Genomic DNA, 115,343 nt, shown 5'->3' on the forward strand with positions numbered 1-115,343 from the left:
CTAGAAGGTTTTGCTACTCTACGTCGTTGGTTAGGTTCTTTAGACAACAGCTACTACGACAACCGTATTCGTAAATTCCAAGCCTACAGCGAGATCAGCAATGAGCCTGCACCGCACTACGCGATGGGTTTAGATATTTACGCAACTTGGACTTCTCCAATTCGTAAATATGGCGACATGATTAACCACCGTATGCTGAAAGCACACATCTTAGGTAAAGCGCCAATTCAAACACCAGATGAAACCATTGGTGATGAACTTGCCCTGCACCGCCGTCACCACGGCATGGCTGAGCGTAATGTTGGCGATTGGTTGTATGCTCGCACTCTAGCCAATGCCCCAGTAGAAGAAACTCGTTTCCAAGCAGAGATCTTCGATATTAACCGAGCAGGTATGCGTGTACGTTTACTTGAAAATGGTGCTGCTGCATTTATCCCTGGATCTCTCATTCTTGATAATAAAGAAAGAATAGAGTGCAACGGTGATATGGGTACTGTATCTATCGATAAAGAAATGGTATACAAACTGGGAGACGTTTTAGAAGTAGTTCTCTCAGAAGTTAATCAGGAAAACCGTAACTTAGTAGCAAAACCTACTCAAGTATTTGCGGACTTGCCTAGCGAGCCTGAAACGACAAACGAAACCGAAGCTTAAAGGCTTTAACAGCTACAGCTTTCAAAGTTACGACTTTCAAGGTCAAAGCTTTCAAGGTCAAAAGCTTCAAAGGTTCACTTCTAAAGGCGCTAATTATTAGCGCCTTTTTTGTAAATGTCTCATGCTTAAACAATACTTAAAAAAAACAATCAATAAGCAATCAATTTACAACGTCAAAGAAGCTCACTATGTCATCAATCACAGTTACTCAGTTCAGAAACTTCATTCCCAGGAGACGAGAACGTTATCCTGCCTCTAAAAACGGTATCTTCATGGTATCGAAAGGCAGCATTTCTTTTGTGTTACCCAATGGTACTCAAGCCTCGTTGCAAGCGGGCGATTTCACCCTTTACAATTCTGGTCAGATTAAAGACATCACGGTTAACACTGAAAATGGCGAATTCAGCGCAACCTGCTTAGATTTTGATTTGGCTATCTTTCAGAAGTTCATTAATCAGTTCAGCGATTTAGAATCCACTCGAATCCCAGACAAGTACATTAAGTTCAATCAAACGGATACTGAGCTCTGTCAGTTGAAAGATCTCATCATGTCACTCGCCAACTCTTCTTCTCAGAATGACTACGCACTCACTCAATTAGGCTTAAGTTTGCTGTCTTTGATGGTGGAACAGTACCCTGCTCTATTGGCTATTATTGCTCGAGCTTCAAGGTTAACCGTGACCCAAAGAGTCATTCATTACATCGAGCAAAACATTGAAAACAATATCTCTTTGGATACGCTCGCCAGTTACATGGGAATGTCACCGGCTACGCTTAAACGTCGCTTATCCGCTGAAGATCTGTCGTTCTCAAACCTATTAAAGATAAAACGTATTGCTCATGCAGCCACCCAGCTAAGAACATCGGATAAGTCGATCACTCAAATCGCGTATGAGTCCGGTTTTAAAAGTGCCGCTCACTTCAGCACGGCCTTTAAAACGTATCACGGCAAAACACCAAAAGACTTCCGATCGCTAGTGGCACAAGCACAACTGCAAAGCGTACAGCCGCAAGTTTAAACAAACAAAGCAATAGATTGACGTGAACATCTTAGTTGGGAACTGGTGTAAACCAAGTGGCTTCAATATTAAGCCACTTGGATGTGAGATGAGATCATTTGGTTTTGGGATTCAGTGGTTGAGTTTTTAGACTCATTGATTCAGCTTTGCGTGCAGGCCACCAGCAAACGTGAAGCCAGAGTGACTATGACCAGAAGTACGATTTAGGGTCTTTTTCTATTTCCGCCAAAATAGCATCAAGATCCTTCGATTTAGGCAGGTACGGATAAGGCCCCCAATTCACAGAGTCGGTTTCAACATCCCCTTCAAGCGGCACCATCACTAACCAACAAGATAACGACTCATCAAAAGTCACGCAGGCGATCTCGTTTGTATAATCACTGTGAGATGAGTCTAGTAGATAATGCGCCTGAGAAAACAGCACACCACCCTCACACTCTTCATATAGGGATTTACCTAGCTCGACAGGTAAACTGCGATTTCGAGATGTACAGAGCCTCTCAGCCCCAATTAAAAGACGATTCAGTTCGATATGAATGACGGACATAACACCCCTTGTAACATCATAGAAACTTCTAAGTAGTGAATTCCTCTACTTAGCTTAGGACTCAACAAACATTTTAGCGAACAAGCGCAATCAAAATACCCGTCCTGCTCCCAGAAACGAATCTTACTTTCGTAAACCCAAAAAGCTATCACTCATCAAGCGAACAGCTATACATCGAGCGTATGGAATTTCACAAAAGTGTCATATAACCGACCTATCATATGCGACAAATGTTATTAACTAGGAGTTGTTTATGTTACGAGTCGCGCTTGCCTCTCTTTTATCCTTAGCCCTGTCTTCTCATGCTGCTTTAGCACAAGAAACCACTATTTCGGGCTCCACTTCAGTATCACGAGTGATGGATGTATTAGCTGAGGAGTACAACAAGACTCACCCTGATAACTATATTGCGGTTCAGGGCATTGGTTCTACAGCAGGTATTACCATGGTTAATAAAGGTGTCTCTGACATCGGTATGAGCTCGCGTTATTTAACCGACCGCGAACAGGACGATAAGTTGAAGGTATTTCCAATTGCCTTTGACGGCCTAGCTGTTGTAACTAACCGCTCAAACGCTGTAAGCAACGTTACACGTGAGCAGCTGTTCGATATATACAAAGGCAAAATCACGAACTGGAAAGCCGTAGGTGGCGCAGATCAGCCTATCGCAGTTGTCACTCGCGAAGCGTCTTCTGGTTCACGCTACAGTTTCGAAAGCTTGCTTGGTTTAACAAAAATCATTAATGACCGTCTAGTGTCTGACATCAACCCAAATAACTTGGTTGTAAACAGCAACAGCATGGTTAAAACGATTGTTAACCATAACCCGCACGCGATTGGTTTTATCTCTGTTGGTTCAATCGACCGTTCGATTAAGGCAATTACATTTGAAGGCGTAGAGCCAACATCTAAGAACATTGCTAACCACAGCTATGAATTGGCTCGCCCATTCTTGTTGCTGCATAAGACAGACTCAGTTTCTGACGAGAGCAAAGACTTCATCAAGTTCGTGAAGTCAAAGCAAGGGCAAGACCTTATCGAAGAGTACGGCTACACTCGCATTAAATAAGTGAGTGAGTTTTATCTTATGAAAAAAAAGAGAGAGCATTAAGCTCTCTCTTTTTTTGGAATCTAAATAGTTCGTTTAGAAGTGAAGTTGAATCACGGAAACGATCACAGCGCCAGGACGACGAATACCTTCGATTTCTACGCGAATTTCGCGTTCAATCTCTAGGCCTTTCTTAATTGGCGTTACTTTTGTTAGCGTACTTTTAGCGCGAACGTTACTGCCCGATTTAACAGGGTATGGGAAACGTACTTGGTTAAGACCAATGTTTACGACCATCTTCGCTGTTGGGAATTGAGATTTGTCAGGGTCAACACTGTCAGTCAATCGAGGAAGCAGAGATAAAGTTAAAAAACCATGTGCGATGGTTGTTTTGAACGGAGAGTCTGTTTCCGCTTTTTCAGGCTCAGTGTGAATCCACTGCATATCTTCAGTAACAAGGCCGAACTGGTTAATACGGTCTTGACTTACATTGATCCAGTCGCCAGTATGGATGACTTCACCGATCTGTTGATTAAGCTCATCAAACACAAGTTGTGCTTCTGGCTTAAGTACGATCGGCTGTTCCACCGGCATCTCTGGTGCATCTTCATTGACAGCAGGTTTGTGGTGATCACGAACCCACGCAAAGAAATGGCTATTTTGCGTACGATTAAGAAAGTCGCCCCAGTAATCTCTAAGAGCTGGAGACATCCATTGCATAAACTCTGAGTGTTGCGAAGACATGCTATCGCCTCGGTGTTTAAATAAATCAATGACCTTCATAAGAACCTCAATGCACAAAAAATTTCAATATAACTTCGTAATTTTGAAACACTTCACACTATTGTGCAAATGTTTTCGAGCATACACCCGTTAGCTGAACCTTGTTAAAATCATATTAAACATACACTTACCAATAAAACATCATTTTATTACAAAACCCAAATTAGAGTGTTAGCTCTATCACATAACAAACATTTGTTTATATAAAAGGCGTTTTTATTCATAAGTGGAATAAAAAAGGCTTAGCGCAATGCTAAGCCATAGTTTTTACAAGGAATTAATTCCCCAAGGGTTGGTCTTGCAAGAGACGAATCTTACAAGACACTCAATCCCCTATTCGTCATCAAGCGGAACCAGCTTGGTATTACCACCGTGTGCTTTCTCACGCTTACGTTGCACGAATGCGTAGAAGCCAGGGATTAGGAACGTACCCGCCAGTAATACACATAGCAGACCGCCGATCAGTGAAATACCCAGAGAGTTCTGACTCACGTGACCTGCGCCCGCAGCGAAGATAAGCGGGAAGATACCTAAGATGAACGACCAAGACGTCATGTTCACAGCACGGAAACGCAGCGTACCGCCCTTCACCGCCGCATCTTCAATCGGTGCGTCTTTCTCTTCACGTTCGACCTTTGCGAATTCCACAATCAAGATTGCGTTCTTCGCGGCCAAGGCTATCAAGAGAACCAAACCTATTTGTGCATAAAGGTTCAGCGGAGTGCCCGTTAGATTCAATGCTAAGAAGGAGCCTAAGGTTGCGACAGGTACCACGAGGATAATCGCAATCGGTATTGTCCAACTCTCGTATTGAGCCACCATAAACAGATAGATGAAGATCAGAGCCAGTGCGAAAGCAAAGATCGCTTGGTTACCTGCTAGTACTTCTTGGTAAGCCATGCCTGTCCATTCGTACTGATAACCCTGAGGCAATACTTCTGCTGCTACGCGTTCCATTGCCGCAATCGCATCACCACTTGAGTAACCTTCTGCAGGTTGACCTTGAATCACGGCACTGCGGTACATGTTGTAACGCCATGCTACATCTGGTTCAAAGATCTGGTCGTAAGTCACCAATGTGCTTAACGGGATCATCTCGCCATTAGACGAACGAACGTGGAATCGTTGTAGGTCGTCCATGCTGCTACGGTGTTCACTGTCAGCTTGCATGGTTACGCGGAAGTTCTTACCAAACATGGTGAAATCATTCACATACAGAGAACCTAGGTTACCTTGTAGTGTTTGGAAGATTTCCGACAACGGAATACCAAGTTGTTGCGCTTTCTCACGGTCAATGTCGACATAGTAATGCGGTACATTGGCACGGAAGGTACTGAATGTATGTGAAATCTCAGGCTGTTTAGCGGCCTCAGCAATCACGTCATTCATAACCATCGCGAGATCAGTACGGCTACGACCTAATGTATCTTCAAGAACGAACTCAAAACCAGACGCTGCACCCATACCCGGTACTGCTGGAGGTCCCATTGCAAATACAATCGCTTGAGGCAGTTCTGTTGCTGCTCGACCGTTAATACGTTGTGAGATAGCTTGCGCTGAATGTTGACCGTCCAGTGCGTTACGCATATCCCAATCATGCAGCTTGATAAATAGTGACGCACCATTCGAAGCAGAAGCGCCCGTCATGAATGCATAACCGTTTACCAGTGTCACACCATCAACACCCGGCTCTTGCTCAACCATCTCTAGCAATTGCTCAGTCACATCTTCTGTACGAGACAGTGATGCCGCGTCAGGAAGCTGCACGTTAACCAGCAAGATGCCTTTATCTTCTTGAGGTACAAATGCCGTAGACGTAGTTTTCGCGAAGTAAGTTACCGCCGCTAGTGCCACAACAAAGAAGGTAAACAGTAGAACACCCTTTTTCACAAGGAAGCCTGCAATTTGACCGTACTTGTTGGTTACGGATTCAAGACCACGGTTAAACGCTTGGTACCAACGTGCTGTGTTACCACCGCCCTGTTTAAGAACCAATGAACACAATGCTGGTGACAGCGTTAGAGCGTTAATAGAAGAGATAACAACCGCAATACAGATAGTCAGAGCGAACTGACGATACATGATGCCGGTGATACCTGGCAGCATCGCTACTGGAATGAATACTGCTAACAGAACCAAAGTAGAAGTAATGATCGGACCCGTTACTTCTTTCATCGCGATGAGCGTTGCTTTACGCGGTGAAATGGTTGGGTCTTTAGCCATCGTGGTATCAACGTTCTCGATAACCAAGATCGCATCATCTACTACGATACCAATCGCTAGTATCAAACCAAACAGGGTTACCGTGTTGATGGTGAAACCCGTCATCTGCATGATGGCAAACGTACCAATCAAAGATACCGGAATCGCAACTACAGGAATCAAGGTTGCACGCGCACTACCCAAGAACAAGTACGTTACCGCAATAACCAGCAAGATAGCTTCGATTAGGGTCTTGACTACCCCTTTGATCGACTCAGCAACGAATACTGTGGTGTCATAGCTCGCCTCATAAGCAACGCCCTCAGGGAAGTTTTTGCTTAGATTGTCCAGCATCGCCATTACCGCTTTACCACTTTCTAGCGCGTTAGCGTCTGATTGAAGTGACAGCGTTACGATTGAAGCGTCTTGACCACGGTATTTACCATTGCCGTCGTAGAACTTTTTACCAAGCTCAACACGTGCGATGTCTTTTAAGTAAACCGTTGAACCATCTTGGCTAGCGCGAAGCACAACATTTTCAAACTCATCAGCCGTTTCTAGTCGGCCTTTGGTTACCAAGTTGAACTGCACTTCTTGTGCGTTGTCGTAAGGAGCTGCACCAATACGGCCAGCCGCTACCTGAACGTTCTGTTCAGCCAAGGCGCGATTCACGTCAGAGGTGGTTATATTGAGGTTAGCCATTTTCTCAGGATCTAACCAAACACGCATCGCGTATTCACCACCACCCAATACGTTAACTTCACTGATGCCCTTTACACGAGCCAGCTGATCTTTAATGTTCAAGTTCACGTAGTTGATCAGGAATTGGTCGTTGTATTCACCGTTTGGCGAGTAGAAGTTCAATACCATCAACAGGTCCGGAGAACGCTTCTTAACCGTTACACCCACCATTCTTACTTCTTGTGGAAGCTTCGATTCGATCTGAGCAACTCGGTTCTGAACGTTGACCTGAGCCATATCTGGATCAGTACCAACATCAAAGGTCACGTTAAGGTTGTATGAACCATCGTTAGCACTTTTAGAAGACATGTAGATCATATCTTCTACGCCGTTAACCGACGTTTCTATGGGGTCGGCTATCGCCTGTTCCACCACTTCAGCACTTGCGCCCGTGTAGAATGCCGACACACTGACCGACGGTGGACTAATTTTTGGATATTCAGCCACTGGCAAGATAGCGAGAGAAATCGCACCCGCCAACGTTAAGATTATGGATATAACAAGGGCGAACTTAGGCCTTTGAATAAAGAAACGACTTAACATAAATAGTCCCCTTATTCAGCTTGTTCAGCAGAAGCTTGAATACGAACAGACATACCATTACGTACACGCTGTAGGCCTTGAGTGATGACCGCGTCGTTTTTCTCTAATCCAGAATGAACAATCACGCCACCTTCAATCTGGCGACCCATCTCGATGTTTCTGCGCTCAGCAACGGGTTCGGCTTCGCCTTTAACTAATACCATCACGAAGTCACCTTCGAGGTCGGTCTGCACTGCGCGACGAGGAATAGTCACAACATCAATCGGTTGTTTTTCACGTAGATCAACGCGAACGTGTTGGCCTGGAAGTAGTTGCTGATTCGGGTTATCGGCAATCGCACGCATCGCGATCGTACCAGTATTGAGGTTGATACGGTTACCTAAGAAGTCAAGCTGACCTAGGTGTTCGAACGCTTCACCATTCTCAAGCATAATCTGAACTTCAACACCTGCAGAGTCGCTGCTGCCATCGCCTTCGATACGGTCCATACCCAGCTCAATACGCTCACGCTCACTGATGCTGAACGATGCGTGGATTGGGTCTAGGCTAACCAAAGTCGTCAGCACACCTGAAGACGGTGAAACCAGATCACCCGTGCTCACTTTGGTATCGCTAATACGGCCAGAGAAAGGCGCGATGATTTTGGTATGAGAAAGCTGAACATTCGCAGCATTTAGCTGTGCTTGGCTTGCTTCAAGCTGTGCTTGAGAACCTAACAAGTTTGCCGTTAATGCGTCGAATTCAGATTGAGAGATGCTGCCTTTCGGGAGTAGGTTTTTACCACGATTAAAATCAAGCTCAGCTTTTTTAAGGTTCGCGTTCGCTTGAGCAACAGACGCTTTTGCGCTTGCTACTTCGGCTTCAAACGAAGAAGGTTCAATCGAGTAAAGCAATTGACCCTTTTCAACCATTTGGCCTTCATTAAAATGACGGCTTTGTAGGTAGCCAGAAACCTGCGCTGTAATAGCCGTGTCTTCAACGGCTTCTATACGACCGATATACGACTTACTTTGCTGGTGAGAAACAACGCTAACATCCTGTACAGCTACGAGAGGTAAAGGTGCTTGCTTGGCATTTTGAGCATCTTGCCCACACCCAGCAAGAATAAGAGAGCTTGCAAGAGCAGTAAGGATCAACTTTTTACGCATGGTTATACCGTCACTTATTAGTATTTGAACAGCATAAAATTTACGTAACACATCTGCTACCATTGTCCGAGGAATATCAATTATAACTGGCCAAAGTGTATCAATATGTTAATTGAAACCAAGCGCTTATAAAGTGATTACAAACACGCTACAATTCCTAAGTAAATCAATCTCTCAGCTTTTGTTCTCTATGGATATTGTCTAACATAATGTATTGTCAGACAGATAAGCATTCACATTTAATTGTTAAGGAATTCTCATGATTTCAAAATGGGCTAAACGTTTCTATCAAATGGCGGAATTGGTCGGTTCTTGGAGTAAAGATCCTTCAACTCAAGTCGGCGCCGTAATCACTAAGCACAACCGCATCGTTTCTGTTGGTTTTAATGGCTACCCACATGGCGTGTCTGATAGTGCGGATACTGATGACAGAGAGATGAAGTACCTCAAGACGCTTCACGCTGAAGAAAATGCAATTTTATTTGCTAAACGTGATTTGGACAGCTGCGAAATCTGGGTGACGCATTTCCCTTGTCCAAACTGTGCTGCAAAAATCATCCAAACAGGTATTTCAGCGGTACATTGCCCAGAGCAAAGTGAAGATTTTCTTTCTCGCTGGGGCGACAAGATTAAAGTTAGCCAAGATATGTTTGAGCAAGCAGGTGTACAAGTGGATTGGTTACCACTAGCTGACCTAGACTAAGCGAACAGATAGCAAGAACAAAAAAGCCGAGAGTCGATATTATCGCTCTCGGCTTTCTGTTGTTTGGACTTATAGTTTGGTCGCTATATTTTGGAAGCTATACTTTAGAGGCTATAGCTTGGTCACTATAAACTGATGAGCAAACTAAGCGTTCGTTGGGAATGTTTCCGCATACACTTCCATAAAGTCTTTACGAATATCTTGCTCTAAATGAATCGCTTTTTCGGTCGGACAGAAGATCATAAAGTGCACTTCTTGCTCACCTGTCGAACTGCTTGTGATATGGATGTGAGGCTCAGAACCCGGAAGGTCAACGCCAGCGTGCTTTTCGATCACACCGTTGTAACGGCGGGCAACATCGATAAACTCTTCGCAATGCTCTTCAATTTTCACAATAAGACCCGGCAGCATAGGGTATAGGTTTACAAAGTCTTTCACCGTCACAAAAAAGTTATGATAAACATAGCGCTTCATGAAGTTGAGGTTCTTTACCGGATAAGTGAAGAACATACTATTAGGCAGCGTGGCTGTCTTGCCAGTGAAGTGATATTGCCCATGATACAAATCGATTTCTTGAATCACAGTCGCCATCAAATTGTGCTCAATCACCTCACCGCTGATTTTACCCACTTCGATCCAGTCGCCAATTCTAAATGAACGAGAACTCGCACGCTGAATAGAACCAGTGAAACACAAAATGATCTCTTTTGAAGCTACAACGATCGCAACAGCAATGGCTGTTACTGACAGCGCAAACTCGCTGATTTCGGATTTCCACAGCACAAATAACGTCACTACAATAATCGCGAATGTGCCGTTTTTGGTTCGTGACATCCAGTTACGTTGGTCTTCACTAAGGAAAGCAACATCACCTCTTATTTGAGATAAGGTGATTCGGCGAATGATTAAAATAATAGTGATAATCAACGCACTAAAAATAAACTTATGAGCGAGTAGAAAATCAATTACTTGCCACAACTTTTCCATTACTTATTCCTTTAGCTTTACAACGACGAGCTTTACAACAATTAGTATTTTTTACGATTAGCGGAGACTTCGCTATGAAAAAGCGCTCAATTGTTGAGCGCTTTCTTACGTACCTAAATCAGCTATTAGTAAGGCTATCATTTTATCTTGGCAGAAGTAATAAATTGACCAAAAGTTTCACACCAAATCACAACGGTATTAAATCGATTAAGATCAGTACCTTCGGGAAGCTCAACCATAAAGCGGTCGAATGTTTTCACATCTCCGACTCTCAGTAAGTCATTCTTGCTGTCATTGAAAGCTTGCTCGGTTTCAATAAACTTAGGCGAGAGGTAGACCTTGTAATCAGGCCCCGGCGCCAATTCACCTTCAAAAGCTATCGCACTTTCAGACACAGAAACTATGCCTTCTCCCCAGTGTAAAAAGTCACTGTCTTGTCGATCTTTAGTAAACTCGCCCGTGTAGATAGCCTGCTCACTGATCGCTTCAACGGAACTCGAAGAAGGAGAATCAGGCTCAATCAAGATAGGTAATGCGTAAACACCCAGCCCAAAACCAAAAGCACCCACGGCTAAGTGGGTGCAAAGTAAAACTAACTTTTTCATCGCGTACTCCCTTATGCTTAAAGAGAGTATTATTGAATACTCTCAAAAATACAAAGAGATATACCGCTCTGATGTTCTATTTTTGGTAATGCGTTGCTGTACGTTGAGACAACTCGACAATCACTTTTACCGCTTGCTCCATACCTTGAATGGTAATGAACTCATGAATACCGTGGAAGTTGTAGCCACCAGTAAAGATATTCGGACATGGTAGCCCCATGAAAGATAAACGAGCACCGTCTGTACCACCTCGGATAGGCTTGATCATTGGCTCAACATCGCACTCAATCATCGCTTGCTTCGCTAATTCAATAATATGTTGATGCGGTTCAACCATCTCTTTCATGTTGAAGTAGCTATCGGTTAGCACCAACTCAACACGGCCTTTCTCAAGACGCTCATTCAGCTCATCGACTTTCTGTTGCATGAATGCCTTACGCGCTTCTACACCCTCACGTTCAAAATCACGGATGATGTATCCCAGCTCAGAGCGAGCCACACCCATTTCCGCCGATTTCAGGTGGTAGAAGCCTTCATAACCTTCTGTGCACTCAGGTGTTTCTTGTGTTGGCATCATCAATTGGAATTGCGCTGCTATGTTCATCGAGTTGACCATTTTACCTTTTGCGGTACCCGGGTGAACGTTCACGCCATGACAGATAACATCGGCGCTCGTGGCATTGAAGTTCTCAAATTCCAACTCCCCTACAGGGCCACCATCGATGGTGTACGCCCACTCAGCGCCAAATTTTTCAACGTCAAACAGGTTTGCACCGCGGCCAATCTCTTCATCCGGCGTGAAACCAATGCAGATGTCGCCGTGTTTGATGTCTGGATTCGCTTTCAGGTAAGCAATTGCACTGATGATTTCAGCGATGCCCGCTTTGTTGTCGGCACCAAGCAGAGTTGTGCCGTCAGTCGTAATAAGGTCGTGACCATGTAAAGAATCAAGATCTGGGTATTGGCTTGGGTTCAAACTCTCGCCACTTTCACCTAATTCAATCGTTCCACCTCGGTAATCTTTAATCACTTGCGGTTTCACGTTGACACCTGATGCGTCAGGAGCGGTATCCATGTGCGCCACAAAGCCAATCGCAGGCACTGGATAATCGACATTCGACGGCAGTTTCGCCATCAAGTATCCATTGTCATCTAAAGACACATCAACTAAGTCTAATGCCACCAATTCTAACTTTAAGGCTTCAGCAAAGGTAATTTGACCCGGTGAACTTGGGCATTGCTGATTAGAAGGATCGGATTTGGTATCAAAAGTAACGTAATTCAGAAAACGTTCTACAAGCTTTTCCATAATTCATCTCACCATGGATTAAGTAATTGATTTACTGACTATTATGCCGATAAGCGATGCATCGTTAAATAAATACAAACGCAGAGTCAGTAGCGAGGGTTTTCATCTTACGCCCCTGACCATGTATGTAATTGCTCTAAATCATTATTGTGCGAAATTAGATGCGCTTCCTATACTTGAAAACAGAGGGTTTCGTCAGTTCAACATTGCATACGGATGATAAGAGATCGCTTTGTACGCATTCTACGCCCTCCGCTCTCAGCCTAACAAAAGTACAAAGTGGATGATGATCACAATTTATCCTTGATGCAGAATCTGTCATACGTTACACGGAGACACAGTTATGACGATTAATAAATATTTCATTTTCTCTCCTCAAGCCTCTGAGGAAACGCTTCGACCAGTATTAACTGAGAAAGAAGTTCAAAGGCAGGAAGCTCTAAGACAGGCGCAAACCCAGGGTGGGTTAGACACAAACGCGACCTCGTAACTTAATGAATACCTAGCACTATCAAGACCCCTATAAAAAAGCTCTACGCTCTATCCTGTAGAGCTTTTTTTCTTTTTGATCTGTTCTCCTATCCCCCACTCCCAAAAAAACTGAACATTAAACCTTCACTCATTGCTTGTTGTTCTTCACTTCTCGCTCACCGTTTGGCTCATAGTTTCTCGCGAGTGTATTTTCTCGTATTGCACACGCTAACTTACGGCGCTGAGAAATGACTCACTAAACTCCCCGATGCCATACCTTGTCGTGTCATTTTGTGCTAATAATTCATATTCGTTTTCATTCCTCACTCGCCCTCTTTTCAAAACTATAATGCGAGTACCAGAGAACCTAACCACAGGAACCCCGAATTCAATGGAATATTCAAAGCTAGGAAGTAGTCAAATTCCCGTTTCCCGTATCTGTCTTGGCAGCATGACTTGGGGGCTACAAAATACGCAACAGCAAGCCGACCAACAGATCGAATACGCATTAAGCCAAGGTATTAACTTTATCGATACTGCAGAGATGTACGCGGTTCCACCTTCTCCAGATACCTACGGCAAAACAGAAGCAATCATTGGTAACTGGTTATCGCGTAACCCACAGCGTCGCCAAGAGTTAATTATCGCGAGCAAAATTGCCGGACCTGGACTTCCTTGGGTTAGAGATGGTGGTCCGATAACGGGTGAAGCCGTGATCGCCGCGGTTGATGCGTCATTACAACGCCTACAAACAGACTATATCGACCTTTACCAACTTCACTGGCCAAATCGCACAACGCCTCACTTTGGTAAGCATTTCCCGAATCACATTCGATTCAGTGATATTGACCGAAAACAACATGAAGCTGAGATGTTGGAAATCCTACAAGCACTGGCAAGCTGTATTAAGGCGGGGAAAATTCGCCATGTCGGGCTTTCAGATGATTCTACTTGGGGCATTAACACATACCTCAAGCTGAGTGAAAAACACGATTTGCCACGTATGGTTTCGATTCAAAATGAATTTAGCCTACTGCACGCAAAAGACTGGCCATATCTGATTGAGAACTGTGTGCATGAAGATGTCGCTTACCTGCCATGGTCACCTTTAGCTGCAGGCATGTTGAGTGGAAAGTACATTGATGGCGCAAGACCGGAAGGCAGCCGTTGGACTTACATGCAACGTAAAGGCATTTTCCGTGACACTGAATCTGCCAACGAAGCGGTTAAAGGCTATGTTGAAGTCGCGAATGCTCACGGTTTCACTCCAAGCCAACTGGCATTAGCTTGGTGTAATCAAGTTGATGGGGTGACGTCCACCATCATTGGTGCAACCACCATGGAGCAGCTAAAAGAGAACGTAGCCGCTTTCAGTAAACCGTTATCAGAAGAGATCCTGACTGATATCAACACAGTATTTAAACGCTACCCGGCTCCGTATTAGGCTGTCAGTTCAGCTTAACTTAGGTAAGTAATCCCATAAGAGCGCGCTATTTAGTGCGCTTTTCTTTTTTAAGTGAGTTGCTTTTGCTTTTTATGTAGATCGCATCGAGTCATCACGCTTTTGGTTCGCCAACCTTTGCTCTATAATGCGCGGGCTTATATCTAGGATAAAAACATGATTTCAAAAAACCAATTAAAACTCCTTCGTGCTTTAGGTCAAAAGAAACAACGTAAAGCCCATGGCCTGTTTCTAGTTCAAGGTGAAAAGAACGTTCTTGAGCTGTTCAATAGTGACTTAGTGGTGAAGAACGTCTTTGCTACCGCTGATTTCTTATCTGAAAATCATGCTTCACTGATTGAGTTTGATTGTGTTGAAGCCTCACTGGATGACCTCACCAAAGCGAGCACTTTGGTAAGCAACAATGCCGCGATTGCGGTTGTTGAGATCCCAACGTTTGAGCTACCAGAAGCAACTGGGTTGATGATTGCACTTGATGGCGTTTCAGACCCTGGCAACCTAGGTACGATTATTCGCGTAGCAGACTGGTATGGCATCAAGCATATCGTTGCGAGCAGCGATTGCGCAGACCCATACAACCCTAAAACGATCAGCGCGACTATGGGCAGCTTTGGCCGAGTACACGTAAGCCAAACTGACTTACCAGCATACTTAGAGCAAGCGAACCTACCGGTTTACGGCGCATTTTTAGAAGGTGAAAGTGTTCATAAGACTGAGTTTACTGCCAACGGTATTTTGTTGATGGGCAGCGAATCTCACGGTATTCGTGAACATGCGGCTAAATACGTGACTGATAAGATTACGATTCCAGCATTCGGTGGCGCGGAGTCTTTGAACGTAGCAATGGCGACTGGCATCATTCTCGACAACATGCGTCGTCAGCATAGCTAATCGATTCGAGAGAACCAGCTAGCCAGAATTAGCGGATATTAAGAGCAAGATTCCCTATCTTGCTCGTCCCTCACAGTAGGGAATGACGAAATTCAACTAAGCTTCATCGTCAGCATAGTTAATCGACTCAAGAATAAACAACTAGCCAGACTTAGCGGATACAAAGAGCAAGATTCCCTATCTTGCTCGTCCCTCACAGTAGGGAATGACGTAAAAAAGAGAATCGAGGTAAAGTTTACTTCAGCCGTCATCCTCAAGAAGGAGGGACGACTGAGTTGGGGATCTTTTTTGGGGAAGGTTTATTTCAAGTAACAGAATTACTTTTCTAGCATTGCCAATTTATCAGACACACCATTCCACTTTTCAGCGTCATCCATTGGTGCTTTGACTTCTGTTTGTACAGGCCAAATCTCAGCGAGCTCTGCGTTCACTTCGATGAAGATCTTTTGATCTTCTGGCAACTCATCTTCTTGGAAGATCGCTTGAGCATCACATTCAGGTACACACAAGCCACAATCAATACATTCGATTGGGTTGATTACCATGAAATTTGGGCCTTCATGGAACGCATCTGCGGGGCACACTGCCACACAGTCTGTGTATTTACATTGAATACAATTATCGCCTACGACAAATGCCATGATGCTCTGCTCTATAAGTTAGTCAAAATTGAAGAATGGGGATAATACTCATCCCAAAGCAAAATTCAACATCATACGGCTCTAATATCGTGTCTATTTGCTCCATGTTTCCAAATTAGTATGACAGATAAATCAATTTCTCGTAAAATGCGCGCCATTGTGAGCTTATCGCTTCTTTGAGCATCAGCGTTTTCATCAAACTCTGTATTAAGAAACGATCTAGCTAAGACACCTATAAAAACGAGACATCGAAATGATACGTTTAACCGAAATTAAACTCCCACTAGACCATGAAGAGTCTGCAATTCAAGACGCTATTGAAGCGAAACTTGGTATTAACTCTGATCAGGTACTCTCTTTTAATATCTTTAAACGTGGCTACGATGCTCGTAAGAAATCAAAGATCTTACTTATCTACACGCTTGACGTTCTCGTTGAAAACGAAGCTGAGTTGTTAGAACAATTCATTAGCGACCCACACGTAAAAGTGACTCCTGATATGGAGTACAAGTTTGTTGCTAAAGCGGTTGAGAACCAAACTGAGCGCCCTGTGGTTATCGGTTTTGGTCCTTGTGGTTTGTTCGCTGGCCTAGTGCTTGCTCAAATGGGTTTCAACCCAATCATCGTTGAGCGTGGTAAAGAAGTTCGTGAACGTACAAAAGATACCTTTGGTTTCTGGCGTAAGCGCACACTGAACACTGAATCAAACGTGCAGTTTGGTGAAGGCGGCGCAGGTACCTTCTCTGACGGTAAGCTATACAGCCAAGTAAAAGATCCAAAGCACTACGGCCGTAAAGTAATCGAAGAATTCGTTGCTGCGGGTGCACCAGAAGAAATTCTATACGTAAGTAAGCCACACATCGGCACCTTTAAACTGGTTACCATGATCGAAAAGATGCGCGCTTCTATCATTGAACTCGGCGGTGAAATCCGTTTCAGCACTCGTGTTGACGACGTTCATATGGAAGATGGCCAAATCACTGGCTTAATGCTTTCTAACGGTGAAGATATTAAATCTCGTCACGTGGTATTGGCTGTTGGCCACAGTGCTCGTGACACGTTTGAAATGCTGTACGATCGTGGCGTTTACATGGAAGCGAAGCCTTTCTCTGTTGGTTTCCGTATCGAACACAAGCAATCAATGATCGATGAAGCTCGTTTCGGTAAGAACGCAGGCAACCCAATCCTAGGTGCTGCGGACTACAAACTGGTTCACCACTGTAAGAATGGCCGCACTGTATACAGCTTTTGTATGTGCCCAGGCGGTACTGTAGTAGCGGCGACGTCTGAAGAAGGCCGTGTAGTAACTAACGGCATGAGCCAATACTCTCGTGCAGAACGTAACGCAAACAGCGCAATCGTTGTAGGTATCGACCCAGAACGTGATTACCCTGGTGATGCACTGGCTGGTATCCGTTTACAACGTGAGCTAGAAAGCGGCGCTTATGTTCTTGGTGGTGAAAACTACGATGCACCAGCTCAGAAAATCGGTGACTTCTTGAAAGGTCGCGATCCAAGTGCAATCGGTGAAGTACAACCGTCGTTCACGCCGGGTATCCACCTGACTGATATTTCAAAAGCGCTGCCGGATTTTGCTATCGAAGCGATTCGTGAAGCAATCCCAGCGTTCGAGAAGAAGATCAAAGGTTTCTCTACGCCAGACGGCCTACTAACCGGTGTTGAGACTCGTACGTCTTCTCCTGTATGCATCAAACGTGGCAAAGACTTCCAAAGCATCAACCTGAAGGGCTTCTTCCCTGCAGGTGAAGGTGCAGGCTACGCAGGCGGCATCCTGTCTGCTGGTATCGACGGCATTAAGGCTGCAGAAGCGCTAGCACTATCAATGGTAGAGCAGAACCAAGCTGAGAAGATTGAGATCGCTTAAGCGCTTTCAATAAAGCAAAGCTAGATTTCGATTAACCAAAACTAAAAATCCAGTGTCTTGTCGACACTGGATTTTTTTATTGCATAAAGGTATCTAAAATTATTTAGTCACGACTTCGTCAGTGTTACTTACAAGTCTCTTTTGACCAAGTCACACCATCATCTGAACACTCAAATAGACTTGTCCCATTCTGGTAATAATAACCTTTAGTCCAGTTACCATGAGAATATCTAGACGTTATCGTTTGAGTATAATCAAACGGCGTATTTTCAATGTACGCATACTTATGTCGGTTCCAGCTGTCAGAACCATATGAACTGTTGTCATTAAAATCTACCGATAGATAGTTAAGTGCATCAAAGTCGCTGCGCGACACACTATCCAATGAATCACCGAGATTAACCCACGCTGGATGTGGTGCTTTATTCTCAAAATTAAATTTCGCTTGTACTTGGGTAAACTGATCTTTGTAGTCACCAACAAGATCTGCCGTCAAGGTTTGCATAAAGCCCGCACCAACGTCTTGACGAGAACAGCTGTCCCAATCAGGTTGTTGAGACCCGCTACGGTTAATCACACCAAACGTAGTCAATGAGTTAGGCAGAACCTGCTGCTTGATGGTCTCTTGCACTGAACATGAATATTCCGTTCCATCACTATTCAATGAGAACAAAGCTGCTTTGTCATACTCTAAGCCATCTTTCTTCTGACCATTACGCTCAAAATGTTCACTTAACGCCAGTTCTGTCTGCAGGTCGGCTGAAACTTCATGTTCAATGACAATCAGCTTGTCCGCAGTCATCACTGTTTTAACTTTATACCACTTATTAATTTCGTTCTTCTTGGAGTAATCCCAATGCTGCCAGTAATAGTCAACATAAGCTTGCTGGGCTGTTGGGTTCTCTTTTTGAATCTCTTTGGTCTCTTGATAGGACTTTTTAATGGCAGGCATCATCTTCTGCGCTAAATCGTAGAGCTCAGTGTTTTGATCTTTAACGAAATCACCATACAAGTCCTCGACTGCGATGTTGTATCGGTTCGCAATTCGGAAGTCATGCTCTTTCACATTTTGGATAATGCTATTTTGGGTGTTCACGGCTTGCTTCAAAGCAGAGCAACTGTTTAAACCACCTTTATACAAGTCGGCTTGGATCTGATTCCATAACACGGTCGTAAGTGGCGTAGTCGACTTAATTTCTTGCTCAGAACTCACCGTCATGACTGGCGGAAAGATTAACTGATAAGGTTCAGTAATCGGTGAGTTTGGGCTGTCCGCATCAATAGCGCCTACTGGCACGTTCACTACGATGGGTGCATAGTCCATACAGTCTGAGTTAGAGCCCGTCAAAGATAGCTCATAGCTGCCCTCATGGTCCGTGATACTGCTAGGCTCACCTTCATCTAATACGCCATTATAATTGATATCTAGAAACGCGGTCGCCCCGGAAATATACCCGTCAATGGCGACACCTTGTAAGGTTCTCGTTTGAGGAGCAGGAGCACTTGTGTTGCTACCACCGCCTCCTCCGCCACAAGCCGTAAGGCCACCAGCTATAAGTGCGATAGAAATAAGCTTAAGTTTCATTCGATTAGATCCTAATGAAATACATTATAAATGGAATTGTCATTGGGGGGATGACCGGAAATGACTGTGGTAGTCATAGCCAGCCATAATAGCGATTAGCATTAGAAAGAAACACGAAAGGGTGATAGCCGATTCGTGCATGTTTTCATTTTGAACAGAAACTAAAAGATGGAGAAATGGGGTTAAAATTGGACTAATTACTTCTCGCTCGAGGCTATCCAAAGCTTATAAAAATCACTATAACCGGTTTGGTTAATCTCTACGCCATGAACCTCAACACTATTAAAAACCTTCTCTTTGCCGTGAAATAACGGACAAAGTAACTTCTGTTGATAAAGCGAATCTTCAATCTCTTTCAAGTCGCTCATTGGGTCCTCGCCACTCACAGCAGCTCTAACTCTCTCGCAATGCGCCTTCATCTCAGAATTGTTGAAAATGAACCTGAGCCCAGAGGAAGCAAGTAGCCAATCGTAAAGGCCATAATCGGCTGGCTGTTCGATAACTTCTTCAATGAATAACAAGTCTGCCGATTCACTCATGGAGCTAGGGGCACTGATATTGGGAAGCTCAACAACTTCAATAATGACACCTGTCTTTGCAATCGTTTGTTGCAGCCAGTCAGACATCTCTTGAAGTAAAGGAATCGTCATTCTAGGTCGTGTTAACACAACAGTTCCCGTCAAAATAGGAATGGGATTACTGCATGTTAATTTACTCGGCGAGAAAGAGAGATCATCCGTCACCATATCAGCATCAAACTCTTTACTGCTGGACTTGATAAACGATACCAGCCTGTCGAGTTCTTCAGGGGTTATGCCCGAGTTCTCTCTACGATTAACCGCAAGATACGAAAGTGCATTGATAGTGGTTTCTTCAGCAACACCCGATTGATTAAAACTCAGAGTGTGGTCATTCAAACCTTCTATGTCGGTGAGCGTTATCTGTTCTAACAAGGCATTTTGAGCAAAGTAACCTCGGTGACGTTTAAGAACCAAGCGCTCTTCGCTCCAATCATCTAATGAGAAAGGACCAGTTCCAATATAGGCACTGCGACCGCTCGAAAAATAAGTACGCTTGCAACGATAAATAGACGCGTGTGGACTACTCAATGCATAGAGAAACATTGGGTTTGCGTGTGTTAGCTCAATAGTCAGTTGTTTATCACCCACAACTTGAACATCACTGACCTGATCAAATAAAGACTGTACTGGCCCTTCGATATTTTTTAGCTGCAACAAACATTGAGCAACGTCTTTAGCCGTTAAAGTTTCACCGTCGTGGAATAACACATTCGGTCTCAACCAAAAATGCAGAAAGCGCCCTTCCATCTTCCAATGGTGCGCAAGGCTCGCTTGGGGGTTTCCCTCATGATCTTGGACGAGTAACGTATTGTAGAGACTTCTTAAGATGTGATGTTCGGCGGTTCGGTATGTTTTTGCTGGCTCAAGGTTATCGACCCACGGATATTGAGTGATCAGCAAATGGTCATGTTGTTGATTGAACAGACTATGCTTTTCAGTCGCTAGCGTCAGTGCCTTTATTGCAGCATCACCATAGCTTTCTAGAAGACGAGGAATAACGTTAAAGCACCCTTGTTCTAACTGAAGCGCTAACACTTGTTCTAATGCTTCGGGAAAGCTGACCAAAATTCTAAATTGGCTAAGCTTCCCTCTTCCTTTAGACGGAATCCAACAAATCCAGCGATATTCCGATAAGCATTTAAGAATGATCGAAGTGTTTCTGCGAGACGTCGATAACGAGTGTTCTAGATCATCGATCGTTAGGTGATACTCTTCACCTAATTCATACTTTGCAATAAGCTGCTGAAGTCTACGTAAGTTAGCGTCGTTCAATGGGTATCCGAATTAAGCGTCTAGAGGAACGAGAATAGCTGTAACCCAAATGGGAGGTCTATTTACTCATTCAAGTTGGAATATGCTTTATGAAACTGTTGATATAAATAATATCAAGATCCAACTTAATTTATAAACACCTCTTTTAGCAAACAAAATAATCACTGATCGTGCATATTCAGCGACAAAAATAAGTGGGAGATTAATCATCCACCGGATTCGCTATTTGCTCTGCATTCCACTTACCTTCATGAATCGCTGAATTGACGTCTCTTCTTGGTAGCCAACCCATGGTTTCAAGTTCTGGTTTATCTTTGAAGTGATCAACGTAGCCAATACACAGGTACGCCACAATATCGATGTTTTCCGGGATATCTAGTGCGTCTCGCAGTACTGAATCGTGGAGAATGCTCACCCAACCTAAGCCTAGGTTTTCAGCTCTTGCTGCGAGCCACAAGTTTTGAACCGCACACACGGTGCTGTACAGATCCATCTCTTGTTTGATGGTTCTGCCTAAAACTACTTTTCCGGTTCGGTTTCGGTCGCAAGTCACACAGATTCCGATAGGCGATTCAACAATACCTTCAAGCTTTAATCGCTTATACATCTCCTGCTTTTCATCGGTGAACATTTCCGCTGATTCGGCATGCGCTTGATTAAAACCCGCTTTGATTTGTTGCTTAGTTTCGATATCACGGACAACGACAAAATCCCAAGGCTGCATAAAGCCAACACTAGGAGCATGGTGCGCAGCGGTTAACACACGCATCAACACATCGTCAGGGATCTCTTCTGGAAGAAACTGACCACGAACATCTCGGCGAGAAAAAATCGTTTTATATACTGCATCGCGTTCATTCGTCGTAATTTCCATACATCCCTGTCTTATCGTCGTCTTATTGAGCCAGTATTATCCAACTAAAGTGTGTATGTTGCTAGGGCGTGTTGACCTTTCGTGGTTAAATTTCGTTCGAGATAAAAGCGTTTTAATCGCGGCGAGGGAGAAGTAGCCTAGTCATTCTAAGCAAATCTCCCTCAACAAAGAGTAAAACGCTTTTAGCCGAACCCTTCGGGCAGCGTTTGCTGGTCATTTCTACTACGTTACCGGCTTCTCATGTAGGCTAGCTACACATCAAAGCCTCTGCCTTGTATAAATACCCAGCAACTCGCTGCAAAAATTAGCTCGAAAGATCAACATGCCCTAGTAGTACACAAGCAACATGGTAGAATGCCGCCATTAATCTTATCCTTGTATAAGATTGTTAAACCTTTCCATCGCTATTTAGCCAAATCATACCGAGAAACTTATGCCATTTTCCAAGCTTGGATTAAGCTCACCTATTGTTAAAGCCGTTGCAAAACAAGGCTATGAAAAGCCAACCTCTATTCAAGAAAAAGCAATTCCGATTGTGCTTTCTGGTAAGAACCTTATTGCGGCAGCACAAACAGGTACAGGTAAAACTGCGAGCTTTGTTCTCCCTATCTTAGAAATGCTAAGCAAAGGTGAAACGCAGCGTAAAAAACGTATCCGCGCAGTTATCCTGACGCCAACGCGTGAGCTGGCAGTTCAGGTTGAACAGAACATCACTAAGTACGCTAAGTTCCTAAACCTAACATCACTAGCGATGTACGGTGGCGTATCTTACCAACACCAGAAAGATCGTCTTATTGAAGGCGTCGATATTCTTGTGGCAACACCAGGTCGTTTGATCGACATGTACGGACAACGTGCCGTTCACTTTGATGAAGTTGAAGTTCTGGTTCTAGATGAAGCTGACCGCATGCTAGACATGGGTTTCATTGAAGACATCAACAAGATCATCGCACGTCTACCACAAGACATCCAAAACCTACTTTTCTCAGCAACGCTTTCAACACCAGTGCGTGCGCTAGCGAAAAGTGCAATCAGTGAAGCGGAAGAGATTTCGATTGCCAAGACTGATGCGTCTAAAGCGAACATTGAGCAATGGTTGGTAACAGTAGATAAAGACCGTAAGTCAGCACTATTGAGCCACATGATTACCGAAGGTAACTGGGATCAAGCGCTTATCTTTATCGAAACCAAGCACGGCGCGGCTAAGTTGGTTGCTCAACTTGAGAAACGTGGTATTCAAGCGGAAGCTTTCCACAGTGGACGTAGCCAAGCGATTCGTGAAAAAATCTTGGCTGACTTCAAGAAAGGTCGTCTAAAGTACTTAGTCGCGACGGGTGTTGCTGCTCGTGGTATCGATATCGACAACCTAAGCCGCGTAGTGAACTACGACATGCCTTTCCCAGCAGATGATTATGTTCACCGTATTGGTCGTACAGGCCGTGCTGATGCATCTGGCGAAGCGATCTCTTTCCTATCGAAAGATAACTTCAAAAACCTGTGCATCATTGAAAAGCGTCTGGGTCACTTGATTGAACGTCGCGTTGTTGAAGGTTTCGAACCACGCAAAGAAGTGCCAATCTCAGTATTGAACTTCGTTCCTAAGAAGAAAAGAGAACAGCAACAAGACTAAGTAATTTCAGCTATAGAAAATACAAAAGTCGCGTTAGCCAAAATGAAAATAAAACGAAGCCCTATTTGGCTTCGTTTTGTTCTTTGAAATACATATAACGTTGAGGCAATAAGATGATCACTCCTATCGCAACGAGATTAACCCGCGGCCAAGACCTAAAGCTTGAGATCCAAAGGTTAGTGACCACACACAACATCTTTGCTGGCTCTATCGCATCTTGTGTCGGTTGTGTTTCTCAACTCAATATTCGCTTAGCTAATACCAACAACACCAAGCTAGTTCAAGCTCCGTTCGAAATAGTCTCGGCGATGGCAACGCTAACCCCAAACCACCAGCATGTTCATATATCCGTTGCTGATGAAAATGGCAATGTGATTGGTGGGCATTTACTGGAAGGGACGATTATCGCAACCACGGCTGAACTGATCGTTCACCGCTACGATGCTTTGACCTTCAACAGAGAGCATGACGATTCAACAGGGTACACTGAGCTTGTTATCGGCACTAGCAAATAACTGATTTACCCATAGCAACACCAAACGCCCCATATAAAGCGATACTACCAAACAGCAATTAGGAAACACGATGGCTTCAAACTCCGCAGATTCCGTTATCGTTCTCGATTTCGAAACCACAGGCTTATCACCCAATATGGGCGACCGAGCGATTGAGATCGGTGCGGTTAAACTCGTTAACGGCGAAGTCGTCGACACCTTCCAGCAACTCATGAACCCAGGGTTTCGTGTGAGTGGCTTCATTGAAAGCTACACTGGCATTACTAACCGTATGCTGAGCACCGCGGCCAGTCGCAGTGAAGTGATGGATGAGTTTGCAGACTTTATTCAAGACAGTCAGCTTGTGGCGCATAATGCCTCGTTTGATAAACGCTTTCTCGACGCAGAATTAGACGATATAGGGCGCGATTACAACGGACAGTTTGCATGCTCGATGTTAATTGCTCGTCGGCTAATCCAAGACGCTCCGACCCATAAGTTGGGCGACCTAGTTCGATTCAAGTGCATAGATAACGACGGCACTTTCCACAGAGCATTAGCCGATTCAGAAATGACAGCAAGATTGTGGCTGTTAATGATCGATGAGCTGCAGAGTGACCACGGTATTCAACAACCGAGCTTCCAATTAATGCAGAAAATATCGAAGACGGCCAAAGGTTCGATTCCAAAGCTACTGATGAGTAACAGGGGTTAGGTTCCGAAATTCAGTTTGATGAAAGGCTAGCTCGATAATAACCGCTAGCCTTTAAAAAGAATGCTCTACTCTTGCAATGACTCCAACGTTCCTTTGAGGCTTTCTAACTCATTCATAAAATACGCCCACTGCTTGTTACTGCTGGTCGCGGCGATATCTACTAAAAACTTGGCTGATGTTTCCATATTTTGGTTGAGCTGTGACTCAAGCTCATCAGGATAATAAGCTTCATTGTTTAAAAGCAACTTCATAATAATTGGCTGAGCAATATGCAGGTCGCTCTTCTTTGCCATCAGCGTCGTTAGTTCTTGATAGGTGTTGTTTTGATATTGTCGCCAGCTATTATTGGTGTTTACCCACTCTTGAGACCAAGCCAAAATAATCTGTTTTTGTTCTTTCGATACTGAACCTAACCACCGTTCTGCACGCTCTTCAATTCTAGTTCGGTATCGCTCTCTCGAATCGGCATCGTTCAATGACAACCTTTCTTCATAATAGTCTTGCTGCTTTTCACGAAAGTTCTTTAAGAACTCCCTGCCTTGCTTAGGGCTAAGCTGCATACTCAAGGCGTAAATATCTGGAGCGAACTTATTGACGATTGAGCGAATATGCTCTTTCGTTTGTTCACTTTGGCCCACAATAAAAGCGGGATTCATATCCGACCGATCTACGTTTTGAATCGCTTCTAATTGCGAGATATACAGAGGTAGCTGAGTTTCTTTATGCCATTTCTGTAATATATCTAATCGCTCTTCAAGCTCGGATTCTTGGCTATTTGAGAGGGAGACAAAATCTTCTATATAGCTAACAACAAACCAACCTATATTGTTATAGGCGAACTTGGTCCCGCACCCAGTAAATAGAAAACAGATCACTAAAACTAACCACCGGCACTTTCTCATTCTACCCTCTCACGACATTCAACAAAGCCACAAACCGATTAACTCATCTCTTTAAGGTTAGCCTAGTTCTTATAACACTAATTCCAGCTCTTATAAAAGTAGCCTTAATAAACAGTGATCGTAAAAACTTTGAGATAAATTGAGAGCCAAACTTGCTAATCTAGCTATTTAGGCAAATGATTAAACTAAAAATAATTAATAGCAGTGATGTAACTTGATTTTATTACTCATTTGACGCAATACGAACCCTATAAAAAAGTTGGGGTGGCGTATTTCAAATGATTGATATTTGGGAGGGAAGCTATGGCCGCTATTCCTGATCATCCAAGCGATTTAGAATATGAGCTTTGTTATTTTGACGATGGTTCAATAACCACAATCACGATATTGGTTCACAATCGACAGGAAGCGATGACTTGGTATCTTAGCGAAGGAAAACATATCAACGATCTTTATTCAATAAGACCCGATGAATAATGCTTTGGTATAGAGAACTAGGTCGATAAACCTAAGATAAGAAACTTGAGTGGCATTTTGTGGAACACCCTTTACTGCAATGCCATTAATTAGCAATGTCGTTAATTAGACATATCGCAGCAAAGGGATTCAGTCTCGAATTACTTCAGGATTCGGGCGCGGAATTGACGACCCTTCATTTTACCTGATTCGATTTTGTTCAGTGCTTTCTTAGCCACAGATCTTTCTACTGCTACGTAAGCACGCATTGCGAACAGATTGATCTTACCTACTGATTTACCATCAATGCCGCCTTGGCCCGTCAGTGCGCCAAGAATATCACCAGCACGAAGCTTAGCTTTCTTACCGCCATCAATTTGGATGGTAACCATGTTTGAGTAGTACGGCTTAGCAATTGGTTTTGCTGGCAGTTCAGATGGCTCGATTGGCATGTCCATGTACTCATCAATTTGAGCAACACGGTACATCTCTTTTTCGCTAAAGAAGCTGATCGCTACGCCTTTGCTTCCTGCACGGCCAGTACGACCAATGCGGTGAACGTGAACTTCAGGGTCGCGAGACAATTCAAAGTTGAACACAGCATCTAGGTTATCAACATCAAGACCGCGAGCCGCAACGTCTGTCGCCACTAGAATCGAGATGGTTTTGTTTGAGAACTGAACCAAAGCTTGGTCACGTTCACGCTGTTCCATGTCACCATGAAGTTCGATAACACTGAAACCGCGATGGCTTAGCTCATCGTTTACGTTCTGCACTTCTTTCTTAGTGTTACAGAACACAACCGCAGATTCTGGTTGGTGATGAAGTAACAGCAACTCTAGAGCGTCATCACGAGCTTCAGAACCTTCTAATTTGTAGAAGTGTTGTTGGATGCTTGAGTGATCGTGTGTTGATTCAACCTTCACCATTTCTGGATTGCGCATGATGCGGTCTGCAACAGATTTGATCTGTTTAGGGAAAGTCGCACTGAATAGCAGAGTTTGGCGTTCTTTTGGCGCCGCTTCAATCACAGCATCCAAAGCGTCTTGGAAGCCCATTTCTAGCATGCGGTCAGCTTCATCTAACACAAGAGTGTTCAGCTCAGACAGATCAATACGACCTTTCTCTAGGTGATCCAAAATACGACCAGGTGTGCCCACAAGAATGTGTGCGCCATGCTCTAGTGAACCAATCTGTGGGCCCATTGGCATACCGCCACATAGTGTCAGCACTTTAATGTTGTGAATACCACGAGCAAGAGTACGAATCTCTTTTGCTACTTGGTCTGCAAGCTCACGAGTCGGACATAACACTAAAGACTGAACACGGAAACGCTTAACGCGTAGGTTCTGCAGCACGCCTAAACCGAAAGCAGCTGTTTTACCTGAACCCGTTTTACCCTGACCGATAACGTCCTTGCCATTTAGGATAGTAGGAAGACTTAACGCTTGGATAGGCGTCATTTCAGTATAACCAAGAGAATCTAACGTATTTAGAAGCTCTGGTTTAAGGGCGATTGAAGAGAATTTTGAAGTGCTCAATGGAAATATCCAACTGGTGAAAAACAGAGTGCATTATGAGTGTTTTTGAAAATTATTCCACCTTAATCACAGTTTTGGAGAAACATGTTAGGCGAACACAAAAAAGCCAGCTTACTTAGCTGGCTTTGACTTCTATACGAATTGCTTTCTATGGCACACCGTGACCTTTAGATGCAAGCCATACTCGATACCACTGTTCGCGCGTCAGCTCGATTTTCAGTGCATCAACCGCAGTCTTCACACGCGCAATCTTACCTGAACCAATAATCGCGATCGGATTCGATGGTAAACGACAAACCCAAGCGTAAATCACTTGATCAATGCTGTCTGCACCCACTTCTTGACGAATCGCCTCTAGCTCATCACGAACACGAATTGCTTGCGCTGAATCGCCACTAAAGATGCTACCACCACCGAGACAAGACCATGCCATCGGGCGAATGCGGTTCATCTGCAGTTGATCTAGCGTGCCATCATGAGCCACTTCAAAGTTCAATGGGTTGATTTCAACTTGGTTGGTCACTAACGGCTTACCGAGTCGAGATTGAAGCAGTTCGAACTGACGCGGTGAAAAGTTAGAAACACCGAAGTGCTTAACTTTACCTACTTTGTGTAGCTCTGCGAACGCTTCTGCTACTTCATCTGCATCCATCAATACGTCTGGGCGGTGAATCAACAATACATCGATATCATTAACACCTAAGCGCTCTAGTGAATTATTTACTGATTGGTAAATATGCTGCGCGCTGGTGTCATAGTGATTGATCTTACGATCAGGAGTGTGGTCACCACATAGGTTGATATCGCACTTGGTGACGATTTGAATATCATCACGAAGGCTTGGTTCAAGGGCTAGCGCCTCACCAAACAACTTTTCACATTGGTAGTTACCGTAAATATCCGCGTGATCAACAGTTGTGATGCCAAGATCAATATGTTGCTTCAGGAAAGTCAGGCGTTGTTGCGGGGTCATGCCCCACTCTGCTGTACGCCAGTATCCTTGCACCAACTCAGAAAGTTCTGGGCCTTGTGGCGCTATCGTTACTCTTGCAACCATGGGTTGTCTCCTTTATCAATACTGAACGTATCCTAAGCTCGTTTTACCGAGGGCTCAACGTATAACAAATGGCAAAGGTAAACGCTTATTAAAAATGTGAGAGCCGCAGAAAAACGAACACTTAAATAAATTATAACTTGCTGTCTGCCCGTGAGCCGTTCTCCTGAAAGGCTTGTTTAGCCTAATAAATAACGAAACTATCTATAAATTTGAGCAATTAAAAACGATTAAGTTCAACCGTTAAGTTATCACCATCACTCTGTAACTGAATCCAAGGAGAAGTAGAGCTAGAAGAAGATAAGCTAGGCACATTCCACACACTCAGTTGCTCTGCTGAACCGTGAGGCGCGTTGATAAATTCGACCAGCTGTTTATCCACCTTATCAAAACCAACACCTTCATTTCGAGCTTGTTCGAGTTGAGCAGTAACATCGAATTCATCTTCACCAATACGAATTGAACTGAGAGCAAAGCCATCTTGGCGAAGGTATGCCTGAAGCTTTGTGTAACTTAGGTGCGAATATGGCAGGTTTAAGCGAACTGTTTCAACGCTTGAGTCGCCCAGCTCCAGTTCAACGTAAACATCCAGATCATAATATTGGGTTAAGTCACTGCACAACAGCGTATCTTCGATCTCACCACAATCCATCAAGTCGATATCGTTAATATAGTTTTGAGAATTCGGCAAACTTGGGCTGCTGTTAAATACTGTTCTTAGCCACCAACTTTCGGTTGCCTGCGCTGAAAATGAAATAGCATTGAGGGACAGCATTAGAGGCAAGATTAAAACTTGAAAGATTTTCATCGACTGGGCTTATTTGGCGCTATATGAAGTGTCCATTATACGTGACCAATCGACAAACAACCGCTCGAGTCGCAAATTTTAGGCGAAAAAAAACGGGCATACATGCCCGCTAGATAAATTCATCACCGAATAACGTAATCCGTCACGTTGAGAACCATTACGAAAGAGAGGATATCACTCTCCCACAACGGTTACAACATATCGTACCCATTACTTATAGCCACCTTCAATCGCTGGCTCTTCAAGAGACAATCTCACTTTGTTACGTTGAATAGCTTCTGGCGGTAAACTGATGAAACCGTATTGGTTCAACACGCCTTGATGATCTTGTGACAAGGTAAGCCCAACAAAGAACTCCTCTTGTTCCGTAAAGCCTTTGCGATGCGCTGGAATATTCAAGTACATGTAATAAACCGTTGCTAACGGGTAGCGACCAGAGAGGATCGTTTCCTTGTTTAGATCGTAGTTCACACCTAGGTTATCAACCACGCTCAACCATTTCACGTCTGAGATTTGATCTGAGTAAACGGTGTACCCAATGGCTGCATCTTCGTCTTCAATCTTATTAATCAGATCAGGCAGATCCGCCAAGAACTGAGTATGGGCATATTCACCTTCCGTTCCACATTCGACCCAACTTGAAAAGGTAGTATGGCCTTTCAGGTTGTGATCAATGGCAAAGGGCAACATATGAGTATCTAGGCTTTCACCGTTACGAATATCACTACTTGCTGACCATTTGGGATGTTTAGGATCGTTAGAACAACCAAACACATCAATTAATTCAGCAACGGTGATTGATGTTGCTGGGTTATTTTCATTGGCTAGAATCGCTATGACATCGGCAGTGAACATCAACTCTGTTGGCCTATAACCGTAACGCATATCAAACCTTGCCATCTCTTTGTCAGTCCACTTTTTGGAAGTGATACCAACACGCGAGCGCTGCATGATCATCTGTTCTGGGACACTATCACTCAACAAGATTTCTAAGTCGATCTCTTGGCTCTTAAGCAGATCTTCTACAAGCCCCTGCATATTCGGCTCAATCGCGACCAAACCCATGTCAGTGGCGTCATTCGCAAACGTCGATACAGAGAACAACGCAGGTATAGCAGCAAGCAGCAAGCCCGATTTATTAGCTAGACATTTCATTACTGGCCTCCTACTGGATCAATCGACGTTTTAGACTCAACATCGCTATTACTATCGAGCTGCATTTCTGAAGTGAAGATGTTCCAAGATGGATTCACTTCCATGCTCTCTGTCTTAATCACCGCAATCGTTCTGCGCTTACGCTTGTGAAGATGCTGAGTTAAGCTGGTTATCTGAGTAAACTCTTGTTCAAAGATTCGCTCACCATTGACGCCTCTATCAATCAACGCGTCTCGAATCACGCCAGTTCTTTTCTTCGCCAATGCCTTGTTATACACGTTTGTACCTTCAGCACTGGTGTCACCAACTAAGGTAACCGAAGCATCAGGCTGCTCTCCTAGTAAACGCACCAACTCATTTAATACAGCGGTATGATCAGGTTTAAGGTCATACTTATCAAAATCAAATGCCACACTTAATACTTCAACATCTTCGACAATTTTCCAATTGGCACACCCTTTAATGTCTACCGTTACACCTTCTGGCGTATCGGCACATAGATCTCGCTGGTTGATCACACCATCTCGGTCATTATCGGCTAAGTCATCAATTTGGTGGCGTGTCATTGTCGTATCAGGCGTTTCTGCACATCCCATTAGCAAGATAGAGCTAAGTAGCGCTAGTTTAAAATGTCTCATTACTTATTCTCCCCTTGCCACTCTTCTGGATGTTCAATCCTCAACGCATACGTCAACATGCCCATCGCATTTAATACTCGATAAGCCGCTAACGTTTGATCATATTCAGTGCTGATGAAATTTCTTCGAGCCAAAAACACTTCTACTTTTGCATCAAGTACATCAAGAAGGCTTCGTCTGCCAACATTGAATTGTTGGATATAGCCAAGCTCTGCAATTTTCGCTGCATCAACGTTCTGTTGAAGTAGAGATTTCTGCTGCTCTAGCATCTTGTATGCGTTCCAAGCCAATTGTGTACCTTCTCTAACCTCACGCTCTGTTCGTAATCGGATCGCCCTTGCTTCTTCCACTCGCCAAGCTGACGATTCAACTCTAGAGTCGGTAGAGAAGCCATTAAACAGGTCATAATCCATCGTCAACATCAGTCGAGCGTCTTCATCAACACCACCCGGAGGGTTAGACACGTTGTCATTCTTGTTCGCATGAAGCTCGAGTTTTAGCTCTGGGTAGTAATCCCCTTTCTCGCGGCGCATCTCTTTACGAGCCGCGTCGATATCAAGCAAAGAGGCTTTGATTTCAGGGTGGTTCTCGACAGCCTGTTCTAGGGCGACTTGAGAAGAGCTTGGTAACAAGGCGTAATCAAAACGGGGGTATACCAAGTTCACAGCAGGCTTGCCAACCAAGCGTAGATACTGAGTTTGCAAATCAAACAGGTTGTTCTGAGCAGCAATAAGTGAAGACTGCGCGGTCGCGACACGGGCGGAGATCTGAGCCAGATCCGAGTTACTACTCAAGCCCTTGCTCTTTTTATCTTGGATATCTTGATAGATCTCTTGGTGCTCTTTTACGTTACGCTTAGACAATTCAAGTAGCGTCTCTGCTTTGAGGATATCGAGGTAATTTCTCACCACATCTAACGATACGTTTTCAGCTCGCGAAATCAGAGTTAGACGCTCAGCTTCCGCTTCGAACGTCAGTCGATCGACATTCGATGTGGTTTTAAAACCATCAAATAGTAACTGGGATACTTTAACGCCAATTTCCGTTCTCGTTAGGCCTCGATCATCGGTATCAAGTTTGCTACCACTGTTGTAGCGCGTCTCTTCATAACCTGCTGCCGCGTACAAATTGACTTGCGGCATATACAAACCACTCGCCGCGTCTCCGTCTCTGACCACCGATTGATATCGAGAGTACTGCGCCAATATCTCTGGGCTATAGTCGATGGCAAAGGCCACGGACTCTTCTAATGAGGCTGCTTGAGTCAGCCCGCTCATTAGTAAGCAAGAAGAGAGTAAGAATTTTGAATGCATTACACTTCCTTTTATATTTATGCTTTAACTCACTTCATCGTTCGCGAAGTGAGTTTTCCTTAGCTCGTAAAATAGGTTTTAACCAATAACTCAGTACTGTTTTCTCTCCGGTTAATATATCAACCGCGACTTGCATCCCTGGGATAATGCTAAAGGCAGAGTTTTGTTGCTGGTCTTCGTTTAACTGAATATGTGCGCGATAATAGGCGTTTCCGTCTTCCGTTTGTAAGGCGTCGGCACTCACGTAAATCACCTCACCTTTAAGTCCGCCGTAAATGACGAAATCATAGGCCGTGAATTTAACTGTCGCACCCAGTCCGTTATGAACAAACGCGATATCTTGCGGAGAGATTCTCGCTTCAACAATCAGGTCACTGTTTGATGGGATGATCTCAATGATCGGCTCGCCGGGGCGAACTACACCACCAATGGTACGCACAAAGATCTCTTTGACTGTGCCATCGACGGGCGCAACAATTTCGGTACGCTTGAGTTGGTCGGCAATCGCCTGCTGGCTTTCGTTTAGCTGCGCTATCTTGCTCGCCACTTCATTCAACTGACCTTGCACTTTGGTACGAAAATCTAAGGCAATGCTTCGATGATCCGCTATCGACTCTGAGTAGGCGGCTATCTGCTTCTGCGCAGCCACTTTTGAACTAGCAATATCACCTTTGAGCTTGACTACATCACGGTTGAGTTTAAGTAGCTCAACTTCCGCAACAGCACCGCTCGCTACCACGTCTTTCAGCATGTTGCGCTCACGAATCACAATCTCGAGGCTGCTTTCAAGAGTCTGGATATTATTGAGCGTATCGACACGTGCTTGGTCTTGTTGCTCGATACGAAGTGCCGCCTCTTCCAGTTCAGATTTCAACTGTCCTAAACGCTCTCGGTAGTTCGCCTTGGCATTCATTAACGCAGGGTGGCTTGATACATCAACCGTAATGTCTTGAGGCACCAAGACCACTCGCTCGTACCACTCTTTTGCGTCGTTATTTAAAACGACCGTCGACAGCTCAGCCTTTAATCTTAATTGCTGAGCCAGTAACGTATCCGCTTGTTGAGCCGACTCTAAAAACGCCGCCTTAAAACGTGTGTCTTCTAACTTAGCTAGAGGTTGCCCCTTCACCACAGATTGGCCTTGTCGCACCATGATCTCTTGAACCAGTCCGCCTTCTAAGCTCTGAATGGTTTGCACCGAAAGGCTTGGGACGACTTTACCTTCACCGATCACGACTTCTTCTAATGTTGCCCACGTTGCCCAGCCGATAATTGAGACAATGAGTAGAGCACTCAACCAAATCAGCTTACGAGAGCGGAATGCTAAGTGGTTGTTGGTCCATTGAATATCATTACTCATGACGACCTCCCTTCACCACAGATACCGTTTTGAAGCGACTGGTTCCTTTAGGTACACTTTTCTTCTGTAAAGAGAGAATTTCTTTAGGGTCACCTTCTGCCACGATTTGACCTTTATCCAATACAATCACTCGATCACACATCATCAAGAATGAAGATTTGTGGGAGCTAATTAGCATAGAGGTTTCTCTCGGCATACTTTGCAGCGCATTGAAGAACTGAATCTCGGCCTGATTATCTAACGCGCTGGTTGGCTCATCCATGATCAATAACTTTGGACAACGATACAGAGCTCTCGCAATGGCAACGGCTTGACGCTGACCACCGGAAAGTAACCGACCGCCCTCACCAACAGGTGTTTCAAGGCCATTGCTTAAGCGTCCCATGTAACCATTCAAACCCGACTGTTGAAGCGCTTGTCTTAGCTTTTCTTCATCAACGTTGGTCGCACCAAGCGTAACGTTGTCGTAAACACTGCCAAAAATAAGATTGGTGGTTTGCCCTACCCAACCCATGCCACTACGCAGAACACTGGTTGGCCATAATTGCCCATCAATCTCTTTATAGAAAGCTTGCCCTGTTGTTGGCAAATACTGGCGCGCAACAATCGATAGTAGGGTTGTTTTACCCGCGCCTGCCGCGCCCACAAGACCAACTCGCTCACCCGGTTTGATCTCAAGGGAAATCTCCTTTAATGCAGGGCTTTGAGTCTCTGGATAAGTAAAAGTAACTTCATCTAACCTAACCCCACCATCAAAGTCTCCTTTATCGATAACTTGGTGTTTGGACTCTTCCTGAGGTAGCTCCATAATCTGATTCAGCCCTTCTACGGCCGAACGTGTTTGTTGGAACCTCAGCAATAGAAGAGAAAGCTGGTTCACCGAACTTGCAGCGCGCCCACTCAACATCACAACGGCTATCAAACCACCCATACTCAGCAAGCCTTCAGAGATCTGATACACACCAAAAATGATCAGAGTGATGGTAACGATTTGCTGACTGGACTGAATAGAGTGCGTCACGATATTGGAGTAATGACGAGATTGAGTCTGCCATTGAGAGAGCGACGAAATCGTCTGTTCCCAACGTTTCTGAGTGATTCCCTCAGCATTGTTTTGCTTGATATCCGGAAGGGTTGTTAAGCAATCAAACAGCTGTGCTTGTCTTTGTGTCGAGAGGCGTGCGGTTTCATCGAATGTTTTCTCAACTTTGCCTTTCATGGCGATGCTCAACACAATCAATACCAACATGATCGCGACAGGGATGAACATCATCGCGCCACCAAGCCAGCCGATAAGGAGTAGGAATAACAAAGTGAATGGCAAGTCGACCAGAGTGACCAAGGAGATGGAGGTAAAGAAATCTTTCACGCTATCGAAATCTTGAAGCTGTCTGGCGAATGCGCCTACCGATTGAGGTCGATTTTCGAGCTTCATACCAAGGACTTTCGAGAACAGCTGAGAAGACAACTTGTTATCAATATAGCGCCCAGCCATATCAGTCACAGAGCTTCGTGAGCTTCTCAATACCCAATCAAAAATAACGACAATACCAACGCCTGCAGCCAAGACCCAAAGCGTGTTAAACGCTTGGTTTGGCACCACGCGGTCGTACACATTCATGGTAAACAGGGGAACCACCAACGCAAGCACGTTGATCAAGAACGAAGCGATAAACAGATCGCGATACCAAGGCTTCACTTCTTTGACCACACGCCATAACCAACGGGTGTTGGACTTATTCTCGCTACGTTCATGGGACTGAATACGCGCATCATCAAGCGCTTGAGCACCCACTTGCCAAACAAATGAGTCCACTTTAATGACTAAGTCTTTAAGGAGAATCTGTTGGCTTAAGTTAGATTCACAATTCAATACTTGAAAGTCGCCACCGGAGCTTTGGGTTACGACAAGAGGAGACCCTGTCGCGGACTCAACAGCAACAACAGGGAACTGACATTGATTCAGTAATTCTTTTTTAACGTGGCTCAGCGTTAACCCCGATTTCTCAATCGCTCTTGGAAAAAGAGATTCATTGAGCCTGCCTTCATCTAAAGGTAGGCCAGACACTATTTTGGAAGGGTGACTGCGAACATTAAAATGCTCACACAACCACTCAACACAAGCTAGCCAGCTGTCTTTTTGTTCTACCAATCTAAACTTCCTTTTATAGACTGTACATCTAACTTACAGCGTTAAATTATTGTCATCTATCATTTTTTGTAAAATTTGAGCCTCTGATACGATGCTACTATCGCCGTGAGTCAAGTCATCGTAAGTGATATCGGTTAACAAGATATTTTGTTGAACGTCATCGTCTCCATTAGGTTTAATAGAAATGGTCACGCCTTCACCAGACTCATCCAAATCAAGGTATTGAGTAGCCCCTAGTCCCGTTTCAATGTCTAAGCTTCCTAAAATACCCGAGAGGTCAATTGCATCAGTGTCTGGAGACGCATCAAAATCTTGAATCACATCGTAGCTTGGGGCTTCTACACTCCCTAAGCCTGAAGATGCGAATACAAAATTATCAGAGCCCGTACCGCCAATCAGCAGGTCATTATCATCTGTTGCGGTGATGGTTGAATCACCTTCATCCACTAATTCGACCGAGACAATCTGTGATAAGCCCACAGCTTGGTCATTGCCTAGCTCTGCCGCAGGTTCAATAGTCAAATCAAAGGTTATTGCACCACTGTAACCACCGGTAATAGCCAAGTCGGCGACATCCTCTAGATTTACGACGTACTGCCCATCAACATAAGACCCGTGAGATAACGTCAACCCTGAAGGAATATCGTAAATAGTGATAAACCCTTCTTCAGAGGCTGCTGGATTAATCAAAGATAACTCGAGCCCTAGCGGAATTGTGCCGCTGGCTTCCGCCACAATCGATGAGTATTCAAGACTCAACAGAGGAGCGTCGGGTTCAGGTGTGATGATGAGTGTCATGTCTTGTGAGCTCGGGTCACCAGTATCAGTCACTAGATTTCCAAGTACCGTATTTTGATCAACGGTTTGCCCTGTGATCGTAATATCAAGGTTGCCAAATGCATCGCCAGCAAAGAATTCGAGTTCATTCACAGAGCTTGCTGCCACTAAGATGGTCGCTTGTGCTGTTCCATTCCCTAACGTTACAAACGCACTGGTTTCCGAGCCAATTCTAATTCGGTCTAAACCGACGAGTCCTGTTGCGTCAGAGGTCGCATTCACTGTCACTGTGATTGACAAAAACTCGTCGCTGTTGGTTTCAAAACTATTGGCATCAAGAGGAATAACAATAACGTCATCCTCACTTCCCGTGAGCTGTTCAGGTAAGTCAAAGAACTCAACCTTATCGCCGATTGGGTTAACACCAACGGTAAATTCAGACTGAGTGTAGCGAATATCAGTAGTGCCAATTTCTTGAGTAATCGCTTCCAGGGTTAACCCGATATCACCACTAAAATCTCTTGGTGGTAAAATAACCAAATCAGAAAGCTGACTTGGGTCTAGTTGCCATTCATAGGTTGCACTTCCATTAAATGACCCACCATCAGGGCCATTGTTTGGAACCAACTCATAGGTGTCCCCTACTTTAATCGCGACAACTGCGCCTTCAGGAACTCCCTTCAACGAAAGCGACATGTTTTCAGAACCATCTTGGTCAATCAGCTCTGCGCTAAGTGATGACAGCGAAATGTAATTATCTTCATCTCCGATAATATCCTCTGTTATCAAGTTCGCCGCATCAGCGACTGGCTCAATAGTAATAGTCACGACCGCCGTTTTATCTTGCGTATCCGTTTCTGTCACGCAATCCGCTTCATCGGTAATATTTGCTGTCACAGTGAGGGTGATTTCACCACTGTAGTGCTCAGGTGGCGTGACTAAAACATCACTCAAACGGCTAGGGTCTGTGACCGTCCAAGTCCCATCGCCATTGTCAACTAACAACCCGGTGTCAGTTGGAGTTTCAGACAAGGTCGCTCCATTCGAAATGCTCACCGTTAGAGAGTTAACGGTTTCTTTACCGGTAGCGCTATTGCCTTCACCAGTGATTAATTGTCCATCTTCAACGCTATCACCAAGAACCAGTTCAAGGTTAAGGTCTGTCGCGATGTCTTCTTGAATGGTTGTGGAGTCGGCTTCAACCGTAATGTCATCGACCACAGGCAGAACTTGGATACTAATGGTTTGGGCCGTCGTCACCGTATCACCGCTACATGGTGAGGTCTCAATTGTCTCTATGGTGAAATCAATACACCCTGCAAAATCTTCATCCAAGCCCGTTAACGTTAGTTTCGAAAGTCCATCTGCAGTGATTGAATAACCGACGATCTCACCAGAAGCATCGTATTCAGCAATCACACCATCACCGGAGATCTCAACGCCTTCAGGAAGTGAATCGGCAGGAATATAGAAAGAGATTTCATTGTCTGGATCACTGCCAACATCGGTGTTTAGCAAGCCAGTGAGATCAATATCTTCCCCTTCAGGTGTTTTAATTTCGCCATCGGGTTGAATCGGGCTTGGTGGGCCAACAGGGTCACAAGAACCGCCCCCGCCGTCATGACCAGTAATTTGCAGCGGGAAAGTCGCATCAATATATCTCGCATCTTCACCATCAATCACACGAGCACGAACCACAATATCCAGTACCGGAGTATCACTTGGGCTGGAAATCGTCGCATTATCTAAAATGTACGCTGCGAGTTCTTGGAAAGAGTCACTCGTTAACCCATCCGCAGATATGATCCAATTCCCAGAGCTATCTTGAGCGGCACCATTAGGGTGCTCAACAATCAACGAATAGCCGTCGGGAATCTCGATCAAAATATAATCGAGGTACTCTGACCCATCGATATCCGCGTCGACGAACGTCACGGCGTTAGAGATATCAACAGGCGAGCCGTCTGTACTCTGTAACAGCTCTGTAGAGCCTTCTAATCGAGTATCTAGCTCGACACGAGCATCTACAGTCACGCTAATAGAACCAGTAATATCTTTAATATCCGTTGCACCAGTTGGAGAAGTATCCGTGACTTCATAGGTGATAGGAATCGAGAATGTTCCGCTTAAATCTTCTGTCGCTGTAACAGAAAGCCTGCCGCTGCTTAGAAGATCCGAAAGCGTTGGCGTTGTTGAGTCCAGTAGAGTATCCAAATCTAAGCCTGAAGCTGGGACCTGAATAACACTCCCATCAAAATAAAGAGTGAGATCTGCAGGTAGGCTATCAATGACATATCCCGTCAAGGATTCGCTGCCATCAATATCCTGATTAACCGAAGGCTCAAGGTTCAGGCCGATTTGACTGTCTTCGATGCCTTGAGTAATGACCACTTGACCGTCTTCTTGATCAACGACCGGCGCTAGCTCTACTTTAAGTGTCATCGGAAACTCGCCCGAATCACCATCGGGCTCAGTTGAGATAGCAATAACGGTGAGTTCTAATTCACCACTAAAATCAAGAACTGGCTTGAGATACAGGTCACTCAGCTGAGCGTTAGAGACTTGGAATACAGGCCCTGTCACATCATCAACATACGCAATCGTTAGCGATACTGGCTCACCCATCGCATCCACCAGCAAAGTGCCTTCAGGAATGTTGGTAAGCAGTATGTTGATCTCTTCTGAAACATCGTCATCCGTCGTTTGTATGAGGAAGTCGAGCTGTATTAACCCATCTTCATTTAAGACCGATTGGTTGCTGATGACTTTACTGTCACTGTCGTATTGCCAATGGCCATTACCACCATCTACCGCGATAGGTTCATCCACAACACCTTTCAAAAAGATGTTGATGGTTTTGGTATCGCTTGACGCTTGCCCATTGATAGGAATAAGTGAATCGATCGTCGACTCGGTCGCTATCGCTGTTACGTTTATTGACAGGTCTTCAGTAAAGGAACTGATGTCTTGTTTAGGTTGAATATAAGCAACACCATTAGCGATTGCTTCGGCAGTGACTGAATAAGAGTTATTGCCTATCTTTGCGGTACCATCGCCTTCAACAGACCAACCATCTTGAACTTGGATAATATAACTTAACGATTCAGAACCATCGGTGTCCGCCAAAGCGCCTTCAATAACGTCTTTGAGGTAAATAGCTTCATCCTCTAGTCCCTTATAGTCTTTAACAGACACATGAGGAGTATCAGCATCAGGTGAAATATCGACAGTAACGGTATGTACAATACTTGCCGTTTTATCATCTGGGTCAGCGAATGAATTGCCAGACTCTGTTGCAACCGCAGTAATCTCAAACTCAAAGCGACCCGCTAGGTTGTCGTCAGCCCTGATTTCCATTTTATCAATCTGAGCCTGTGTGTAAGATTTCCCTTCTTTGACTGCGTTGCCATTTAACGTCAAATTCAAGCCGTCAGGAATCCCACTAATCTGGTAGCTCAATGTTTCTGACGTATCTTGATCCACCAGCTGAGCTGTTATGTCCAAACTAACTGGGTCTGAGTCATCTTCTACTGAATGATAGGAGAACACGGAAGCCGACCAATCCGGTGCATCAGCCACCGGCAAAACAGACACTGCAACATCAGCAGTCAGTTCTTTAGGATCCGTATCAGTGCTAATGATTGCGTTGATCGCTAGGATAACCGTTGAGGTGGTATTGGATTCATGAAGCGCGGGACGATAAGTCAACTGTCCATTAGGCCCAGTGAACTGACTATCAATCGCTACCAATTGACTTCCAGACAAGGTGACCTTGCCGTCTACAACTTGAAGCAACACCCCATCAAGGTACAAGCTACCACCGTTTAGCGATGCTTCTGAGAACTCGATAGCAGTAACGGTTTCGCTTTGGTCCACGTCTCCAGTTGACACACTCACAACAATAATGGCGTCGTTATCTTCTGTAGTTTCTGAATCTTCATAGCGAATAAAACCTTCGTTATCATCTAGGACAAGCTCTGCGGTACTCGTGACCTCATCACCATCCGCATCACGAACCAAATAATCAATGTCATCAACGATCTTAGGATCAGCAGGATTAGTCGTTACATTTGGGTTCGTGGTTAGTTGATAGCTACCATCAGGTGAAAGGGTAAACTGACCATAAATAGAATTATTGTCATAAACATTAATTAGGTCAATTGTGATAGGAGTACCAACATCATCAAAGGTATACGTGACATTTCGATAGGTGAAGCTAATGATTTCCGCACCATCAGCCCCTGCAAATTCCTCTGTCAGGAACTTCCCATTAAGGTTATCACCCTCAACCATTTCAATTGCCCCTGAACGCGCAACCGGAATGGCATCTTTCACGTTCACTTCATAGATGGCAGGGTCTGAACTATCTCCATCTGCATCGTTAACAGTTAGTTCAAAATTAAGAGCCAGATTATTCTCTCCATCAGCATTGGCGTGATCGAGAGGTGCATAAAGGTCGAACTCTGTTGTCCCGTCAGTATTAAAACGAATCCTAAATATATTGTTTCCATCAGAATCTTGACCGTAATACCAACCATCAGAATCGACAGCTTGCAGTGAAATATCTTTCCCTGCACTCGAATATAAAAGTGCATCAAACGCAGCGGTGTTGACCGTCACAGAGACAACATCATCGGAACCTTCGATTATTCCTAACGAAGGGCTAGAACTTTCAACACCAGTCTGTTCGCTGTCCCCCAATAAACCATCTTCATCGACAGAGATTTTTCCGATAACAGTAATTTTAGGGTTTGCACCATCGTAAATCTTAATATCAGATTCTTGTGTATCTCGTGAACCATCTGAATCGATGGTGACGATTGAGGCAGGAATCGACAGCTCTGTGTCCTTCACACCAGTTCCGTGGTCTATTGACTGGTACAAATCAATCTCAACCGTAACATTCGTGGAACCATTGGCTTCTAAGCTAAAATTCTCAGGAAGTCTCACTTGGAAAACAGCATCGCCATTCGACAACACCGCATCAAACGTTCCATCCCCATTATCTCGCCAAGACAATGCTTCTCCATTACGCGTCACCGGCTCACCATCACTATCGAGAACGGCTTGGCCAGTTGTCACATCTAACCCCAAGAACACGAGTGGATCGTTGCCCGCACTCACGGCTAAGCTTGCACTCGCTGTTGTTCCAACACCAGACGGGGTTGTATCAGCAACAGGGTTTTCACTCAACTCGACCATGCCAGAGCCAATCGTAGGTTCCCCACCATCCGTAATCGAGACGTTCAAGGTTAATTGAGTTTCATCGTTGTCATCATCTTTTGCTGTGATGACAAAAGGAATTTGGTCGGTTCCATTCGTTTGGTCGAGCCCCTTGAATAGTTCAAAGGTGTAAGTGACATCAGTATCGGCCTCACCTGACAGAGAGGTAAAGCTTAGGGTGAACGCTTTATTTTCAGCACTTTCAGAGCCAACATAACCAGTAAGTTCATTTCCGCCTGCAGAGACCACATAGATGATCTGTACGTCCCCACTAAATAACTGCGGCTGATCTCCAACATCAAAAAATACAGACTCAACGAAATCACTTCCGACGTTGAGATTGAAAGTGCCAGTATCTGAAACACTGCCGTGAATAAGATCTGATTCGTCCACAGCAGCATTGCTAGTTGAAGTTAATATTGGGTCGGCTCCATCCTGGATGATCCAATCGAATTGCCCTTGCACTAAAGAAGTACCATCTAAATCCGTTCCATCAATAATAAGTGGCAGGGTGATGGAGTCGTTGCTGAACAGGTGGTTTATAGGCTGTTCTAACACTAATGTGACATCTGTTAGAACATCGATACCACTAGCGACTGCACTCAACGCTAGCGTGAATATCGTTTCACCATTTGCTTGTGCGGTAATCGTTTTACCATCATTCGCTAACGTGTAGGTTAGAGGAAAGTTCTCACCTCCGGTCGTCAAGCCCAAAGCGTCTAGCTGCACCAAGGTACTAGCATTAAATACAATAGAAGCGGGATCTGGATTATCTGAGCCAGCGGAAACGGTAAACTGCCCGACTACAGTTTGAATTCCATCAGACACATCACCTTCAGTGCTGGTCGTTGTCCCATCAACAACTAGCCCTGCATCACCATCAAAAATATCAATGACAGCCGTACCATTGCCAAAATCGCTGCTGATATCCACGGCGACATAATTAAATGTCATGTTTTGAGTGACGGTATGATCGAGGTTTCTATTCGCGACAAAATTCCAATGACCATTCGCAAATACAGTCAAGGTGCCTTCGCTAATAGTAAATGAAACTGGAGTACCACCGACAATCGTTTTGGTCGTGCCATCAACTTCCACGCTTTGTATTGTTAAACTACCATCAAGGTCTATATCATTATCTAGTACATTACCCGATGTAACCGCACCTTCTACCACTTCATAAGACTCATTTAGAACAAGGGGGTTAGAGTCTTTGATTACAATCGGAAGATGGCCTAATACCAATTCTTTCGTGCCATCTAAGTCCGTTTGTAAACCCTCAATGACTAAAGCTGTTTCAATTGAATCTAACCCCGCCTCTTGATCAACCGCTTTGTAAAAGCTGATATTCACGTTAGTGCCAGAAATTGAAGCGTCGAAAACTTTTGTCCCGTCACTTCTCACCCCAACTAGGTTTTGTTGTCCAGGGTATACGGTAACGACTATCGAAAGTCCCTGAGACGTTAGAGACTCCAAAAGGTTTTGTTGCTCACTAAATGAGAATTCGGCAAAATCGATGCGAATATCAGAGGTCTGAGTTTGATCTCCAAAAATCCCGACAACAGTTTCTGAGAACACAACCGACTCGGGCAGGATAATGCTTGGCATATCATCGATAGCTTGATTGCCTACCGTATTAAAAACTTTGGCATCAACCGTCCATTCTGAGGCCAAGTTTAGGGACGAGACATCAATATTTTCAACAACCCAATTACCTGATGCATCAACGATACCCTCAAACACAAGAGTCTGAGAGCCATCATTAACTTCAATATAAACAGGAAGACCTTCGGCAACATTGGTTGTGCCTTGCATGGTTGTAAGTTGGCCGCCACGAAATGCCAAAATGCTAAAACCGTCTAGCGTATCAATGTCTATAACAGGCGAAACAGTATCAATAACAATTTGCCCTGCGCTATTTATTGCTGAAGCAGGGTTACCGGCAACGTCAACGGTGTCAGCCTCAATTTGAATGCCACCATCGGAAAAGCTGGTTAGATCCACACCTTCGACTGACCAAGCACCATCAATCACGGTTGCTGTCAGCACTATGACATTCGTTGTGCTGTCAGAAATACGAATATTGACCGTTTGGCCATCTTCTACGTTCTGTACCGTACCAAAGAATTTAGCCGACTGAATTTCGAAGCTATTGAGGACACCGTCACCACCATCATCAACCGCAGCGGTGATGTTCGCTAGCGTATCTTTCACGATCGTGTCGGTCGCTGTTGTAGGGTTTCCAGCAATATCGATAGTATTAGCAACAACGGTTAGCTCACCTTCTGCAAAGCTTGAGTAGTCTTGAAGAGTCAGAGTCCAAGTTCCGCCGGATACTTCCGTTGTGTATTCTTGTATCGTTCCTTGGCTATCGGTAATTGAAATGTTGATGGTTTGCCCATCTTCTACATTGGCAATCGTACCAACTAGCACCCCATTCGATATTTCAAATTGATTGTAAAACTCATCACCAAAGCCATCGAAGTCAACCTCAATGTTGGCTAATGTGTCTTTGATTGTGGAATCGTTAGCTGCAATGCTATTACCAAAATCATCAGCAATGACCGCGTCAACTTGAAGATCCCCCTCCTCCAATGAAGAGAGGTCGACGCCATTGACGACATACGTTTCATCGCTTGTGATGGCTGTGGTGGTTACTGTGTTGCCATTAACATCAGTGATGGTCAGAACAACGGTACGCCCGTCTCGAACATCCACAGCCGTGCCCGTAATCGTGACACCGGGTACTTCAAACTGGTTTTCGTAACCGTCTCCACCATCCAAAATATCTACGGTTAAGAGTGCATTAGGTAACAGAATATCAAGGTTACCCTCATTCGAAGTTGTATCTTCGTCGACATATTCTGTAGGACGCGTATCAAAACCCGCCTCTGCAAGCGTTTCATCTAAGGTGGAACGAACATAAGCAATAAAAGAGGCACTGGAACTAGGTTGGTCATTTACTGAGTTAGGCTGTTGAGGTGCGCTTTGAATGTTGTTAACGAGTTCGGTGACCACCTTTTCCAACTGTTGTTCAACAGCGGCGATTTGTGGTTCAGTTAAGGGCTGAGCCTCTTGTAAATTCTGAGGTTCAATGCTGACGACTTGCACGCCTTCAACTTTTGGCTGCGTAGCAGGTAATTGAAGCCAAGTACCATCAGGGAATACTTGCCAAACAACACCACCAACTTCGATATATAAAATAGGATCCATCCTAAACCTCTTCCTTACAAAAGCGCTGACCTTGAGTACATCCATTTACTCAATAAAAGGCTGGATAAATCAGCGAACTATTTCTAATTAATACTAGCAAACAACAAATCATTAACAGTTAATTAATTATCACTAATACGCTGTAAAGTAAACTGATAGGCTGTAACTTACATTCCGTTATATGCAACATCACAAAATACATTCAATGAATGTGTCATAATGTTGAAATTACTGGTTAATTTTCAAGGAATGTCATGACTGCAACGAACTATCTCAACCAATTGAATCAAAAGTATCTTGCGACTCATAAAGCGAAAGAAGACTTCTTTTGGGATACATATATGGGCATCAGTGACGACCACGATGGCTCGACGCTCGCGCAGACTCAGTGGACGGAATTTCTTAGCTCTGCCGAACAGATTACTGCGATCGAAACACAACTAGCTGCTATCGATGAAATTCAAGATCCTCTAGAGAAAGAGAGTACACTAACAGGCTTGAATGGTTGGTTAGCGACCTTTAGATCTCACGCTATTGAGTCTGAGCAGTCACAGAAGCTTAAAGCCGATCTCATAAAGTTTGAGGCTGAACTGTTTGAGAAAAAACAGAATCATGTGATGACTTATGTAAATGAAACAGGCAATGAAACAGAAGGGTCACTGCCCGTTTTAGGTTCAGCCGTTAGAAGTAATGGTAATGAACAAGTTAGGCTTTCTGCACATCAAGCACTATTAGATTTAGAGCAATGGCTGCTGGCTAACGGCTTTATTGAGCTGATCAAAAAACGTAACCAATTTGCTCAATCACTGGGTTTTAAAACCTTCTTTGATTACTCGGTGGTTAAAACCGAACAGATGACGACAGAGCAACTGTTTACGATTCTGGACGACTTCGAAGCACGTACACGCGATAGCCATCAGCAAAGCCTAGCCAATTTGGCAGAACAAAAAGGCGAGAATGCACTTCAAGCCCATAACTTTACCTACTCTTTTGCAGGTGACGTTATGAATGATCTTGACCCTTATGTTCCATTCTCAAAGTCACTTCGACGCTGGATTGAATCTTTTGGTCGCCTCAACATCGAATACTCTCAAGCGACATTAAAATTGGATCTGCTTGATCGTAAAGGTAAGTACCCTAATGGCTTCTGCCATGGTCCGATCCCATCATTCTACGATCAAGACACATGGGTAGCTGCTCAAGTTAACTTCACGAGCAACGCAAAGCCCGATCAAGTTGGCAGCGGCTATGATGGCATCAATACACTATTTCACGAGGGTGGTCATGCAGCACATTTTGCTAACGTAAAAATGAACGCACCGTGTTTCTCTCAAGAATTTGCACCAACCTCGATGGCTTATGCCGAAACGCAATCCATGTTCTGTGACAGCTTGTTGAATGACGCCGATTGGCTCAAACAATACGCGCTTAATGCAGATGGCCAAGCAGTACCTGACGAGTTAATCAAAGCCATCATCGATAACAAACAACCCTTCAGAGCTTATCAAGAACGCAGCATTTTAGTGGTTCCGTATTTCGAGCGAGCACTTTACGAATTGGCGGATGAAGATCTGACACCGGAAAAGATCACTGCTCTTGCTCGTAGCAGTGAGAAAACGATTCTTGGATTAGCTTGTAGCCCTCGCCCATTAATGGCGATCCCGCATCTATTGTCGGATGAAGCCTCTTGCGCATATCAAGGTTACCTGCTGGCTCATATGGCGGTGTATCAAACTCGTGCGTATTTCACCGATAAGTTTGGCTACTTAACGGATAACCCAGAGATTGGCCCTTTGTTAGCTAAGCACTATTGGCACCAAGGCAATAGCGTGAATCATAATGGGACAATCGAAAGCCTGACTGGGGAAGGTTTTAATGCCAAATACCTCGCTGACGAGTGTAACTTATCGCCAGAGGAAGCTTGGGCTATTGAGGAGCAAAAAATCAAACAACTGTCGACAAGAGAACGTGCACCAGTCGCGGATTTGAATGCGAAGATATCGATCGTTGATGGGGCTACCGAGTTGACGAATAATGACAAATCAAATCATCAGATGTGTGATGAGTTTGAGAAATTCATTGTTGGGCAATACGGTCGATAACGGGGGCTGAACATCAGTAAGCAAGGTTGAACCAAAAACTCAAACGAAAAAAGGACGATAATTTATCGTCCTTTTAATATTCAGCTTTGGATTTATTCCGTGACACATGTCGAGCGAGTTTCAGTATCAAACTCAACATCAACAGAATCAGCACTTCGCAATGATTTTCGATGAATGCCAAATACTTGCCCCGTCAAAACAATATAAAACTTCTCTGTTTTGAGTAGATTCCAAGCTTCATCAAGAGATTCAGCATAAACCTTGTTCTTGAGATCTTGTGGGCGAGTACCTGCGACTCTTCCATGTTTACGCGCCAATTCAAATAATCCCTTACGATTCGGTTTACACGTAAACAGGGTATCATTTCCATAAATAACACCCTTGGCTGTAATGCTTTTAATCATTACATTTCTCCAGATAATAATTCCACTCGTAGCACTTGATTGACAAACCACATATCAATCTGTGGATGCTTACACTGCAAAAAGAAGAGAACATGGTGTAACGACCGGGCAAGCTATTACACCATTACCATCAAATGTCTTAGAAGCTCTTAAGAGTTCAAGTTCTTAGAAGTAGTAGTAAGCCGCTGCGAATACGTGTGTTTCTTCGTCGTATTGTGCGCTAGTTGAACCAATGCGCGCGCCATCGATGTCTTGCTTGATATCGATACCCATGTCAGCGTTGTCAGCAATACGGTACATTGCCGCGATGTTGATGTAAGAAGCATCTACATCTGCGTGGCCATCAAGTTCATTGTTGCTAGACGCGTAACCTGCTGCAATTGTTAGGTCTTCAGAAACCGTGTAACCACCTGAAACGTAGTAGCCTGTGTTCTTAGCAGAATCACTCTCTTCAATCCAAGAGTTCATACCCAGTTTAAGAGCACCAACCTTTACGTTACCTGTTACTGTGTAAACTTCGAAGTCAGCATCGTAATCACGAGCTTCATAACCTGCGTATAGGTTGAATACCTCTTGCTCTAAACCGAGGTAACCATTAATGCCTTTATCCGCATCATTATGATCATCACCTGTTTCAAAGTAAGAAATACCGTAAGCGATACCGCTTGTCGCACCTTGGAATTTAACAACATTGAAGCCGTCAGAAGCATCACCAGCAGAAGCGCCAAACTCGTAAGTGTTATCGCCAGCGCCATCCACTTTGTCTAGTGCTGTGTCGTTTTCCCAACCGAATGAAGCAATACCATAGCCAGTATCGAAACCTAACCATGCTTTATCTACATCTGTTGCAGGACCAGTATCGATACCGTTTGTCCAACCAGCTGTTGCTGCATCATTCGCAGATACATTGTTGTCTGTTGTGTAGTTCACCATTAAGTCAGTTTCGAAGTAACCAACAATACGGTTGTTGCGGTAGTTAACTGCAAGAGTAAGGCCTGTTGCCCAGTCATCGTAGAACGCTTTAGAGCCAGTATCGTAGTAACCACCAACACCGAAAGAGCCTGATACTGAGAATTGATCTTTGTGCATTGAATCGAATGCAAACATGTCTTCGTTTTGGCTGTTTTGGCTGCTTGTGCTTACAGCGAAAGCTGAACTTGAAATACTCGCAATCGCAAGTGCTACTAATGTCTTTTTCATGATAACCACTACCTATATATTGATTCGGCCTTGTTAGTCCGGCCTTTTGGAGTGGCGCTATTGTTCAAAAAAACACGTTATTGATATACCGTAAATTTACTGAAAATTTTATAGCTTTGGTGAATTTCATGAAATAAGAATATATTAATGTGTCGTTTATATTGAAAAACTTAATCCGAGTGTAAAACCTATATCCGTGCTGTTATCCATATTACGGATGTTCTCAATCATCAGCGCTTCGACTGCGAGTTTGTGTTGAAAGTACATTTGAATGAATGAGTGACTGAGCATACACAAACATTGGAGAATTATTTGCGTGTGTAGTCGGATGAAAAAAGCTCAACATCGAGACTGAAATAGGCAGTAACGTCCTTAAACTTATCACAGTGGTTACTCGGTTATAGAAGTGCCCGATTTTATTAAAAAACACCGTTCAATTAATGCAGTAGATGTACTGCTTATCACCCCTCCACATAGAACCAAGAGTTATAAAAAACTTTAGATTAGAACCTCTGATATATATAAGAATCTTATCTTGCACTGAGCGATTCGAACGAATATCTTCTGTGCATTGATGAAATGAATGTATCTATAAAGGAAAAATGTGTCTGCTTTAAAGCTAAGTTTTGAACAACTGTTAATGAAACAATCGACATCTCTCATTAACAGCGATCCAAAAAACTTTCAAGCAACTTGGTCAGAAGCAAGCTTTGATGTACTCGATTGGTTTGGGATTGATCGTTTGACACTCTACCCTAATTCAATGGTCTTACTTGAAGAAGGGAAAACGTGTTCAGTTTCCAAAGCACACATACCTCCTGTCAATATAAAAAGCTTAGTCGGCGGTAACTACCTTGATTACCTCAAGCTATTAAAAACCAATGAAACCTACCTCGCTTTTACCAGCAACGAACTCGTTTCAAGCAAAAACTATGTGTTAAAGAAACTCTATAAAGAAGGGGGAAGATGGCACTGCATCATCCCTTTGCAGCTCTTTAACCAACGCTGGGGTGCGTTGTCTTTTACTAACTTTCACGACAACGATACTACCTTCGACCTCGAAGACATCCAGCGCTTAAAATTAGTCTGTGAACTTTGGCTCTGTTATTGGCAACATTCAACGTTAGCCAGAACACTAAAGCAAAACGAGAACTTGTTAGAAGATGACAGTGAGAAGCTATTGTTACTCACCAAAAAACAAACCAAAGTTCTGGCGTTGATTGCTCAAGGATTTAGTGCAAAAGAGTGTGCTGACAAGCTTCACTTAAGCTCACGAACCATTGAGTCGCACAAATACCGCATGTTAGGTTTGCTGAATCTCAACAGCCACAATGACTTGATTCAGTTCGCCTTACGCAATGGTTTGGGGATTGCAGAGAACATACACACAACACGTTAGAACAAGTTGTTCGATGTCCTTCTTCTGTTTATATCTTAACGTTCGATGTTTCTTGAGTTCAGCTTTTCTTAAATTCAATCACGCACGCTACTCATTGCCTTCACTCAGAGCAAATTTGATCTCGTCTGAAGAGAACCCTTTTCGACTTAGCATCGCGTAAGCCTTAGAGCGTTCTTTATGATCGTTTAGATCATAAGATTTCTTCTGTAACTGTTCTAAACACGAATAATAGAAATCTAGCTGCTCTTCATTAATCAATCGGTCGATGAGCGATGACAGTTCACTTGTGTCGATTTGTCGTTGTCTAAGTTCTTGCTGAATGGCAGTCAGTCCCTTGCCTTTACGAGCATACTTGAGTACCTCTTTTTCCAAGTCGGCTTTCTCGGCCTTAATTTGAATGTTACTTTTCAGTTGATGCGCTTGTGGGTGCTGGTCAATCGCTACCTTAACTTGTTGATAGCTAAAGCCACGCTTTTGCAGAGTCGCAACCAGCTTTTCACGGCTCATGGTAAAGCTTGAGTAGTAATGGTTAATTCGGTCTATCAAGATGGTTTGCTCATCGATAGACTTTTCGAACGACACTTTATGGATTGCATCAGAAATCACTGAATCGGTCAGCCCCTTCTTCTTCAGTTTTTCGACAATGTATCGAGAACCAAATTCACCAGAGAAAGCTTGTTCCACGAATTGTTCTGCAAACACTTGGTCAGACTTGAGATATCCAAAGCCTTTCAAAGTATTCAACGTTTCATCGATCCATTCTTGATTGTCGGTTTTCACTTTGAGCTTCGCAGTCAACTCGCTTTCCGTCATGTCTCTCTGAGTTAAATGCCACATCGCAGAGTTCATAACGCTTTCAATTCGCGTCGCTTTTCTTACCGTTGTATTTCTACTATTCGTTTTTTGCTGTGAATCATCCATTCGCTTTCAACTGTCCAAATTAAGCCTGCCCCATCATAACTTAATTCTAAGGCGGTTGAGTGACATAAAAGAATGGAGCTCAACATAAGCGGTAGCCAATAAAAATGGACGCTTGTTCAGCGTCCATTTGATATCACATTAAGAATGATGGCTCTAAGCCATGCTTAGCTTTTTCGTATTAGCTTTTTTCGTAATAGCTCTATTCGAAATTGCTTTTCATACTAGCTCTTTCGCTTAGTTCTCTTCGTGATTGTAAATATGTACATCTCGTTGAGGGAATGGGATCGTGATGCCTTCTTCATCGAAGCGTTTCTTCACGGTTTCCGTCACATCCCAATACACATCCCAGTAATCATCTGTCTTAACCCAAGGTCGTACTACGAAATCAACTGAAGAGGTATTCAAGGTATGAAGCTTGATCATATGCTCTGGTTTTTTCAACACTAGAGGGTGCGCAAGAATGATGTCGTTCAATACCGCTTTCGCTTTATCGATATCATCTGAGTAACCAATACCGAAAACCATATCAACACGTCTTACACGCTCTGCCGTGATGTTGTTGATCACGTCACCCCAGATCTTGTTGTTTGGGATCACCAAGCGTTGGTTATCGATAGTTTGAACGGTCGTCGACACTAAGCTCATGTCTTTTACCGTGCCTTGCACGCCCGCCACTTTAACCATGTCACCGACGTCATAAGGACGGTAGATCAAGATCATCAAACCCGATGCAAAGTTAGATAGTGTGTCTTGCAATGCGAAACCGATGATGACACCGGCAACACCGAAACCAGTAAGCAGTGGTGCTAGCTCTATCCCTATTTGAGACAGTGCGATCAGCAAACCAATAAACACGACTGCTTTAGATGCGATGGATACGAAAAACTCCTGCATCAATACGCTGAAGTCCATTTTAGAGTGCGAAACACTCTTACGAACGGTCTTACGAGCCACATTAGCAATAAGGCGAGTTACGTACAAAATACCGAGAAACAGAGCGAGTTTAACGACAAAAGAAGGAGTATTTTCAAAAGCCCATGAACTGAACGAGCGAAGCCAACCATCCAACAGTTCCAATGCAACATCAAAATCCAACACATCGGCGTTAATGTCACCTGTCGTCGCTAGCAAAACACGTTTGTATGAAGTCACATCGACGCCAAACGGTTCCATTAGCGTGATGGTTTCTTCCAAGCTCGCGACCATAACGCTAGTGCGCTCGCTGAAACGCTCAAGCTCCTTTTTAATGATCGCTTTCTCTTCTTCATTCACAAAAGACAAACGCGCTTCTAGATCTTGTCGCTGTGTGTCTGTGTAAAGAATCGCATTAGTCAGGTATTTAGAACGAGCAATTAACGCCGTTTTAAGTTCACCTTCAGGGACAGAAACATCAACACCACGCTCTTTTGACCAATTTAAGGTCTTAGCAAGCTGTTGATAATAGACATCCATCATTCCGATTCGTTTCTGAATACGCAATTCCAGGCGTTTTTTAGCATCACCTTCAGCTGAACGGTTTTCTTTACTCATTGAAACGATTTTAGTTTCATTCAATGACAGCAATTTTTGTAGCAGTTCAACCTGCTGAGCAAGAGTGACATCCAGCCCCTCTTTTTTATCTGACGATAGCTGTGAAAAAATCTCATCGCGTAGGCCCTGATTCTTACGCCTTAAGATATCTTCAAGAAAGGGCTTCTCAGCATCATGCGCCGTTTCTAATGTTGCTAGATCGAGCATTAACTGATCTTGTACTTCTGCGATTTTCTCAACGCTCTGCGCATAACTTCCAAATGCGACAAACGCCAACATTAACAATAGACAACGCCAAACCTTCATCATATTAATTCCTATTACTGTCTAAATTGACCCTATAAATAGTAGTAAAAAGAATATGGATAACAAGCATTTAAACGTATGTTATGTTAAAAATTCGCAAATTATCAGCCTGCTTCTAATATTTGAGAGTTCCAATCCCCTCTTATGACCTGTAGAGTACGCATCCAACAAAGAACAACGGCCAATATCTTCACTCTGGTGCATGCCCTAAAGCACCCTAAATACGATGTTGGCTCACAGCAAGAGAGCATAAAAATGAACAACGAACTTGATATTATTGAGTCTCTAGAAGAACTAGAGCAATTCCTAATTTCAGTGGAAGCTGGCGGTTTAGGCCTTGAAGGGGTTGAAGGTGTAGGCATGGCAACCAATAATTCAGATGGTCGTCACTTCGTTGCTGTATTCAACAGCAGCCACAAAGTTCTGCTTGCTCGCTGGATCACCAAAGAAGTGTTTGATAACGGTAAAGACTTGGTACGTAACGGCCCTCGCCGCACTCACTAAGCCTTTCCAATAGCACCAATGATTAAAGCCCAACACGTTCACTGACGGTCTGTTGGGCTTTTTTGTATCGCCTCATCTTGGATAGACCACTCGATAAAGAATAAATTAGCGATAACTTTCAGTTGTTGTGAACTTTAGCTCGAACTCAAGGTCGTATTCGCGTGAATTGGTGTTTATGCGTCGTTTATCGTGTACCTGCCGTTTTCCGCGTTTATACATAGTTTCACTTTAACCATTTTATAACTTGTGGCGCGAAGAGAACTTATCTAAGCTAGCCACAATTCAATGAGCTGGCTTTAACTAATAACAGATTTGATTACTGACTAATTTGCTGAACACATCACTACTTTTCTTATCCACACAGAACCGCCGACAAAAGCATTCGCTTTGGGCGCTCTTCCTTACCGGACTGGTTATCGTAACTTGTCTGGCGAGCACTCTGGCCATCAAGAAAGTATCGTTATCTGCATCCGCTAATGGCCAATCAGTCCTAGTTGGCGCGCAAACTCATACAGAAACCAGTAACCCTCAAACCAACATCGCTTCTTCAGAAAAAATGGCTGCTCTATACGCCAGCGTTTTCGGTTTAGAAGCCTCAAAAATGTTAACGTCACCCAATTCAAGTTCATGCAGCCTGAGTTCGAAAATGCTGACCTTTGCCGCCCCAAAAACCGGCTGGCTGATCCCATTCGTACTTATTATTGCTGTTGCGTTTAACTTACCTCCTCACATCTCGAGATTATCTAGAGACAATCATCGCTCTACTCGACCGACAAAACACCGATTGCATCTAAAGCACTGTATATTTAGAGAGTAAATAACCGGGCTACTGCACCCTTTTATTTATTTTTTGGAGATACATTTGTGTACAACACACTACTAATTAAGTTTGTCGATTCATTGGCATTCTCTATGCGTACATGCGCGAAAACCTTAGTCACTGCCCTTTTGGTTATGACGTCATTTACCGCCTTGGCACAGACAACGGGCTGGCTGAGCGTGCCTGAGCATCCGCCTGTGAAGATGCGAATGATGTCGACGGGTGAACAGTCGGATGACGGCTCTAAGATCCAAACCGTGCTCGATGTCGTGCTCGACGGCGACTGGAAAACCTATTGGCGCAGCCCAGGCGAAGGTGGCATTCCGCCAAGCTGGGACTGGTCTGGTTCAACAAACATTGAGTCAGTAGAGTGGCACTGGCCGATACCTAAGTACTACGAGCAGCTTGACGTCATGACGTTAGGCTACAAAAAGCATGTCAGCTTTCCTGTCACGTTAACCCTGAAAGACAACACGAAGCCTGCAATATTCAGGGCGTCGTTTACCTTTCCGTCGTGTACCAATATCTGTGTGTTAACCGATTACGATATCGAACTGCCGATTGACCCACAAACCTTAGCGCTCGATGAAGAAGCGATGTTCTTGTTCAACCAAGGCATGAGCCAATCTCCACGAGAAGCTAACCGCACTTCGGTCAATGGTCTATTTTGGGATAAGAGCAAGCAGCAACTGGTTACTCAGCTGACAAGTAAAGATGGCTGGGATAAGCCGATGGTGTTGATTGACGGGCAAGAAGTGATTGATGACTTCTTCTCTCAACCAAGCGTCCACATCACAGACAATACAATGACAGCCGTATTTGATGTGAGCAACTGGATAGGTGAAGTCGACTTAACGGACCGTACCGTGAGTGTCACTGTTTCAGATACTAATTTCGCCGAAGAGATGACGGCCCAAGTTGGCTCAGAACCGATCGCTTACCAAACAAGCAACAACGGCTTTCTAGCAATGATTGGCTTTGCTTTAATTGGTGGTTTGATCCTCAACATCATGCCATGTGTGTTGCCAGTATTAGGAATGAAATTAAACAGCATCATTCAAAACCAAGGTGCATCTAATCGTCATATTAGACTCTCATTCTTAGCTTCTGCTTCAGGTGTCATTACATCATTTGCGCTGTTAGCCCTAGGTATGACCGCTCTAAAAATGGGTGGTAATGCGATTGGTTGGGGAATCCAATTCCAAAACGTTTGGTTCATCGGGTTCATGCTGATCATCACTTTGCTGTTCTCGATTAACCTGCTTGGGTTATTCGACTTCAGACTACCATCAGGTTTAAACACTTGGATGGCAACCAAAGGCGATGACTCACATTCAGGCCACTTTGTTCAAGGCATGTTTGCGACGCTGTTAGCAACGCCGTGTAGCGCGCCATTCCTAGGCACTGCGGTTGCTTATGCACTTGGAGCAAGCTATCAAGAGCTATGGGCAATCTTCATCGCACTTGGTATCGGTATGAGTGCGCCTTGGTTGATCTTTGCGCTATTCCCAAGCCTAACCAAATTGCTTCCAAAGCCTGGGGCGTGGATGTTCAAAGTTAAGCTGGTATTTGGCTTAATGATGTTCATTACCAGCCTATGGCTAACAAGCCTCCTAAGCCCATTCATTGGTAAATTCCCAACTATCCTGCTGTCGCTATTTATCGTGATTTCAGTATTGATTTGGATTGGCCGTAAATTGGGTCGCAAGGTGCTTATTCCTATCGTCGCAACCACAACCTTGGTGTTTGGTGTTGCATTGATCGTCGGTAGTGTCACCGCTGATAACTGGGCGACTCCGATTGTTGACGATCTCGCTTGGCAAAAGCTGGATGCGAAGCAAATCCCTCAGCTCGTTGATGAAGGCAAAACGGTGTTTGTTGATGTGACTGCTGATTGGTGTATCACCTGTAAAGCCAACAAGATCGGTGTAATCCTTCAAGATCCTGTCTACAGCCACCTACAGCAAGATGACATTGTTTTGATGAAAGGTGATTGGACAACACCAAGTGAAAGTGTCACTCAATACTTACAAAGTAATGGGCGATTTGGTGTGCCATTTAATATCGTCTACGGCCCGAGCTATACAAGCGGTATTCCACTGCCTGTCATTCTGAACAGTGACACTGTCGTTCAAGCCATCGATGCTGCGAGATAACTTATGAAGACTCCCAACAATGAAGAGAAATCTAGCACGACTGAAGACAACGCTGTAAAGGGTGAGGCCAAAAAGCCAAGTCGTCTTAAGAAGTGGGGAAAGGAACTGGTTTCAATGATATTGATCGTTGGCGTGGTTTCGTTCGCCATGGACTTTTATCACAGCAGAAGTATGCCTCAGGGCGATGCGATTCCAATTGTGGGTCAATCGCTCCAAGGCGAAGATATTGATGTTATCGAGCTAAGCAAAAATGGTAAGCCAGTCATTGTCTATTTTTGGGCGACTTGGTGTGGTGCCTGCAAATTTGTAAGCCCAACCGTCAATAGCTTCAGCGATTCCCATCAGGTGGTTTCGGTCGCTCTATCGTCTGGTCCAGACGAACGTGTCCAGCGCTACTTAGATGCAAAAGAGTATGACTTCCCTGTTATCAATGATCTTTCTGGATCAATCAGCAGAAGTTGGGGCGTTAATGTCACTCCAAGTATCGTCATCATCAAAGACGGAAAGATCAGCAGTATCGCAACAGGCGTTACTTCTCCCATAGGGCTGTGGTTAAGAACCTACTTTGCCTAACTCGCTCACAAAGAAAAACAGAGCAAAGCTAAGTAAACAAACCGATTCAACCAGTTTAACAAACAATATAAATGTGAGCGCAACCTAATAAGCGCTCACGATTATCACGAATTAGAGAAAAGACAATATGAAAAAGCATCTGATAAGCGCACTGATTTTAGGCTCACTAATGAGTACTAATGCCTTCGCAGAATTAAACAAAGAACAAACTCAACAACTTGAAGAAATTAATCAATTCCTGAAAGAAAACCCATCGACGATCTCTGGATTGCATACCAGTTTAGAGCAGTACGTAGCAGGTCAAGAGCAAGCGAAGAAAGCCCAAGCGGAAAGCCATGATTGGTTATACAACAATGACGCTCATCCGATCCTTGGCAATCCAGATGGCAAATCGGTCATCGTTAATTTTACCGACTACAACTGTCCTTTCTGTAAGCGCTTAGAAAAAGGGTTAACTCAACTGACCTCTGAAAATAGCGACATTAAGGTCATCAATGTCTACCTATCATTTAAGCAGCAACAGGTTTCGGGTCTAAACACCAACGCAGCGCTATACGCGATGAAAGTATGGAAAGATAATCCAGAAGCGTTCCCTGAAGTAGACCGACTATTGATGGCGAAAAGCGGTAGCCACACAAAATCGTCACTGCAAGCTGTAGCCAAGAAGACAGGAACTGAAGCACAGCTAGACACCACCACAGAACAAAGCAACACGCTAATGACCAACCACCAAACCTTTAGCGCATTGGGTTTAACAGGCACACCAACATTAATGATGAACGGGCAGGTCTTACCGGGATACGTGCCTTACGACCGATTAAAAGAGATCGTGGATGACGCTTTTTAATCGAGTGTAGATAGAGATAAAGATTCGAAAGAGAAGTAATAAAAAGCCGACTCGCGTAACTCGCAGTCGGCTTTTTGATGAGTTTAAGATAATGTTTTCAATATTATTTTTGAAATAGAAAAGCAGTCGAAGTGTCACTATCTTGCAATGGATTCTTAATCTAGCCTCGCTACTCTAAAAGCAGTTCTCTCGATGAGTCCAAGACGTGCTTGCTCTAGACAACTGTCCTTTGACCGAGCCTAGCTCGGTCTTTTTTTTACGTGTTTTAGATAGCAACACAGTGCATTAACACGGAAACGTCCAACCGACTGAGCCTTAACTTAGCAAGCGACAAACAAGCGCACCCGGCTCCCTTAACGCATCCACGTTATAGCTAAGGACACGTCCAGCAGACGGCGCGTGATAACAGCGACACTCATTACCAAAAGCGTCATATTGAATGGCCAATAAATCATCTTGTTCTACGCTCTGTAGAAGTTCAACCTGAGGCAATACGAAACCACCAATATCAGCGCGGATAGAAACCACATCATTACCCTCTATCCAATCCATGCTCGGCAGCTGCATTTTCTCGGGATGATTTATTTCAACCTCGAACATTTCATAATAAGACAGCATGTTAAAAACACCGTCTACCGCTCGTTGAATCATGTCAGGCTGAGTGAATTTCCCCATCCCAACTTCCACAGTGATGCTCGGAATTCCACTTCGATTCCAAACCGTTTCAAGAATACCTGGGTCGCCAGGGTCATTCAGAACACAATCGGGCTGCATCAGCCTCGCCATCTCCAAACATTGTTCTATGCGGTAATCAGCAAACACATAAAGTGGGTAGACTGCACCACGAGTCTGAGTGTGGAGATCAACGGCGAAGGTGGCATTATGCTTAAGCAAACGCTCCCACAAAGACGCAACAAAGCGCTCCGCTGCCAAGCCATTAGCATCACCCGGAAAGAGTCGATTAAGATTAGCAGGACAAGAGCCCGGATCCGAAGAGATGAAATCACGGCTATGGTTCAGCAAGCCAGACAAATTCACAGTAGGCACAATCGTTACCGTACCTTTGAGCGTTTTACCGACTAAGTCCCTGATAATTTGCTGTGCAGCCAACACTCCGTTTAGCTCATCACCGTGAATACCGGCGGTGATCATCAACTTAGGACCTTCTTGACTGCCTTTAAAAACAGAAACCGGCATATTCTTAGGTTGCCCTAGCCCATCACTGGTGACTTGAAACCAAAACTGGTGCTCTCCAACGGGTAGGTCTTCAACATTCAAGGAGCCAATAACCTGCCTACCTTGTAAAACATCGCCTAAGTACTCTGTTTTCATCCAACGCCTCCATCTTGTTGAGCAGAATCTATTCTCTTCTAAGTTTTTGCATCATAGAGGATATCCTAACCAGTACAAGCAGTTAATCCGATTAACAAGCCCTCAAGCGCTACCAAAATTCATCACCATCGACATCCGTGAATCCAAGGTAAAACTTGTCAATGTGACCTTTGAAATACACGCAACTTGTATATCTATTCACAGAACACTCAGTCGCCTGAAATAAAAGTGCAATAAAATCAACACTTAAAAAAGTTCCCCATTCACGAAAATGTAATTTTATGGAAATGAAAGCTTAATTTATCTGCTCTAAATTAGCTTCATATCGAAACGGAGAGCACATTGCTCACGGATTTTAAAATACAAGGTAAGTGATTATGAAAAAGGCAGTTCTAGCTTCTGCAGTGGTAGCGGCACTAGTTTCAGGTTCATCTCTAGCAGCAACAGTTTACAGCTCTGATGGTACAGAACTTAAAATTGGCGGTCGTGCGGAATTCCGTGGTGATTTCATTGGCTCAGGCGGTGCTGAAGTTGAAGGTACAATGGAAGATAAAACTCGTTTCCGTTTAAACCTTGGTGGTAAAACAGAACTTACAGATACTGTAACAGCATTCGGTTTCTACGAAGCAGAGCAAAGCACTGGTGACAGTGAGTTTAATAACCGTTACATGTACGCTGGTGTTGATTTCGATGGCCAAGCACTTTCTGTCGGTCGCCAAGACATGGCTTCAGTAATCGTATCTGACTTTACGGATATCACTGAGTTCTCTGGTGTTCAGCAAGTAATCGACGCAGCTTCTGACAAAGAAGATAGCGTATTTGCATACCGTGGTGGCTTTGACGCACTTCAATTAGAAGCGACTTATCAAGCAAATAGCGAAAAAGACTCAGACGGCTACGGCATCTCTGGTGTTTACTCACTACCATTCGGTCTCGACCTTGGTCTTGCATACTCTGGCGAAGATCTAGGTGATGGCAAAGGCAGCGCTGACCAAATTTTGGCGGGTCTAGCTTACTCTCTAGATAACCTTTACTTAGCAGCAACCTACTCAACAGGTGATAGCAACGACAAAGCGATTCTAATTCAACCAGAATCTTTTACAGCAATGGAATTTGCAGCACAGTACAAATTCACGAAGCAATTGTCTGCTGCGGTAGTGTACACGTACCAAGAAGATGAACTAGCAAATGGTACTAAAGTAGATGCAACTGACGGCATCGAACTTGCAGGTTACTACAAGCTGAACAGCAACTTCCGTACATACCTTTCATACTATATCAATGGCTTGGATGAAGAGAAAACCGGAAATATCGTCACAGAAGGTGAAGACACACTTCGCCTAGGTGTACGCTACGACTTCTAATCTAAATCGACTTTAGATACAGACTAAAAGGTTGGGCAATGGCTCAACCTTTTTTCATATTCAAATATTCTGATTAACTTCATCAATGCTTTTTCTGGTTAAGTGGTGCTAAATCCGTATCATAGGTGGACCACATCAAATAATTAGAAGCATCATGTCACAACACCATCCGATCCAAGGCGCTAGCTGGATGCTAACCGCAGGCCTAGCCTTTGCCGTTATTAACAGCCTAACTCAAATTGCTAGCATTCATTTCGGACTTACTTCTACCACCGTTGCCGTTATTCAATACGCCATCGCGTTGTTCGCTATTCTTCCTTATCTGAAAACGCTGGGCATTCGTCGCGCGCTAAAAACCGACAACCTCAAATTGCACGTATTCCGTGTCTTCTTATCGGTTATTGGTATTCAACTTTGGATATGGGCACTGGCTTACCCAGTACCAATTTGGCAAGGCATTGCCCTTCTCATGACGTCGCCATTGTTTGCAACCATAGGTTCAGGGCTTTTCTTAAAAGAGAAAGTTGGGGCTGCTCGCTGGGGCGCAACCTTAGCCGGCTTCGTAGGTGCGATGGTGATTCTAGAGCCGTGGGCTGAAGATTTTAACTGGGCAACGTTATTACCAGTCGGTGCCGCTTTCTTCTGGGCATGCTACTCACTCATGGTGAAAAAACTATCTTCTCAAGACAGTCCTTCAACCATGGTGGTCTATCTTCTACTATTAATCACACCATTTAACATCCTGCTTGCCGCGCCAGACTGGCAGACGCCAAGCGGCGGTACAATTTGGGCTATCTTGATTGTTATCGGGGTTATGACGGCACTCGCTCAATGGGCGATTGTAAAAGCCTACTCGGTCGCTGATGCTTCGTTTGTGCAACCATTTGACCACGCCAAATTGCCGCTAAATGTTTTAGCCGGTTGGATTGTGTTTAGTTGGGTTCCACCGGGTCGTTTATGGCTAGGTGCTGCTATTATTATTGCGTCAGTTGCATTTATAACGCACTGGGAAACCAAAAAACCTTCAAAAGTGAAGAAAGTTTAAGGTTGGTGAAATAAATAGTTCGACTGTCCGTTCTATATGGATAAGAGAATTCAAACGAGGCCGTAACCATGAAGAAACCAGTCAAGATTACACTATACCGTTGGGCAGGCAGCTGGGGTCCATTTAAAGTTAATATCCCATGTGGGGAATGTACCCTTACCAAAGACATTCTGAAGGATACTTTTGAGAATGAATTGGCCGATGTCGATGTCGAATTGGAAGTGAAAGATTGGTTGTCTCACTGGTGGGAGCCTCTAAAACTAGGCTCATGGCATGCTCCAATCCTTGTTGTTGAAGGCAAGGTTGTCAGCCAAGGTGAAGCGCTTAATCGCGGTGTGTTAGTCCAATCTGTGATCAAAGAGTGGACCAAACGAGACAGCCTAAAAGGCAACATCGTTTATGGTAAGGCGACCTGCCCATTCTGTGTTAAAGCAAAGAAAATGTTGGATGAAGCGGGTGTTGAATACCAATACCACGATGTCGTAAAAGATAGCGCCGCTTTATACCGTATGATTCCAGAGGTAAAAGCACACATTGGTGAGAAAACACCGGTCACCGTCCCACAGATCTGGCTTGATGGTAAATACATCGGTGGTGCCGATAACTTAGAAGCGTGGATGAAAGAGAATGGCTTAGATAGCATCCCTAATAATGTGGTCGACTTATCCAATCAATCTGCTGGCTGAGTTCATTAAAAGCCATTAGTCAGAAGCTTAAATAGTATTTTTTGTGTCCATCCACAACAAAACAAAGCGATAACTTTCACCAATCGCTAAAACGAAAAAGGCCTTAAACTTCATCGAGTTTAAGGCCTTTTAAAATTCCGTTTTTGAAAATGCTTATTTAGCCATTTTCTTCATCATTCGCTTAAAGAACGATGGTTTCTTTGGCTTTGAAGTGCCGTACAATGCTTCGTGCATCATGTTTTTTGCTGCCATTTGACCAAGGTATGCGTGGCCTAGTTCGTAATTCATGCTTATCTCCGCACATAATCAACTTTCTTTAGCGCGGATTTTACACTTAAAACGCCCAAAAACAAGATCTAAATCACACTTTAATGCAATGTTAAGTATTAATTGGCAATTAGCTTAATTTTGTCTGTGTGCTAATAAGCATTGTATTTGTATATCAATAAGTTAACCTGAATTCCGATTTGAACTTAATGCTCCATTCCTAATAACAATCCAAGACATTGGTTTAGACACTGATAAAAAAAGCAGCTCAAGAGAGCTGCTTTCTAAAATACTTTACTGAGAAACCTAGCTGCGCTTCGGCTGTCTGTAAGTTTTACCGGCAATTTGATATGTGTCTTTTTGCTTCAATTCAAACATCGTTTCAAAGAACCAAGCTGCAAATTTGATTAAGTCATCGCCTTCATTCATGACATGTTCGATGTACTCTTGCTCTTCGCCTTGTTCATTTTCTTGAAGCGTCACGTGGTAAATACGCTTTTCGCCTTCCACTTCAGCAAGTGCAAATTGACCAGTCAGTGATGCAGCAGCCTCAGCGACTTCTGTATCCTCATTGGATTTCAATAGCTCAAGCGCTTGAGGCAGGCCATCTAGTGCGCAGATAGCTTTTACCAGTACTTCAAATTCATTTTGCTGCATTTTGTTTTTACCTATTCAATGGACCGAAGCATTGTAGGAAACCATCAGCACAAATACAACGTATTAACGATGATGCGTTAAACGATAGTGAATTTAGTATTTAGCTATATTCCACTTCAACAGTATCGCCTTTGTTGTTCATTTTGGTTGAAGACCAAAGCACTCCGCCCATGGCTGCGCCAATAATGAGGTAGAACAAGCCTAACTGTAGATGAGTCGTGACCCAACTTTCTACTAGATACCCACCCAATAAACCCGCTAAACACATCTGAATTGAGCCAGACAATGCCGACACTGCACCCGCTTGTTTCTTATGAGGTTCTAATAACATGCTGATTGATAATGGGAACGAGATGCCTTGTGCTATCGCCAACCAAGTAAACGCCCAAACTAAGTTAAAGATGGATAACTCATGAGTAAGAAGCCAAGTTCCGGACGCCAAGATAATCAAAATAGCTAGGCTCATCAGCTGGGGCGTACTAAACCTACGATTGAGTAAGTTTAAAGCGACGCTACCTATCAATAAGCCCGCCGAAGGAACAATCATTAATGAGCCATATTCAGCGGCGGTCAGCCCCAATTGCTCTTGCATTAAGAATGGAAACAACGACAGCGATACCAAACTCGCCATGTAGCTCATCCAGTTGTAACTGGCACTGGTCAACACTTGGCGATTGGTCAACAAGCGCCCGTAGTTCTTCACTACTTGGCACACATCAAAGCGGCTCTTTCCGTATGGCAAAGTTTCATGCAGAACAAAGTAACCCAGCGTAAATATCGCTAATAAGTACAATAAAACGAACAGGAACACCGCCTGCCAACCGAGGTGAAATGAAATCCAACCGCCGAATACCGGCGCAATGATCGGCATGATCGAAGCGGTGATCGAGATATAAGACAACGCTTTGGTAAGCTGTGAACCATCATAGCTATCACGAAGCACACTTCGCCCAAGAACCGAGGCACTACCCGCCCCCAAACCCTGCAGTAATCGACCAACTTCTAGCGCCGTCATATTGTCAGAAAACACAACACAAACGACTGTACCAATTAAATAAACACCCTGACCTAGCAAGAAGATAGGTCGTCTTCCCACCGCATCGGACATCGGTCCGTAAAATAGCTGAGACAAGCCAAAACCCACCAGAAACAGCGTGACGAGCAGCTGCACATCTACTTGAGTAGCACTTAAATCAGAAGCAATTAACGGTAATGCTGGCAAGTAGATGCTCACACCCACCTGCCCCGTAGCAATAATCATCATTGCTAAGAGTAACGGTGTTTTTTTAAAGGTCGATTGGCTCAAAAAATTCCCTATTCGTTTGATATTTGTTCATTAGATGAGTTTACATTCAAACCCAATAATTGATAATTAGCTAAATTGGAATTTTATTAAGTCCCAACAGGAAACAATATGGATTGGATTCTTAACGTAAAAAGCTACGTCAGAGTAGTCGAAGAAGGCAGCTTCAATGGTGCTGCTCGAAAGCTGAACACCACCAGCTCGGCGATCAGTAAAAGAGTGAACTGGCTAGAAGAGCGTATTGGCACCCAACTGTTAAAGCGCACCACACGCTCAATTAGTCAAACTGAAGCGGGCGCGCTCTTTTACCTGCGAGCCAAGGATCAGCTCGACAATTGGCAGTCCATAATTGATGAGACACGCTCGGTTAACCAAACCCCAGCAGGCCTATTAAAGATAGGCGCGACAATTGCGGTTGGCTCTAAGTTTCTGGTGCAATACATGGACGACTTCTTAGAAAAATACCCAGACATTAAGGTGCAGCTGATCACGACCACTCCAGGCCAATTACCTGAACTTGGTTTGGATCTGGTGATCAGTCGTGAACTGGAACAGCTCAACTCATTAAGCTTCAAGAAAACACCGCTGTTTGAACACAAGGCCAGTTTCTATGCTGCGCCAAGCTATTTAGCTAAACATGGTTACCCCGCCAACGAGCAGGACTTAGAACAACACAACTCTTTGATTTGGGGAGAGCGCCCTACCCGAGAAGTCACACTCACCAAAGGGCAACGCATCACTCTCAATGGTAACTTTGCTACCACCAATCCAGAGGCTTTGTTTCATGCTGCGAAGCGAGGAATGGGCGTACTATTAACCATCAAAGCGATGATCAAAGAGGATCTAAAACAAGGGACATTAGTTCCAGTATTGCCAAATATCACTGCCGACGAAGTGATGGTTTACGCGTACTACCCTAAGCTTGATTACTCGCATACGCGAACCAAGCTCTTTTTGGACCATCTGAAAGATAGACTAAACAAAGAGCGTAGTACGCAAGCTCTGTGAAATAAGTCACATTTTAATTTGAAAAGTTATACAACACGGCCAATAATAAACTTGACGCATATAGATTATACAAGTTCGCACATATACAAGATAATACGTATACAGCTTACACAGTGAATCTGGTTAACTAGGGATGGTGACTATGACTCAACATACGCACAACAGCATGATAGACACAGAGCGCATTGGCCGTTTGCTGAAATTGGAAGGTATCGACCTTTTAGAATCAGCTGTGCTTACTTTACATCAGACCTTTGACACTCAATACACCAGCATCATTGAGAAGAAGCACTTCCCTGACCAAACCGTTCCTTTGGTGATCGCCCATTCTGACCATGTATTGCATGACAAAATCAATGCGCGCCATGGTCACATCTACCAACAAGCAGTCAATCAAAGACACCCAGATTGCTCGTTTGCTCAGTACGTCGTCCAGTCATTGCCGACATCGGCATTTAGGCAGGAAATCACCTCACAAAACTCCATCGCGATCCCGACTCGAACTCAAAGTGGCGAAGTGATGGGCGTGCTGTTTTCAACGTTCACCTCGCCTCTTAGTCCTGATCAGCAGCAAGACGTGATAAAACACCATCAATTGTTCGCCGACATCATCATTCACACCTTACGTGAAATGTGGTTTAACGATCGTTCCGAACAACTGGTGAATCAACTTAGTTATGAGGTGTCACACGACAGCCTAACCGGGTTACTCAACCGAAGCTGTTTATCAGATACCTTAGAGTCGATTACTCAACAGAGCGTCACTCCGTTTACATTGGCTTTACTCGATATCAATAGCTTCAAAGCCATTAATGACATGCACGGCAATTATATTGGCGATAAAGTACTTCAATTTGTCGCAGAAACCTTGCGTCGAACCTTACCCGAAAGCAACCTGACTTTCCGAACTGCTGGCAATGAATTCGCCTTCATTACCTACCACTCTGACCCGATAGCAGTGTGCGAGCAGATACTGGCAAAAATTAAGCAAGGCTATAGCAGCGTTGATATTAAGATAGATTTAGAACTCAGCATTGGAATTGCCAGTTCGGACGGAGACAACAAAGACGTTGAACAGATCATATTCAACACTAGTTTGGCGCTTAAAGAGTGTAAACACAGCCAAGATACTCATATTCAATGTTATGACACCCACTTGAGATCTCGCTACCAAAGAAAAACCGAGCTAATTGCAGCACTGCGAAATGAACTCGAAAACCCGATTTCACAAAGCTATATCCCCGATAGCAATGGAATGTACGTAGTTGTCCAACCCATTGTGGGCCAAGGCGAGACGCAATGGGAATATTTCGAGGTACTGACTCGCTGGAAGACCGCCAGACACGGTGATATATCGCCTGTGGAGTTCATTCAAGTGGCTGAAGAGTCTGGGCTGATTGTCGAGCTAGGTGAGCGTATTATTGAGTTAGTGTGCCGCGCTAAAACCACCTTAGAACAAGGCTTAGGTTACAAGGTTAAGCTTGGAATAAACTGTTCTGCTCATGAGCTTACCGACTCGAAACGCTATATTTCCTATCTCACACGAACCATTGAACAGCATCACTTTAAAGCTGATGAGTTTGTTATTGAGTTAACCGAAACGGTGCTGTTATCTCCAACCCAAGAGACAAAATCAGCACTTAACTTTTTGAGAGGGCAAGGCTTCACTATTGCGCTCGATGATTTCGGTACGGGTTACTCCAGTTTGAACTACATCCACAGCTACCCTATCGATTGCATTAAAATTGACGCCACCTTTATCCGTAATTTGCTGACCAACTCAACCTCAGAAAGCGTTGTTTGGCTGATTATCCAGCTTGCTCACAGACTCGATGTATCTTTGGTTGCGGAAGGCGTAGAGAAGCGTGAGCAATTAGAAAAGCTGCACGCAATGGGATGTGACAAGATACAAGGATACCTCTACTCACCACCCATGCGACCTGAAGCTATCGTCAGCTATGTTACTCATTCTGAGCCTTTGGCTTAAACCGCGATCCTTGAATTGACCTAGGATCAAAAAAACCGCGAGGTCATGACTCTACTCGGAGTGATGCTCTCGCGGTTTTAATTATGGTTGATGAATAACAACTTTATTCAGGGTTATCTCAAAGAGCCTAACTAGCTGTTATTAGATTGAGCTTCTAAAGCGACCTTTAACAGCTTATCAGCCTCATCTCTTGCTGCTACAAACGTCGCTTTTTCCTTTTTAGGCACAGAATCTGCCATCGGGATATTTGCTGTCATTGCATTCACAGGACGACCACGTTCAATCAGTTCGTAGTGCAAGTGTGCGCCGGTCACTCGGCCAGTTTTGCCAGACAAACCAATACGCTGACCACGAGATACCGTTTGTCCTTTACGAACGAGGATCTTACTCAAATGTAGGTAACGTGTTTTGTAGGTGCTGCCGTGCTGAATAACCACGTAGTTACCCGCGTATGGGTGCTTACGCGTCATAATCACTTTGCCGTCACCCGTTGCTTGAACCGGCGTGCCAATTGGCGTCGCGAAGTCTGTACCGTTATGCGGCGAGACTCGGCCTGTCACGGGGTGTAAGCGCTTAGGGTTAAACTGAGAACTTTGTCGCCAACTACTGCTCACAGGGTAACGTTGGAAAGCACGTTGTAAGCTATCGCCATTGGCATCGTAATATTGCCCATCAGTGTGTAAGTAAGCTGACACTACGCGGTTACGATTCATGATCTTAATTGCTTCAATTTCACGTTTGCCAGTTGCAACACCATCAACATATTGTGCTTTTTGAAGCACTTCAAACTGATCGCCAGCGCGTAGGTCTCGGCTAAAGTTCAGCTTGTCCTTAAGAAGAGTCACAATATGGTCAATCTCAAGACTGCTCAGGCCAACCTTGTTCGCCGACATAGAGAAGCTGCCTTGAATATCACCCACTAAAGGTTTTTGCTTCCATTCACCAGGAATAGAGATGTCTTCGAATTCGTAGCTGCCGTCATCCAGCAGTCGGTAAACCACTTTGTCTGCGACGCTAAATTGAAGTTCCATTTTAGAAAGGTCGCCGGTCGCTTCATCACGCCAAAAGCGTAATGTATTACCCGGACGAAGCGTATCTAAAGCGAGGAAGTTCAAATCGGTTTCCATCACGCTCATCATCGATTTATAAGAAAATCCAAGTTGCGTGAAGATGCTACTCAAGTTATCGCCAGATTGAATTTGATACTCAAATGTCGGCGGCTCAATAACGGTAACTGAAGATGGTGACAGAATTGACTCAATAACGGTTGAGTCTGGTAGATCAAGCTCGATCGTTTTCGTCAGATTTGATTGCGAAGATTGCAGAGCAACTCCAATCGCTGCAATAAGCGGCAGTCCTAAAATAGCTACTTTTTTTACAGGTGAAAGCTCGGCAAACGGAGAGGAAAATATTTTTGAATACACGGTAAACAGGTCTTTCTACGATATAAAGGCATAGGATATGCTTTTCAAACGCATAAATCATCAATGCATTGTCATAATATGATGTGAATCTGCCCAACTTAGCCTAAGTCATTGAGTTGCCGTAGATGAAGAGCCACTAGATGAGAAATAAAATTAACCGCTAAATTTAAAAATAAAAAAGCAGAAACGGCTAGCTTCTGCTTTCTATTGGTTGACGTTATTCCGTTTCGAATAATTAATAAACGAAGCGAATTAGTCGCTGGTTTTAAAAAAGACTATGCGTTTACTGTCGACACTAAGCAGTTGTCTTCACCAAACTCATTTGGGATGTAACGGTCAGCATTCACATCGTTCACCCATTGTTGGTTATCAACTAGGTAGCGGAATTGAAACTCGCCATCTTTAGGTAGGCGAGTTTTAAACTTGTAAACCTTCCCTTTGGCCAGTTTTTTCATTGGGGTGGCTTTCCAATCAAGAAAGTCAGCAACGATGGATACAGAGTTCGCTTCCTGAGCTTCTAGCTCGAAGGTCACTTCAACTTCATCTTTCGTCTTAAAAAAACGTTTATTAATCATTCGCAAGCTCCATTTGTAAAAATAAGCGGACACAAAGCTAAGTGTGTCTAAATTTCATTCATCTAACTAAGATAATATGTAATTTGGCTCACATAAACAACAGATCCTTACATTCACGAAAACGTTATTGCTTACCAATTGATTGCGTATCAAAAGAAAAACTCATTAACACCTTTTCAGAAGGGGGTTCTGCAAATGATTGTTCCGTAGAATGCTGAGTAAAGCCGATAAAACCTTCCCCAGTGAGTTTATTCTGTGATTGCGAATCTGGCAGCTTAGCGACCTCCAATGTCTGAATTTGTATACGATCACCCAGTAAAAGTTGGTCGACTAACACCACGCGGCTTCGTTGCTGGTCATGTTTAAACAGGCCAAGATAATAGAAAACACCGCTGCCTTGGTTAGATATCCACATCGGCGCGACAAAGAAACTCGCCTTGCCCAGCGTGACAGCTGAAAGATTATTGGTGTCTACCGTTACCACACCGCGCTCAACACCTGAGTCATAACGTCCAAACGCGATAGCTTTAGGCTCATCAACTTCATTGATAAAAGCGTAGGCGTTAGTTTCAGGAACTTTAATTGTCCATGGGTTGGTCGTCTTCAAATCAAAAACGGTTTCTACAACTGGGTCATAACTCACTTGAGAAGAAGGAAACTTCGCTAAGATCTCTTCATCACTTAAGCTAAAGCGATAAACACCCGCCACTATCACCACAACCAGCATGACAATTGGAATCAATAGAATCAGAGGAATAGGTAAAATTTTCTTTTTCATGGGCAATTATATTCTTTTGTTTTCATCCAGTTGTGCAGACCATAAAGGGCTTTAGTATAATTATCAATACAGGGTTAACCAGAAGTGGAGCATGGATGGATATCAATCATATTAAAGATAGAAATATCAGAAGTTGCGAATGCCGCTGTGGAGCAGTCAACCTAGTATGCCGAGGCGAACCTCAACGTACCTCTGTCTGCCATTGCTATGAGTGTCAGAAACGCACCGGAAGTGTGTTCGGCGTTCAGGCTCGGTTCCCAATAGAACAAGTTACACTCAGCGGTGAAGTGACCTCTTTTTCACGCATCAGCGATACGGGTAATGAAGTCACCTATCAGTTTTGTCCCAAGTGTGGCACCACCATACTTTTGCAGTCAGTTGCCGCCGCCGATTTTTATATCGTCCCGCTCGGATTATTTAAAGAGCAAGATTTCCCACTGCCGAGCTTTTCGGTTTACGAAGAACGCAAACACGGTTGGGTTAAGTTCGACCACCAAATGAACCATTACAACTAGTTTGTCATTGAGCGTTATCTTTACCTCGTTATTGACCGTTATCTTTATATAGCAACAGTATTAAAACAAACTGCAATACTGTTGCCTAAGATCAAATATCAACGCCCCACAACGCTAGCGTATCTTTTCTCTAGCGTTATAATCTTGCTCCTCTATTTAACCCAGGGTGAACCACATGATTTCTAAGCTACCTCGCTGGGTTGAATACGGCGCCCTTTTGTTAGCCGGTCTTGCTGGCAGTGTTAATGCTATAGGCTTACTTGGCTTCCAACATCAAGCTATCTCCCATATCTCCGGCACCATGTCTTTGCTAGGCAGTAGCCTGCTTACACCGACCTCGGCTTCTGTTCACCTCCTATTGGTGATCATGAGCTTCATGTTAGGTGCGGCGTTCAGCGGGTTCTTTATTGAAAACCAAGCATTGAAGTTAGGACGCCGTTACGGTGTTGCGCTATGTATTGAGGGTGGATTGCTGTTTTTGGCGCTGTGGACACTGTTGCAAGGCTATACTTCAGGTCAGTATTTCGCTTCAGCCGCGTGTGGTTTGCAGAACGCGATGATTACCACTTACAGTGGGGCGATCATTCGAACAACACACATGAGCGGGATCATTACCGATCTTGGGATCATGATTGGTGCTCGCTTAAAGGGGATGCCTTTTGACCGTCGTAAAGCCAAACTACTGATGTTCATTGTGGTTGGCTTCCTGTTTGGCGGCTTAAGTGGCGCTTGTCTGTTCCAACGCTTCGAAATCTTGGCATTGGCTTTCCCAGCGTCTTTCGCCTTCATTATTGCGTTTAGCTACTGGTTATACTTGACCTATCGAACTGAAACCCCAGTCAATTTATAAATATCTGGCAATATAACCTCAAACTACGTAACATCCGCAACACTTTATTCTAAACTCTTAATACGTAGCAGAATAACCAGCATGAATATTTAGCGATATTTGATGAATAGTATTGCAAGCGATATTAATACTGGGTAATCTTGCACCCAATGAGAAAATACGGACGTTTAGTGAATAAAAATGCCAAGGATGTGGCTTTTTTACGTGTAGAAATTCGAGAACAATAACATGTCTAACAACACGAATACTGCTCAAACAGAGAAATCTAAAGGCAGTTTCTGGGTTTTCTTAATCCCATCATTGATTGGTTTATTCCTTTTCATGGCGCCAATCAGCTATCAAGGTGATCTAACCATCCCTGTAGCTATCTTAGCCAAATCAATTCAAGCGGTTTTCGGTGAATATCTAGTCCCTATCATCACTGCGATCGTTGCCTTCATGTCTGTAGCTTCCGTTTTAAGCACCATTTTTAAGCCTACATTCATTACATCAAATTCATTTTTAAGCGGCCTTTTCAACCCATCTCCACTGTGGTTGTTGGTTCGTTTAATTGGTGGTGCTGCAGCCGTTATGGCTTTCTTCCAAGTTGGCCCTGAGGTTATTTGGGAAGAAAACACCGGTGGTCTGGTTCTAGAAGGCCTGCTTCCAACACTGTTCTCGGTATTTATCTTTGCTGGTTTGCTACTGCCGCTTCTACTTAACTTTGGTCTATTAGAGCTGTTTGGCACGCTACTAAGTAAAATCATGCGTCCAATCTTCAACCTACCAGGTCGCAGTGCGATTGACTGTATGGCTTCTTGGTTAGGAGACGGCAGCGTTGGTATCCTGCTTACCAGCAAACAGTACGAGAAGAAATTCTACACTCAGCGTGAAGCTGCGGTTGTTGGTACGACTTTCTCAGCAGTATCTATCACATTCAGTCTTGTGGTTATTGCTCAGGTAGAACTCGAGCACCTATTCCTACCTTTTTACGCAGCAATCTGTTTAGCGGGTATTGTGGCAGCGGTAATCATCCCTCGCCTTCCACCACTAAGCATGAAGAAAGATACTTTCATTGATGGCAGCAAGCCTCACAAAGACGCTGACGCTATCCCAGCGGGTCACTCAACGTTCTCTTGGGGTCTTGAGCTAGCAGTAAGCAAAGCATCGCAAGTTAAGTCTGCTAAGTCAGTATTTGCTGAAGGCATCCGTAACGCCGTGGATATGGTATTTGGCGTGCTGCCTGTTGTTATGGGCCTTGGTACGATGGCGCTGGTTATTGCGGAATACACTTCTGTATTCTCATTCCTAGGTCAGCCTTTCATTCCATTCCTAGAGCTACTTGGTGTTCCTGAAGCGGTTGCAGCATCTGAAACAATTGTTGTTGGTTTTGCGGATATGTTTATTCCTGCGATTCTTGCCGCTTCTATCGACAACGAGATGACTCGCTTTGTTATTGCAGCAATGTCGGTTACTCAACTGATCTACATGTCTGAAGTAGGCGCTCTACTTCTTGGCAGTAAGATTCCAGTGAACATCTTAGAACTGTTTATTATCTTTATTCTACGTACGTTAATTACGCTTCCAGTTATCGCTGGTGTAGCTCATCTAATATTCTAAATTAGATGCTACTTATATAATTCAATAAAGATTCAGTTTATAAAGCCTCACTTTTGTGGGGCTTTTTATTTGCGAAATATATACACAGTATTATTTGAAGTTTAATCAATTTATAAGTTTTGCATATCATTTAATTTCATATCGTTTATTCAACCCACCTCTTGTTAATAGAAAACTGAACGCATAATCGTCAAATTAATACATTCTTAATCCCTCCTTAAACTCCGTCTAACCCATTTCCCAACTCATTGAACCAAATACTAAAAGTAACAAATATGTGATTTAGTGAATTTTGTATTGTTTAGGTTGTTGTATTTTTGTAGTCTATTTTGTGAAATTACATTCAAGTAAAATTCAATCTAGTCGATATATATAATTACAAAAACACGATTAACTTTAGTCTTCGCAAAGCCTGTGAGAAGGGGAAAACTCAATGAAATTTAGCCATAAGGTGGTTGCTGCATCATCAGCCTTGCTGCTAGTGACAGTATCATTGCTTTCAATACAACAACTGTACACTGTAAGAAGTGCAGTAGAAAACCACGTCAATGCGAGCCTGAAAGAGATGGTCTCGGGCGTGAAAAATACCGTCGTATCGGAGATGAACGCCAAGAAAGCGTTGGCTCAATCGACGACTGAAGTCATCGAGATCAACCCTGAAGATCGCGCTTACGTTAAAGATATCTTAGAAAAGCCAAAGCTTAAAAACAGCTTCCTAGCGGTTGGTTTTGGTTATGAAGCAAACGGTTTCGTTATTGAAAATGATGATGGTTGGGATGCCGGTCCAGACTACGACCCACGAATTCGTCCTTGGTACATTGATGCTAAATCCAAAAACAGTTTAGTTGTTACCGCTCCTTATGTGGATGCATCAAGTAAGAAAGTCATCATCTCTGTGGGCACTCCAGTTAAAGACAATGGTCGCTTTACTGCAGGTATGTTCTACGACCTAGAGCTGACGAACCTTGCTACCTTGGTCAACCAAGTGAACTTGTTTGATGCGGGTTATCTGTTCCTAGTCACTGCCGACGGCACCACGATTGCTCACCCGAATGCGAAAAACAACGGTGAAACGCTATCAAGCTACATGCCACAAGCGACTATTCGTGAAGGCTCTCAAGAAATTGAAGTCGACGGTAAAATGTTCCTAGTTAACTTCACCCACATCCCAAGTGAAGATTGGTACATTGGTGCAATCCTGGATGAAGAGATCGCGTTCCAAACCGTTGAAGAGTTGAAGAACAGCTCAATGATCTACTCTTTGATTGCGGTGATTCTCAGCATCATTGCTCTAACAGTTCTGATTCGCGTGTTAATGCGCCCACTGGATGCACTTAACCAAGCGATTCAAGACGTAGCAAGCGGACAAGGTGATTTAACTAAGCGCCTAGATACCAACACAGACAAAGAGTTCTCTGACCTAGCAAAAGGCTTCAATACCTTTACCGAAAATCTGCAAAATCAGATCATTCAATCGAAAGCGATTGGTGTTGAGATTAAACGCGGTACTGAAATCACAGTGAAAGGCGCGGGCGAATCAGCGAAAGCAATGAATACCCAGCTGCAAGAGCTTGAACAGTTAGCGACTGCAATGAACGAGATGGCGGTTACTGCAACTGAAGTTGCAAACAATGCTCAAGGCGCAGCAGCGGCAGCCCGTGAAGCAGACGAAGCAACGCTAGACGGCACATCTGTCGTAAGTGACACCACTCAAGCGATTGATAACCTTTCAGCACGTATCGACCAAGCGGTTGCCGAAGTACAAGTACTTGAATCAGCAACAGCCAACATCGAAACGATTCTAAAAGTAATCAACGATATTGCAGACCAAACCAACCTACTGGCGTTGAATGCGGCTATTGAAGCGGCGCGCGCTGGTGAGTCAGGCCGTGGTTTCGCAGTCGTTGCCGATGAAGTTCGCACTCTGGCGCAACGTACTCAAGAATCGACCACAGAAATCCGCAACATGATTGAACAGCTCCAAGCGGGTGCAAGCTCAGTATCGAACGCGATGAACCAAAGTAAAGACACAGCCACTGACGCCGTTGAACGCGCTCAGCAAGCGAACTCTTCACTTGACCGTATCCGTGACGCGATTCAACGTATCTCAGATATGAACATCCAGATTGCTTCAGCGGCAGAAGAGCAGAGCTTGGTAGCGGAAGAGATCAATAACAACACAGTTAAGATCAAAGACCTTTCAACACAAGTATCCAACGCAGCTCAAGAAGCGAACACAGCAATGCAGGTTCAAACGGACAATGTTCGCCAACAAGACGAGCTATTGAACAAGTTTACGGTTTAATCGCCTTACCGTTGAACTAACACTCTTGTATAGCAACTAATAAACAGCTTCAAATAAAAAGCCCCGCTTACTGATTACCACTAGCGGGGCTTTCTTTTCAATATTGTCTTTCTTGCCGATTGGGCTTAACTCATAACAGATTCGGTCGAGTTGGTCGTCAACATCATGCACTGGTTAGGCTCAACCTTAACGGTTAACTCCTTTCCGACACAGTCGAACACCTCTCCAGACAACAAATCGGTCACTGCGCCAGTCCAATTTAATGAGGCTGTTTTGCTTCGCTTCGACTTGTTGATCACCACAATGCCTTTATCACCACGGACAAACACCAACAAATCATCATTCGCTTCAACCACACGCATCGCTTCGCCATGAACATGGTTATGGAATTGAATCATGCTTTTCATGTAAGGCGCTTGCCAGTCGTTAAGCCAACGAGGATGACCGCTCTTGTCCAGAATACCGCTGGTGCTCAGTTCACTGTAAACAAGCGGCACACCGCCGTCTCGACCAAGAATGAAAGCATGAGCCAATCGCTCATCCACTTCATCCATCACATGCTCCAAAAACACCTCGTTATTGGGAATATCATGAGTGACCGCAAACGTGATCGCTCGCATATTCGACAGAGCCTGACCAAAACAGTATGGGTTAATCAAAGACTTAAAGCTGCCCTGCTCTTCAAATGCTTTGAAGATGGTGTTGAACAACGGGAAATCGTAAGCGCCTAAGCGAGTGTGTTTAAGATAAGGCTCAAGGAACAGCTCATACTCTTCTTCTGTCGCGCCGCCATCGGTAATGATCTCACCGAAGATGTGCATTTCTTCGCAGATGTCATCAGTCCACACCTTACGTAGGTGTGCCAGTGTCATATGCTTTGCCGCATCAATGCGAAATCCTTTCACACCAATCTCTTTCAGTGCTTTTAGGTAGGCTCTTTGTTGTGCCACCACATTATCGTTATCGAGTAGCGTTGGCAGGCCAGGATCGCTCGCGCCACCGGTAATACGCCCGTTTTGCACTTCCCACGTGTCTTTCCAGTTCTTGATACCAAACGCTTCCACGAAGTCGTTCTCATCAAAAAGAGGCTCAGAAAGGTCACCAAACAAACGTATGGATTCATAATAGTCAGCATCTTTTTGATAAGACGCCATGTCTTGCTGATTGGGATACGTTAGATCACCGCGGATACCCGATTCGTTGGCCATGTGGTTAAACACGACGTCTACATAGGTACGAAGCCCGTGTTGCTTTAACGTGTTCACCATCGCTGTGAAGTCTTGAGTGTCACCAAGTTGATTATCGATCACACGGTAATCTTGGGGCTGATAACGTTGCCACCATTGGGTGCCAGAATCTCGGTCGCAACCTTTAGGGCCGCGTAGCGATTTCATCGCTGGTGAAACTAAAACCGATTTATAACCCAACTCTTGGATCAGTGGGGCGTTCTTCATTACGTCAGCGTAGCACCAGTCAAAAGCATGCAATATGACATCTGTCGCTGGGTTGCTTAACATAGCTGAACTCTCCATGTTGTTCTCCTACCAAACTCGTTTACAGCTTTCTAGATAAAGACAAAGGCTAAAAGGCAAAGCTGCATAAATTTCCTTAAGAATGGTATTTATTATATGAGTTACTCATTAAAACCCCTCCTCCTCCTACCAATTAGTCACGGCGGATGGTTGAGGGCGTAGCACCAATTATCGCATAACGTCTGGGATGAACACTCAACCATTGTGCTTTTAAATGCACCAAAAAGTGACAAAAAAGGAGCGTATATACGCTCCTTTTATTCAATCTAACACATATTTATGACTAAGTTCTGTAAAGAACCTTCACCACATGCCAACCGAATTTTGTTTTCACAAGGTGTGGTACAAGCGTCTCGCCAGAGAAACAAACCTTATCAAACTGAGGCACCATTTGACCTTTTTTGAACTCACCTAGGTCGCCGCCCTTCTTACCAGATGGACAGGTTGAATGTTTCTTCGCTAGCGTTTGAAATTTAGCGCCCTTTTTGAGCTGCGTCATGATGTCTTCTGCTAGTTCTTTATGCTTCACCAAAATATGAAGCGCTGCTGCTGTTCTTGCCATGATAATTCTCAGTTTGTTGCTGCCAGTTTACTTGCGACGGTTGCTTAGAATATCGCTAATGTACTGACTGTTGTAAATCTGTTTGCCGCTAACGACTTATCGACATAAATCCATCGACAGCCTGCGTTTAGCGTGATTTTAACCCAAGAACCGCTATTCTTCACTCTATAACCGAAAACAACTGCCTTAAAGGCCATTAAAAACCGCATCGCGACTTGCTGCGGCTTCCATTTCCCTTTAAATTAATCCTTATAAATTAAGCGTGTATTAAGTAGGAGCCACTTATGGCCAAACCGATCAGTAAAGCGAGTCAGTCACAGGGAATGTTGATGTTCAAGTTATCCCTCACTCAAAGTTTTGCGATTGGCACGCTTAAGGTCAGAGAAATCGTCCCTTTTCAGCCGATGACTCAGATCCCCTACTCCCATCATCACGTGATTGGTACAGTGACTATCCGCGACCTTACAGTTCCAGTTATTGATATGTCCGCTGCGATTGGCTTCCGTCCGATAACACCCGCTGAATACCAAGATTGTGTACTCATCGTGACTGATTGTTTAAGAACAGTTGTGGCGTTCTTGGTTCGTTCGATTGATAAAATTATTGAATGCGACTGGAAGAGTATTGAATCTCCACCCACCAGTGTGGGTCGCAATGTGTTTGTTACCGGTATTACACGTTTCGAAGACCGTATTGTGCAAATGCTCGACGTGGAACTGCTGCTTTCTAAGATCTACCCAGCGTATGAGAATGCGCATATCCCGATGCTGACCGATATAGAAAGGGAACGCCTCAAAGCGTTGAACATCTTATTAGTGGATGACTCTTTGATTGCACGTAAACAGTTATCTGATGCTTTAGACAGCATCAACATCCCTTACAGCATATGTAACAACGGCTTAGATGCCATCGACCTGATGCGACGCCAAGCCAGCGCTGGCAATGCCATTGATCTTCTGGTGAGTGATATCGAGATGCCGGGATTAGATGGTTATGAGCTTGCATTTGAAGTGCAAAACGACAGCGCTTTAAGTCACGCTTACTGTATTTTGCATACCTCACTGTCCAGTGAAATCTGTGTCGACCGTGCCAATCAGGTGGGGGCGCATGAAGCGCTTGAGAAGTTCAACGCGGGTGAATTAATCGAAGCTATGCTACGCGGTGCAAAAGTCTTAAACGGCGCCTCTACGGCTGCTTAGGCTCTGTTTTAGAAGCTAAACCTAGCATAGTGCTCAATGGTTTAGCTTCTTAGTCTCTTCTTTCTTCAAATCTTAATAAGAATAGAGCTAACCGTTAGTCTTTATTTTCTGGCATAGACTTTTTCGGCATAGAGTAGCTCTTACTCACAAATTCCACTTCCTCGACTTCATTGACATGATTGGTAAAAGAGGCCAATGCATAGAGAGTGTTCGCGACTAAGTTGGCGTATTTGAAAAGAATCGGGTCTGGCGACTTTTTACTTTCATGATGTTCAATACTCACCAAAGCTCGCACGACCTTTTTAGCCTGACAACGACACAAGTGAAGTTCACTAGACACTCGGTGCCCACCGGGTAAGACAAAACCTTTAAAACCACCTTCTAGCTGCTCACGGATACGATGATAGTCTTGCTTGAGCTCGACCAATTCAGACTCGGTGATGGCAAGCTTACCGCGCACAGAGCCATTCAAATGGTAGATGTTTGGCTGCAAGCGTTGCAGGATCTCACGAACCTGAGGCTCTAGCTCTAAAGACAACACTAATCCAACTCGGCAACAAAGTTCATCCGACAAAATCTCAAAATCACAGATAGGACTGTCTTCATAGATAAACGGATAACAAAACTCGTCCCAATCTCGACTTACTGGTTTCACGTACCGATCCTTACACATAAATAGTTATCAAACGCCAATATACCAAACTCTTTGATTTAGACATAAAAAAGCCCTCACATTGGAGGGCTCCTGAAGAAATCGGTTAAACGAGATTACTCATTAGATACTTTTTTGTGGCCTTCTTGTAGGTGAACGAAGTCCACCAGATCGTCGCCTGACACTTGGTATGCTTGACCAAAGCCTTTAACGAACAGGCCATTCTCTGCTTTAAGGTTGAACAGAGAGAAGTCTTGCAGTTGGCTCAAACCATCAATGATTTCACCAAAACGCTCTTGCATCTGGCCGATCACTTGAGTCCAAAGCTCTGTTTCACGCTCTACAACACTCGCTTGTGCATCAAACGTTAAACGTTTACGTGCGTAAAGTTGCTTCGAGCTCTCTTCGTCTTCAATCATCATCAAAGAGACCTGAGGGTTCGCTTTCAAGTTACGAGCATGACGAGCAATATCAGAAATCAGAACAAAGTAACCTTCTTGGTTCTGAACGAAAGGGGCGTAACTTACGTTCGGGCGACCTTCTTCATCAACCGTTGCAAGCTGAAGGGTACGGCGCTCTTGGCGAAACTCTTTAATTTCTGGACCTAGGCGACCTTGTAGACGTTCTTGTTTTACTTGCTGTTCCATGGGTAATTCCTTTCTTCACTTTCTCTGATTTATTATTTTTGCCCGAGGTTGAGCGATCATTAGCGAACTAAACGATCCTCGAGCATTGATGTCTTGTTTAAGCCAGTTGGCAACCCTATGTAAGATTGCTGCTGATTGTTTACTGTAGATCGTACTTAAGCTTGTTCTTTTAGCGCTTTGAAGCGTTCTACTTGGTCGGCAATAAGCTCACGCTTTTCATTGCGGCCTAGGTAAATCTTAAAAATGTTCTCACCGGTTTCACTGAAGAAGCCGAAGTAATGGCTTTCACGACCCATGAACGCCTTGCTCACCAAACCGATATGTTTAACGTTATCCAGTTTTAGGTGGCCATGAAGCTCGCCCTCTTTGCCCATCAGATTGTAGTAACCACGCGCTACTTTACCTTTCGGGAATGGCGCTTTTACTTCAAAGATAGAACCAAATGAATGCACGATAGTGGTCACAGGGCCCCAACCCACTAAACCTTCTAGAATCTCTTGAGCACGGCTGCCATCTAGCATTACCGCCATGTCGTTTGGAAAAGCAGCAACCACTTCAACCTCTGAAACACCTAGCTTCTCAGCAATTGCTGTTGGCAGTAGTTTTGGCTCTTCTTCTAAAATTAGAGCTACGCGTTGTTCTAGAGTTTCTGTCATTTCTAATGTTGTATCTGTCATTGAATATGTTCCGTATAAACGAGTAATTTACGTAAGTTATAAACTAAAAATTCGATATTAAGCGTGCTTCAAACTTGCATGCGGGTGTACGCCCGAACCTGATGCTTTAGGCGCTGGGTGCATAGCTTGATATTCAGCGTTAAGCACTTGAATTACACTCTGCGCTAGGCTTACCGCCCAAAAACTGCCGGCAATAGTCAGGCTCAGATAATCTTCCGAAAGCTCAACCAAACCGTTTTTTTCCCAATGCGCGAACAAAGGCTTAAGGTAGTCGAACGTGTCTTGCCCCATAAAGCTCGGTAGCGTACTTCTTCTAACAACACCAGAATCGAAACCTGCCTTTAATGTTGAGAAGATAGGCTCTAATGAACTTTGCTTAGTCATCATGGCAATAGGTAATTGACCTTGCTTTATAGACTCCATGTAGCTATCTAAAGTTCGATGCTGCATTACACCATGGCCACCGATGTTGCCACCAGCACCACAACCAATGGGTAGAACTTCGGCATAAGTTTTCGCTAAGCTGTTGTAAATGCTTCGTTCGCGGTTATCACGAGTCCAGTGGTTTACGCTCAGTTGCTTGACCTTATTTTTTGCCATGAACTCCACACCCGCCAAATACATGCTCGCCTTATCTGGCGTATTCGCAGGTGGTGGGATTTTTCCTTTCTCAACAAGATTAAGCATAGGTGCATTGCCCGCTACAATCAGTTGGTAGAGGTCAATGCCGTGCGCGCCAGTAGACATGTAGTCTTCTAAATCTTGCTGGAACACTTCCATAGATTGGTGTGGTAATCCGTATAGCAGATCAAGAACGATTGGCGCTTGCTCGGTACGGCTCAGTGAACTGATACGTTCTAGCACAACCTCTCGGTCATCTAGGCGCTTAGCACTACGTCGAACTTGAGTATTGAAACTTTGAATACCGAATGAGAAACGATTGAAGCCACCTTCAAGCGCACGATCAAACATCTCGTCACCAAATCGATTGATGCGCCCTTCCAATGTCATCTCAACATCGTTTGCTAGTGGGAAATATTGACGAATCGCTTTACCCAGCTGTTCAACTTGCTGAGGTGACAAATCGGTGGGTGTTCCGCCACCAATATAGACGGCGTGAAATAGTCCAGACTGAGCCCAAGGCGTTTTGGCTTTCTGCTTTAGCTCGACCATCAGTGCATCGAAATACTCATCCACTAATTTACGGCTTGCGGCATTTTGGAAGAAATTGCAGAACGTACAACGCACACGACAGAAAGGAATGTGGATATACAAGCAACGCTTATCCTGTTTTTTCCCTTCACTCAGCATCAGTTCGTCAAAGAGTTCTAACTTCTTACTGGGGTCGACCGGAATTGAACTTCCTCCGGCATGTGCAGAATGCTTTTTCGCAAACGCAAAACGAAGCGGATCAGGGCTAGAAATGCCCAAGATTGATTCGTCAAATTTATAAATATTAAGACTCATATAATCTCTCTAAACACTTACATAGCAAAGTCTGGAAGACTATTCGCTAAAAACTGAGAGAATCATAAATACACGCAAATGATAATGCAATTGATAATTGATCTTATTTAGATTCTAAGCAATAATCCGATACAGAATTTTGATTTGGTAAAGGATTGATTGTGAACGTTCCTAGATATGTTATTGCAGGCGGTGCATCGTTAGTGATTCATGCCGCGTTGTTGTTTGTCGCTCAAGAATCCAAAGTATTTGCGATGCCTGCAGGTAGCCAATCGAACACGGTATCGATCAACTTCACTCCTAAGAGCGTTCCTTCACAAGCTCAGCAAAAAACAATCACAGAGCCAGTTGAACCAGAACCAGTAAAAGAAGCCGTCTCACAAGCTGAACCTAAACCAGTCGAACCAAAAACAGTTGAGCCAAAGCAAGCTAAGCCAACTCCAAAGAAAAAAGCGATCGCCAATAAGCCTCAACCAAAGAAAGTAGAAAAAAAGGTTGTTGAAAAGAAAGTTGAGAAGAAGCCGGTTCAAAAGAAACCTGTGACTGAGAAAAAGGTGGTGAAGAAAGAACGCCCAGAACCAGCACCACAACCAGAGAAGCTAGCCGACAAGAAAGTCGATAAGAATATGGACGAATCTGCCAACCAGCCTCAGGAAGTAAACCAAGGCGTATCAAACCAAGAGCCAGTTTTGGTCACTAAACCTTCGTTCTCTGCGCGTCCTACCCCACCGAATTACCCTCGCCAAGCAAGACGCCGTGGCGTTGAAGGTGTCGCGACTTATGAGATCTGGCTAGACGCTGAAGGCAAACAAATTAAACAAGCATTAGTAAATTCATCAGGCGCGCTAATGCTCGATAACGCCGCATTAGATGCCATTAAACAATGGAAATTCTCTCCTCACACTGTCAACGGTCGAGCGATTGCTCACCGAGTACAAATACCTGTTCGTTTTAGGTTGGATTAATCATGCAACAAATCAGTTACTTACAAGATCAACTTGGCTTAATGACTTGGCCTCTTCTTATCTGTTCAGCATTAACAGCAATGATCATCGCTGAACGTGTCTTCCAAGTCATGCTCAGCATTGGTGTGGGCAAACGTGCCATTCGTCGTGAGCTTAACCAAATTTCACCAACCAACAGTAAAGAAATTGAAGCGCTTGCTCAGTCGATTTCAGGTAAACGCCCGCTACTGTACAAGGGCGTGTCAATGTTGCTTGCTCACCACTCTTTCTCAAAAGGGTTACGAGAAGATGCCGCTGGGATCTGGCTACAAGAAAAACGCCACCAGCTTCATGCAGGTTTAAGACTGCTTGGTTTGATCGGCGTGATCAGCCCACTCATCGGCTTGCTTGGTACGGTACTTGGTCTTATTGAGATGTTTAAAGGCGTTGCCGCGACAACAGGCAGCATCACTCCTAATGACTTGGCAGACGGTCTTGGATTAGCAATGCGAACCACAGCTGCGGGTTTGATGATTGCACTTCCAGCTATTTCAGGTGCTCAGCTACTAGGGTTATGGGCCGATCGAGTGCTGGCTCAATTGGAGCATACATTGAACTATGTGAATGTGTGGCTAGAAGGCATGTCGATTCAAACCAATCAGTCTGATGATACTCAAGGCAAGCCTGTCAACAAATCTTCTATCGGTGATGTGAGCCAAGCATGATTAAAACGCCCCACTCATCTCACACACAGAGCCTAGCGCCGGACTTAACACCGCTGCTCGACATCATTTTTATCGTGATGGTTTTTCTATTGCTTACGGCATCGGTAAAGCTGGAATCGCTAGAAGTTGAGCTGCCAAGTTCGGATGTCAAAAACGTTTCTGAAGTCCACAAGGATTCGATTAGCGTCAATATTTTAGACCGTGAACCCTACTGGGCAATTAACGGCCAAGAATACATCGACTGGGAAAACTTCAAAATTGCCCTGTTAGAAGAGACTGATTCAACGGATAAAAAGCCGATCATCATTGGTGCAGACAAAGCCGCCAACGTTGAAAACTTAGTGAAGTTGCTGTCATTCCTTCAAGAGAACGGAATACCAGCGACTCAGCTGCTCACGGACGATGGCTAGAACAAAACTCAATTTCTATGAGGCCTAGCGTTTATGAAATTTAGCTCCTGATAGCTAAGACCAAATAGACAGAACTAAGCCTCTCTATCGATTCGAACTCACAATGCGAACGGACTGCTCACTGAGTATCTTCGCGATACAAAAAGAAAATATAAAGAACTTATTATGAACAACTTAAACGTGCTCAATAAATTAAAGACTAAGACACATCTCCTTTCAGTTGCCGCTATGAGCTTGGCACTTAGCGCACCCGTAATGGCCAACGATGCTGAACAACCTCGAATCATCAGTGCTGGCAGTGCCGTTACTGAATTGGTTTTGGCATTAGGTGCTGAAGAGCAGCTAGTCGCGATTGATGTAACCAGCCACTTTCCTCAAGCAGAAAACCTGCCAAAGATTGGTTATCACCGAAATCTGTCTGCGGAAGGCTTACTTGCCCTAGAACCGACCACGTTGATTGGCTCAGATGAAATGGGACCAGACAACGCGATTTCTCAATTGAAATCGGCGGGTGTCGATGTAGAGATCGTCAACACTGAAGCAAACGTTGAAGGGCTGTTAAAGCGTATCGACCAAATCGCCAAGATTACCCATACCGAAGCACACTCACAGCAAGTTAAAGCTGAAGTAAATCAGAAGATTGCTGCACTGAAAGCGAACCAAGTACCAAGCAACGAAGCGAAGAAAGTACTTTTCCTATTATTGCATGAAGGGCGCCCTGCGAACGTTGCCGGTGGTGAGACTTCACCAAACGCGATCATTGAATTGGCTGGCGGTGTGAACCCTGCAGCTCAAAGCCTAACGTCTTACAAGCCACTATCGATGGAGTCACTGGTAGAAATGCAGCCCGATGTGATTCTAGTCAGTGGCCGTAGCTACCAAAAAATGGGCGGTGCTGATGCCATCCTGAAATCGCTACCTATGTTAGCGGCAACGCCTGCAGGTATGAACAAGCAAATCATTACCGTAAATGGCAGTGCTTTGGTTGGCGGACTTGGCCTTGAAAGCCTTTCTGAAGCGAAACGATTAAACGCACTTATCTATCCGCTATAACTTATCTACCCGCTATAACGCGACTACCCTATTTTTACTGTTGCTAGTTCAATGCCCGTCACCAGCCTACTTTCACAATGTTGGTGATGGATATTGAAGTTAGTGACGGACATTGAGGCCCTTTATGTTGTTACGATCCGTCCCGCTGAAAACATCGATGCTAGGCCTAGGTGCTACCCTAGTCTTCGTCGCACTGTTTTCAATCACCGTTGGGCCAATGAACATTAGCTTGGCTGACAGCGCAGCGAGCTTACTCCAGCCAAACAATGACTTGGCCCCCCACATCAACTTGGTGATTCAAGAGATTCGCTTACCTAGAACCATTTTGTGTATGTTGATTGGTGCGATTCTCGCGTTATGTGGTGCTGTTATGCAGGGCTTATTTCGAAACCCGCTTGCTGAGCCTGGGATCATCGGTGTGTCTGCTGGTGCGGCGCTAGGTGCAGCACTGGCCATCGTACTTTTCTCTGAGCTATCACTTCAATATCCAGCTTTCATGAACTTTGCTGCGGTTCCTGTGTTCGCTTTTCTTGGCGGCGCTTTAACCACACTGTTGGTGTATAAGCTGGGCACGGGTAAATTCGGCACCTCTGTCACCATCATGTTGTTAGCGGGCGTGGCGATCAGTGCGCTATCCGGTGCTGGTATTGGCTTCTTGAACTTCATTGCAGATGACCAAATGCTGCGCGATCTTTCATTGTGGTCGATGGGTTCATTGGCAGGCGCTAAGTGGTCAGGCATCTTGCTGGCTGCTGTCACGCTCGTTGGATTGTTTGTTGTTTTCTACCGCCAAGCGATGTCTCTAAATGCCCTGTTACTGGGTGAGTCAGAAGCGCAACACCTTGGTATCCCAGTTCAAAAGCTGAAACGAAAGCTGATTCTACTGACGGCTGCAGGCGTTGGTATCACAGTTAGCCTGTCTGGCATGATTGGTTTTATTGGATTGGTTATCCCGCATTTAGGTCGCATGTTAGCAGGCCCTGACCACCGAGTTCTGTTGCCACTATCAGCGGTACTAGGCGCACTACTGCTAACCGCCGCAGACATGTTCTCACGCGTGGTACTTGCTCCGGCTGAGCTGCCTGTTGGTATTGTCACTGCGATTATCGGCGCTCCATTCTTCTTGTATCTACTATTTCAACAGAAAGGGAGAATCCTTTAATGTTTCCTTCAGCTTTAAAAGCGACCGATATCGAAGTGAAGTTCGGCACTAAAGTGATATTAGATGGCGTTTCTATTGAGATTGAAGCGGGAAAGGTAACCACACTGCTTGGGCCAAATGGCGCAGGTAAAAGCACGCTGCTTAAAGCTTTGTGCCAAGAGATATCAAGCAACGGCGATATTCAATACTTTGGACACAGCAAAGACAAGTGGCCTTCTCAAAAATTAGCTAAGCACCTTGCTATGCTTCCTCAACACAGCACCTTGACCTTCCCATTCTTGGCACATGAAGTTGTCGAACTTGGTGGTATTCCTCTGCTAGAGTCCAACAAGAAGCTGACCAGCATTGCTAGTCAAAAAATGGATGTTGCCGATGTGACTCACCTGAGTGAAAGACTTTATCCTTCGCTATCAGGCGGTGAAAAGCAGCGAGTGCACTTGGCTCGAGTATTAACTCAGCTTCACCACTCTGGTGACCAATGTATTTTGATGCTTGATGAACCAACCTCTGCACTGGATCTTGCCCACCAGCACAACACCTTAAAGATTGCGAGAGAATTAGCCGATAACCACAATGCCGCGGTTATCGTAGTTTTGCATGATCTCAACTTAGCCGCGCAGTATTCCGATCGATTGGTGGTATTGAAAGATGGCAATTTGGTGTGTGATGGCAAGCCTTGGGATGCGCTGAAACCTTCGATGATAGAAGATGTGTATGGTTACAAAAGTATCGTAGAAAAACACCCAACCATGAGCTTCCCTCAGGTTCACCCCGCACAATAAGTCCGATTAAGGAGCGACTCGTTTTGAGTATTCGTTCTTGATAACAATGACGTAATCCTAAGCCTCGATTTGTTCGGGGCTTTTTATTGGCTCACAGCCACTCTCTCAGCTTAAACTCAATTTTATTAATAACCACAGCAGCAAACACCAAAACGACTCACCTTGAGCATTTGAGGCTCTAGAAATGAACACTACCCGTTAGGGTTACTTAGCTTTTAACACTGAAGAGGAAAACAAGTCACGGGCGTAAGCATATAAAAAGAAAAGAAATAACATCATTCAGCAAACAGCGACATCGATGTGGGATTGAGAGAAAAACGTACAAGAAGTGAAACTACAGGCACAAAAAAAGCCCCCGCAGGAGCTTCTTTTATTGAGTGCTGATTATTGGCTCATACGAATCAATGATTTACCAATCAACCACTCTAGTTCTTTACCGCTAGTATCGCCAAACTGAGTTTCAGTCAGCTTGTATAGACGATCAATACCGTTTGCAGCGAACTCATGCGCGCTCTCAGCAGTAACGATATGATGGAAAAGTAAACGTAAGATTGCTAGGAACTCAGCGTCTTCAAGTGCTGCAACCCAGCTAGCTGAAAATGCGTCAAGGCCATTTTCGAAGTCAATGTGTTCCATGAACATCTTGAAAATACGACCGTCTAGAGCAGCAGTAAAATCCGTTTTCTTTGGAAAGTGATGACTTATACCTGTACGAGAAACACCCGTTTGTTGACTCAACGTCGTGTATGACATCTTGTCGTAACCCAATCTTAGTAGCTGGTCTACAACGGCATCCATGATTTTCTGGATCGTGATTTCTGTATCTTCTTTACTACGCTTTGGCATATTCAGGCTCTTCTCTTTGTAAATCCATCTAACTCAATCAAATGAAGTCAGAATGAAAATCGTTATCAGCATTATGTGAGCAAGGTATTTTTTCGCAAGTATTTCCATTAAATACCAACAAATACTTTGTACGAACAATTTTACAGTGCTGCCTCTTTGGGCACTTTGTCTAATTATTCTTCGAAAGTCACCTTACCTCTCTAAGTGGTTAATCTAAAATAACAACTTAGAATATCAAATACCCAACAATAAATTCATTGTATAAATACCTATCAAGCAATAGATAGTCTTATAAAATTAGTTACGACGCAACTAACTGAATGATATTCTAACAAATTAATGACACTGCTTATCAACAAAACATGAGATAGATCACATACATATTTGGCGACGCGAATGTACACATTCATTTAACCCCTTCAACAAACAACATAGCATACCAGTACAAATTAGTTCAAAGATTTTAATTTTTGTAGATACAGTTCAAATTGCTCGTTAGAATAACCTCAGACTTTGTAAGAGGATTATTATTATGAGCCAAGATATTGGTAACAACGATGTATGTGAAGCTTGCGGCTGTGCAGGCGAAATCGGGTTCATCATTAAAGAAGGCGACGATGTTGCTGAAGTAACGGTTTACGGAAACTCAAAAGCACTTATTGAAGCTGAGTTTGCTAAGTACGTTGAACTTGCTAAACAAGTGTCTAGCAACGTTGAATTTGAAGCATCAGAGATGACTGAAGAAAGCACAGAGTTGCACGCTCGCTTCAAATTTGAAGTTAGCGCTGAGAAGATTATTTTTGAACTTAAGACACGCTCTCTAGCGCGTTAATATAAGCATTTATATTCTTATTAAAAGACGAGTGAATTACTCGTCTTTTTTTAATTGAACCCAAGCCAGTGACCCATTTTGCTCAAAATCGTTTTCTGCAGCGCACTGAATCACTACGCCCCCCACCTCTAACACCGCCCCAATGCTATAAGCCTTGTCATCATAATAACAAACTCGTTGCTGTTGACCGCCTTGTGTCACTACCACCGCAGCTTTACCGGGCGTTGAAATTACTTTGTTGGCACTCGCAGACATTGAGCCAAACATTGAAGCGGCTATCAGAAAGACCTTAACAATTCGTATATTTACTCTAATCATTGATTTACCTATCATCTTTGCTCCATTCCTCGTTAATCTACCGCCAAATGGGTAAAACACTATGCGAGATTAATTTTTCCATTATAGTGTAAGCGTCTATCGTAATAAGAAGCCTGTTATGCTCAGAATAATTGCACTTATTATTGGTTCCTTAACCATAACAAATGTCAGTGCTGAACCACTCGATCACTATCAAATATTGAACCATCTCGATAATTACGGAAACTTATATCTACGAAATAAGCCTTATACATCACTTCCAACGGGCTTGGTGGTAGATGGTAATCTCAATATAGAGAATACTGCGATCACACGCCTACCCAAAGGGTTAGAAGTGAACGGCAGCCTAAAAGGCTCTAACAGCCAACTCGCTCGAGTCCCGAGCGGGGTTAAGATAAAAGGTTACGTCGACTTGATTGGCAGCCAAATCACTAGTTGGCCAAGAGGTGTAAGAGTGGGCGGCTTTATCAACCTCACCGATACTCCACTGGAAAGGCTACCGAATGGCTTTAGAGTGAAAGGCGATCTGAGCGTGATCCGCACTCCTTTGACTGAGCTACCCAACGGGATCGTGGTTGATGGCGACTTATATATAGGCGGTTCTGGGATTACAACATTCCCCGAGAACATGACAGTCAAAGGCAACATCTATCTGGGCGGCAACACTGTAACCACATGGCCAACCAATCTAGAGCTTGGTGGTGCAGTCGCTCGCTAATTCAGGCTGAAGCTCTAATGCTCTAATGCTCTATTGCTCTAATACGTTAATGCTCGGTCGTAGCAGCAAGTAGCGATTCAGAAACAAAAAAGGAGCCCAAGGCTCCTTTTTCAATTCAATCAAGTTGCTAATCAACTGGCAAGCTAACGTTCGTTAACCAATGTTCTTCACTGGGTTCGCGTAGCTATCGATCAAGTACTGACGCGCACCTTGTGGCAGGCTCGATAGTTTAGCGTCAAACTCTTGTTTAACGGCCGCTGTAATCGACTCGTCTTCTTTTTCTGCTGCCAGCAAGTTTACTGGGAACAGTTTGTAGTTATCGTGGATCTGACGATCGATCTCTTCAGCAAGCGCTTCAGGGGTATCAAAATCTTGGTCGATAACCTGACCGAAGCCAACGTGAACGCGTCCTTTATTACCGATGATGCCTTGAATGATACTTTCGATATCTTCAAACTCACCCTTTTCGTAACTGCCGTTTACGTCTTTCTCGAAAAGCTCTATCGCTTTAGCTGTGTCACATGGGTCGTTCTCATAAGAAATAGCCACAGGAACAATCTTCAATGACTTCACGTATTCAGGGAAAGCAATTTTTTGCTTACGTCCTTCAACGTGGAACATTTTCAAAATTGCTGGCTCAGTAAAATCGTTACCGTCTTTCGCACGACCTTCCTTTTGAGCGATCCAGATTGAGTTGCCTGTTTCTAGAGAATGCTTGATGTAAGAAGACAACTGCCCTAGCGCTTTCATCATCTCACGTGGTCCTTTCAGAGAACGCTTTACGATGAAGCTCTTGTTTAAACGCATCAATTCTGTCGCACATGGCTTCTTCAACAGGTTGTCACCAATAGCGATACGACAAGTCTGATGATTATTTTGATGCAGAGCGTAATTTACCAACGCAGGATCCATAGCAATGTCACGATGGTTTGATACAAACAGATAAGCTTGGTTCGCATCCAGTGACTCGATACCAGTGTACGTCACACCGTTAGTGGTTTTCGCTAACGTGTCGCGTAAGTACTTTTTCACTTCAATCTGAATGGATTCAACGCTAGTCAGCTTGCTCCACTTCATTTTTAAGTACACACGCAAAATCGGGCTCATTAATGCTTTGAACCAAGACGCATGGTTTGAAAAACGGTAGTGCAAGATTGCACTGATAAATTCTTCATCATTAATAAGACGGTTTAGTGCCGCTGGAATTTCATCATCGCCGTAAGGACGAATATCAACATATGGATCGGTTGGAGAGGTCATTTTTTAATTCATATAATAAAAAGCTGGCTCATTCTACGCGTTGTTTTGACTTCTCGCAGCTACAGAGCCCATACTTTTGACAAGGTCAGACCAGAAACATTGAAAATCCCCTGTTATTGTTGGCATTCTTTAAGATTAACGGTAATCTTGACGCCCCAAAATTAAGGTACTATCTATGAACTTCGCTATTGAATATACATCGGCTTACTTTTCACACTTGGTGATCACACCACGCAAGAAAGTACTTAAACATAGCCTTGTATCGGTTCAAAGTGGCTTGGTTTTGATTAAGTTAGGCAAACAAGAGTATGCCGTTGAACCAGGACAAAGCGTCTGGATTCCACACGACTGCCTAACGTCACTGACCTACTTTCCAAACACTCAGGTTAATCGCGTCGACTTTTCTGTTCGTTTGACGGATTCATTCCCAAGACAAGCGGGTTACATCACGCAAACTAACCTCTCTTCGGCGCTACTAGAAAAGCTAGAGCAAACCAAAGCTCGTGCTTCCAATGCCAATAATACGGAACAAGCGTTTAAAGATATGCTTTCTGTCTTGAAGCAAGAAGTGTTGTCGTTTAAACCCCTGCTTTGCGAAAGTGCTCTTTCTCAGCGATTCAATCAATGGAACATTGATGATTCAAACCTGCCACAAGAGCACACTCTGGTGATGGTGATGCGAGAAGCGAAGAAACGCATGCAGTCAGGCCAGAAACGTTCACTTGTGATTGATGATCTGTTCTCAGGTAAAGAAGAAGAGTTCGAGCAACTGTGTATGCTTGTTTTTGGTGAAGATTTATAGCTTGGCGGTAAGTGAGTGCTGGTATTTAAACTAGCAAGCCAGATACTAAAAAGCCGCAAAAACTCAGTTCTTGCGGCTTTTTTAATTCTTAGCATTTAGACGTAGATAGCAATCTATCTATGTCACTACCTGTCTAGAATGGCAACTCAACCTGCATCATTAGGTCGGCGTCACGTGAGTCATGCCAACGATAATCAAAGCGCATACGCGGCTGCCCTTCTACTTTCTCGCCAAAACCGATACTGAGTTGAAGACCATGATTCATCAACCACTCTTCAGTCGACATATCATACTGCTCATCTTCAAGGTCTTCAGGAAACCACATACCCAAGCCAACATAGTTTGACTCAATGCTTTGTGTCAGCAATGGCGAGTCTTTACTTTGAAGTACCCAATCAGACCAATAGTCCGGTGTGCTTTCAGGTTCATCATCGCTCAGCCCACTGATTTCCATCATACGTTGGCCAAAAGACTCGATGCTGGTAGAGAAATCTAGACAGTTGTCACCTTCATCAGAAGTCAGCATGATCGAATCTAAGCTAAAAAAATCACACTCAGCATACGCAGGCATACTGCATGCTGCCATGATCAACGTCGCTGGTATCGCGCTCTTTAGCATAGTCCTCTGACCTCTTGATTAGTGAACTTACATTATCTGATACAGTCCACTATCTTGCAACATCTTTGTAACTGACTTTGTACTCAGTTTTGCAACATCGCTTCCACTTATCAGTGCATTACGTATGTCTGTGCTGCGAATTTTTACTTTTTCAGGGCAAGCCATTACAGACCACTGCTCGGTAATCTCATCTGATTTATAGAAAGATGAGAACTTAAAGAAGTTATCTGGGCCAATAACAAATGTCAGTTCAGCGTCACGATGTAACTTTTGAAGCTCACTGAGCACCGTATAAGTCGTGACGCTTTCACCTGGGATAAATAGGCTCTTTTCGATCAAAGAAAGCTCCACTTGATCCAGTGAAAGATCGCTAATAAATGCGTTAACTAACTGACATCTCGTATCAAAGTCTAGCATCTCTTTTCCCCAAGCATGGGCAATACTTGGAACGAGTAGAATTTTGTCAAAGTGAGCCAACGAATCAATCACACTTTTATGCCCTAAGCTCGGTGGATTAAACGCACTACCGAAAATGGCTATTTTTTCCATTATTAATTACTGCCTTCTCTTTCTAAGCTTGTGCAAAGAGGTTTTTAAATCGGATGATTTAGGTATGATAACACTAGATTTTTAATTTGCTTGCAGGAAAGGAATACGAATGGAACAGTTAATTCGTGACGAAATGCGCGTACTACCTTCAATTGACCCTCACTTCGAAGTGACTCGTCGTGTGGACTTTATCAAAACGAAACTTCAGCAGTCAGGCTGCAAGTCTCTGATCCTTGGTATCAGTGGCGGTGTGGATTCGACAACTTGTGGCCGTTTAGCACAAATGGCCGTTGATAGCCTAAATGAAAGCGCTGGTAGCAACGACTACCAATTCATCGCGGTTCGCCTGCCTTACGGTGAACAAAAAGATGAAGACGAAGCGCAACTTGCTCTTTCTTTCATTCAGCCTTCTCAATCTGTTTCTGTAAATATTAAAGCGGGTGTTGATGGGCTTCACGCTGCATCTCACGTTGCTTTAGAAGGCACAGGCTTGCTACCAACAGATTCAGCAAAAATCGACTTTGTGAAAGGCAATGTGAAAGCTCGCGCTCGCATGATCGCACAATACGAAATTGCAGGTTACGTTGGCGGTCTTGTAATCGGTACTGACCATTCAGCGGAAAACATCACGGGCTTCTACACTAAGCACGGTGACGGCGCATGTGATTTAGCACCTCTGTTCGGCCTGAACAAGCGTCAAGTTCGTGAACTAGCAGCAACACTGGGCGCTCCAGAGCTACTGGTTAAGAAAGTACCAACCGCTGATCTAGAAGAGCTTGACCCACAGAAAGCCGATGAAGCAGCATTGAACCTTTCTTACGATCAGATCGATGATTTCCTTGAAGGCAAAGCCGTTTCTCAAGACGTATCCGATCGCTTAGTGAGCATCTACAAAGCAACACAGCACAAGCGTCAACCAATCCCAACGATCTACGATTAATTAGTTTTTTGAATTAGTCTCAGAATCAAAAAGGCCGGAAGCTCATTCACAAACTTCCGGCCTTTTCTATTTAGTGCTTTTCCTTTTGACCGAACGCGTCGTTAATCAACAACTTCGATATCGGTTTGAGGCACACTGCAACACGCCAGTATCTGACCCATATTGCGTTCATGTTCTTGCAATGCAGGCACATCCGGTTGGTGAACTTGCCCAGACTCAAGGGTCACTTTACAAGCGCCACAGAAACCAGCACGGCAGCTTGAAGCGATAGACACACCGGCCGATTCAGCTTGCTCTAGCAGGGTTGACTGGTTATTACCTTCAAACAGGTAGCCGTTCACACTTAACTGCAGCTGCTTTACCGCCTCTTCCGTAGACTGAGTAACACCAAACGCTTCTTGATGATAATGCTGAGGATTAAGCCCCATTTGAATCAACAGTTTCTTAGCATTGTCCATAAAGCCATCAGGGCCACACACGAATGCTTGGCGTTTGTGTAGCTCTTCGATTTTAGCGACATGAGACACGCTCAAACGTCCTGATAAACCATCCCACTCTTTCGTTGGTTGGCTTAGCGAATAGATGACATTCAGCCCTGCATGTTCATTGGCAATTTGATCGATCTCCGCTTGATAAGGGATATCTTCTTCGCTGCTGCATTGATGATAGAAAACCACATCATCAATCTGAGCATGGTCGGCTAAATAACGAAGCATCGACAACATTGGCGTAATGCCGCTACCCGCAGACAAAAGCAGCAGTGGGTGCTTAGGGTTTTGTTCTAAATAGAAAGCGCCATCTGGATTTTGAGCAACAAGCGTGTCACCGACTTGGAAGTGATCATTGAGCCAGTTTGAGATTTGACCATCGTCCACTCGCTTTACAGAAATCGCTAAACGACCTGCGCGTGAAGGACTAGAAGATAGCGTGTAACGACGAGACACTTTTTCGCCATCAATCACCATCTCAATCGGTAAATGTTGCCCCGGCTGATAGCTTGGTAATGAATGGTTCTCTTTCGCTGGCTCTAGCCAAAACGTCGTGAAGTCGCGAGCGATCTCTTCACGCTCGACGCAAGTTAAGTGCAGTGACTCTACCCAAGTGTCTTCATAGTGTTCTTTCTCTTTGGTTTCAAGTACCTCAACCACATCACCCGCTTTCACCAGACCTTCATTTTTCGCCACAAGATTCTGACCAAAGAAAACGCCACCACGCTCGTTGGCTCTGAATGTAGAGAAGGTATTAAGAGGCTCTTTTGTCGCTCTGAATTCGCCGCTCTCAACATCAACTGTCGTTAGGATACAGCGCTCACAAGGCTTCACCGCTTCGAATTCAACTTCACCAATTCGGATACGCTTCCAACCGTCTTCGGCAAAGGCTTCTGTATTTGAAACAACAAAGTTAGTGCGGAACTGATCCATTGAATGAACTTCAGGGCTGCGGCGATTAAGCTCATCGAGAGAGGCTTGGCTGATCACCAACATTGGATAGCCATCAGCGAAACTGACATTCTGACCAAGCTTTTCTCGAATACGATTTGATTGCTCACCACAGAACAGCAGTTCTACGCGAACACCAAGTACATCGCTGAACCAATCATCCGCCTCGTCGTTGGTGGTATACGCTGTGAAGCTGTCTTTCCACACTGTTGCAGGCGCTTCTTGCATCTTGAAGTTTGCATATTTCAGGCGCAGCGGCTCTTTGCCTTCGTAAGTAAAAATCAAACCGTCTGGCTGCAAGCTTGAAGACACCTTGACCATTTTAGGGTACTTACGCGCCGTCACCATTGAGCCGTCAGCCAACGCCAACATAAAACGTCTGTCGAAGGTAAGACCCTGTTTTTCGACCCAAGCAGAAGAGAGTGCAATCCCACCCACTGATTTAACCGGAAACACGTTGATTTGAGATAAGGAAGGAGCTTGCTCTGAAGCCTTTCGATCTATAGGTGACTGCGACATAACGATTCCAATGTTTTGTTGTTTGTCCCAATGCTAACAAATGGTTATAAATAGATAAACTGGCAGGCATTAAACACTTGATACTAAGCTAATATCTTGAGATGTTTAAATCACTGCCTTGTATACATTAAGACAGCAATGCATTAACACTCTCCATACGTTCTATAATGTGAACACGGTTACCGCATTGAACTTTCATTGAATAAAAAGGATTTATCATGAACAAACTCGTCATTATCATTTTATGTGTACTGCTTCCGCCTGTTGGTGTGTTCTTCGCTCGTGGTGCAGGTAAAGATTTGCTGATTAACATCGTCCTGACCTTCTTCTTTTGGGTACCAGGAATGATCCACGGACTCTGGGTGGCGACTCGCTAACCCGTATCCAAAAATAAATACCGAATTAAAACGCTATAAAAACAAGCTCCTAGCCCTGAAGAGTTAAAAATAGGATGAAATGAAAGTGCTTTTCCACTATCATCCTGTCGCCTAAACGTAAGCGATTGCTTTCACAGATTTCGCCGAGTTTAGGCTCCAACTACATAACACTTCAAATGGTGGGAGCCTTCAATGACACAACTTACGATTACTCGTCCTGACGACTGGCACGTTCATCTACGCGATGGCGAAGTATTAAAAGATACAGTGCGCGATATCAGCCGCTACAATGGTCGAGCGTTAATCATGCCAAACACCATCCCACCGGTAACCGATACCGAAATGGCTTTAGCTTACCGTGAACGCATCATGGCAGAGCAGCCAAGCGAGCAATTCCAGCCTCTAATGGCACTTTACCTGACAGACAACACAACACCTGAAGAAATTCGCAAAGCGAAAGAGTCTGGTGCAGTAGTGGCAGCAAAGCTTTACCCAGCAGGCGCGACGACTAACTCTGATTCAGGTGTAACGTCAGCACAAAAGATTTACCACGTGTTAGAAGCAATGCAAGAAGTGGATATGTTGCTGCTGGTTCATGGTGAAGTAACCACTCACGATGTTGATATCTTCGACCGCGAGAAGCAGTTCCTAAACACAGTGCTAGCTCCGATTGTGAACGACTTCCCTAACCTAAAGATTGTTCTTGAGCACATCACAACCGCTGATGCAGCAAACTTCGTTAAGAACGCGAATGACAACGTAGCGGCAACCATCACCGCTCACCACCTGCTTTATAACCGTAACCACATGTTAGTTGGCGGCATTAAGCCACACTTCTACTGCCTTCCTATTCTGAAGCGCAACACTCACCAATTAGCGCTTATCGAAGCTGCAACAAGCGGCAGCAAGAAGTTCTTCTTGGGTACAGACTCTGCACCACACGCAAAAGGTGCAAAAGAGTCAGCATGTGGTTGTGCGGGTTCTTACACAGCGCACGCTGCCGTTGAACTGTACGCAGAAGTGTTCGACTTAGAAGGTAAGATTGAGAACCTAGAAGCGTTTGCAAGCCACAACGGCCCTGACTTCTACGGTATTCCACGTAACACGGACACCATCACTCTTGTTAAAGAAGAGTGGAACGTTGCTGAGACCATGCCTTTCGGTTCAGACATCGTTGTGCCAATCCGTGGCGGCGAGACGATTGCTTGGTCTGTAAAGTAAACGCTTAATCGGTAAATAAGCGCTTATATTGCAAAATAAGAGCGTGGTGTTAATTAAACACGACCCATTAGATTAAAAGGGGCACCAAAATGATTATGGTGCCCCTTTTTCGTTTAGGGGAAAGAGGAGTCTATTAAAATCAATAATGCGCGATTACTTACCGCGAATTTTTCCAATCACAGTCCAAACAGCAACGACGATCAGTCCAGCTAAGACACCAATAACACCGTTCAGTAGCGTTGGAACAACCGCTGTCGCTATCGTATGTCCACGAAAATCCATAATAATCGGCTCAATTAAGTGATGAATCGCAGGAACATTGTGAACCACAATGCCACCGCCAACCAAAAACATCGCCGCGGTGCCGACCACAGCAAGCGTCTTCATTAACTTGGGCGCAAACGCGACTAGCCCGTTACCCAATTGAGTTTTAATGGCACTATCGTTCGATGTTCGCTGCAGATAGAAGCCTAAATCATCTAACTTAACGATCCCTGCCACTAAGCCATAAACACCAATCGTCATCACAACCGCAATCAAACTCACGACAAGAACCTGAGTAAGGATGCTTGTACCTGTCACGGTGCCCAGTGCTATCACGATGATTTCCGCGGATAATATGAAATCGGTACGAATCGCGCCTGCGACCTTTCTCTTCTCATATTCCTCTATAGATTCACCAGTACTTGTGTCCTCTCCCTTTTCAGCCTCTTGATGAGCATGAGGAAAGAGCTTCTCTAAGATTTTCTCGGCACCTTCAAAACAAAGAAACAGACCACCAATTAAAAGCAAAGGCATGATCAGCCAAGGAATAAAGGCACTGATCAATAATGCCGCGGGAACCAAAATCAGCTTGTTTTTAAATGAGCCTTTGGCAACCGCCCATACCACTGGGATTTCTCGTTCAGCAGAAACACCGGATACCTGCTGAGCGTTCAGCGCTAAATCATCCCCCAACACACCAGCGGTTTTTTTCGCTGCGACCTTAGACATCAGTGCGACATCATCCAACACAGTTGCAATGTCATCCAGTAGCGTTAATAAACTTGCTCCAGCCATTTTATGGTCTCTTTTAAGGGATTAAACAATTGATAAAATGTAACACCATCAATCCACTCATCAAAGTTATGAGTCTGTAAAAAATAGAGTCACAAGTTGTGTTTTCTATTGCCGTCTCAGCTAGACAGGACTAGTCTGTCTTCATCTTTCGCGAACATAAAAGAAGAAGTATAGATGAAAAGTGAATACTCCTACCCAATCGGTGAGCCAGGACAAAAATGGCAAGAAGCAGAACGTCAAGCATGGTTCGCTCAAAGAACTGTTAAGCGTGAATACCAGCAAGAAGTTGTGCCAAAAATCCAAGCATTGGCAGACCGCTTTGACATCGAGCAATACGGCGCCCTGAGCTACAATGAAGCTCGCTTCCCGCTTTTTGCAATCAAAAGCAAAAACTGGGACGCATCAAAACCGACGATCCTTGTAACGGGTGGTGTTCACGGTTACGAAACCAGTGGTGTGCATGGCGCGATCAAATTCGCCGCAACTCAAGCAGAACAATACTCAGCGCACTTCAACATTGTTGTTGCACCTTGTGTGAGCCCTTGGGGTTACGAAGTCATCAACCGTTGGAACCCAAATGCTGTCGATCCAAACCGCTCTTTCTACGACGGTACGCCAGCAGAAGAATCAGCAAACCTACGTGCATTAGTCGCTTCTTTACCAGAAGTGTTGGTTCACGTTGATCTACATGAAACAACAGATTCTGATGAGACAGAATTCCGCCCTGCACTTGCTGCTCGTGATGGCATTGAGTACATCGAAGGTATGATCCCAGACGGTTTCTACACGGTTGGCGATACAGAAAATCCACAGCCTGAGTTCCAAGCGGCGGTAATTGCTTCAGTTGAAAAAGTAACGCACATTGCGCCAGCAGATGCAGACGGCAAGATCATTGGTTCTGAAGTTACCCAACATGGTGTGATTAACTACCCAATGAAGAAGCTTGGCTTATGTGGCGGTGTGACTGATTGTAAGTACGGTACAACCACAGAGGTGTACCCGGACAGCGACAAAGTGACAGACGAAGAGTGTAACGACGCTCAAGTTGCTGCGGTAGTCGGTGCTTTGGATTACGTAATTCAACACGAACTAAACGCGTAAGCTAATAGCTAGTACCCTAGAGTTAAGCCCTAAAACTAAAAAGAGCCACAAGTGACGATTCGCTTGTGGCTCTTTTTTTGCTCTTTCTCTTACCTGTCATTTCTTCTCAGGCATAAAAAAGCTCCCCTACACACGGTGCAAGAGAGCTTTGAAATAACGCTTCCTCTGGAATAAGTCGTTAATTACCTAATGACTTACTCAGCGGCTTAGCTACTTTATTTCGCTGTTTCGCTAACGCTTGTTTGTCCTTTATCTACTTCAGTGAGTAGACCTTTCAACAAGCTGAAACAACCAATCAGAAGAATGATAGTAAACGGCAGTGCAGCAATGATCGTGATCGATTGCAGTGCTTGGATAGATTGAGTACCACCAATCCACAACATCACCATTGCGATAGCACCTGAGATAACCGCCCAAACCACTTTCTGTTTAACAGGAACTTCAAGCTTACCACCCGCCGTCATGCCATCGATAACGATAGAACCTGAGTCTAAAGTTGTAACGAAGAATACGATGATCAGTGCTACAGCGATAACCGATAGAATGCTACCAAACGGGTAAGCATCTAGCATATAGAACAAGCTTAGAGATACGTCTGTGATGCCTTGGTCGAGGCCAAGTTGCCCTACATGACTGATCACTTGCTCGATAGCCACGCCACCAAAGATAGACATCCAAGCAGACGTTACCAGTGTTGGTATAATCAATACGCAAAGTAGGAATTCACGAACCGTACGGCCCTTAGAAATACGCGCTACGAACATACCGAAGAATGGTGCATACGCAACCCACCATGCCCAGTAGAATACAGTCCAGCCATGCAGCCATGTTGTGTCTTCACGGCCAGAGCTTTGGCTCAATGCAATGATGTTTTTCGCATAACCCGTCACAGCAGTCGCGACAGAATCAAGCACAGTTGTGAAGTTCAGAACAGCGATCAGACCAAGGAATACAAACGCAATAACCATGTTCAGGTTACTTAGGAATTTAACACCACCGTCCATACCACGTAGTACAGAGATGATCGCTAAGCCCATGATCAGAACGATGATAGATTGCTGAAGGAAGATGTTGTTGTCCAAGCCAAACACGTGGCTGATACCACTTGCTGCTTGTGTACCACCTAAGCCTAGTGAAGTCGCAAGACCAAACAGAGTAACCAGTACCGTTAGTACATCAATTACATCACCCGTTTTGCCCCATACTCGCTCACCCAAAATTGGGTAGAACACAGAACGCATTGATAGCGGTAAGCCTTTGTTGTAAACAAAATACGCAAGGCAAAGTGCCGTCATGCCATAGATAGCCCAAGCATGGAAACCCCAGTGGAATACGGTCGCACCGAGTGCCAGTTCACGGCCAGCTGCTGTGAACGGTTCTGCATCGAGTGGCGTTCCGAACCAGTTCGAGAAGAACGCGGTTGGCTCTGCAACACCCCAGAAAATAAGTCCAATACCCATACCTGCTGCGAATAACATCGCAATCCAAGATGACATTGAATAGTCCGCAGTCGCGTCTTCGCCACCTAAGCGAACTTTACCCAAAGGTGAGAATGCAAGAATAACGGCAAAAACTAACATGACGTTGGCTCCCCACATAAAGAGGAAGTCAAACTTTGATAAAACAGCACCCTTGATAGAATCAATCGCAGCTTTGGCATCTGCAGGAGGAAGAGCAAGAAGAGTGATGATGAAGAGAAGAGATAAGCCTACTGAGGCTACGAAGACTGTGTTATGGACATCCATGCCCCATTTACTGACGTTATCTTGACCAACTTGATAGTCAGTAGAATCAATACTGTATTTTTTTGATTTAAAACTCATAAATTATGATGTTCGCATATCCGAATCAACGAATATAAGGACGCTCTCCGTATCCAATTACTACTTGATTGGCTCGCCGAACCGCCTAAATAAAAGGCAATAAAAATCACAATAGTTAGTGATAAATGGACTTACTGGCTCAATCCCAAGGCGCACATTATAGCACAGCTCAAAGCATTTTGACTGAGTTTTAGCTCAATAGTCACACAAACCGCCGTTGATAGTGACAGTTAACCCAATAAAAACAGAATAAAATAAAAGAATAAAAACCTTCAAATACAACAATTTAAATTAAAATGACGCACCGTAAAATTACATCCAAACTTTTTTCAGATAATTTTAATAATCACCCAATTTACTTATAGCTCTAATAAAAAAGCCCCGCTATAGGGGCGGGGAAAGTTACCAAAGGTAAAAGAGAAATCAGTACTCAAATGTCAGTGCTGCGTCTCACAGATCAGCACTGCACATTTCAAAGACAGTTCGTTAGATTGCGAAGCAAAAACCGAGGTTATAGTCTTCACCATTTTTCGCCGTGAACTCTTTGTCTTCACTTGATGCATTCGGGCGGCCACTTTCATCGCCTTTTACTAAGCTCACCCAGTGACGGATGCCAGAAGAACGGCTCGCCTCAGTTTGACCAAACGTGGTGCACGTCTCTAATTGGATATCTTGAATATCAACCAACTCAAGGCGGCCAGTGCCTTTACGAGCGCCGATTGTCACTTCAACGTGTGTACCGCTTTCATCACGGAATAGGATTGCTGAAGGCTTAGATTTATCACCTGTGTAAGCCACAAAGTGTTTAGCGCGTTTCAGTCCAGTATGTTCACCATTTTTGAAGTAAACCTGAACATGTCGGTAATCGATCTCGTAGCTCACTACATCTTCATGTGAACCCGTCTCTAGAGGAAATAGAGTATCAAGCAACTGTTTCGCCATTTTTTGTTTTTCGAGTTGCTTGTCTGCTTTCACCATTTCGACGGCAAAGACAGCTTCAGCAATAAATGTTGAATGGTTTCTGTGAAGTTCTGTTTTGTCTAGTGTCAGCATATTCATAGTCTATCCCTCGTACGGCTTTAAATTTCATTTAGGTCAAACATCCCAATAGACCCTTTTCAAAATTGTTCTTTACTGTGTGGTTTCCATGTTTTTCATACTACTGTTATTTTTGAAACAATTTCACAACAAAAATTACACAGTGTGAATTTTACTAAATTGCTTTTTTACACAAACCGGCATTTCGAGCCCCCAGCCCTTTATTTAACTGGGTTGAGGGTTCCGTAGAAACGCATTTACGTGTTGTTTGAATTTGTGTAATAACCCACCCCAACCAACTTGTTATCGATAACTCGATAGTAAGTGTGCTTAGTTTCCACTTTGCTCGACAGCGGATTTAACCATCGATAGGTGTAAACTCCACGACCATTTTCTTTGGCTAGATTTAACATCTCAGTGAGAATTGGCTTATCGTCAGGACTTAGAATTTCGTTGTGTGAACGTCCCACAAGCTCAGGAGACACGCCATGTGCGAGCAGCTTTCCTGAACTCATATCCATCACAAACACATACAAGTCCCCTTCTACAAAGCGGCCTTCGGTATCATTAAACTCAGTAATGCTGTCTTGCTCAGACTCTACTATTGCGGTCATGGCTCTCGCCAATAATCGCTTAGCTTCTGCAGCACTGGAACGTTCTGGGTAATACCCCACCGCCACGATTACATCGCCGACACGCTCGAAGAAAGTGGTTTTAGGTTCGCCCATTCGGTCAGTAGGATTAGTCCAGTGGTACTTCACCTGACCAAAGCCGTTGTGTACCGCTTTGGTGATCATTTCACGAAAAAAAGGATTGCCGTAAACGTCTTGGGTATCCAAAACGCTGTCGCCCACCAGCACCATGGAAGAGCCGCCACTAGCAAGGAATTGGCCATCAATACCAAGAGCAAACACATAGAGCTCACCGTCTATATATTCGGCGTCACTCATGAAGTCTTTCACGCTGTCATCACCTTCTTTTTGAACGTGCACCACCGCTTTCGCCAACAAGGTTTTGGCTCTCCTTTCAGCGTCACTGACCACATGTGGCTCAGAAATGTCGAGCACATTGACTGGCTTAATCTCTTTCTCGACTTCTGAATGCTCGGCACGCAATCCAATGCCGCTAACCACAGCAAACAAGGCGCAGCCAATAAGGATTATTCTGGATAGATTCATCGTTGTGTCTCCTAATAGCCGACTAAGGAAGGTAGCCAAAGCGTGATTTGTGGGAAGAAAGCGATAACGAAAACGCCTACGACAGATGCAAGTACAAAGGGATGGATCTTCGCGGTGATCTGCTCGACCGTAGAGCCACCGATCCCCGAGGCGACAAAGATATTTTCACCGAGCGGTGGTGTGGCAAAACCTATCGAGAGCGTACACACCACCACGATACCAACATGGGTAGGATCGGCGCCCAACATGTACATGATTGGCAGTAGCACTGGCACAATGATCATGATCGCCGCCAAGGTTTCCATGAACATGCCGATGAACAGCAGCAAGGTAATCGTTAGTGCCCACACCATGTACATGTTGTCGGTAAAACTAAGTAGCGATTCCGCCACAACAACTGGGATTTTTTGTTCTATCAACAGGCGTCCGAACACAGTGGCAGCAAAGAGGATTAACAATACGCGTCCGGTGATCCATGTGGTGGTCGACAAAGATTTCATCACGCTTTTGAACGACAATTCTCGGTGAATAAACACACCCACGAACAGCGAGTAAAAGATAGCTACGACCGCAGACTCTGTTGGTGTGAACATGCCACTGTAGATACCACCAAGAATCAAAAATGGCGCTAATATCGACCATAAACCGCGACGCAAGTAATGCCTTACATCACCAAACGACCATGTTTCGGTAAGCCCTTTATAGCCTTCACGCTTAGCTATGAAATAGTTAGTGACCACCAGCGTCGACGCCATAATGAAACCCGGCACAACCCCAGCAACAAACAGTTTTGGAATAGACAAAGAAGCAAACTGTCCATGCTGAGCAATGGCTTCTGGCGGTGCCATTAAGCCCATCGCAGAAATGCCAAAGATAACCAAAGGAATGGACGGCGGAATGATGATGCCCAAGCCACCTGATGCGGCTGTTACTGCCGATGCGTAGCTCTTATCGTAGTCACGCTTAACCATCGCGGGCACCATCAACATGCCTACCGCTGCGGTTGTTGCAGGGCCTGAACCTGAGATAGCACCAAAGAAAAGACACGCCATTACCGTTGCCGCGCCAAGGCCACCCGTTACGGGCCCGGCCAAGCTTTCGGCGATATCCACCAGACGTTTGGAGATCCCCGCCGCCTCCATTAATGCGCCAGCAAGAACAAAGGCTGGCAGCGCCATTAATGGGAAGTTACCCACCGAGGTAAACGCTATTTGTACTAAAGCGATGGGATTTTTGTCGAGCAACATATAGGCCGCCATTGAAGCGCCGGCCAGTGAAACTGTGATTGGTGCACCTAGAATTAACAGGGTTAAGAAGCCACCAAATAAAATTAGAGTTAAATAGGATTCCATTATTACATCTCTCTATTACGACTATTCTCTGTGATGACTACTGCGCTGACTTTTGTGCCGTCATTTTTCGCAGCTCTTTGACTTCTGGATCTTCGTTGGTTGCGCCTTTGAATAAACGCTCGTAGTTGTTCCAGATAATTCGAATCATCATTAGGGAAAACGCGATAGGTAAAATCATGTAGAAATACTTCATCGGGATGCCTGTGGTTTGAGATTTCCAAAACAGGTTCATTTTGTTAAACACGAAGTCGTAACTGAGGTAAACAAAGTAACCGTTGAAGCAGAGCCATAAGAAGTCAGCGATGGCTTCGCTAACGGTTTGCACGATTGGCGGAAAGAATTTGAAGTGAAAGCTCACTCGGTTATGAGCCGACATTTTGGCCGCTACAACCGCTCCCAAGTAAGCAAACCAAACGAACATGTAAGTGGCTACTTCATCACCCCAAGGTATGGAGTAATCAAAGAACTGACGAGTAATGATTTGTGTGAACAGCAATAGGACAAAGCTTGCGAGCAGCAGACAACAGGTATATTCCTCAATGTTGTTTAGGTGCTTTTTTATTGTTTTAGCGACTGACATATAACCTCCAATGTTGATTTCCACATGACAACCAGTCGCTCACGGTCCTAAAAAGATCAGGTACAGAACAGATCAACGAGTAAAGCCATGTAAATGCCCTATCTCGCTGTTCTATCGCTAGGTGATTAAGTAGCGGAGAACAGCAGATAGGGCGAATCTAATCGTTACTTTCTACCTAGTAACTCAAGAACGTCGTCTAGCTTGTCTTTGCCCCCAATGCTTGAGTAGAACTTAGGCCAAACTGACTTAGTCACCTTGCTGATCCACTCTTGCTCGTTATCTGCTGGATCGGTGAAGACCATGCCTTTTGCTTGTAGCTCTTCACGGATTTTGTTTTCCGTATTTTCTAGATAAGCAAAACTGTGCTCTGTCGCTTCCTGACCCGCTTCAAGAATGATCTTTTGCATCTCTGGAGTCTGTTGTTGGAAGACCGTTTCACTGACGATTAGCGGCTCAAGCGAGAAGATGTAGCGAATGTTGGTCACGTACTTTTGTACTTCATTGAACTTCATCGCATGCACAGTGATGTAAGGGTTATCTTGACCATCAACCACGCCTTGTTGCAGGCCGGTAAAGGTCTCAGACCATGCCATTGGCGTTGGGTTTACACCCCATGCTTGGTAAGAAGCAATCATGATTTCGTTACGAGGAACACGAATCACTAGCCCTTTAAGATCTTCTGGCGAAGCGACTGGCTTTTTCGAGTTAGTCAAAACCCTAAAGCCTGAATAAGCCCAACCAACGATGCGAACGCCAGCATCACGAATCGTGTTATCGACGAGGTCTTGGCCGACTTGGCCTTGAGTCAGTAGAACCGCTTCTTCTGCGCTTTGAATCACGTAAGGCATGGTCAATAGACCAACAGTTGGAGAGAAAGGGGTTACGTTGTTGATCGCCAGTACAGAGAAGTCGAGAAGACCGATTGCCGCATCGTTGACGGTATCTTGCTCATTGCCTAATTGACCATTCGGGAACAAATCGATTTTCACTTTACCATCTGTTTTTTGCTCCATCAGTTCAGAAAACGATGTCGCCAATTCCCACTGCGTGCCACCAGCAGCATCGCCGATAGCCATTTTAAAATTCGCTGCTGCCGCGGTATGAGATAGCACCGCTGTTGCTACAATGGTGACACCAGCAATAATTTTATTTTTAATAAATTTCATAGTCTTAACCTTTCCTATCGTACAGACTTCCTGCCTGTACTTTGCTCACAAGGTGACCTGGTACAACTTTCCCGGTCGTAGTTCTATTTCCCTATTTTGGAAACAATGTTCGAGTCGCGATTACAGCTTTTCATCCTTTAACGAATACCACTGATAAAGGAACCGCTGCCCCATTCTGCGAAACGGTGCAAACATCTCTGATTCCACCACTTCCCTCACGTTGGGGAACGGAAGTTTTGATTCAAATATTGGCAAGTCCAACTTGTGGCCTTCACCTGCGATCCACTGAGCGAGGCGCTTACCTGCTTGAGCGGAATACATCACGCCATTACCGCCATAACCCAGCGCGTAGAAGATGGATTGCTTTGGATTTGGCTGATAGATTCTCGGCATCATGTCGTGGCTAACATCCACCCAGCCCCACCATGAATAGTCGATTTTGATTTGATCGAGAGACGGGAATTTTCGAGTTAAATCCGCTCTCAACATGTCTTCATATTTCTTTTCAGGTGCGTTCTTGCCACTGATGGCACTGCGCGTCCCAATCTGGACTCGGTTATCCGGTAGCAGACGGTAGTAATGGCGCAGGATTCGGGTATCCGTAATCACCTGATTGGTTTTGAAGTTACACGTGGCGATTTCGTCTTGAGTTAGCGGACGCGTCACCATCGAATTAGACAGTACCGGCAACAAGCGATTCTTAAGCTCTGAATGCAAACCTTGGCTAGTGTATCCACCGGTACAAACCCCAACAGAACGAGCCTTCACAACACCGCCGGGCGTTTTTAGGTAATGCACACCGTTGCGTGTTTCCCACCCCATTACAGGGCTTGCTGGGTGAACTTTTACACCGAGTGCTCTCGCCTTTCTTAGATAGCCAAACGCAAGTTTCCCTGCATGAATACCAATCCCTTCTGGCTCATGCATTGCGCCTGCCGCTTCTTGGTCACCAACGTAATCTCGCTTTACGGTTTCCGCATCTAAGATCTGCGCATCGTAATCGAACGTCTCACGCAGCAACTTGGCTTCTTTCTCTAGTGTTGCCATCACTTTTGGACGGTGAGCGACGTATAAGTGACCACCCGGCTGCGGGTCACAATCAATGTCTTTGATTAAAGACTTAAAGGTGTTCATGCCATCTACGCATTCTCGGTGCATTTTCAGCGCGGTTTCTAGTCCCCAGCGTTCAATCCACTGAGAGCGTTTTAAGCGTCCTGACGCACACTGAGCCTGACCACCATTTCGGGTACTGCAGCCCCAACTCATACGGTTAGCTTCAATCACAGTCGCTTTAATACCGTACATTTCAGCAAGGTGTATCGCGGTACTTAGGCCTGTGTAACCTGAACCGATTATCGCCACATCAACATCCATATCCGATGTAATTGGACCATCATCTTCAGGTGGCGCGCCTGCCGTATCTACCCAATACGTTGGTGCGTATTCCTTACCGTGACCTGGGATCTTGTCTTTAAGTGGATCGTATTTTGGATCGTATTTGTCTTTTGCTTGGGTACTTTCTTTTGCTTGGGTGCTTTTCACCTTTGGCGGCACATCGGCTGCCGGTTGTTCCATTACTAAACTCATAATTCGACTCTCCTAGTCATAACACGTGAACGGGTTGCGATTTCGTGTCTAGCTCTTGGGAGTATTGCTGGGAGTTAAAAGAGGTCGTGTTTTACGGAAGGCATTTTTTACGCTGATTTTTCCATCTTTCAGGGTAAACACATCAACCATACGAGCTTCGATGACGCTGCCATCCGGGTTCGTCGCAGAAAACGTTGATTCACTCACAGCACGGTCACCGCATACAAAGTGGACAGGGTCGCTCCAAGCCGCATCTGGAAAGTTCTGCCAAACCAATTCAAAGCTATTTCGAACCGCTTCGTACCCTTCGATAGTGTTTCCAAGCAAGCCTTCTCCTGCCACCGTGTGGAATACACAGTCTTCTGTAATGAAAGACATGAGTGCTTCAATATCATGGTTATTCCACGCCTCACTGAAAGACTGTAAAAAGGCGGTATCGACTTGGTTTTCCAGCACGAATGTCGCCGCATTGGTTTGCATATTCATATTCCAGAATCCTTTATGTTTTCGTTATTGGTTTAAATTTCAGTAGCTTTGCGCCACTTTTTTATTAGAGTGTTAAAACTAGATCTGTGAAAATTTAACAACTTGATAACAAGGCTCATCACTCTAACTTCGAGTTAGGTTATAAACAATCTCTAAGCTCACAGATTTCATCTTTTTATAAATTAATTAGTGTTCTAATTTTATTTATCTCGTAATCACTAGATTTATATGAGCTCTAAATAAAATCAGTAGAAATATTAGACTTTAGTCGAAATCAAAATCTTGATGGTACTTTCGGCCATACTGCTCAAGCTGGCGATCATGAGTATTAACTTGTAATTCGATATTACCCTCACCTTTATTCATTGCTTGATTGCTATCTACATGGGCTTCATTTTTTAAATCAGTCAGTGTCTCTTCAATATATTCTGTCGGTTCATTTAAAACATTCATGGAGATTAATTCCTTTATCAGGTTTACTTTCGCTGATGGAAGAATATGAACGGACACTAGACCGTTTGAATATTCTTTCTCATCGTACAAAGGCTGAATGGCATCATTGCCACCTTCCTTAAATGGGTGAATGGAATACCACTTATCTTTTCGTTGCTCTTGCTGATCACAATCAGCCACATTGAATATCTGAGTCTTATTGAAGTCACATGGTGAGTTAAAAACACTAACCTTATGATAATCAATGGCTTTAATAATATTGATACAGTCTTTACTTTGGCTATGACATACAGACCACAGCGCATTAATCAGGTTATCTGTCCACTCAAGTAAACGTGTTGGAAACCCCTGTTTCTTGGCTAAACACATCAATAACCAGTCATTTATGTCGTGTGAGCTCAGCGAGTGACCACCGTAAACTCTCACAGTTGAAAGCAACTCTTGTTCGACACGGCGTATGTTCTTACGATTGGAACGGCCTAAACTTGGCATTAGATTATTATTTTCATAATCACACACGTTATACATCAAACCACGTTGGTCACTGCATTCATTCATTAATGAATCAATTATCTTATACAGTTCTTCGAGCGTGCTGATATAACGTTTATTGTTCATACTTGGTTCCAACCACTCGACAATATAAATAACTAAATTAAAATTTATTCGTTAAAAACTGACATGTAATGAAATACACATACTAAAGTCTAAGAACTCTATCGACTTATCGATAATTACTATTTAAAAGTTACTCATAATAATTATTAATAAGTCTCTATTACTGAAACCGCGCACCTATTCATCTTGGTTATTTCATTAGGGCTCTAATATTTAGAGCGAAATAATAGAAATATATGACCCAATACTTAGATATCAGTACTATTAAGAATCTTTGAAAACAACTCGGTCGTTGAGTCATTCTGTTTGATCATCCAATTTGAAATTAATGGCTAGTGTTAGAGCTTAATTTGTTTGCCCGACCACATTCTCGATAACTCTTTATCTAGCATTCACGAGACTGTTTTGGTCGGGCAAACTTCCTATGACTTATACGTAGTCTTTGTACTTATCTAGGAAACGAACCGGTGTTGATAGTGCATCTCGGCGGAACGGGTCACCCAATTCCTGAGTACACATGATTTCAATGATGGTTGTTTTGCCTTCGTTCATCTGCATGTCGATGGCTTTTTGCAGGGTTGGACCTACATCTTCTAGCTTATCAACCGTGATACCTTCAGCGCCCATCGCTCTTGCGATTTCAGCAAAGCTTTGGTTTTCAAGTTCACCAGCAACAAAGCGTCGGTTGTAGAAGTCGACTTGGTTCTTCTTCTCAGCACCCCATTGACGGTTGTGGAATACCACGGCTGTCACTGGAATGTTATGGCGAACACATGTCATGGTTTCCATCAAGCTCATGCCCCACGCACCATCGCCAGCATAAGAGATAGCTGGACGATGAGGTGCTGCTGCTTTCGCACCAATGATGGTTGGGAACGCGTAACCACAGTTACCGAAACTCATTGCCGCAAAGAAGCTGCGTGGTTTTTCAAAACGTAAGTAGCTGTTTGCCACTGAGTTGATGTTACCGATATCCGTTGAGACCATTACATCTTCTGGCATCGCTTTTTCTAGCTCACGCAGTACTTGGCGTGGGTGCAGGTATTCACCACCAGAGAACGGAGTCTCGTGCGAGTTTTCTTCAATCATATCCAAGCTGAACGAATCACGTTCGTGCGTCCACTCATCAAGCTCTTTTTCCCACAACGCTTTTTCTGTTGCTACTGTGTCTTGGCGAGCGCCTTTGTTGTCATCACATAACAGTGCGCGACCTTCTAGTCTTTCAGCTAATGCCACTGCCGCTGCTTTTGCATCGCCACAGATACCAACAGAGATCTTCTTCACGAGGCCAAGCATCTTGTTGTCTGCATCGATCTGAATGATTTTCGCGTCTTTCGGCCAGTAATCCATACCATGTTGAGGCAAGGTACCGAATGGACCAAGACGTGTACCCAAAGCGATAACCACATCCGCTTGAGCCATCAACTTCATTGCTGCTTTCGAACCTTGGTAGCCTAAAGGACCACACCATAAAGGGTGACTAGCAGGGAAAGAGTCATTGTGTAGGTAGCTGTTTACTACCGGTGCGCCTAGTCGTTCTGCCAATGCCGCACACTCTTGAACTGCATCAGCCATTACTACGCCACCACCAGAGATGATGACTGGGAATTTCGCTTCAGCAATCAAGTCTGCCGCTTCATTCAGAGATTTCTCACCACCCGGACCACGGTCTAAACGCGCTGGTTTAGGGATCTCGGTTTGAGTTTCGCCGTAGAAATAGTCACGTGGGATGTTCAGTTGAGTCGGACCCATTTCGCTCATTGCGCGGTCAAAGCATCGGCCCGTGTATTCCGCCATACGGTCTGGGTGGGTTACGTGTCCTTGATACTTAGTAAACTCTTGGAACATTGGAAGTTGGTTACACTCTTGGAAACCACCTAAGCCCATTGTTTTAGTACCGGTCTCTGGCGTCACAATCACGACCGGGCTGTGTGCCCAGAATGCCGCTGCAATCGCAGTTACACAGTTACTAATACCCGGACCATTCTGCCCGATAACCACGCCATGGCGACCAGATACACGAGAGTAACCATCTGCCATGTGAGCAGCACCTTGCTCGTGTACCACTGGGACCAATCGAATGCCAGCAGGAGCAAAGATATCCATTGCGTCCATAAATGCTGACCCCATGATGCCGAACATGTCGGTAACATCATTAGCAACCATAGTTTCAACGAACGCTTCTGATGGTGTCATTGTTACTGTGCCGGAAACAACCGTACGTTTTTCTTGCTCACTCATTCTTCCATTCTCCTTGAGTTAACCAAAATTTCATTTTTCGGAATGAATTGTCTCTTTTTCGAATTCATTTTCACCTTAGTAGTAGATTTTTTGTGCGTCAACTTTTTATATTAAATTGGAACAATTCATTCTAATTAATAAAACTAGATCACATTATTGATAGTTTTTCGTACAAAAAGTGCCGTTAACTTAACTGGAGCTGTTAATAATCGATGATATATCGCGATAGCAGCGACAAGTGATGAGCTATATAGAGGAAAATATGATGAAAGAGGCGGAATTGGTACCAACGCAGCCGGTAAGCGTGAGAGAACGCTTTGGCATCGACAGTAACCTAACCGTGATGGCATTTGAACATCCGGGTGAATATGTGCCAAAAATCGATCCTAATTACTGTTTTGACCCCGAAGTGACGCTGGCTATATTGGCGGGGTTCACCTCCAATCGTCGCACATTGATACAAGGCACGCACGGAACGGGCAAGTCTTCTCACATTGAGCAAATTGCCGCGAGATTGAATTGGCCGTGTTTGAGGATCAACCTAGACGGACACCTGAGTCGATTGGATTTCATAGGTAAAGACAGCATCGTCATTAAAGACGGAATGCAGGTGACTGAGTTTAAAGAAGGCATTCTTCCGCAAAGCATTCAACAACCCATCGCACTGGTATTAGATGAGTACGACGCTGGTCGCCCTGATGTGATGTTTGTGATTCAGCAGCTATTAGAGCAAGACGGAAAATACACCTCTTTAGAACAAAACCGAGTGATCACGCCTCACCCTTCTTTCCGCCTGTTTGCTACCTGCAACACACTTGGCTTGGGTAACTTTTCAGGTTTGTATTCGGGTACTCAAGTGCTTAACCACAGTCAGTTAGATAGATGGAACATCATCGCTACGCTCAACTATTTAGACCCACAACATGAAACCAAGATCGTGTTATCCAAACTTCCAGAGCTGAATAATGAAAGTGGCCAGCAGTTAGTAGAGAAAATGATCGCCACCGCAGGATTAACGCGTAACGGGTTTCGGGCTGGCGACCTTTCGACTGTGATGTCTCCACGAACAGTGCTCACTTGGGCTGAAAACATCCAAATATTCGACGATGTAGCGACGGCATTTAGGCTTTCATTCTTAAATCGCTGCGAAGACGAAGAGAAAGAACTGGTTAGCGAATACTATTTCCGTTGCTTTGGTGAAGCCTTGGAAGCACATACTCAAAACTATTCGCACTCGGAGTCGTAAACCATGGCCAATGTTTCTTCTCAGCAGAAAAAGATCCTCGATATTGGTGTGTCTGTCGCCAGAGCAATCAGTGGTGAACTCGATCTGAACTATCGGGGAGAACGACTCTATAAAGGCAATAAGCCCTGTTATTACCAGTCTGCTCACACCAACGATCTCACCTTTGTATCTCGTCATGAGCTGAAAAACAGCAAGCTATCGATGCAGGGCAAGATCGATTCATCGGCACTGCGATTATTGCTTTCTGACGCTGACCTCCATTATTCATTGCGCCCTCAAAAAGAAATAGAACGTCTGCTTTACGACTTCTGCGAACAGGTGCGAATTGAATCGCAAGTTCCATCTTATCTAAAAGGCGTGACCACCAGCATTCAGTTCAACTTTGCGTATTGGAGCGACCAATATCATCAAAATGGCTTTACCGAATCACGAATAGGCATGTTGCTGTTTACACTAATGCAAGTCATCCACACCCGCTTAACTGGCGTTCCGATGTCTGAGCCTATCGCTGAGACCATTGAATCGACTCGCGCCGGCATCGTGCCTACTTTTGGGCATAGCCTGAAGCTCTTGAAGCAACATAGAACCGACCAACAGCAGTTTGCTCACTGCGCCAATGAGTTAGCAGCCCTTGCACAAGAGTTAATCATCCAGGAACAAGAAAGTGATAGCTCGCCCACACCAACCGTTGAAGAAGACATCAAGATCCTTGCTCAGCTTGCCTTGATTGTTGATGGTGACATTCAAGATCAAGAAGTCGATACCGACATCACAGGCAGTAGCAAGGTATTCGAGCTGTCGGGCGCCAATTATCAGGTCTTTAATTCAGAATTTGATCAAGTCATCGCGGCAGACAAACTCGTCAGGCGTGCCCTATTACTCGAACTGAGACAAAAGCTCACCGATGACATCATGGCGAGACAAGTAAACACTCGCCGTTTAGCCGCTATGCTTACTAGCTTTGTAGCCACACCACAGAGGAACCGACGTCAGGACCATTTAGAAGAAGGCATTGTTAATGCCACTACCATCACCAAGCTTGTCACATCGCCATTGGATCGCACTGTCTTTTATCAGCCTGACATCGGTACATCTCATCAATGTGCCATCACATTTTTGATGGACTGCTCAGGCTCAATGCAAAAGCACAGTCACAAGCTAAGCCTACTGATGGATACCATTCTCAAATCCGTTGGACTGGCCAACATCCCTTTCGAGATTATTGGCTTTACGACCAATAACTGGAACGGTGGCAAAGTTTATCGGCAGTGGCTTAAACAGAGCCAACCGAAACACCCAGGCCGCTTAAACGAAGTTCGTCATA

99 protein-coding genes and 1 pseudogene (2 of these 100 cut by a window edge) are annotated in these 115,343 nt (G+C 44.3%); 44 read left to right on the forward strand and 56 right to left on the reverse strand.

Annotation, left to right across the window (positions count from 1 at the left end):
- Together rnb and MSG34_RS01225 are read left to right on the forward strand one after the other, a co-directional pair.
- Positions 1 to 654 carry the final stretch of an exoribonuclease II gene (gene rnb, locus MSG34_RS01220; RefSeq protein ID WP_248336055.1) on the forward strand. The gene continues 1,353 nt to the left of window position 1, outside the view, so 654 of the gene's 2,007 nt are visible here — the last part of the coding sequence; its start codon lies beyond the left edge, outside the window; its stop codon occupies positions 652 to 654.
- Between the two features lie 188 nt (positions 655 to 842).
- A complete protein-coding gene (locus tag MSG34_RS01225; RefSeq protein WP_248336056.1) occupies positions 843 to 1,673 on the forward strand; it encodes an AraC family transcriptional regulator in 831 nt (276 codons plus the stop codon).
- Between the two features lie 184 nt (positions 1,674 to 1,857).
- Here the strand turns inward: MSG34_RS01225 and MSG34_RS01230 are convergent, their stop codons facing one another.
- On the reverse strand, positions 1,858 to 2,220 hold the full coding sequence (locus MSG34_RS01230) for a DUF3024 domain-containing protein (protein ID WP_019826408.1): 363 nt from the start codon (positions 2,218 to 2,220) through the stop codon (positions 1,858 to 1,860).
- Between the two features lie 253 nt (positions 2,221 to 2,473).
- Between MSG34_RS01230 and MSG34_RS01235 the strand changes: the two genes are divergently transcribed.
- A complete protein-coding gene (locus MSG34_RS01235; protein WP_048610785.1) occupies positions 2,474 to 3,289 on the forward strand; it encodes a phosphate ABC transporter substrate-binding protein in 816 nt (271 codons plus the stop codon).
- A gap of 75 nt (positions 3,290 to 3,364) precedes the next feature.
- Here MSG34_RS01235 and MSG34_RS01240 read toward each other — a convergent pair whose 3' ends face one another.
- The 3 genes from MSG34_RS01240 to MSG34_RS01250 all read right to left on the reverse strand — a co-directional run bounded on the left by MSG34_RS01240 (position 3,365) and on the right by MSG34_RS01250 (position 8,685).
- Positions 3,365 to 4,051: a MaoC family dehydratase gene (locus MSG34_RS01240; protein WP_017059493.1), complete on the reverse strand. Its 687-nt coding sequence runs from the start codon at positions 4,049 to 4,051 to the stop codon at positions 3,365 to 3,367.
- A gap of 333 nt (positions 4,052 to 4,384) precedes the next feature.
- Positions 4,385 to 7,537, reverse strand: a complete 3,153-nt coding sequence (locus MSG34_RS01245) for a multidrug efflux RND transporter permease subunit (RefSeq protein WP_048610782.1) — start codon at positions 7,535 to 7,537, stop codon at positions 4,385 to 4,387.
- An 11-nt stretch (positions 7,538 to 7,548) separates the two neighbouring features.
- Complete coding sequence (locus MSG34_RS01250; protein ID WP_248336057.1) at positions 7,549 to 8,685, reverse strand: efflux RND transporter periplasmic adaptor subunit; 1,137 nt, start codon at positions 8,683 to 8,685, stop codon at positions 7,549 to 7,551.
- A 259-nt stretch (positions 8,686 to 8,944) separates the two neighbouring features.
- Between MSG34_RS01250 and MSG34_RS01255 the strand changes: the two genes are divergently transcribed.
- The gene (locus tag MSG34_RS01255) at positions 8,945 to 9,388 is read left to right on the forward strand and encodes a cytidine/deoxycytidylate deaminase family protein (RefSeq protein WP_004737813.1); all 444 of its coding nucleotides are present in this window, start codon (positions 8,945 to 8,947) and stop codon (positions 9,386 to 9,388) included.
- 144 nt (positions 9,389 to 9,532) lie between these two features.
- On the opposite strand, the gene MSG34_RS01260 is transcribed toward MSG34_RS01255, so the two are convergent.
- From MSG34_RS01260 to pepT, 3 genes are all read right to left on the reverse strand, one after another.
- Positions 9,533 to 10,375 carry a mechanosensitive ion channel family protein gene (locus tag MSG34_RS01260; protein ID WP_248336058.1) on the reverse strand — a complete coding sequence of 281 codons (843 nt, stop codon included), beginning with the start codon at positions 10,373 to 10,375 and terminating at the stop codon, positions 9,533 to 9,535.
- Between the two features lie 137 nt (positions 10,376 to 10,512).
- Entirely contained in the window at positions 10,513 to 10,980 is a 468-nt protein-coding gene (locus tag MSG34_RS01265; protein ID WP_248336059.1) for a DM13 domain-containing protein, read from the reverse strand.
- Positions 10,981 to 11,056: 76 nt separating this feature from the next.
- Positions 11,057 to 12,289, reverse strand: coding sequence for a peptidase T (gene pepT / locus MSG34_RS01270; protein WP_248336060.1), 1,233 nt, complete (start codon positions 12,287 to 12,289; stop codon positions 11,057 to 11,059).
- 343 nt (positions 12,290 to 12,632) lie between these two features.
- Between pepT and MSG34_RS01275 the strand changes: the two genes are divergently transcribed.
- From MSG34_RS01275 to MSG34_RS01285, 3 genes are all read left to right on the forward strand, one after another.
- Positions 12,633 to 12,779 (forward strand): hypothetical protein, encoded by a 147-nt coding sequence (locus tag MSG34_RS01275; RefSeq protein WP_012600995.1) that lies wholly within the window; start codon positions 12,633 to 12,635, stop codon positions 12,777 to 12,779.
- A 372-nt stretch (positions 12,780 to 13,151) separates the two neighbouring features.
- Entirely contained in the window at positions 13,152 to 14,204 is a 1,053-nt protein-coding gene (locus MSG34_RS01280) for an aldo/keto reductase (protein WP_017107860.1), read from the forward strand.
- Positions 14,205 to 14,378: 174 nt separating this feature from the next.
- Positions 14,379 to 15,113, forward strand: a complete 735-nt coding sequence (locus MSG34_RS01285; RefSeq protein WP_017067486.1) for an RNA methyltransferase — start codon at positions 14,379 to 14,381, stop codon at positions 15,111 to 15,113.
- 317 nt (positions 15,114 to 15,430) lie between these two features.
- Here the strand turns inward: MSG34_RS01285 and fdxA are convergent, their stop codons facing one another.
- Positions 15,431 to 15,754 carry a ferredoxin FdxA gene (gene fdxA, locus MSG34_RS01290; RefSeq protein WP_017631334.1) on the reverse strand — a complete coding sequence of 108 codons (324 nt, stop codon included), beginning with the start codon at positions 15,752 to 15,754 and terminating at the stop codon, positions 15,431 to 15,433.
- Between the two features lie 253 nt (positions 15,755 to 16,007).
- On the opposite strand from fdxA, the gene MSG34_RS01295 reads away from it, so the two are divergent.
- Entirely contained in the window at positions 16,008 to 17,639 is a 1,632-nt protein-coding gene (locus MSG34_RS01295; RefSeq protein ID WP_248336061.1) for an NAD(P)/FAD-dependent oxidoreductase, read from the forward strand.
- A gap of 124 nt (positions 17,640 to 17,763) precedes the next feature.
- On the opposite strand, the gene MSG34_RS01300 is transcribed toward MSG34_RS01295, so the two are convergent.
- The 3 genes from MSG34_RS01300 to bluB form a co-directional block, all read right to left on the reverse strand.
- On the reverse strand, positions 17,764 to 19,224 hold the full coding sequence (locus tag MSG34_RS01300) for a hypothetical protein (protein WP_248336062.1): 1,461 nt from the start codon (positions 19,222 to 19,224) through the stop codon (positions 17,764 to 17,766).
- 197 nt (positions 19,225 to 19,421) lie between these two features.
- Positions 19,422 to 21,077, reverse strand: a complete 1,656-nt coding sequence (locus tag MSG34_RS01305) for an ABC transporter substrate-binding protein (protein WP_248336063.1) — start codon at positions 21,075 to 21,077, stop codon at positions 19,422 to 19,424.
- A 202-nt stretch (positions 21,078 to 21,279) separates the two neighbouring features.
- Entirely contained in the window at positions 21,280 to 21,951 is a 672-nt protein-coding gene (gene bluB, locus MSG34_RS01310; RefSeq protein WP_248336064.1) for a 5,6-dimethylbenzimidazole synthase, read from the reverse strand.
- A gap of 433 nt (positions 21,952 to 22,384) precedes the next feature.
- On the opposite strand from bluB, the gene MSG34_RS01315 reads away from it, so the two are divergent.
- The 3 genes from MSG34_RS01315 to MSG34_RS01325 all read left to right on the forward strand — a co-directional run bounded on the left by MSG34_RS01315 (position 22,385) and on the right by MSG34_RS01325 (position 24,790).
- Positions 22,385 to 23,581, forward strand: coding sequence for a DEAD/DEAH box helicase (locus tag MSG34_RS01315; protein WP_017064352.1), 1,197 nt, complete (start codon positions 22,385 to 22,387; stop codon positions 23,579 to 23,581).
- Between the two features lie 113 nt (positions 23,582 to 23,694).
- Positions 23,695 to 24,096, forward strand: a complete 402-nt coding sequence (locus MSG34_RS01320; RefSeq protein ID WP_248336065.1) for a DUF296 domain-containing protein — start codon at positions 23,695 to 23,697, stop codon at positions 24,094 to 24,096.
- A 70-nt stretch (positions 24,097 to 24,166) separates the two neighbouring features.
- A complete protein-coding gene (locus tag MSG34_RS01325; RefSeq protein WP_248336066.1) occupies positions 24,167 to 24,790 on the forward strand; it encodes a 3'-5' exonuclease in 624 nt (207 codons plus the stop codon).
- A 65-nt stretch (positions 24,791 to 24,855) separates the two neighbouring features.
- Here the strand turns inward: MSG34_RS01325 and MSG34_RS01330 are convergent, their stop codons facing one another.
- Complete coding sequence (locus MSG34_RS01330) at positions 24,856 to 25,692, reverse strand: DUF6279 family lipoprotein (RefSeq protein ID WP_248336067.1); 837 nt, start codon at positions 25,690 to 25,692, stop codon at positions 24,856 to 24,858.
- 303 nt (positions 25,693 to 25,995) lie between these two features.
- Here MSG34_RS01330 and MSG34_RS01335 point away from each other — a divergent pair, with 303 nt between their 5' ends.
- A complete protein-coding gene (locus MSG34_RS01335) occupies positions 25,996 to 26,169 on the forward strand; it encodes a hypothetical protein (RefSeq protein ID WP_017064349.1) in 174 nt (57 codons plus the stop codon).
- A gap of 140 nt (positions 26,170 to 26,309) precedes the next feature.
- Here MSG34_RS01335 and dbpA read toward each other — a convergent pair whose 3' ends face one another.
- The 9 genes from dbpA to MSG34_RS01380 form a co-directional block, all read right to left on the reverse strand.
- Complete coding sequence (dbpA, locus tag MSG34_RS01340; RefSeq protein ID WP_017064348.1) at positions 26,310 to 27,689, reverse strand: ATP-dependent RNA helicase DbpA; 1,380 nt, start codon at positions 27,687 to 27,689, stop codon at positions 26,310 to 26,312.
- Between the two features lie 148 nt (positions 27,690 to 27,837).
- The gene (locus tag MSG34_RS01345; protein WP_248336068.1) at positions 27,838 to 28,746 is read right to left on the reverse strand and encodes an aldo/keto reductase family oxidoreductase; all 909 of its coding nucleotides are present in this window, start codon (positions 28,744 to 28,746) and stop codon (positions 27,838 to 27,840) included.
- Positions 28,747 to 28,963: 217 nt separating this feature from the next.
- The gene (locus tag MSG34_RS01350) at positions 28,964 to 29,551 is read right to left on the reverse strand and encodes a hypothetical protein (protein WP_248336069.1); all 588 of its coding nucleotides are present in this window, start codon (positions 29,549 to 29,551) and stop codon (positions 28,964 to 28,966) included.
- Between the two features lie 210 nt (positions 29,552 to 29,761).
- Positions 29,762 to 30,706, reverse strand: coding sequence for a substrate-binding domain-containing protein (locus tag MSG34_RS01355; protein ID WP_248336070.1), 945 nt, complete (start codon positions 30,704 to 30,706; stop codon positions 29,762 to 29,764).
- Positions 30,706 to 31,344 carry an OmpA family protein gene (locus MSG34_RS01360; protein WP_248336071.1) on the reverse strand — a complete coding sequence of 213 codons (639 nt, stop codon included), beginning with the start codon at positions 31,342 to 31,344 and terminating at the stop codon, positions 30,706 to 30,708. The genes MSG34_RS01355 and MSG34_RS01360 overlap by 1 nt, the downstream gene beginning before the upstream one ends.
- A complete protein-coding gene (locus MSG34_RS01365; protein ID WP_048609701.1) occupies positions 31,344 to 32,657 on the reverse strand; it encodes a TolC family outer membrane protein in 1,314 nt (437 codons plus the stop codon). The genes MSG34_RS01360 and MSG34_RS01365 overlap by 1 nt, the downstream gene beginning before the upstream one ends.
- A 34-nt stretch (positions 32,658 to 32,691) precedes the next feature.
- Complete coding sequence (locus tag MSG34_RS01370) at positions 32,692 to 34,017, reverse strand: HlyD family type I secretion periplasmic adaptor subunit (protein ID WP_059017393.1); 1,326 nt, start codon at positions 34,015 to 34,017, stop codon at positions 32,692 to 32,694.
- Entirely contained in the window at positions 34,010 to 36,169 is a 2,160-nt protein-coding gene (locus MSG34_RS01375; RefSeq protein ID WP_248336072.1) for a type I secretion system permease/ATPase, read from the reverse strand. The genes MSG34_RS01370 and MSG34_RS01375 overlap by 8 nt, the downstream gene beginning before the upstream one ends.
- A 33-nt stretch (positions 36,170 to 36,202) precedes the next feature.
- Positions 36,203 to 45,382: a type I secretion C-terminal target domain-containing protein gene (locus tag MSG34_RS01380; RefSeq protein ID WP_248336073.1), complete on the reverse strand. Its 9,180-nt coding sequence runs from the start codon at positions 45,380 to 45,382 to the stop codon at positions 36,203 to 36,205.
- A 254-nt stretch (positions 45,383 to 45,636) separates the two neighbouring features.
- Between MSG34_RS01380 and MSG34_RS01385 the strand changes: the two genes are divergently transcribed.
- Positions 45,637 to 47,484, forward strand: a complete 1,848-nt coding sequence (locus MSG34_RS01385) for a M3 family metallopeptidase (protein WP_248336074.1) — start codon at positions 45,637 to 45,639, stop codon at positions 47,482 to 47,484.
- A gap of 92 nt (positions 47,485 to 47,576) precedes the next feature.
- Here the strand turns inward: MSG34_RS01385 and MSG34_RS01390 are convergent, their stop codons facing one another.
- The 3 genes and pseudogenes from MSG34_RS01390 to MSG34_RS01400 all read right to left on the reverse strand — a co-directional run.
- Positions 47,577 to 47,888, reverse strand: coding sequence for a hypothetical protein (locus MSG34_RS01390; protein WP_050643280.1), 312 nt, complete (start codon positions 47,886 to 47,888; stop codon positions 47,577 to 47,579).
- 165 nt (positions 47,889 to 48,053) lie between these two features.
- Positions 48,054 to 49,088 carry a porin gene (locus tag MSG34_RS01395; protein WP_248336075.1) on the reverse strand — a complete coding sequence of 345 codons (1,035 nt, stop codon included), beginning with the start codon at positions 49,086 to 49,088 and terminating at the stop codon, positions 48,054 to 48,056.
- Between the two features lie 156 nt (positions 49,089 to 49,244).
- Positions 49,245 to 49,343: pseudogene (locus MSG34_RS01400) on the reverse strand (DUF3187 family protein); the annotation flags it as partial.
- Positions 49,344 to 49,692: 349 nt separating this feature from the next.
- Between MSG34_RS01400 and MSG34_RS01405 the strand changes: the two are divergent.
- Complete coding sequence (locus MSG34_RS01405) at positions 49,693 to 50,487, forward strand: LuxR C-terminal-related transcriptional regulator (RefSeq protein ID WP_248336076.1); 795 nt, start codon at positions 49,693 to 49,695, stop codon at positions 50,485 to 50,487.
- Positions 50,488 to 50,574: 87 nt separating this feature from the next.
- On the opposite strand, the gene MSG34_RS01410 is transcribed toward MSG34_RS01405, so the two are convergent.
- Positions 50,575 to 51,408 (reverse strand): regulatory protein RecX, encoded by an 834-nt coding sequence (locus MSG34_RS01410; RefSeq protein ID WP_248336077.1) that lies wholly within the window; start codon positions 51,406 to 51,408, stop codon positions 50,575 to 50,577.
- 234 nt (positions 51,409 to 51,642) lie between these two features.
- A complete protein-coding gene (locus MSG34_RS01415; protein WP_248336078.1) occupies positions 51,643 to 53,247 on the reverse strand; it encodes a mechanosensitive ion channel family protein in 1,605 nt (534 codons plus the stop codon).
- A gap of 252 nt (positions 53,248 to 53,499) precedes the next feature.
- Here MSG34_RS01415 and MSG34_RS01420 point away from each other — a divergent pair, with 252 nt between their 5' ends.
- The 5 genes from MSG34_RS01420 (at position 53,500) to MSG34_RS01440 (ending at position 58,144) form a co-directional block, all read left to right on the forward strand.
- Positions 53,500 to 53,748, forward strand: coding sequence for a hypothetical protein (locus MSG34_RS01420; protein WP_017062732.1), 249 nt, complete (start codon positions 53,500 to 53,502; stop codon positions 53,746 to 53,748).
- Positions 53,749 to 54,076: 328 nt separating this feature from the next.
- Positions 54,077 to 54,565 (forward strand): hypothetical protein, encoded by a 489-nt coding sequence (locus tag MSG34_RS01425; RefSeq protein ID WP_157358895.1) that lies wholly within the window; start codon positions 54,077 to 54,079, stop codon positions 54,563 to 54,565.
- A 95-nt stretch (positions 54,566 to 54,660) separates the two neighbouring features.
- Positions 54,661 to 56,724, forward strand: coding sequence for a protein-disulfide reductase DsbD domain-containing protein (locus tag MSG34_RS01430; protein ID WP_248336498.1), 2,064 nt, complete (start codon positions 54,661 to 54,663; stop codon positions 56,722 to 56,724).
- A gap of 3 nt (positions 56,725 to 56,727) precedes the next feature.
- On the forward strand, positions 56,728 to 57,297 hold the full coding sequence (locus tag MSG34_RS01435) for a protein disulfide oxidoreductase (RefSeq protein WP_048610736.1): 570 nt from the start codon (positions 56,728 to 56,730) through the stop codon (positions 57,295 to 57,297).
- 127 nt (positions 57,298 to 57,424) lie between these two features.
- On the forward strand, positions 57,425 to 58,144 hold the full coding sequence (locus MSG34_RS01440; protein WP_050643284.1) for a DsbA family protein: 720 nt from the start codon (positions 57,425 to 57,427) through the stop codon (positions 58,142 to 58,144).
- A 315-nt stretch (positions 58,145 to 58,459) separates the two neighbouring features.
- On the opposite strand, the gene MSG34_RS01445 is transcribed toward MSG34_RS01440, so the two are convergent.
- On the reverse strand, positions 58,460 to 59,476 hold the full coding sequence (locus tag MSG34_RS01445; protein ID WP_248336079.1) for a succinylglutamate desuccinylase/aspartoacylase family protein: 1,017 nt from the start codon (positions 59,474 to 59,476) through the stop codon (positions 58,460 to 58,462).
- A 377-nt stretch (positions 59,477 to 59,853) separates the two neighbouring features.
- Between MSG34_RS01445 and MSG34_RS01450 the strand changes: the two genes are divergently transcribed.
- From MSG34_RS01450 to MSG34_RS01460, 3 genes are all read left to right on the forward strand, one after another.
- A complete protein-coding gene (locus tag MSG34_RS01450; protein ID WP_050650908.1) occupies positions 59,854 to 60,840 on the forward strand; it encodes a porin in 987 nt (328 codons plus the stop codon).
- Between the two features lie 154 nt (positions 60,841 to 60,994).
- Complete coding sequence (locus MSG34_RS01455; RefSeq protein ID WP_017062738.1) at positions 60,995 to 61,885, forward strand: DMT family transporter; 891 nt, start codon at positions 60,995 to 60,997, stop codon at positions 61,883 to 61,885.
- Positions 61,886 to 61,953: 68 nt separating this feature from the next.
- The gene (locus MSG34_RS01460; RefSeq protein WP_050620585.1) at positions 61,954 to 62,571 is read left to right on the forward strand and encodes a glutaredoxin; all 618 of its coding nucleotides are present in this window, start codon (positions 61,954 to 61,956) and stop codon (positions 62,569 to 62,571) included.
- A 153-nt stretch (positions 62,572 to 62,724) separates the two neighbouring features.
- Here MSG34_RS01460 and MSG34_RS24155 read toward each other — a convergent pair whose 3' ends face one another.
- The 3 genes from MSG34_RS24155 to MSG34_RS01470 form a co-directional block, all read right to left on the reverse strand.
- A complete protein-coding gene (locus MSG34_RS24155; RefSeq protein WP_010431176.1) occupies positions 62,725 to 62,859 on the reverse strand; it encodes a hypothetical protein in 135 nt (44 codons plus the stop codon).
- A gap of 285 nt (positions 62,860 to 63,144) precedes the next feature.
- Positions 63,145 to 63,495, reverse strand: coding sequence for a hypothetical protein (locus MSG34_RS01465; RefSeq protein ID WP_017057980.1), 351 nt, complete (start codon positions 63,493 to 63,495; stop codon positions 63,145 to 63,147).
- A gap of 100 nt (positions 63,496 to 63,595) precedes the next feature.
- Complete coding sequence (locus MSG34_RS01470) at positions 63,596 to 64,801, reverse strand: multidrug effflux MFS transporter (RefSeq protein WP_248336080.1); 1,206 nt, start codon at positions 64,799 to 64,801, stop codon at positions 63,596 to 63,598.
- A 108-nt stretch (positions 64,802 to 64,909) separates the two neighbouring features.
- Here MSG34_RS01470 and MSG34_RS01475 point away from each other — a divergent pair, with 108 nt between their 5' ends.
- Entirely contained in the window at positions 64,910 to 65,806 is an 897-nt protein-coding gene (locus tag MSG34_RS01475) for a LysR family transcriptional regulator (RefSeq protein WP_248336081.1), read from the forward strand.
- A 142-nt stretch (positions 65,807 to 65,948) separates the two neighbouring features.
- Positions 65,949 to 67,793 carry a GGDEF domain-containing phosphodiesterase gene (locus MSG34_RS01480; protein WP_248336082.1) on the forward strand — a complete coding sequence of 615 codons (1,845 nt, stop codon included), beginning with the start codon at positions 65,949 to 65,951 and terminating at the stop codon, positions 67,791 to 67,793.
- Positions 67,794 to 67,924: 131 nt separating this feature from the next.
- Here the strand turns inward: MSG34_RS01480 and MSG34_RS01485 are convergent, their stop codons facing one another.
- The 3 genes from MSG34_RS01485 to MSG34_RS01495 all read right to left on the reverse strand — a co-directional run bounded on the left by MSG34_RS01485 (position 67,925) and on the right by MSG34_RS01495 (position 70,570).
- Positions 67,925 to 69,217 carry a peptidoglycan DD-metalloendopeptidase family protein gene (locus MSG34_RS01485; protein ID WP_248336083.1) on the reverse strand — a complete coding sequence of 431 codons (1,293 nt, stop codon included), beginning with the start codon at positions 69,215 to 69,217 and terminating at the stop codon, positions 67,925 to 67,927.
- Positions 69,218 to 69,492: 275 nt separating this feature from the next.
- Positions 69,493 to 69,792 carry an isoamylase early set domain-containing protein gene (locus MSG34_RS01490; protein WP_248336084.1) on the reverse strand — a complete coding sequence of 100 codons (300 nt, stop codon included), beginning with the start codon at positions 69,790 to 69,792 and terminating at the stop codon, positions 69,493 to 69,495.
- A gap of 124 nt (positions 69,793 to 69,916) precedes the next feature.
- A complete protein-coding gene (locus MSG34_RS01495; RefSeq protein WP_248336085.1) occupies positions 69,917 to 70,570 on the reverse strand; it encodes a hypothetical protein in 654 nt (217 codons plus the stop codon).
- Between the two features lie 32 nt (positions 70,571 to 70,602).
- Between MSG34_RS01495 and MSG34_RS01500 the strand changes: the two genes are divergently transcribed.
- The 4 genes from MSG34_RS01500 (at position 70,603) to MSG34_RS01515 (ending at position 75,839) form a co-directional block, all read left to right on the forward strand.
- Positions 70,603 to 71,085, forward strand: a complete 483-nt coding sequence (locus tag MSG34_RS01500) for a GFA family protein (RefSeq protein ID WP_248336086.1) — start codon at positions 70,603 to 70,605, stop codon at positions 71,083 to 71,085.
- A gap of 175 nt (positions 71,086 to 71,260) precedes the next feature.
- Positions 71,261 to 71,935 (forward strand): YoaK family protein, encoded by a 675-nt coding sequence (locus tag MSG34_RS01505; RefSeq protein WP_048610715.1) that lies wholly within the window; start codon positions 71,261 to 71,263, stop codon positions 71,933 to 71,935.
- A gap of 228 nt (positions 71,936 to 72,163) precedes the next feature.
- A complete protein-coding gene (locus MSG34_RS01510) occupies positions 72,164 to 73,534 on the forward strand; it encodes a YjiH family protein (RefSeq protein WP_248336087.1) in 1,371 nt (456 codons plus the stop codon).
- 433 nt (positions 73,535 to 73,967) lie between these two features.
- Entirely contained in the window at positions 73,968 to 75,839 is a 1,872-nt protein-coding gene (locus MSG34_RS01515; protein WP_122081179.1) for a methyl-accepting chemotaxis protein, read from the forward strand.
- A 125-nt stretch (positions 75,840 to 75,964) separates the two neighbouring features.
- Here the strand turns inward: MSG34_RS01515 and MSG34_RS01520 are convergent, their stop codons facing one another.
- On the reverse strand, positions 75,965 to 77,371 hold the full coding sequence (locus tag MSG34_RS01520) for an alpha-amylase family glycosyl hydrolase (protein WP_248336088.1): 1,407 nt from the start codon (positions 77,369 to 77,371) through the stop codon (positions 75,965 to 75,967).
- A 283-nt stretch (positions 77,372 to 77,654) separates the two neighbouring features.
- Entirely contained in the window at positions 77,655 to 77,936 is a 282-nt protein-coding gene (ppiC, locus tag MSG34_RS01525) for a peptidylprolyl isomerase PpiC (RefSeq protein ID WP_258185064.1), read from the reverse strand.
- Between the two features lie 281 nt (positions 77,937 to 78,217).
- Between ppiC and MSG34_RS01530 the strand changes: the two genes are divergently transcribed.
- Positions 78,218 to 79,132 (forward strand): chemotaxis protein, encoded by a 915-nt coding sequence (locus MSG34_RS01530; RefSeq protein ID WP_248336089.1) that lies wholly within the window; start codon positions 78,218 to 78,220, stop codon positions 79,130 to 79,132.
- A 94-nt stretch (positions 79,133 to 79,226) separates the two neighbouring features.
- Here MSG34_RS01530 and MSG34_RS01535 read toward each other — a convergent pair whose 3' ends face one another.
- The 4 genes from MSG34_RS01535 to hutW form a co-directional block, all read right to left on the reverse strand.
- Complete coding sequence (locus tag MSG34_RS01535) at positions 79,227 to 79,787, reverse strand: ATP--cob(I)alamin adenosyltransferase (RefSeq protein ID WP_048610703.1); 561 nt, start codon at positions 79,785 to 79,787, stop codon at positions 79,227 to 79,229.
- 113 nt (positions 79,788 to 79,900) lie between these two features.
- On the reverse strand, positions 79,901 to 80,431 hold the full coding sequence (hutZ, locus tag MSG34_RS01540; protein WP_004731858.1) for a heme utilization protein HutZ: 531 nt from the start codon (positions 80,429 to 80,431) through the stop codon (positions 79,901 to 79,903).
- 155 nt (positions 80,432 to 80,586) lie between these two features.
- Positions 80,587 to 81,108 carry a heme utilization cystosolic carrier protein HutX gene (gene hutX, locus MSG34_RS01545; protein WP_016784265.1) on the reverse strand — a complete coding sequence of 174 codons (522 nt, stop codon included), beginning with the start codon at positions 81,106 to 81,108 and terminating at the stop codon, positions 80,587 to 80,589.
- 57 nt (positions 81,109 to 81,165) lie between these two features.
- Complete coding sequence (gene hutW / locus MSG34_RS01550; RefSeq protein WP_050643294.1) at positions 81,166 to 82,575, reverse strand: heme anaerobic degradation radical SAM methyltransferase ChuW/HutW; 1,410 nt, start codon at positions 82,573 to 82,575, stop codon at positions 81,166 to 81,168.
- A gap of 161 nt (positions 82,576 to 82,736) precedes the next feature.
- Between hutW and MSG34_RS01555 the strand changes: the two genes are divergently transcribed.
- The 6 genes from MSG34_RS01555 (at position 82,737) to MSG34_RS01580 (ending at position 87,651) form a co-directional block, all read left to right on the forward strand.
- Positions 82,737 to 83,540, forward strand: coding sequence for an energy transducer TonB (locus tag MSG34_RS01555; protein ID WP_248336090.1), 804 nt, complete (start codon positions 82,737 to 82,739; stop codon positions 83,538 to 83,540).
- Positions 83,541 to 83,542: 2 nt separating this feature from the next.
- Positions 83,543 to 84,244 carry a MotA/TolQ/ExbB proton channel family protein gene (locus tag MSG34_RS01560; RefSeq protein WP_048610699.1) on the forward strand — a complete coding sequence of 234 codons (702 nt, stop codon included), beginning with the start codon at positions 83,543 to 83,545 and terminating at the stop codon, positions 84,242 to 84,244.
- Entirely contained in the window at positions 84,241 to 84,654 is a 414-nt protein-coding gene (locus tag MSG34_RS01565; protein ID WP_248336091.1) for a biopolymer transporter ExbD, read from the forward strand. Before MSG34_RS01560 ends, MSG34_RS01565 begins: the two co-directional genes overlap by 4 nt.
- A gap of 165 nt (positions 84,655 to 84,819) precedes the next feature.
- Positions 84,820 to 85,707 carry an ABC transporter substrate-binding protein gene (locus tag MSG34_RS01570; protein WP_248336092.1) on the forward strand — a complete coding sequence of 296 codons (888 nt, stop codon included), beginning with the start codon at positions 84,820 to 84,822 and terminating at the stop codon, positions 85,705 to 85,707.
- A gap of 124 nt (positions 85,708 to 85,831) precedes the next feature.
- A complete protein-coding gene (locus MSG34_RS01575) occupies positions 85,832 to 86,869 on the forward strand; it encodes an iron ABC transporter permease (protein ID WP_048609731.1) in 1,038 nt (345 codons plus the stop codon).
- Positions 86,869 to 87,651 (forward strand): heme ABC transporter ATP-binding protein, encoded by a 783-nt coding sequence (locus MSG34_RS01580; RefSeq protein WP_248336093.1) that lies wholly within the window; start codon positions 86,869 to 86,871, stop codon positions 87,649 to 87,651. The genes MSG34_RS01575 and MSG34_RS01580 overlap by 1 nt, the downstream gene beginning before the upstream one ends.
- A gap of 384 nt (positions 87,652 to 88,035) precedes the next feature.
- Here the strand turns inward: MSG34_RS01580 and MSG34_RS01585 are convergent, their stop codons facing one another.
- The gene (locus MSG34_RS01585) at positions 88,036 to 88,497 is read right to left on the reverse strand and encodes a TetR/AcrR family transcriptional regulator (protein ID WP_004731875.1); all 462 of its coding nucleotides are present in this window, start codon (positions 88,495 to 88,497) and stop codon (positions 88,036 to 88,038) included.
- A gap of 532 nt (positions 88,498 to 89,029) precedes the next feature.
- On the opposite strand from MSG34_RS01585, the gene MSG34_RS01590 reads away from it, so the two are divergent.
- Complete coding sequence (locus MSG34_RS01590) at positions 89,030 to 89,329, forward strand: YfcZ/YiiS family protein (protein ID WP_017062761.1); 300 nt, start codon at positions 89,030 to 89,032, stop codon at positions 89,327 to 89,329.
- 36 nt (positions 89,330 to 89,365) lie between these two features.
- Here the strand turns inward: MSG34_RS01590 and MSG34_RS01595 are convergent, their stop codons facing one another.
- A complete protein-coding gene (locus MSG34_RS01595; RefSeq protein ID WP_248336094.1) occupies positions 89,366 to 89,662 on the reverse strand; it encodes a YnjH family protein in 297 nt (98 codons plus the stop codon).
- Positions 89,663 to 89,765: 103 nt separating this feature from the next.
- Between MSG34_RS01595 and MSG34_RS01600 the strand changes: the two genes are divergently transcribed.
- Positions 89,766 to 90,365, forward strand: a complete 600-nt coding sequence (locus tag MSG34_RS01600) for a hypothetical protein (RefSeq protein WP_248336095.1) — start codon at positions 89,766 to 89,768, stop codon at positions 90,363 to 90,365.
- 153 nt (positions 90,366 to 90,518) lie between these two features.
- On the opposite strand, the gene MSG34_RS01605 is transcribed toward MSG34_RS01600, so the two are convergent.
- Complete coding sequence (locus MSG34_RS01605) at positions 90,519 to 91,625, reverse strand: 1-acyl-sn-glycerol-3-phosphate acyltransferase (RefSeq protein WP_172378730.1); 1,107 nt, start codon at positions 91,623 to 91,625, stop codon at positions 90,519 to 90,521.
- A gap of 175 nt (positions 91,626 to 91,800) precedes the next feature.
- Here MSG34_RS01605 and MSG34_RS01610 point away from each other — a divergent pair, with 175 nt between their 5' ends.
- Positions 91,801 to 92,427: a hypothetical protein gene (locus MSG34_RS01610; RefSeq protein ID WP_017067957.1), complete on the forward strand. Its 627-nt coding sequence runs from the start codon at positions 91,801 to 91,803 to the stop codon at positions 92,425 to 92,427.
- Between the two features lie 133 nt (positions 92,428 to 92,560).
- On the opposite strand, the gene MSG34_RS01615 is transcribed toward MSG34_RS01610, so the two are convergent.
- Complete coding sequence (locus tag MSG34_RS01615) at positions 92,561 to 93,046, reverse strand: hypothetical protein (RefSeq protein WP_248336096.1); 486 nt, start codon at positions 93,044 to 93,046, stop codon at positions 92,561 to 92,563.
- A gap of 27 nt (positions 93,047 to 93,073) precedes the next feature.
- Positions 93,074 to 93,595: a nicotinate-nicotinamide nucleotide adenylyltransferase gene (locus MSG34_RS01620; protein WP_248336097.1), complete on the reverse strand. Its 522-nt coding sequence runs from the start codon at positions 93,593 to 93,595 to the stop codon at positions 93,074 to 93,076.
- A gap of 109 nt (positions 93,596 to 93,704) precedes the next feature.
- On the opposite strand from MSG34_RS01620, the gene nadE reads away from it, so the two are divergent.
- Positions 93,705 to 94,535 (forward strand): ammonia-dependent NAD(+) synthetase, encoded by an 831-nt coding sequence (gene nadE, locus MSG34_RS01625; RefSeq protein WP_048610691.1) that lies wholly within the window; start codon positions 93,705 to 93,707, stop codon positions 94,533 to 94,535.
- Positions 94,536 to 94,636: 101 nt separating this feature from the next.
- On the opposite strand, the gene MSG34_RS01630 is transcribed toward nadE, so the two are convergent.
- A complete protein-coding gene (locus MSG34_RS01630) occupies positions 94,637 to 96,493 on the reverse strand; it encodes a hybrid-cluster NAD(P)-dependent oxidoreductase (protein WP_248336098.1) in 1,857 nt (618 codons plus the stop codon).
- 218 nt (positions 96,494 to 96,711) lie between these two features.
- On the opposite strand from MSG34_RS01630, the gene MSG34_RS01635 reads away from it, so the two are divergent.
- Together MSG34_RS01635 and pyrC are read left to right on the forward strand one after the other, a co-directional pair.
- Positions 96,712 to 96,870: a YqaE/Pmp3 family membrane protein gene (locus MSG34_RS01635; RefSeq protein WP_008215717.1), complete on the forward strand. Its 159-nt coding sequence runs from the start codon at positions 96,712 to 96,714 to the stop codon at positions 96,868 to 96,870.
- Positions 96,871 to 97,062: 192 nt separating this feature from the next.
- Positions 97,063 to 98,091, forward strand: coding sequence for a dihydroorotase (pyrC, locus tag MSG34_RS01640; RefSeq protein ID WP_248336099.1), 1,029 nt, complete (start codon positions 97,063 to 97,065; stop codon positions 98,089 to 98,091).
- A 153-nt stretch (positions 98,092 to 98,244) separates the two neighbouring features.
- Here the strand turns inward: pyrC and MSG34_RS01645 are convergent, their stop codons facing one another.
- Positions 98,245 to 99,150 (reverse strand): DUF808 domain-containing protein, encoded by a 906-nt coding sequence (locus tag MSG34_RS01645; RefSeq protein WP_248336100.1) that lies wholly within the window; start codon positions 99,148 to 99,150, stop codon positions 98,245 to 98,247.
- 174 nt (positions 99,151 to 99,324) lie between these two features.
- Here MSG34_RS01645 and MSG34_RS01650 point away from each other — a divergent pair, with 174 nt between their 5' ends.
- Positions 99,325 to 100,251 carry a M14 family metallocarboxypeptidase gene (locus MSG34_RS01650; protein WP_248336101.1) on the forward strand — a complete coding sequence of 309 codons (927 nt, stop codon included), beginning with the start codon at positions 99,325 to 99,327 and terminating at the stop codon, positions 100,249 to 100,251.
- A 215-nt stretch (positions 100,252 to 100,466) separates the two neighbouring features.
- Here the strand turns inward: MSG34_RS01650 and MSG34_RS01655 are convergent, their stop codons facing one another.
- From MSG34_RS01655 to xsc, 10 genes are all read right to left on the reverse strand, one after another.
- Complete coding sequence (locus MSG34_RS01655; RefSeq protein WP_248336102.1) at positions 100,467 to 102,074, reverse strand: BCCT family transporter; 1,608 nt, start codon at positions 102,072 to 102,074, stop codon at positions 100,467 to 100,469.
- A 486-nt stretch (positions 102,075 to 102,560) separates the two neighbouring features.
- A complete protein-coding gene (locus tag MSG34_RS01660; protein WP_017064292.1) occupies positions 102,561 to 103,133 on the reverse strand; it encodes a malate synthase in 573 nt (190 codons plus the stop codon).
- Between the two features lie 236 nt (positions 103,134 to 103,369).
- Entirely contained in the window at positions 103,370 to 104,290 is a 921-nt protein-coding gene (locus tag MSG34_RS01665; RefSeq protein ID WP_050620489.1) for a cache domain-containing protein, read from the reverse strand.
- An 11-nt stretch (positions 104,291 to 104,301) separates the two neighbouring features.
- Positions 104,302 to 105,642 carry a TRAP transporter large permease gene (locus tag MSG34_RS01670; protein WP_017064290.1) on the reverse strand — a complete coding sequence of 447 codons (1,341 nt, stop codon included), beginning with the start codon at positions 105,640 to 105,642 and terminating at the stop codon, positions 104,302 to 104,304.
- Between the two features lie 37 nt (positions 105,643 to 105,679).
- The gene (locus tag MSG34_RS01675) at positions 105,680 to 106,222 is read right to left on the reverse strand and encodes a TRAP transporter small permease (RefSeq protein ID WP_248336103.1); all 543 of its coding nucleotides are present in this window, start codon (positions 106,220 to 106,222) and stop codon (positions 105,680 to 105,682) included.
- 164 nt (positions 106,223 to 106,386) lie between these two features.
- Positions 106,387 to 107,388: a TRAP transporter substrate-binding protein gene (locus MSG34_RS01680; protein WP_050620488.1), complete on the reverse strand. Its 1,002-nt coding sequence runs from the start codon at positions 107,386 to 107,388 to the stop codon at positions 106,387 to 106,389.
- Positions 107,389 to 107,508: 120 nt separating this feature from the next.
- On the reverse strand, positions 107,509 to 108,975 hold the full coding sequence (locus MSG34_RS01685) for an FAD-binding oxidoreductase (protein ID WP_248336104.1): 1,467 nt from the start codon (positions 108,973 to 108,975) through the stop codon (positions 107,509 to 107,511).
- A gap of 48 nt (positions 108,976 to 109,023) precedes the next feature.
- Positions 109,024 to 109,461: a nuclear transport factor 2 family protein gene (locus tag MSG34_RS01690; protein ID WP_248336105.1), complete on the reverse strand. Its 438-nt coding sequence runs from the start codon at positions 109,459 to 109,461 to the stop codon at positions 109,024 to 109,026.
- A gap of 264 nt (positions 109,462 to 109,725) precedes the next feature.
- Positions 109,726 to 110,532, reverse strand: a complete 807-nt coding sequence (locus tag MSG34_RS01695; protein WP_248336106.1) for an FRG domain-containing protein — start codon at positions 110,530 to 110,532, stop codon at positions 109,726 to 109,728.
- A 429-nt stretch (positions 110,533 to 110,961) separates the two neighbouring features.
- Complete coding sequence (xsc, locus tag MSG34_RS01700) at positions 110,962 to 112,773, reverse strand: sulfoacetaldehyde acetyltransferase (protein WP_102349957.1); 1,812 nt, start codon at positions 112,771 to 112,773, stop codon at positions 110,962 to 110,964.
- 262 nt (positions 112,774 to 113,035) lie between these two features.
- Between xsc and MSG34_RS01705 the strand changes: the two genes are divergently transcribed.
- Positions 113,036 to 114,019, forward strand: coding sequence for a MoxR family ATPase (locus MSG34_RS01705; protein ID WP_248336107.1), 984 nt, complete (start codon positions 113,036 to 113,038; stop codon positions 114,017 to 114,019).
- A gap of 3 nt (positions 114,020 to 114,022) precedes the next feature.
- Positions 114,023 to 115,343, forward strand: partial view of a cobalamin biosynthesis protein CobT gene (locus MSG34_RS01710; RefSeq protein WP_248336108.1) — the 5' portion only. The gene runs 398 nt beyond the window's last position; 1,321 of the gene's 1,719 nt are visible here — the first part of the coding sequence; it begins with the start codon at positions 114,023 to 114,025; the stop codon falls past the right edge of the window.

The organism is Vibrio sp. 1CM2L (assembly GCF_023161695.1).
Taxonomy (GTDB): Bacteria; Pseudomonadota; Gammaproteobacteria; order Enterobacterales; family Vibrionaceae; genus Vibrio; species Vibrio coralliirubri.

What these genes read in the sequence shown, in the direction of transcription:
- MSG34_RS01580 (WP_248336093.1), top strand. Translation starts at nt 86,869, where the DNA reads ATGTTTCCTTCAGCTTTAAAAGCGACCGATATCGAAGTGAAGTTCGGC.
- hutX (WP_016784265.1), bottom strand. Translation starts at nt 81,108, where the DNA reads ATGACAGATACAACATTAGAAATGACAGAAACTCTAGAACAACGCGTA.
- MSG34_RS01570 (WP_248336092.1), top strand. Translation starts at nt 84,820, where the DNA reads ATGAACAACTTAAACGTGCTCAATAAATTAAAGACTAAGACACATCTC.
- MSG34_RS01650 (WP_248336101.1), top strand. Translation starts at nt 99,325, where the DNA reads ATGAAAAGTGAATACTCCTACCCAATCGGTGAGCCAGGACAAAAATGG.
- MSG34_RS01480 (WP_248336082.1), top strand. Translation starts at nt 65,949, where the DNA reads ATGACTCAACATACGCACAACAGCATGATAGACACAGAGCGCATTGGC.
- nadE (WP_048610691.1), top strand. Translation starts at nt 93,705, where the DNA reads ATGGAACAGTTAATTCGTGACGAAATGCGCGTACTACCTTCAATTGAC.
- MSG34_RS01690 (WP_248336105.1), bottom strand. Translation starts at nt 109,461, where the DNA reads ATGAATATGCAAACCAATGCGGCGACATTCGTGCTGGAAAACCAAGTC.
- MSG34_RS01285 (WP_017067486.1), top strand. Translation starts at nt 14,379, where the DNA reads ATGATTTCAAAAAACCAATTAAAACTCCTTCGTGCTTTAGGTCAAAAG.
- MSG34_RS01510 (WP_248336087.1), top strand. Translation starts at nt 72,164, where the DNA reads ATGTCTAACAACACGAATACTGCTCAAACAGAGAAATCTAAAGGCAGT.
- MSG34_RS01475 (WP_248336081.1), top strand. Translation starts at nt 64,910, where the DNA reads ATGGATTGGATTCTTAACGTAAAAAGCTACGTCAGAGTAGTCGAAGAA.
- MSG34_RS01695 (WP_248336106.1), bottom strand. Translation starts at nt 110,532, where the DNA reads ATGAACAATAAACGTTATATCAGCACGCTCGAAGAACTGTATAAGATA.
- MSG34_RS01415 (WP_248336078.1), bottom strand. Translation starts at nt 53,247, where the DNA reads ATGATGAAGGTTTGGCGTTGTCTATTGTTAATGTTGGCGTTTGTCGCA.
- MSG34_RS01275 (WP_012600995.1), top strand. Translation starts at nt 12,633, where the DNA reads ATGACGATTAATAAATATTTCATTTTCTCTCCTCAAGCCTCTGAGGAA.
- MSG34_RS01615 (WP_248336096.1), bottom strand. Translation starts at nt 93,046, where the DNA reads ATGCTAAAGAGCGCGATACCAGCGACGTTGATCATGGCAGCATGCAGT.
- MSG34_RS01295 (WP_248336061.1), top strand. Translation starts at nt 16,008, where the DNA reads ATGATACGTTTAACCGAAATTAAACTCCCACTAGACCATGAAGAGTCT.
- MSG34_RS01490 (WP_248336084.1), bottom strand. Translation starts at nt 69,792, where the DNA reads ATGATTAATAAACGTTTTTTTAAGACGAAAGATGAAGTTGAAGTGACC.
- MSG34_RS01355 (WP_248336070.1), bottom strand. Translation starts at nt 30,706, where the DNA reads ATGAAATGTCTAGCTAATAAATCGGGCTTGCTGCTTGCTGCTATACCT.
- MSG34_RS01395 (WP_248336075.1), bottom strand. Translation starts at nt 49,088, where the DNA reads ATGAAAAAGACATTAGTAGCACTTGCGATTGCGAGTATTTCAAGTTCA.
- MSG34_RS01230 (WP_019826408.1), bottom strand. Translation starts at nt 2,220, where the DNA reads ATGTCCGTCATTCATATCGAACTGAATCGTCTTTTAATTGGGGCTGAG.
- fdxA (WP_017631334.1), bottom strand. Translation starts at nt 15,754, where the DNA reads ATGGCATTTGTCGTAGGCGATAATTGTATTCAATGTAAATACACAGAC.
- MSG34_RS01390 (WP_050643280.1), bottom strand. Translation starts at nt 47,888, where the DNA reads ATGATTAAAAGCATTACAGCCAAGGGTGTTATTTATGGAAATGATACC.
- MSG34_RS01590 (WP_017062761.1), top strand. Translation starts at nt 89,030, where the DNA reads ATGAGCCAAGATATTGGTAACAACGATGTATGTGAAGCTTGCGGCTGT.
- MSG34_RS01380 (WP_248336073.1), bottom strand. Translation starts at nt 45,382, where the DNA reads ATGGATCCTATTTTATATATCGAAGTTGGTGGTGTTGTTTGGCAAGTA.
- MSG34_RS01225 (WP_248336056.1), top strand. Translation starts at nt 843, where the DNA reads ATGTCATCAATCACAGTTACTCAGTTCAGAAACTTCATTCCCAGGAGA.
- MSG34_RS24155 (WP_010431176.1), bottom strand. Translation starts at nt 62,859, where the DNA reads ATGAATTACGAACTAGGCCACGCATACCTTGGTCAAATGGCAGCAAAA.
- MSG34_RS01445 (WP_248336079.1), bottom strand. Translation starts at nt 59,476, where the DNA reads ATGAAAACAGAGTACTTAGGCGATGTTTTACAAGGTAGGCAGGTTATT.
- MSG34_RS01335 (WP_017064349.1), top strand. Translation starts at nt 25,996, where the DNA reads ATGGCCGCTATTCCTGATCATCCAAGCGATTTAGAATATGAGCTTTGT.
- MSG34_RS01450 (WP_050650908.1), top strand. Translation starts at nt 59,854, where the DNA reads ATGAAAAAGGCAGTTCTAGCTTCTGCAGTGGTAGCGGCACTAGTTTCA.
- MSG34_RS01520 (WP_248336088.1), bottom strand. Translation starts at nt 77,371, where the DNA reads ATGGAGAGTTCAGCTATGTTAAGCAACCCAGCGACAGATGTCATATTG.
- MSG34_RS01565 (WP_248336091.1), top strand. Translation starts at nt 84,241, where the DNA reads ATGATTAAAACGCCCCACTCATCTCACACACAGAGCCTAGCGCCGGAC.
- MSG34_RS01320 (WP_248336065.1), top strand. Translation starts at nt 23,695, where the DNA reads ATGATCACTCCTATCGCAACGAGATTAACCCGCGGCCAAGACCTAAAG.
- MSG34_RS01645 (WP_248336100.1), bottom strand. Translation starts at nt 99,150, where the DNA reads ATGGCTGGAGCAAGTTTATTAACGCTACTGGATGACATTGCAACTGTG.
- MSG34_RS01245 (WP_048610782.1), bottom strand. Translation starts at nt 7,537, where the DNA reads ATGTTAAGTCGTTTCTTTATTCAAAGGCCTAAGTTCGCCCTTGTTATA.
- MSG34_RS01280 (WP_017107860.1), top strand. Translation starts at nt 13,152, where the DNA reads ATGGAATATTCAAAGCTAGGAAGTAGTCAAATTCCCGTTTCCCGTATC.
- MSG34_RS01585 (WP_004731875.1), bottom strand. Translation starts at nt 88,497, where the DNA reads ATGCCAAAGCGTAGTAAAGAAGATACAGAAATCACGATCCAGAAAATC.
- MSG34_RS01465 (WP_017057980.1), bottom strand. Translation starts at nt 63,495, where the DNA reads ATGCAGCAAAATGAATTTGAAGTACTGGTAAAAGCTATCTGCGCACTA.
- MSG34_RS01365 (WP_048609701.1), bottom strand. Translation starts at nt 32,657, where the DNA reads ATGCATTCAAAATTCTTACTCTCTTCTTGCTTACTAATGAGCGGGCTG.
- MSG34_RS01530 (WP_248336089.1), top strand. Translation starts at nt 78,218, where the DNA reads ATGGCCAAACCGATCAGTAAAGCGAGTCAGTCACAGGGAATGTTGATG.
- MSG34_RS01360 (WP_248336071.1), bottom strand. Translation starts at nt 31,344, where the DNA reads ATGAGACATTTTAAACTAGCGCTACTTAGCTCTATCTTGCTAATGGGA.
- MSG34_RS01370 (WP_059017393.1), bottom strand. Translation starts at nt 34,017, where the DNA reads ATGAGTAATGATATTCAATGGACCAACAACCACTTAGCATTCCGCTCT.
- xsc (WP_102349957.1), bottom strand. Translation starts at nt 112,773, where the DNA reads ATGAGTGAGCAAGAAAAACGTACGGTTGTTTCCGGCACAGTAACAATG.
- MSG34_RS01600 (WP_248336095.1), top strand. Translation starts at nt 89,766, where the DNA reads ATGCTCAGAATAATTGCACTTATTATTGGTTCCTTAACCATAACAAAT.
- MSG34_RS01505 (WP_048610715.1), top strand. Translation starts at nt 71,261, where the DNA reads ATGATTTCTAAGCTACCTCGCTGGGTTGAATACGGCGCCCTTTTGTTA.
- MSG34_RS01665 (WP_050620489.1), bottom strand. Translation starts at nt 104,290, where the DNA reads ATGAATCTATCCAGAATAATCCTTATTGGCTGCGCCTTGTTTGCTGTG.
- pepT (WP_248336060.1), bottom strand. Translation starts at nt 12,289, where the DNA reads ATGGAAAAGCTTGTAGAACGTTTTCTGAATTACGTTACTTTTGATACC.
- MSG34_RS01560 (WP_048610699.1), top strand. Translation starts at nt 83,543, where the DNA reads ATGCAACAAATCAGTTACTTACAAGATCAACTTGGCTTAATGACTTGG.
- MSG34_RS01630 (WP_248336098.1), bottom strand. Translation starts at nt 96,493, where the DNA reads ATGTCGCAGTCACCTATAGATCGAAAGGCTTCAGAGCAAGCTCCTTCC.
- MSG34_RS01410 (WP_248336077.1), bottom strand. Translation starts at nt 51,408, where the DNA reads ATGGATGATTCACAGCAAAAAACGAATAGTAGAAATACAACGGTAAGA.
- MSG34_RS01620 (WP_248336097.1), bottom strand. Translation starts at nt 93,595, where the DNA reads ATGGAAAAAATAGCCATTTTCGGTAGTGCGTTTAATCCACCGAGCTTA.
- MSG34_RS01250 (WP_248336057.1), bottom strand. Translation starts at nt 8,685, where the DNA reads ATGCGTAAAAAGTTGATCCTTACTGCTCTTGCAAGCTCTCTTATTCTT.
- MSG34_RS01635 (WP_008215717.1), top strand. Translation starts at nt 96,712, where the DNA reads ATGAACAAACTCGTCATTATCATTTTATGTGTACTGCTTCCGCCTGTT.
- MSG34_RS01605 (WP_172378730.1), bottom strand. Translation starts at nt 91,625, where the DNA reads ATGACCTCTCCAACCGATCCATATGTTGATATTCGTCCTTACGGCGAT.
- MSG34_RS01595 (WP_248336094.1), bottom strand. Translation starts at nt 89,662, where the DNA reads ATGATAGGTAAATCAATGATTAGAGTAAATATACGAATTGTTAAGGTC.
- pyrC (WP_248336099.1), top strand. Translation starts at nt 97,063, where the DNA reads ATGACACAACTTACGATTACTCGTCCTGACGACTGGCACGTTCATCTA.
- MSG34_RS01235 (WP_048610785.1), top strand. Translation starts at nt 2,474, where the DNA reads ATGTTACGAGTCGCGCTTGCCTCTCTTTTATCCTTAGCCCTGTCTTCT.
- MSG34_RS01610 (WP_017067957.1), top strand. Translation starts at nt 91,801, where the DNA reads ATGAACTTCGCTATTGAATATACATCGGCTTACTTTTCACACTTGGTG.
- MSG34_RS01300 (WP_248336062.1), bottom strand. Translation starts at nt 19,224, where the DNA reads ATGAAACTTAAGCTTATTTCTATCGCACTTATAGCTGGTGGCCTTACG.
- MSG34_RS01685 (WP_248336104.1), bottom strand. Translation starts at nt 108,975, where the DNA reads ATGAGTTTAGTAATGGAACAACCGGCAGCCGATGTGCCGCCAAAGGTG.
- hutW (WP_050643294.1), bottom strand. Translation starts at nt 82,575, where the DNA reads ATGAGTCTTAATATTTATAAATTTGACGAATCAATCTTGGGCATTTCT.
- MSG34_RS01330 (WP_248336067.1), bottom strand. Translation starts at nt 25,692, where the DNA reads ATGAGAAAGTGCCGGTGGTTAGTTTTAGTGATCTGTTTTCTATTTACT.
- MSG34_RS01460 (WP_050620585.1), top strand. Translation starts at nt 61,954, where the DNA reads ATGAAGAAACCAGTCAAGATTACACTATACCGTTGGGCAGGCAGCTGG.
- MSG34_RS01315 (WP_017064352.1), top strand. Translation starts at nt 22,385, where the DNA reads ATGCCATTTTCCAAGCTTGGATTAAGCTCACCTATTGTTAAAGCCGTT.
- hutZ (WP_004731858.1), bottom strand. Translation starts at nt 80,431, where the DNA reads ATGGAACAGCAAGTAAAACAAGAACGTCTACAAGGTCGCCTAGGTCCA.
- MSG34_RS01575 (WP_048609731.1), top strand. Translation starts at nt 85,832, where the DNA reads ATGTTGTTACGATCCGTCCCGCTGAAAACATCGATGCTAGGCCTAGGT.
- MSG34_RS01345 (WP_248336068.1), bottom strand. Translation starts at nt 28,746, where the DNA reads ATGGTTGCAAGAGTAACGATAGCGCCACAAGGCCCAGAACTTTCTGAG.
- MSG34_RS01435 (WP_048610736.1), top strand. Translation starts at nt 56,728, where the DNA reads ATGAAGACTCCCAACAATGAAGAGAAATCTAGCACGACTGAAGACAAC.
- MSG34_RS01495 (WP_248336085.1), bottom strand. Translation starts at nt 70,570, where the DNA reads ATGAAAAAGAAAATTTTACCTATTCCTCTGATTCTATTGATTCCAATT.
- MSG34_RS01430 (WP_248336498.1), top strand. Translation starts at nt 54,661, where the DNA reads ATGCGTACATGCGCGAAAACCTTAGTCACTGCCCTTTTGGTTATGACG.
- MSG34_RS01680 (WP_050620488.1), bottom strand. Translation starts at nt 107,388, where the DNA reads ATGAAATTTATTAAAAATAAAATTATTGCTGGTGTCACCATTGTAGCA.
- bluB (WP_248336064.1), bottom strand. Translation starts at nt 21,951, where the DNA reads ATGGAAATTACGACGAATGAACGCGATGCAGTATATAAAACGATTTTT.
- MSG34_RS01675 (WP_248336103.1), bottom strand. Translation starts at nt 106,222, where the DNA reads ATGTCAGTCGCTAAAACAATAAAAAAGCACCTAAACAACATTGAGGAA.
- MSG34_RS01325 (WP_248336066.1), top strand. Translation starts at nt 24,167, where the DNA reads ATGGCTTCAAACTCCGCAGATTCCGTTATCGTTCTCGATTTCGAAACC.
- MSG34_RS01440 (WP_050643284.1), top strand. Translation starts at nt 57,425, where the DNA reads ATGAAAAAGCATCTGATAAGCGCACTGATTTTAGGCTCACTAATGAGT.
- MSG34_RS01660 (WP_017064292.1), bottom strand. Translation starts at nt 103,133, where the DNA reads ATGAATATGCTGACACTAGACAAAACAGAACTTCACAGAAACCATTCA.
- MSG34_RS01255 (WP_004737813.1), top strand. Translation starts at nt 8,945, where the DNA reads ATGATTTCAAAATGGGCTAAACGTTTCTATCAAATGGCGGAATTGGTC.
- MSG34_RS01670 (WP_017064290.1), bottom strand. Translation starts at nt 105,642, where the DNA reads ATGGAATCCTATTTAACTCTAATTTTATTTGGTGGCTTCTTAACCCTG.
- MSG34_RS01350 (WP_248336069.1), bottom strand. Translation starts at nt 29,551, where the DNA reads ATGAAAATCTTTCAAGTTTTAATCTTGCCTCTAATGCTGTCCCTCAAT.
- MSG34_RS01420 (WP_017062732.1), top strand. Translation starts at nt 53,500, where the DNA reads ATGAACAACGAACTTGATATTATTGAGTCTCTAGAAGAACTAGAGCAA.
- MSG34_RS01385 (WP_248336074.1), top strand. Translation starts at nt 45,637, where the DNA reads ATGACTGCAACGAACTATCTCAACCAATTGAATCAAAAGTATCTTGCG.
- MSG34_RS01240 (WP_017059493.1), bottom strand. Translation starts at nt 4,051, where the DNA reads ATGAAGGTCATTGATTTATTTAAACACCGAGGCGATAGCATGTCTTCG.
- MSG34_RS01455 (WP_017062738.1), top strand. Translation starts at nt 60,995, where the DNA reads ATGTCACAACACCATCCGATCCAAGGCGCTAGCTGGATGCTAACCGCA.
- MSG34_RS01265 (WP_248336059.1), bottom strand. Translation starts at nt 10,980, where the DNA reads ATGAAAAAGTTAGTTTTACTTTGCACCCACTTAGCCGTGGGTGCTTTT.
- MSG34_RS01655 (WP_248336102.1), bottom strand. Translation starts at nt 102,074, where the DNA reads ATGAGTTTTAAATCAAAAAAATACAGTATTGATTCTACTGACTATCAA.
- MSG34_RS01705 (WP_248336107.1), top strand. Translation starts at nt 113,036, where the DNA reads ATGATGAAAGAGGCGGAATTGGTACCAACGCAGCCGGTAAGCGTGAGA.
- MSG34_RS01260 (WP_248336058.1), bottom strand. Translation starts at nt 10,375, where the DNA reads ATGGAAAAGTTGTGGCAAGTAATTGATTTTCTACTCGCTCATAAGTTT.
- MSG34_RS01515 (WP_122081179.1), top strand. Translation starts at nt 73,968, where the DNA reads ATGAAATTTAGCCATAAGGTGGTTGCTGCATCATCAGCCTTGCTGCTA.